A 115,343-nucleotide genomic window follows, 5' to 3' on the forward strand; every position below is an offset into this window, starting at 1 on the left:
ACCATCTGTTTGCCGAGTTCCGCAATGTGGAAAGGATCTTCGCCATAACATTCAACAACACGTCCCCAGCGCTGGTCCCTTGCTACGTCTAGTATTGGTGCGTAAATATTGGTGTAACCGAGTGCCTTTGCCTCGCGTCCGGCAACTTCTCCGGCATGTCGTACGAGCGCTTTATTCCAGGTACTGCCTATATTGATAGGCGAAGGGAATGGCGTGGCGCGGTCGTGGCATAAGCCATGAATCGCTTCGTTCGTGAAGTCTACAGGAATGCCCAGGCGCGTTTCTTCTATAAACCAACGCTGCACCTTATTGATGCCATTTGCATGATTTCTAAAGGGAAATGAATATTCTGTTTTTGCTGTCGGATGATTTCTTAAGCCATTCAGATGTTCGTCTATATTAGCGATGCCGTCTTTCCATATCTCGTTTTTCCACTGTGGGGTCGGCATTTCGTCCTTTAAAACTCTCCCATACCCGTAGAGCGTTGCTGTCTGGCATGTCTTCTCGTTGAGGTTCATTTGAGAGATCAGGTCGGAAACGCGCTTTTCCAGCGGCTGCTGCGGATCCTCGAAAATATCTTTCTTCCCATTTTTGTTGAAATCGATCCAGCCTTTCTTGTAGATCCCCTTACTCTGTGAGGAACTGCAAAGGGGAAATGCAAAGAACAGGGAAGCGGCTAATACATATGATTTGTTCATGCGTGTGTACGGTATTTATCTAAGTGTAAGGTTTGTTTGCAAGCGTATGTCGTCAGAGGCACTGCCGACCATCAATTTGAATCTTCCGGGTTCTGCAATCCAATTGAGGTCGTTGTCGTAAAAAGATAGCAGCTCGCTTTTTATAGTGAACTTCAGTTCTCGAGACTCACCTGGTTTCAACGCTAGCTTTTGAAAGCCCTTCAATTGCTTCAAAGGTCTGGCAACAGAGGCAACTTCGTCATGAATATATAGCTGAACGACTTCTTCTCCGGTAACCTTCCCCGTATTGGTCAGACGGAAACTAAGGACTGCCTCGCCATTCTGATTGATGGAAGTACTGTCGAGCTTCAGATCGGAGTAACCAAAAGATGTATAGCTTAAGCCGTAACCGAAGGCGTACATCGGAGTGTTAGGAGAATCGATATACATGGATTTATAGCGTGTATTGGCCGGATCCTTTACGGGTCTGCCGGTGTTATATACGTCGTACGACAGTGGGATCTGTCCTACTGATCTCGGAAAGGTGACTGGGAGCTTTGCTGAGGGATTGTAGGCGCCGAAGAGTACATCGGCAATCGCATTTCCTCCTTCAGTACCGGGCCACCAGGCATAAAGAATGGCGGAGGCTTCGGCGGCTATCTTATCAAAGATCAGGGGCCGACCGGCCATGAGTACAACAATCACGGGCTTACCGGTCGCTTTGACGGCTTCAAACAGTGCTTCCTGTTTTCCCGGAATGCGTATATCCGCTCGTGATTTCGCTTCACCACTCATGTCCCATGTCTCGCCAAGGGCCATGATTACCACGTCCGCTTTCCGGGCTGCCTCTACTGCCGCTGCAAAACTGTCCTCTGAAGAGGATAAAACACCGGCTCCCTTCGCATAGATCAGGTTTGTTTTACCGGAAATCTGGTTGCGAACGCCTTCGATCAGGCTTACTACATTGACTGAATCTGACTCCACAATCCAGCTCCCTTCAAGGTCTCGTTTCGCCTGTACAAGGGGACCTATCAAGGCGATATTTCTGACGTCGTTTTTTATAGGAAGAATATTCTGATCGTTCTTCAGAAGCACAATCGACTTCTTAGCCAACTCACGGGCCGCTACTCGATGAGCAGGATCACTGAACACTTTCTTCTCTCTTTTGAAGTTCGAGAACCTGTAGGGATCTTCAAACAAGCCAAGTTCGAATTTTTTGTAAAGGATTCTTCTGACTGCATCATCTACCCATTTCAGGCTCACCTTACCCTCCTTTACGAGCTGTGCCAGATTGTCAATATAAGCACGACTCTCCATATCCATATCGGAACCTGCGGTAATCGCCTTCACCGCAGCGTCGGCCTCATTGGCTGCATAGCCCCATGGGATCATTTCTCCTATTGATCCCCAGTCGCTTACCATAAAACCCTTAAAGTTCCACTTACTTTTCAAAATATCCCGTTGCAGATAGGCGTTACCGGTTGCGGGTACGCCGTTCAGGGTGTTGAAGGCATTCATAAAGGTAGCGACGCCCGCATCTACGGAAGCTTTGAAGGGAGGCAGGTAGGTCTCCCATAGCTGCTGCCTGCTCATGTCGACTGCATTGTAATCGCGACCTGCAATAGAGGCGCCATATCCGGCAAAATGCTTGGCGCAAGCCATGATAGACTCCACACTTCCGAGCTGCTCGCCCTGAAAGCCCTTGACCCGGGCTTCTGCGATGAGACTTCCCAGGTAGGCATCCTCTCCTGCTCCTTCCATCACCCTACCCCAGCGCGGATCCCTGGCCACGTCGACCATCGGCGCGAAGGTCCAGTGAATGCCGGCCGCAGCGGCTTCTTTTGCTGCAATCTGTGCGGAAAGGCGCATGGCGTTCAGGTCCCAGGATGCTGCTTCTCCTAATGGAATGGGAAACACGGTTTTGTAACCGTGTATCACATCCAGGCTAAACAGGAGCGGAATTTTGAGTCGCGACTCTAAGGCGACTTTCTGGATTTCCCGGGTATCTTTTACCCCGCGGACGTTGAGCATGGAGCCGACCCGTCCGGTTCGGATATCCTGAAGAACATCCGTCTTTTTTTCACTGACGGGGCCGGTAACTTCGCGACCGGAGTATTGATTTAACTGACCGACCTTCTCTTCGAGGGTCATCAGCTTCATCAAAGAATCTACGCGCCGGTCGATTTTCCTGTCCTGGGCATAGGTTGTGAGAGTACCTGAAAAAGCGATCAAAACCGTTGCGCGGTATAAGCATGATCGCTTAAACATTTTAGTGCTTATGAACTTCATTATTATTATTTTACACCATCAAGAATGCCCTGATAGGCTGGTTTTCTTTCGTAGTTTGCATCGAACGGCAACGGCCAGTCGGGGCGGCTGTATTGGCCCGGAATCCAGGAATCGGCATCTGAAACGTTCCATGTGGTTATGCCGAATTGCTGCGCTTTCGGTATCGCATTGTATGCCTTGACAATATTCTTATACTTCAGCGCCTGCTGGCTGGCCAGAGCAGCCGTCCAAACCATATTCTTGTCATTGTCAGGATTAACAGCTATATCCAGTTCAGAAATGTGTACAAGCAGTCCTGTCGCAGCAGCGGTCTCGATAGCTTTGGCCAGATCAGCGTCAGGGCGATTGACCCTGGTATGCATCTGCATGCCGATACCATGAATAGGTATACCGCGGCTTTTTAAACCGGTAACCAGATTCAGAATCGCTGTCCGCTTCGTAGGACCGTACTCATGACCGTAGTCATTGTAAAAAAGCAGGGCGTCGGGATCTGCTTCATGGGCATACTGAAAACATCTGGCGATATAGTCTTCTCCCAGCTTTTGTACCCAGATACTGTTTCTCAGCGTTCCGTTGTCTTCAAAAGCCTCATTGACGACATCCCAGGATGCGACTCTTCCCTTATAACGGGATACGATCGTTTGGATGTGCGTCTTCAGTAATGCTTCCCAGGCCGCAGAGTCGCCCTGGAAACTTGTTACCCAGGCCGGGGGATTTTTATACCAGTTAAGCGTATGGCCGTGCAGACGTTTACCGTTTTGTGTGGCAAAGTCTACCAGGAAATCGGCATCCGCCCAGTTATACGTATCTGCGGAAGGATGAATGAAAGACATCTTCATGGCGTTTTCAGTCGTAATGCTGTTGAATTCTTTGGTTACAACGTCTCTGTATGCTGCACGCGATTTCATTAGTCCCGCGCTGATTGCAGCGCCAAACTTGAAAGGCAGATTTTTCTGCAGACTTACTTCTTCCGCAGGTGGTTCCGCTGTGACAGGTTTTACATCAAGGTCTTTGCTTCCCTGGCATCCGATAGAGAAAGCGAGAAGTAAGACGGTGCAGGTTATGGTGGCGTTAATTTTAATATTCATCATGAGGTTAGTTTATTTGTATTGCTCTTGCTTACTGGAGTAGAAGCTCTTAAGGGTATAGAAAGCCTTCTTTTTATTACCCGTTTCAGAGATCAGTCCCTTTCTGTTCCAGAAATTCTGATATATAGGATGCTGCCGGCGGGGAGAGCGGAAATCGGCCAGTATCCAGGGAGTCATACCGCGCAGGCCTTTGATCGTGCTAAGCAGGGCGATCTGACTCTCATACAATGCTTCCTGATATTCTTCCGAGAATTTGGTTTTGTCGTCTGCGTAGAAGCCTCCCAGCGCATCAGCACCAAATTCGGAAACGACTACAGGCTTGGAGTATTTGATGTTGAAATGGTACTTGCCGATCTCATCCGGAGTACCGCCCCAGTACCATCCCGCATACTCATTAAAACTTACCAGGTCGATCTTCTCACCAAGGGGATCGTCTACAATAACTTCCGTTCCGTTTCGGTGTACTTCAAGCGCGGCGGCGATCAGACGGGTGTTGTCCAGACCCCGTGCGTGGCTGATGAGATTGCCCATAAAGGCATGCCGTTGTTCGCTCAGCGGCGTTTCGTTTCCAACTGACCAAATAATAACGCTCGAACGGTTTTTATCTCTGGAAATCAAATCGGTAAGCTGTTGCTTTGCGTTGTTATAGGTATCGGGATTATCCCAGGAGATCGTCCAGTAAACAGGCACTTCCGCCCATACCATCAGACCCATTTCATCGGCCAGACGCACCATGTCTTCGCTATGCGGGTAATGGGCCAGCCGCACGTAGTTGCAGCCCAATTCTTTCGCCCATTGAAGCATCATCCGCATGTCGCCTTCTGACCTTAGACGACCCGCAAGCAGTGGGTTCTCGTCATGTATAGATATTCCCCGTAAAAAGACTGACTTGCCGTTCAGGAGGATATCCTGCCCCTTGGTCCCGATGGTTTTAAAGCCAATCCGGTCTTCAACCTGGTCCGCAGCGGAACTGATCGTCACGCCATATAATTTCGGGTTTTCCGGTGACCAGTAGCTGATCTTCCGTGCAGGGATGCGGATATGCGCTTTGCCGCTCGCGTCGGTCTTTGCCTGCAGGCTTATTCCAAGCTCCGGAATCTGAACCTTGACAAGTTCGGTCTGGGTGTTTCCAGCCAACTGTATGTAGCCTTCAATGGCTCCGCGGTCTGCAGCACTAAGCTGAATCTTGTAATCAGCGATATAGGACTGAGGTGTTTCTGTTATGAACACATCCCTCGTAATACCCCCATAGTTCCACCAGTCGGTATTGATGGTTGGTATCTCATCCTGTTTACGCGTATTATCAACTTTAACTACGACAGAATTCTCTCCATTAATCAGATGTTTGTCAATTTCGAATTGAAAGGGGGTAAAACCACCTTTATGCATGCCGAGCTTTTTACCGTTGAGGTAAATATGTGCTTCGTAATTGACCGCGCCAAAATAGAGAAAGTACTTCTTTTCGCTGTTGGGCGAAATGGTGAACTTCTTCCTGTACCAGACCGTACCTTCATAGAGTTCAAGCTTCTCTACCTGGGAATTCCAGTCGCCCGGCACATTGAGAGCAGGCGAATAATCGAAATTATATTCAATGAGCTCCGACTTGTCGGTATGGGTTAGATCATCGAAGAAGCCGCCCTTTCCGGATGCTGAAGCATCAAAAGCTTTTCTCCTGTAGTCGTAGAAACCGTTTTCATAAGGGTCAACGATGTAATTCCATTTACCGTTCAAACTTAGTACGACCCTTGCTTTGTTGTTTTGAACCGGCCCCGATTGCCCTGCTGCCGTAAGGCTGAGCAGGATCAGGAAGAAGAGGTTCAGTGCTACTTTTATCATTGCTACTTGTTAAGACGCCAGGCAAGCCTGGCGTCGGGTACGTTAGATGACGGACTTAGTAGCCCGGGTTATTTTCCATTGCTCTGTCGGTATTGGCATCGATTACCTTCTGAGGAATAGGTAACAGAACGTGCATTTCTTTCATATTAGCAGTGGTGAAAGGATTATGTGCCTTTGTCCTTTCAAGCAGCTTGCCGGTGCGCACAAGGGTTTCCCGTCTGAGTTCTTCCGTAACAAGCTCTCTTGACCTTTCGTCGAGGATATAGTCGAGAGTAATGGTAGAGCCATCCGCTGCAATAGGCGTAGCATTTGATCTTGTGCGAACCCGGTTGATGAAGTCGGCAGCAAGCGCCAGTTTACCCTGCTTGAAATAAGCTTCTGCCAGCAGCAGATAGGTGTCGGCTAAGCGCAGATACGTTTGATCTGCAAAAGAATGTGTATCTCCCCATCGTGCAGGATCGGCGGAAACCCAGTCCCACTTACGTGTGCTTGCCCATTTGGTACTGTTGACGGTCATCTGCGACTGCAGCATATGGGTATTGGTTCGTACTCCTGTTGCCGATAAATAGTATTTACGTACTGCATGTTCACTGAAACGGTCATCCTGAGGTTCGTAAATACTGAACGCCCATGCGGTTATACCACCTCTTCCGATACCTCTTCCCCCATTCTCGGGATTATAAGGAGCGTAAGAACTGTAGTTGATCACCCATGTTCTTCGCATGGAGTTGGGTCTTGCTCCGATCAGCTTCAATACATCAGAGTTCGCAAATACCCAGAGGGCTTCCGTATTTCCTTGTGAAGGAAGAATGTTTCCGTTCTTGAACTGATCCATGAAGGCACTTCCCGGAGAGCCGGCGCTGGCTCCGTAACGTTGAGTAATCAGTTTATAGCGTGGGTTGTTAGTAACCTTTAGGGCTGCAGCTTCTGCTTTGGCAGGCTCGTTCATCCATAAATGCATCTCAGCCAGATAGTGATGGGCGACGACATTGGCCATGACCAAAACATCGTCTGAATAATCCGGTAAGTGTGCCGCCGCGAACTCCAGGTCCGACACGATCAATGCCTGAACTTCGGCAACGGGTCTTCTTTCCCAATCATTTCTGAAGTTGATACCGGTGATCTCCTCGGTGGTTATCGGCACGGGACCGAATGTATAGGCGAGATGTTTGTAGGCCCAGGCCCTGATCAGGTGTGCATGTGCCAGCATTAGATTCTTGTTGATTTCGTTCTGTACCTGAGAGCCCCCCTGCCAATCCACGTCCGGATTTTGTGCGCGAGTGATAATGGTATTCGCAGAGCTTATCGCCTTATAAAGAATCAGGAACACTCCGTCGCGACCTTCGGTATCTCCGTTCACGAACTGCATGGTGGAGTTTAGGTCTGCCGTTGTATACCTGTTCAGGCCACGGGTCCAGGTGAGCTCCGTATTAGCCCAGCCGTTGTCGGTACCGATTTTCCAGATGACACCTAACTCAGCCGACTGAATCATATCCGCACGCTCCTGCCTTGGAAAATCAAGGAGGGCGTTGACTGCAAGCCTGAAGCCTTCATATTTGGTGAATAAATTATCTGCATAGATATTGTCCTGCGGTTCTTCTTTGAGAAACTCCGCTTCGTTGCATGAGCTAAAAGCAAGGGCAAGCGACAGGAATGCGATATATATCTTCTTCATTGTTTGAGATTTAAAATTGTGTGCGTAATCCGAAAACGTAAGATCTTACCTGAGGTCTTGTGGTCTGCGTATTGAATTCAGGGTCGAGACCATCCCATTTGGTGAAGGTGGCGACGTTTTTGGCATTGACAAAGAACTGAAGACGTTCCAGCTTAAGCTTGGATAGCACAAGGGACGGCAGGGTATAGCTCAGGGAAATATCCTGAAGCCTGATGAAACTGGCGTCTGTTGTCTCATCATCAAAATAAAGCAGCCCGTATGGATTGGCATCGTCTCTGTTGGCCGGATATGTATTGATCGGGTTTTCAGGGGTCCAGAATTGCCGGTTCAGCGCTCCATTACGACCATCGAAATAAGTATTCAGCAGTGAATTTGACTTTCTTACGCCCTGAACGGAGCGGATAAAGAAGCTAAACGCAAAGTTCTTATAGCTGAATGTATTCGTTAATCCGGCGATGTAGGACGGCACCTGAGAACTTAAGACAACACGGTCGTACTCGGGAGATATCTTTCCGTCGGGAACTCCGTCCGGACCGCTTACATCGCGCAGTTTGACATCACCAGGCTTAGCCTGTGGTTGTGCCGAGCCCTCCACGATGTCGTTTTGCTGCCATATACCGTCGAAAACATAGCCATAGTTTACATCGATCGGCTCTCCTACGAACCATCTGTTTCCGATGTCGCTGATGTAACTTCCGCTGGCATCAGTCAGACCGACATTGTCTATCCTGTTAATAGCACGTGAAATGTTCAGGTCCGTGCTCCAGCTGAAGTTGGTTTTCCTGATATTGACGCTGGAAACGGTGAAGTCGATTCCCCGGTTGCTTGTTTTTCCGATGTTCTGGCGGATGCTCTTCACTCCGTTTACCGGCGAAATGAGTTTATCCAGCAAGAGGTCTGTTGTACTCGTTCTGAAATAGTCTACAGATCCACTGATTCGTCCGGACAAGAAGCTAAAGTCAAGCCCTCCATTGAATCCGAGGGTCGTTTCCCATCCAAGAGAAGGGTCGCCGAGGCGGTTAGGATAATATCCCAGCGCCGGTGTTTTACCTGTAGTCAGGTTATGCTGCGGAGAAAGCTGAGGCAGCGTAGAGTAAGGGTCGATGGCTTGCTGACCGTTTTCTCCGTAAGAAGCACGCAGTTTCAGATTATCCAGCCAATCATACTTCTCCATGAAGCTTTCGCTGGACATATTCCAGGCTAGGGCTACGGAAGGAAACACACCGAATTTGGTGTCTGCACCGAAACCGGAGAAGCCGTCACGTCTTGCAGTCAGGGTCAACAGATACTTGCCATTGTACGTGTAGTTTACCCTGGCCATCTGTGATATATTTGCCTGCTTTACATACTCGTCCCTCCCAACCGCCGTTGTGGCGATACCATTTTGAAAAAACGACTGAAGATCACTTGGAAAACCCACGGAATTTAAAGCATGAACCTTTTTTGTGCGCTCCTGTGCACTGTACAACCCGGTAAAGTCCAGATCGTGCTTTCCAAACTTCCGGTTATAGTTAACGATGTGCTCAATCAGCCAGTCGGAGGTGTTGTCATTTGAGGTGAGGGCCTCTCCTTTTCCTTCAAAACCGCGTTTAGTATCCCGGCCGTAATAGGTTTCAATGGTATTGTTCCTATAGGTATAGCCCGTATTCGCTTTATACGACAAGCCTTTAACAAAGGGGAAGTCGATTTTGATAAAGTTGGTACTAACCACAGACTTGGCATCATCGTTATTGATAATGTTCAGCGATTCTAGTGGATTTGCCCAAAAAGGGTCTTCCGGCCATGGGCGAATATTGATAGAACCGTCTTCATTAAAGGCTGGCACCAGCGGGTTCATGCCGAATGCATCGGAGAAGCGCACCGGCTCTCCACCGCGGTCTGCAGACGCAAGTTGTGTATTTGTTCCGAGCGTTAACCATGGAGTGATCTTTGAATCCAGGTTCAGGCGAAGCGTGGTTCTTGTAAAGTCGTCATTCTTTGCGATACCTTTGGCGTCGTTGAAGGTTCCGGACAGGTAGTAACGGGTATCCTCCGTACCTCCTGAAACCCCGACACTGTGCTGCTGTCTGGAACCTGTCCTGGTGCCCAGCTTCACCCAATCGGTAGTAAGTCCCTGGTCGAACGAGGCCTGCTCTGTAGGAGAAATTGCTGCCTGGTTGATCCGGTCGACCTTGTTTTTATAGAAGGTTGGCCCATCCATCATATCGGGCAGGGAGGCAATTTCGTCGATTCCATAGTTGGCGTCATAAGTGATCCTGGCTTTACCGGGTTTTCCGCGCTTGGTAGTGATAATGATAACTCCATTTGCTGCGCGGGCACCGTATATGGCTGCTGAAGACGCATCCTTGAGCACATCGATGGACTCGATATCGTTGGGATTGATCTCGGAGAAGCTGTTGAAATATGGAATACCGTCCAAAATGATCAGCGGACCGTTCGACGCCTTAATGGAGCGCCGTCCACGGATCTGTATATTATTGTTTCCTCCCTCAGCGCTGGGCTCGTTAGTAGCAATGCTAAGCCCGGCAACTTTGCCCTGCAAAGCCTGCCCTACATTTGTTTGCGGCATGGTTTCCAGATCCTTCGTTTTGAAGCTGGCTATTGCGCCGGTGACATCGCTTTTCTTGCGTGTTCCGTAACCGACAACGACCACTTCCGACAAGGCATTATCGCCCATCTCCAGCGTTACGTTGAGGGTTTGACTAGTACCGGCGGGCACTTCTTTACTTTGGAACCCTATATAAGTAAACACCAGTACCGGGTTACTACCCGAGACCGGAATACTGTACTCTCCATTCCCGCTGGACATCGTGCCCTGATTGGTTCCTTTTATTTTGACGCTGACGCCCGGAAGCGTTTCACCCTGCGGGTCTTTTATTGTACCCTTCAGAACTCTTTGCTGTGCATAAGAAGAAACACATATCAGGTACATACATAGGATCATTATCACCCGGAGCCCTCTTTTTATAGGCAGAGCTGCGAGATCTTTCTTCCAGTAAAAATCTTTCATTGTTAATTGGTTTAATATTTTTTCGATTAGTGTTTGCCCTGAGTTAGCTGCTCATGGCGCTGTAGTAATTCAACGGTTTCCTTTCTTACATACTCATTATTGGTTAATAGGTTACATCTGCTTCGTTGAGTCGATGCTTCGAAACAACTGTACAAATATCTCCCTTATGCCACCCGGGAGGGTGTCTGAGCGTACGTAAATGGGGTTGCATTTATACCAATAATGGCGTTTTGAGGCGTCATAGCCCTGTTAGGCGAGTTTGCTACTAGATATCTGAACCGTTGAGAGATTCTTCTTTCACCTTCTTTATGTATTCGGATGGTGATAACTGGTGGAATTTTCGAAACTCACGACTAAAGTGCTTGCGGTCGTTAAACCCGACCTGATAAGCAACCTCTGATACGTTCATGGAAGTTTGTGAGAAGAGCACGGCTGCTTTTTTCAGACGCATGTTTTTAACCAAATCCGCCACGGAAAAACCGGTGATACTTTGGACTTTTTTGTAGAGGACGGTACGGCTCATGTTCATTTCCTTAACCAGTTCCTCCACCCCGAAATCAGAATCGGCCATGCGGGCGTCGATGACTTCCATCAACCTGTTCAGGAATTTATGCTCCGGGGATTCCACTGTTATTACGGATGGTTCCAGAATAAGCTGCTGAGTAAATTTTTGCCGCATAAGCTCCTGGGCCGCCAAAAGATTGCGGATATTCAAGGTTAAAATCTGCGGATTGAAAGGCTTGGATATATAGGCGTTGGCACCGGTACTTAAACCCTCGACCTGATGATCCAGCGATGCCCGCGCTGTTAGTAGTATTACCGGGATATGGCTTGTGCTTTCGGCAGATTTAACCGCATCACAGAGCTGTAAACCGTCTACCTCCGGCATCATGATATCACTTACTATCAAATCCGGAATTTCTTGTTCCATGTATTTTAAGGCCTCAGCACCATTTGAAAATTCAACGATATTGTAGTCGTCCTTCAGGCAATCAGCAATAAGCCCGCGCACCTCTTCATTATCCTCCGCCAGCAAAATGGTATAAGGCTTGGCCGTGGCTTCGCTGACCCTTTCTGGGCCTGGGTCGGCTTGCACAGTCTGATCTGGCAGTTGGGGGGCCGGCTTCAGGATCACAGGAGTATTTGCCAGTATGTCTGCGTCTTCTAAATGCAGACTTCCCCGTCTCAGCGAAATGCTGAACACAGTTAGACCTAAGCCATTCTCATGGCTTTGCACAGAAATAGTCCCCTTATGCTTTTCAACGATACTTTTAGAGAGGGCTAAACCTATTCCACTTCCGATGTTCTGCCGGCCTCTGTCGTCGACCTGAAAGAAGCTCTCGAAGAGCTTTTCATGAAAATCCTCCGGAATACCCCGGCCATTATCCGTGATGCGGATGTCCACCCACTCAGCCTGGTCTTGTCTTGTGGAAATACGGAGACTGATCTCTCCGTTATCATCAGTGAATTTAAAGGCGTTTGATAATAAGTTCATGATCACCTTCTCCATCTGAGCTTCGTCGAAGTAAAGTTCGAGTTCCTGCACTTCGGAGTGGAAGTGATACCGAATGCCTCTTTGGGAGGCCAACTCGGTAAAGGAGTCAAAAATCCGCTGACAAAAAGGAATGAGATCCTGGGAAGCACAGCGTACTTTCATATGACCCTCTTCGGCCTTGCGAAAGTCAAGCAGCTCCGTTATCAGCTTCATTAAGCGGTCGGCATTATTTTTCACCACGTTCAACTGCTTATGGATTCCCTCATATCTGCCATCCTGAAGTAAACGTTCGAGGGGTCCTATGATCAACGTCAGAGGCGTTCGGATCTCGTGGGAAATATTGGTGAAGAAATTCAGTTTCATCTGGTACAACTCCTGCTGTCTTTCGTTCTGAACATGTTCGAGATATAGATCCCTCTTCAATAATGCCCGGTTCCTGATGAACCTGAAGATAATAAAAAGGATACCTGCCGAAAGCAGAAAATAAATAAGATAGGCCCACCAGGTCTTCCATAATGGAGGGAGAACGGTTATTTTGATCACCGTCGGCCGGTTATTCCAAACTCCATCATTATTGGAGGCCTTCACCATGAAAACGTACTCTCCCGGTTCAAGATTGGTAAAGCTGGCTACCCGCTGATTCCCGACGTAGCTCCAACCCTGATGGCCTGAGATACCCTTAAGCTTATAAGCGTACTGATTATGCTCAGGATTGATATAGTTTAACCCCGCATAGCGGAAGCTGATATAGTTTTGATTGTATTGCAGGGTTATCTCGGTGGTCTCGGTAATGGACTGTTTTAAAGGTGAACCTTCGACACCGAAGCGCACAGGGCGGTTTTCGATCAAGAACTCGGTAAAGACGACGTTTGGCCGGTAATTATTTTTAACAATTTTATCGGGGAAAAAGCGGGTAATGCCACTCATTCCGCCGAAGAGCAGCTCTCCATCCTTGGAGCGAATTGCCGCACCCAGGAAATGCGTACTCGACAAGCCGCTCGTTACGGTGTAGTTGACGGTTTGAACGATTGATTTAGGCGAAGGTGATCCGGGACTTTTCATGATCAGCTCCACTATACCTTTGTTGGTATTAAGCCATAAGTGTCCTCTTTTATCCTCGACTATCGCCAGCACTACATCATTTGAAGCTCCTGCGTCCAGCTTAAACCGATGAAATCGCTTCTTCACGACATCAAAATAGTTCAGCCCCCCCTCAGTGCCTATCCAGATCCGTTGTTTTGAATCCTGAAAAACGGAGAGGATGGAATTGTTGCTTAGTGAAGTTTCACTTTTATCGTTTCGGTAATTGCTGAAACGGTGTGTTTTCGTGTCCAGGTAATTCAGTCCGTTCTCCGTCCCTACCAGTATATTATTCTGTGCGTCCCTTCTGAGAACCGTAATATTGTTGTCTTTCAGTGCATCTTTTCTGTCCGCATCCGCCTGATAAATGCGATTTACACCGTTATAGCCCAGGAACTGAATACCACCCGTCAACGTGGCGACCCAGACACCCTCAGGATCTTCCAGAACCGAAATTACTCGACTGTCTTTTGAGTCTGCCAGCTTTACGTATTCAAAACGGCCGCTGGACTTCTCAAAACGATACAAGCCGTCGAAAGTACCTACCCACATATTACCCCGGTTATCTTTTGCCAGAGCTCTGACGATATTATTAGACTTGTTAAGCCGCGTATCCCTTACCTGGTAGTATCGCGATATTCCCGCTTTTCTGTCGAGGTAGTTAAGCCCTCCTCCATTGGTCCCTACCCAAAGGCCTCCATCATCTTCCTCTAACATGGATGTTACTACATGATTATTCAAGCCGAGTCGTTCATTCCCTATGCGTTCGCCGATATTGGTAAAATTGGAGTTCCCCGGATAATAGATATCAATACCGCCTGCAAAGGTTCCTATCCAGATATTACCCGCCTGATCGCGCATGAAATTCCATATCAAACTATAGCTCAAGCTGTTCGGATCTGATTTCTCATGCTGATAGTTGGCAAACTTTTCTGTAGAAGGATTGAATATGCTAAGTCCTTCCCTGGTAGCGATCCACACACTTTCATCTTCATGGACAAAAATATCTTTGATTCCATCAGACCGTAGTCGGCTTATACCTGGTCCGCTATGTCTGTAATTAATGCAGCTATTCCTGGAACGGTCATACTTAAAGACACCAGAATTCTCGGTACCGAACCATAAATTACCCTTTCTGTCTGAACGTATGATGAGTACCTTACTTTTCATCAGCCGCTGATCGGCCTTAAGAACTTCGGGCATCGGTAAGACGCTCTTCGTCAGCACGTCAATCCGTGTAAGTCCCGCATTGAGGCCTATCCATACGGAATTGTCGCGATCCTGATAAGCGCTCCAGGTCTTCCCGTTATATGTTCCGGATGAGCGCGGAAGGCGGGGAATAGAGAGAAGCCTCGCTGCTCCGGGCTCGACCAACTTTAAGCCCTTGAGCGTTGATACCCAGATCTGGCCCCCGCTGTCCTCCGTAATAGAGGTGACGTAGTCGGTCCCGGTACCATCCTGGAGTTTGATGCGACGAAAGCTTTCTGTCTTGCGGTCAAACAGGTTCAATCCTCCGTTAGCCGTGCCGATCCAAAGGCGCTTTTTGGAGTCCTGCAAGATGACCTGGACCCTGTTGGAGCTGATACTCAGGCTGTCGGCGTCATTACTTTGGTAGCTCTTGAATTCGTAACCGTCATACCTGAGCAATCCGTCGCTGGTGGCGATCCACACCAAACCGAGATGATCCTGAACCATGCAAAATATGGGGCTCTGTGCAAGGCCGTGCTCGTATGATATATGTTTAAAGCTCAGAGAGGCAGTTTGTGCCGCTGACTTAGCGAAAGAAAGAAATACTAAAAAGATGGAAGCTACATGCCGGATGCGGAATTCGAACATAGATTTATTTATAACGGCGGCTAAAATTAAGAAATCATGGTTTATTGACCTTAAGGCAGTGCCCTCTCGAACAGGTCCTGGCTAAAATAGAAAATTCGCGGCATTATGGATACCCAATACGAATATAATTGCCATGATGATCCCCATGACTGACTTAAAGGTTATCGACTTCAGTAACAGCTCAGTTTTATAATCGTATTGTCAGAAAAGGCAAATATGACAAGCATCACTTAAAGGATTGCCCTTATTTTGTAAACTTGGGGGAACCACATAACAAACATTATGAGAAAACTATTTGCTTTAACAGCCTGCGCCCTTCCGTTGTTTCTTTGGTCATGCGGAGGAAATCAAGAAAAATCACAGCAGACCGAGACAGCGGCAACCACTGAATCCACAGCATCAGATACGGCATCTGCCGCTTCAGAAAGCTCGAGTACAGTGGTCATCACCTCTAACGATCAAATGAGATTTGACCTGGATCAGATTAAGGTTAAGGCTGGTCAGCTGGTTACGTTGACCCTAAAAAATGTTGGCGTTCTATCGAAAGAAGCGATGGGCCACAACTGGGTACTCCTGAAGCCGGGTACTGACGTTGCTGCTTTTGCTATGGAAGCGATGTCGCACAAACAAAACGAATTTATTCCCGCTAGTTCAAACGCTATTGTAGCGCATACCAAGTTGTTGGGACCAGACGAATCGGATACGATAACCTTTACCGTTGAGAAAGGTGAATATGAATTTATTTGCAGCTTCCCCGGCCACTACGGCATTATGCGCGGAACGCTTATAGCTGAATAACAGCTTATCCATATAATATATAAAGGGAGGTCGACGTTATGTCGACCTCCCTTTATATATTATATTAGTTGTAATTTTCGACCAGCAGTTGAAAGTCTTCATCCCGCAGGTGGACGATCTCGGTCGCCTTTTCGTAATTTGTAGACTTCTTGGAAAAGAAATCATGTTGTGTCGTGTCAACATTCAGGCCATTTAGTACAATCGGGTTGATTTCCTTCACCTCGAACATTTCATCAAAGCCAAGATTCATTAAGGCTTTGTTTGCATTGTACCGAACATACTCCTTGACCTCGGCAGTCAAACCAATATCGGTATATACTTCGTCGGTGTATTTTAGTTCGTTTTCATATAAAGCGTTCATCAACTCGTTCATTTCCCTTTTAGCTGCTTCCTTATCATCAAGTCTTTTAAAGACATCCTGTGCCAGTAAGCCTACAAAGACCCCGTGAATGGATTCGTCAGCAACGATCTTCTTGATGATGTCGGCACTGGCTACCATCTGTCCTTGTCCGCATAACCATAAGGGCATGAAAAAGCCACTGTAGAAAAGAAAAGACTCCAAGAGTACCGATGCGGCGAGCGACATAAACAGCTCGTGGTCGGTAATCTCCGACTTATCCAGCGCGCGGTAATATTTGTCGATAGTTGCCGCCTTGAGCTGCAGGCGCTTGTTCTCCTGAACCCAGGTAAAGAGATCATTAATTTCGGGAGTACTGCAGACGGTAGTAAAAATGGTGGAGTAAGATTTGGCATGAATGGCCTCCATCATACACATAAACGACAGTACCGCCTTGTTTTGCAGCGAATCAATGTGATCGATAATCTTAGGCATACCCGTATGACTTTGCAAGGTATCGAGCAGAGTTAATCCGCCAAGGGCGTGTTTATAGGCATCCTGAATGCCCGGCTCCAGGCTCTTCCAGCTGTCTATATCTTTAGAGGGTATGTATTCGGTATCCACCCAAAACTGACGGATATTCTGCTCCCAGAAAAGCCCTGCGTAATCATTATCGGGGGTGTTCCAGTTAACTGCGGTGTATGGTTTCATCAGGATATTATATCTTTTTAAATGATGACGAAGCTAGCAGGTGCAGATTCATGCTTGTATGGAGCGCCGGGCTCCTGCTAGCTTCATTGTATGTTCTTTGTCTTTAAACTGCGCAGGATACGCATTCGTCAATTCCCGCTTTACGGGTCCTGGTGTAATACAGGGACTTTAAGCCCAGTTTGTGTGCGTATATATAGTATACAGCAAGATCGCGGGTGCTATCCTTGGTATTCGTGTGCAGGATAGTAGATATACCCTGGTCTACGTGACGCTGAATCACGGAGATTAACCTGAGCACTTTTTTCTGATCCATATCGTATGCGGACTTGTAGAAGAAGTAGTTGTCGTTTGTCAGGTACGGCATCGGGTAATAGGTGGTACTGTCTCCGTACTCCCGTACTTCGATTACATCTACAACAGGCATTACAGAAGCGGTAGAGTTCATGATATATGAAGTCGACTGGTTGGGTGCGATAGCCATCCGGTAAGCATGGTAGATGCCATGCTCCGCCACCTGGGCTTTGAGCCTCTCCCAGTCTTCCTTGCCGGGGATCGCTATTCCTTCAAACAGGCTTGACACTTTGTCGCTTTTAGGCTTGATATCATCACGAATGTAAGAATCGAAATAAACACCTGAGGCATAATCAGATAACTCAAATCCCTTAAACGTCTTTTTTCGCTCTCTGGCAATCTCCATGGAACGCTCAATGGAGTAAAAGTTTACCATCATGAAAAAGACATTACAGAAATCAAGCGCATCATCACTCTCATACATAATGAAATTGCGGGCGAGAAATGCATGCAGGTTCATTGCTCCCAGGCCGACGCTGTGCAGCTCTTCATTCGCTTTACGGATGGAAGGTACCATTTCGATATTGGTGATGTCGGATACCACGGTCAGCGATGTCATGGCCGTTTTAACGGCTTCCTTCACGCGCTTGTTGTCCATCACCGTCACGATGTTCAGGGAGCCGAGGTTACAGGATATTCCGTAGCGGATGGTATCGTCTTTGCCGTAAGTTTCGATATCTGAAACTTCAGACACCTGCATAATCTCCGTGCAGAGATTGGAGAACTTCACATTGCCGAGGCCGTTCAGGGCATGTCCGCGGTTGGCATTGCCCTTATAGAAAATATACGGATAGCCGCTTTCTTTCTGCGTCTGCGCGATCTTCACCAACAGGTGGCGGGCGTTAATCTTTTTCTTCCTGACGTTCGGGTTGGTGATCAGCTCTTCGTACATCTGGTCCATATCCATTTCATCGAGATATTGACCATACTCGAGTTTCACTGTATGGGGATAGAACAAGTAACAAGCCTCGTCTTTTTCTGCCAGTTCCATGAACTTATCCGGAACGATAACACCGATAGATAAGGACTTGATGCGGACTTTTTCGTCCACGTTGATCTTTTTGCAATCAAGAAATTCTTCTATGTCGGTGTGGAAAATATTCAAATATACTGCCCCCGCCCCTGCACGCTGACCGAGCTGGTTAGCGTAGGAGAACGTATCCTCCATGATCTTCATTACCGGCAAAACACCGCTTGAGCGGTTTTCTACACCTTTAATGGATTCGCCACGACCACGCACTTTCGACATATTGAATGATACGCCCCCACCAATGGAAGAGAGCTTCATGGCTGAATCGATGGCATAGCCGATCCCGTTCAGGTTATCACCTACTTCGTCGAGAAAGCAGGACACCAGTTCGCCCGAACGCTTCTTGCCGGCATTCAGGAAGGTTGGAGTGGCAGGCTGGTATTCCTGGTTGATCAGGATAAGGGCTTGTGCCATGGCTTCTTCAAGGTTTCCTCTGGAGAGAAACAGGGCTACGGCTACGACACGGTCTTCATAGCGTTCCAGGAACTTTTCACCCGAATCATCACGAAGCGCATAGCTCTGAAAGAACTTGAAGGCGCTCATAAATGACGGGAACCTGAACTTACGTGCATAAACCATGTCATACACCTGCTCCATTTCCTCAAAGCTGTACCACTGGTAGAAATCGATATAATAGTCGTTCTCAATCAGGTAGTCAATTTTCTCCTTCAGGGTGTAGAAGAACACGGTGTTCTTATTGACGTAATCAAGGAAATAAGATCTTACTGCTTCTTTGTCTTTGTGCAGGCTGTATTCGTCATCCTGCTTTCTCATGATCTCGTTATTCAGTAAGATCCACTTTTTTGCAATCATGTATATTGTTCTAAGATTTCAATAAAACTAGTTACATCCTTCCTGGTCCCTGAAAGCTCAAACTTCATTGACACCGGAATCTGATAGTGCGATGCAACCTGATCTGCCGCACGGGCAAAGTTTTGCCCCCAGTTTCGGTTTCCGCTAGATGATACCGTTTTGATACAGGAGGAATATTGCTGCATAAACTGCATGGTGGATTCAGGCACTTGACCTACACGGGTTGTGAACGTGACCAGGTGTCCGGGATGCTCCGCCTGCAGATCGGGACTTATTCGTTGAAGGTGCCAGTTCCGAAGTTCCTTTACCTTCTCCATAAACCGTTCAACATTGCCGGTTTTGGAATCGTAATAAATCCACATCTGTTTAAATAGCGAGTGCTTGTTGAAGTTCTTCAGGTTTAAACCCGATGACGCGGTGCAGGATTTGATCCTGTTGCTCGACGATGACCGTCGGGACGGAACGCACCTTATACTTCATAGCAATTTCAGGATGATCAAATGGATTGACGGTTTCATATTGGACACCTTTCAGGTCCAGGTATTCAGATACCATATTGCATGGAGCGCAGTCGTTTTTTTCGAACTTGATAATTTTCTTCATTGCCAGAGATGTTTAATAATTTAATAATGTGTATCGTCCGGCTTCGAAGTGATAGACGATTTTCGTCCATCACTTCGAAGCCGGGTCACAAAATTGCGTTATCGTTTCTCATCGCAAGCGAATAGTTATCGACACCCTGTTAATAAATAATTCCGGTGAGAGCAATTATGACAGGCGCACGACCTGAAGTCTGAGATTTTTTATGTACACTCAGGCCATAAAACCCGAAGTGCCGTACCGTTACTTTCCGCGCAGCATCCGTCTGAGGAAGGAGCCGGCTCTGCTCACCGTTCCGATCTTGTCAGCAATAACTTCAATCAGATTGCCATCAGTCTGCTCTATATCCTTCATATTGATACCACTTTCAAGTTGTTTCGGGAATATCATGAGAAGGCTGAAATTATTAAAATACTGATGCAAATAGTAAGGCAGCTTATCCAGCTCTCTGCTATAAGATATGTGTCCTTTGCGGGAAGATATAATCAGGAAAAGATCGTTTGGTTTAAGCTCTCTGCTTAAGATCAGAAAATCTTCCCAATTTTCGAAAGTTTGGAACGTTTTCACGATCATAGTCTTCCGGCTTTGATCTACTGTTTGGATTGCTTCGATGGTGTCGCTGTTTGCATAGAATACCAACGGAAGAGCCGCCTCCCTGGCGATATTATAGATCTTGCCGATCCAGTGAATAAACCCGGGTTCGAGCTCCGCCTTAGGGGGAACCGCAGCAACGATCCTCGTAAGTGTGTTGATGGGCTGAAGGGGCTTATAGATATATACCGTTTCGTTGATTCGCTGCAGGATGTTCCCGGCCACCGGGCCCAGGAACTGTAGCTGACTGCTTTGGCGGTGGAGGCCTATTAACACATCGGTGATACCGTGCTCCTTGATCGTGTACGTAATAGCATTACCGACGTTTATGTCATATCGGGTTAGAGGAAGCAACGTATTTTCAGAAGCCGCGGCATGACTCATCGCCTTATCCATCATCTTCTTCCCTGCTACCTGGTTACTTCCTGAGGTATTTTCGTCACTTACGATGTGCAGGGCGTATACCGGGATGCTACTTTTCCGCGGTTTAAGAATGAGTCCCATATCGACCAGATCCTGCACCGTTTCGGGGTACGCCAGGGAAATCATGATCTTTTCATCCGGATTATCTAAAGTTTGGTCCAGGCTTTCTTCTTCCAGCGCAAGCGTCTGTGATGCTCTTTCGACGACGAATGAACTGATCGCACAGCTGACGAGAATCAGGATAATTGTTCCGTTGAGTACATCCTCATTTAACAAACGGATGGGTTCCCCTGTGGCTGTTTCCCCCACGATAATATTATAACCAACCAATATAATGGCAAGTGTGGCAGCGGCATGAGAGGTACTCAAACCAAAGATCATCTTGCCTTCTGCCGCAGAAAGCTTGAAGATTTTTTCAGTTATCCAGGCAGCGAGGTATTTCGTCAATACGGCTACCAGGACAATTATACCGGCAACCTTAAGGGCACCTACACCTTTGAAGAGCACGGTGATATCAACGAGCATCCCTACACCAATCAAAAAGAAGGGTATAAACAACGCATTTCCTACGAAATCGATCCGGTTCATCAACGGGGACGAATGAGGAACAAACTTATTAAGGACAAGTCCTGAGAAAAAGGCACCTATGATCGCTTCGATGCCCGCTGCTTCAGCTAAAAAGGAAGCGAGGAATACGATGGCCAGGACAAATATATACTGGGACACACTGTCTTCAAATTTCTTGAAAAACCAGCGTATAATCGGTGGAAAAAGGAAGAATACAACGCAAACAAATACGATACAGGAACCGCCGAGCTGCACCCAGAAAGATGATGTTACTTCGCCCTTTGTCATGCCCGCTATGGCGGCGAGGATTAACAAAGCGAGGATGTCGGTAATCATTGTTCCACCTATGGTAAGGGTAACGGCCCTGTTTTTCGATATGCCGTAGCGGCTCGCTATTGGATAGGCAATCAAGGTATGCGTGGAAAACATGCTGGCAAGAAGCACTGATGACAAGAAGCCGTATCCGAGAATGTAATAGCTGGCGAGCGAACCAACCACGAGCGGAAGAAGAAACGTGGTAAGCCCGAAGACAATGATCTTGTTCCTGTTCTTTTTAAATTCACTTAAGTCTATTTCAAGACCTGCCAGAAACATAATATATAAGAGGCCTACGGTACCGAACAACACGATACTGCTATCTCTGGTGAGCAGATTTAATCCATAAGGACCAACTATCACACCTGCGACGATCAGACCAATTATATGGGGTACTTTGATTTTATTAAACAATATGGGGGCAAAGAGTATAATAAACAGTACCAGAGAGAAAATCATAACGGGATTTCTCAGTGGCAATGTAAATTCAAGGTTGGATAAAATAACCATTAACATAAGCATCTCTTAAAGGGTCGGATTATTTGGACAACTCCAGGGCATAAACAATTCTGCAGTCGCCGTCACGCAATATTTCACGGATGCCTGTGAGCTTTCCTTTCGAATTTATCTGCATTCTGACAATCATTCGCGTAGAAGCATCAGCCTGTTCTTCGCTCGGCCTTGCAACCAGCTCTATGCCCCTGGCCGTAGAAATGCCTGAATAAACGCGGACAAGTTTCCCCCTTACTATAGCTTTCGCAATTAAGACATCATTCTGATAACCTATTTCCCATTGTTCGTTTTTCGTATCGCCGATTGCGGAGCCAGGACAGCTCGTTTCCGTACAAATCATTTTGACTGACCAGTTACCGACGAGATCTTCGTTGTACAAAGCTGTATCTGCCGCATTCACACTACTGGTATCAAGCTGTTTCACCCGCTCCGTCAACTCCTGTTCTTTTATCTGAAGTGTTTTCTCTTTCAGCAGAAGCTCTTGCTCTTTTTGAGACAGCTCAATTTCTTTTCTCCTTAAAGAATCTTCTTTTTTCTTGTCATAGCAGGCGCTGGAGAACAATAATACAGTCAGTAAAAAGCAAATATTTCTCATCAAAATATGGTTTGTTATACTAATGGTAACATAGTGTCACAATTTCTTCCACAGATTCGTGTGCGGTAAAGTTATTGATTGTAGCCTCTAAACTGAAATTAAATGGTTTTTGTTCCAGTAATGTTATATCCGAAGTACGATTGATAAGTTCAATCACTTCTACGAAACCTATATCAGGAGCCAATTTGACATTTGGTATATAGTTTTAGTCAAACGTGCGATATTCTATAGATGTCTGTATCTACTTTTGCTTTAACCAATACCATTTTAACCTACCCTTTAAAAAAACCTATGCATTCAAAAGGAGCTATGCGTATAAAGTCGATTATACGCTTATTGTTTATCGGAGCGATGCTCTGTATTTCGGGCTTTGTGATGAGCCAACCGCCAACGGGACCATTGATCATATCGCCAAAGGTTCATGCCGACAAAAAAGTAACATTCAGTTACCGGGCCCCCGGTGCAAAAGAAGTAATATTAGATGGGCAATTTCCTCCTGGAAAAGTGCCGATGGTGAAAGATGGCTACGGTGTGTGGAGCGTAACAGTGGGACCAATAAAGCCGGATATCTATCCTTACAGTTTCCGTGTAGACGGTGTAACGGTGATGGACCCTGCGAACGTCGACTTTTTCCCCAATGAACGTTTCAAGGGCAGCCTTTTGGATGTTCCGGGCGAACCTCCATTGATACACGCGCAGCGAGACGTGCCCCATGGTGCAGTGTCTTACGCCAATTATCCCTCCATAGAAGGCAGTACCGGTTCTGTTGTGATATATACGCCACCGGGGTATGATAAGAATACGTCAGAAAGATTTCCTGTTTTCTACCTGATAAGCGGAACCACCGATACAGAGGAGACCTTTTATAAAGTAGGACGAACAAATTTTATTCTGGATAACCTGATCGCCGAAGGAAAGGCCAAGCCTATGATTGTGGTGATGCCTTATGGGAATCCGGCCGCAAGAATTGCCGAGCAGAAGGGTCGGTCAAAGCCAACTGATCTGATGTCACGTGATGGTGAAGATGCAGTGAACCGCGCCAAAATGTTTGAAACTGATCTGATAACGAAGCTCATCCCGTATGTCGAACGAAATTACCGCACTTTGAACAATCGGGAGAATCGGGCTATAGGCGGCTTTTCAAGGGGTGGTGGTCAAACGCTGCGGACCGCTTTCGGCAATATGGACCAGTTTTCCTGGATATGCTGCTACAGTGCCTACCTGTCTACCCCCGAAATGGAAAAAACCTTTAAGCATGTTTATGACGATCCGGTCAGTACGAATAAGGATCTGAAATTGTTCTGGATAGGTGTTGGAAACGAAGACTTTCTGTACCATGACGCCGTAAAGTTCATTGATTTCCTGAAGGAGAAAAAGGTAAAACATACCAGCCTGATTACCCCAGGCGGCCATACCTGGATGAACGTTAAGACCTATGTTACTGAAACCGCGCAACTTCTATTTAAATAGCCCAGATGAAAAAATACCTTTATATCATTGCGTTTTTTTTAATACCCATTGCTGCCGCAGCTCAACGGCCCGTTCCTCCTCATTCGCCTGAAGTTCATGCCGATGACCGCGTTACCTTCCGATACTTCCATCCAGATGCGAAGCGCGTGATACTCGACGGCGAGTTTTTGAGTTCTTCTCAATTGATGGCCAAAGATGCGACAGGCTTATGGAGTATCACCGTGGGACCGGTTAAACCTGATATTTACCCGTACAGTTTTTTGGTGGACAGCGTACAGGTGGCAGATCCGAACAACACTTACTTGTTTGCCAACGAACGATTCAAGCGCAGTATAGTCGATATTCCCGGAAGCGTACCACTTGTGCATTCGCTAAGGGATGTACCACATGGAAAAATCGATTACAGGTACTATAAATCTGCGACGCTGGACACCCTGCGCCGGGCGCTTGTTTATACGCCCCCCGGCTATGATGCGAGTGGTAAAACAGCCTATCCGGTATTATACCTGATCCACGGAGGTTCGGACACAGAAGAAACCTGGACCAAAGTTGGGCGGGCCCATCTTATTGCTGACAATCTGATCGCTGACGGTAAAGCCGTACCAATGATCATCGTGATGCCCTATGGCAACGTACGTCCCGACCCGATGCCCTCATTTGCTCAGGATGTAGTAAACGATCTCATTGCTTTTGTGGAAGATCATTACCGGGTATTGAAGGATAGCAAGAACAGGGCTGTAGCCGGGTTTTCTGTAGGGGGTGGACAAACGCTGAACATCGGGCTAACCCATACAGATAAGTTTGCATATGTGTGCTCGTATGCTCCTTATACAGCTACAGAAGAATTCAGGAAAAACTTCAGCAGCTGGTCGCCCGACGGGAACCAGATCAACAACAGGCTGAAATTATTCACCATCAGCGTGGGCACAGAAGATTTTCTGTACGAGAGTGTGAAGCAGAACATATCCATGTTTAAAGAAAAGGGCCTGCATGTGAAGACTTATATTGTGCCCGGCGGCCATACCTGGATGAACTGCAGACTATTTCTGGCCACCACCCTGCAGGAAATCTTCCACTAGACAACACCGTTATTTATAAACCGAAATATAATCATCACATGAACTTAAAATCTCTGGCAATCGTTGCAGCAACGATACTATTTAGCGGAACTGGTTTCGCACAAACTGGCTCCCCGGTCAAGGACGACTTTAAACCTTCTACATTTAACCAACCCGGACAAGAATACCCTCAGGTGAACTCCCAGGGATATGCACGATTCCGCATTGTAGCACCTATGGCGCAGCATGTTGTTGTGAGTCTGGGCCTTGGCGGAACCAGCGGCGGAACCGTTCTTACAAAGGGCGCGGACAGCGTTTGGACAGGCACCACCAAAGGACCAATGGAAGAAGGCTTCCATTATTATCATGTCACCGTTGACGGCGGAGTATTTAATGACCCGGGAGCCTTAAATTTTTATGGCTCAACACGTTGGGAAAGCGGCATAGAAATACCTGCACATGACCAGGACTTTTACGCTCTGAAAGATGTGCCGCATGGTCATGTTCATCAAATTTTGTTTCCATCAAAAAGCACCAGTACATCGCGCAGAGCATTTGTTTATACTCCACCCGGATATGACAAGAATAACACCAAACGTTATCCTGTGTTATACCTGCAACATGGCTGGGGCGAAGATGAAACCGCCTGGAGTAATCAGGGCCGTGCCAATCTGATCATGGACAACCTCATTGCGGAAGGAAAAACCAAACCTTTTATCATTGTGATGACGTATGGAATGACAAATGTTATCAGACCAAGGGCGGGAGGGTTAAGAAGTTTTGACATCAAGCCTTTTCAAACAGTTCTGCTCGACGAACTGATGCCCTATGTAGACGCAACTTTTCGTACTATTCCTAATCAGGCAAATCGTGCGATGGCTGGTTTATCGATGGGGGGATTCGAAACTCATACGATTACGCTTGCCCGTCCGGACGTATTCTCGCATTACGCCCTCTTAAGTGGCGGCACATATAAACCTGAAGAAATTAAAGATAAATCAAAAGTTAAGCTGATCTTCCTGAGCACTGGTCAGTTTGAAAATCCTGATGGGATAACAAAAGCTACGGATGCGCTGAAGACTGCAGGATTTAATGCGGTATCGTATGTTTCTCCCAATACACGTCACGAGTTTCAGACCTGGCGCCGCAGTCTGCACGTATTAGCACCTCTATTATTCAAAGACTAGTATCAACTGTATTTATGAAGCCCATCTATATCATCTTACTATTGTCGGCGGCTCTGTTTGCTAATTATGCAAATGGCCAAAACGGGAATCAACGCAGGAAATCAGGTCAGCCTGCGTTTGATTCGAATACCTATCCTAATCTGTTTCTCGAGGCAGGCTATAAACAGAGAGACATTGATAAAAAGCTCAATAAGGCTTATCAGGACCTGTTTGAAGGGCCGAACCGTATTTATTTTGAAGTGGGAGACACCATGGCTTATGTGTCTGATCTGAAGAACAATGACGCCAGAACAGAGGGTCTTTCTTATGGGATGATGGTTGCGGTACAACTGAACAAGAAGGATGTTTTTGACCGCATCTGGAGATGGTCGAAGAAATACCTACAGCACCAGGACGGACCCAGGAAGGCATATTTTGCCTGGAGCATCAATCCAAAGACCCTGAAGAAGAACGCTGAAGGCTCAGCATCGGACGGGGAGCTCTACTACATCACCAGCCTGTTATTTGCTGCGAATAAGTGGGGCAATGACACCGGTATCCATTATTACAATGAAGCGCGGGAAATATTGGATGAGATGTGGAAGAAAGATGGCACGGGAAATATTTATAACCTCATCAACACGGAGCATAAGCAGATATCATTTGTACCTGAAGGGAGGAGTTATAACTGGACCGACCCCTCCTATCATTTACCTGCGTTTTATGAGATCTGGGCATTATATGCGAAAGACGGCCACGAACAGTTCTACCGAGACTGTGCCGATACGGCCCGCGCTTTCCTTCACAGGGCCTGCCATCCTGTAACGGGTTTGAATCCGGATTTTACTGAGTTCAGCGGTGCTCCTCACTCTACACCCTGGGCACCTGCCGCGTTTCGCTACGATTCCTGGAGGGTTCCGATGAATATTTCAATGGACTATATCTGGTTTGGTAAAGATAAGGCCTGGCAGGAGGATTACGGAAAGCGTTTTCAGACCTTTTTGCGTTCAAGGGGAATGGACCGCTTCGAAGACCAGTTTAACATGGATGGCACTCTTCCCGAGTTTATTTTGCAGGCCGGAGGATTCAAAAAGCTCAGACACTCCCTTGGCTTGATATCTACCGCCGCGACGGCATCCTTTCTAAACAAGGAAAAGAACAGTACCGACTTCGTGCATAAAATATGGAATGCCAAACTGGAGCCCTATGAAGACGGCTACTTTGACCCCTATTACGACGGCTTGCTGTATATGTTCAGCCTGATGCACTTAAGCGGAAAATATCAAATTATCAAACCTTCCGGCACCATGAATTAAGAGGATGTTTGCCAAACATTTCATGATGCAGTCTCATGGTATGAGAAATTTTCTTACCTTTGCGGCTTATTCCTTGAAAATTAAGCATATCGCATCTCGTTTGCCTGTTTTCTTCAAAGGCAATAATCACCAAAAACATTCATGAAGAAGATTGTAGATTTTAGAAAGCTCTTAGGAGTTAATGAGAGTACTGAGTTAAAAGATTTGAAAACGATTTACCGAAATTTTATGAAGGATTGTCATCCTGATAAATTTCAGGACAACCCGGAAGAACAATTACAGGCAGAAGCAAAGAGCAAGGAAATTATTGAGGCATACCATTTTCTGGTGAGCATCGCCCCTGAAACGAGGCTGGCAAACCAGGAGGAATATGCTACTACTACCGGTACAAGCGGTATTGCTGATTTTGAATACAAAGCACAAACGCTGAAGATTACATTCGCTGATGGCAGTGCTTATGAATATTTCGACGTACCAAAGGCTGTGTACACCAAGTTGATCAATGCTGATTCTCCCGGCCGTTTCGCGAGAAGACATATTTACAATGAGTTTGTTTACCGAAACGTGAGCAAACTGGCAACTGCATAATAGTTTGTGTTGGTGTGGAGCCTTGAGGTTCCACACCAGTATAAAATTTGATGGAAGAAAAGAAAAAGTTTGTCTGGGCTGATAGCCTTCGTGTCGCCGCTACGGTTGCGGTCATCACCGTCCATGCATCTGCTTCCATACCACCACTATTCGGACAAGTACCTCAAAGCATCTGGTGGACGGCAAATATTATAGATTGCCTTGCCCGCTTTTGTGTTCCGGTATTTGTAATGCTTTCCGGAGCGCTTCTTCTGCGTAACTACAGTTCTACTGCAGTATTCTTCCGCAAACGGTTTCTGAGAATTGTCTTTCCTTTCCTCTTCTGGAGCCTTATTTATAGCCTGCTCCAACTTTCAGTAAAGACCAGCCGTCTTTGGCATATGTCAATAGCCGAGTACCTGAGCTTCTTTTGGAAGCAGCTAGCCGAAGACACCATCTCCTATCATTTCTGGTATATCTATATGATCATGGGGCTTTACATCCTGATTCCATTCATCGGGGGGCTTGTGAGAAGTGCTTCAGACCATTTGCTGCTGGGATTTACGGGAATCTGGTTTCTACTTATTTTTTGTATAGACTTCTTGGGCACGGATACTGAAATTTATGATGTGCTGCGGTATCTGGGATATCTGCCTTTGGGATACTATCTCGGAAAGAAAGATCTCAACAAGAACACAAGGCTGGTTTCTCTGCTATTCATTGTGCTTGGATTGCTGATTACGACAATTGGAACTTTCTGGCTTTCAAATCAAAGGGGGACATTCGATGCGGCTTTTTATGGCTATACCAGTCCCAATATCCTGCTCTTTTCTGTAGGTGTGTTCATGTTGTTCAGATGTTCTGGCTGGCGTCTGTCTAACCAGGCTGGATCTTTTATTAACCAGTATAGCTACGGGATCTATCTGGTCCATGTGTTGGTACTTAGCCAGGTGAAGCTTCCCTGGCTGAACAGCTATCCGCTAATCGGCATACCCCTTACAGTTATTTTTTGTCTGGCCGCATCGGGGACTGTTATTCTCCTTGTCAATAAGCTACCCGGCGGAAAATATGTCTCAGGATAAACCTCCTGGCAATCCGATCAGCCCTTATACTGATAGGTAAGCAGGCGGAGTGCGTTAAAGACAACGAGAAGAGTTGACCCTTCATGACCTACCACGGCTATGCCGATACTGGCGACGTCAAGTATAGTCAGCGGCACGAGGATAGCCACCATACCCAGGCTGATACATAAGTTTTGTTTGGTGATCCGATGAGACTGCCTGCTGAGGCCTATCGCGAACGGCAAACTGCTGAGCCTGTCACTCATGAGTGCAACGTCGGCCGTTTCGAGCGCTACATCTGACCCTGCGGCACCCATCGCGATACCGACACTGCTCTTTGCCATCGCAGGAGCGTCGTTCACCCCATCACCGACCATGGCGACCCTTTCCTCCCGCTTCAGCAATGCCGCTATTGCATCGAGCTTTTGTTCGGGTAACAAGCCTCCCCACGCTTCGCTCATACCTGTCTGCCTGGCCACATCGTCTGCCACCTGCTGATTATCACCGCTGAGCATGACCATTCGTTTAATTCCCAGCTTTTTCAGGCGGCTTATGGTTTCCGCTGCCTCCGGGCGGGGAGTATCCATCACCGTTATGATGCCTATCACCTGGTCGTTTCGTTTAACGAGTATGGTCGTTTTACCCTCGCTTTCTTTAGCTAAAGCAAGCTGTCTAACATCGTGGGGAAGATCCTTCACGAAGGCTATATTACCGACTATGACTTTTGAACCGTTCACCGATGCGCTTATACCATGTCCGTGAACTGAGGCCACATTGCTAACGGTTTGATGGTGTAATTCAGGCATCGCCGCGGCTGCCCTTACGACGGCTGCTGCTACTGGGTGATTACTGTGACGTTCGACGGCTGCGGCAAGCAGTAATACCTCATCTTGGGAGGTTCCGTTTAATCCGACTACAGATGTCAGTTGAGGTTTGCCTTCGGTTAGTGTTCCCGTTTTGTCGAAAGCTATTGCACGGAGACCACCGAGTTCTTCCAATGGCCCCCCACCCTTGAAAAGCACGCCGCCCCGGGCCCCACGGGCAATTCCGCTAAGTACTGCACTGGGCGTGGAGATTGCGAGGGCACAGGGACTTGCAGCGACGAGCACGGCCATTGCCCGGTAGAAGCTGTCGCTGAACGTTTCATCGATAAACAGAAAGGCACAAAGAAGCATGGCAACCAACGCAATAACCGCAGGTACGTAATGGATCTGTACCTCATCTGTGAAGCGCTGGGTTCTGGACTTTTTGGCTTTCGTGTCGCTGACAAGCTTAATGAGGCGGGAGAGCGTTGAGTCTGCAGCTAACTTAAGGACTCTGACGTGCAGCTCGGAACTTCCGTTGATGGTACCGGCGAAAACCCGGTTCTCCGCATTCACCTCGTTGATATCGATATGGTCATTGCTGACATTATCCAGTGGCACTTTATCAGCGGGAATGCTTTCTCCGGTAATAGGCGACTGGTTAACAGCTCCTCTCCCTTTTACGACAACGCCGTCAGCCGGGATCTTGGAGTCGGGTTTAACTATTACAATATCATCAATCCTAAGCGCTTCAATCAAGACTTCTACAAGCCCCTCCCCGCTCTTAACTAAAGCGGTTTTAGGACTTAGTTCAGAAAGCGCGGAGATAGATTTCCTGGCTTTATCCATTGCTGAATGCTCCAATGCGTGTCCGAGACTAAACAGGAAAAGCAATAGGGCTCCTTCAGCCCATTCACCAAGTGAGGCAGCTCCCAAAGCTGCTGCCAGCATGAGAAAGTCGATATCAAAACGTCCCTTTACGATACTGGCTGCCGCTTCTTTTAAGGCATAGAATCCGCCGAAGAAGAACGACAGGATATAGCTGGTGAGAGGCACCCAGAAATTAATACCCGGAATAAATGACAGTATAAAGCCGAGAAGAAGAAACGAGCCGGAAAGGATGCTAAAACGCAGTTCCGTTTTTGAACCAAATATATTTTCCTGGTTTCCAGTGCCGTGATGGCAATGGTGGTGATGATGATGTTCGGACATGTTCTGCAACGCTTATTGCCAAAGATATTGATATCGTGGAGATACTGCGTATTTTTTCCGTCTGGCTACCGGCTGTGCATCAAAGGGAGAAAACAATCATCTGAATACGTTGTTCGGTGATTATAATACTGGAATGCGTATTATTGAAACAAAATTTAAATAAATATGAAAAAAATCTCCTATCTAAGTTTAGCGGTTTTCCTTATCTCGCTTTCTTCCTGTTCTGAAAAGATTGTGGGTACCTGGGATATCGCGAAGTATCAGCGGATAGTACCAGGAGGTAAAAATGAGGTGACCGTGACTAATATCGGCACCATGAAGTTTAAGAGTAATAAAACCGGAGAAAAGGAAGTGAAGTACTCCATTTTGAACAATAAGGTGGAGAGTCTGACATCTTTTAAATGGAACCTTTTCGACAACTACGTTACTATACACGGGGCGGATGACGAGTTCAATAAAACCTGGATACAAGTTGAAAACTCACGGAAGCTTCAGATTCTGAAGTCTACGGACGGCTCTGATGGAGTTCAGGTGCTGGAGCTACGAAAGTAGCGGACTGATAGCACTTGAACCGCGACGACATGTCATTAACCCCGCATCAGCAGATATTCCTTTAGAACCGGAATATCTGCTTCCGCCCAGTCGAGATCTTCCAGCTCGTCACGGTCAAACCAGCTCCATGACTGATGCTCTTTCAGGCATACTTCGCCAGAAATGATAGAACAAACGAATGGAATGAGCTTTATGGTTTTCTCTTTGTAATGATGGACGTTGGCAGACATTGTCGCGGATATTCTTACCAGAATACCCAGTTCCTCCTCTATCTCCCTGATGAGTGCCTTCCGGGGTGTTTCTCCGGGCTCGACCTTTCCTCCCGGAAATTCCCATTTACCAGGCAGATCCATGGAAGAGCTTCTGCGTGCTGCGAGCACCTTTCCATCATCGCTCGCTATCAAAGCGCAGACAACGGGTATGGTCATTGGCTGTTATTCACTGTAGAAATCTTCCAGTGACTGAAAGTACACTTCATTCCATCCTTCTACGATATCGTCATAGGCCTCGTCTGATATATTCGTGTGCTTTAATTCAACGGAAGTTCCGTGTTTGTGCGGATGGAGCTTTATGGTGACGATGGACTCTTCCGGCTGATCACCGAAGTACCACTGCTGCACAATCTTCCTTCCGGGCTCAAATTCCAGATTTTTCCCTACAATGCTGCCTTCCCACAAAGAGAATTCAGAACCGGGCTCAGTGGACATCTCCGCTTCTTCCCCACTCCACAGATGAATGGTAACAGGGTTTGTAAGTGCAGTATAGACCTCCTCCGGAGAGGCAGGTATGATGTAATATTTTGAAAAGTCTTTCATGTATCTGTTTAATACCAGCATCAAAGATAATCATATCCACGACAGATCGATTATCGGGAATTCAAACATTATACCCGCATAGAGGGTTATAGTTACTGCATTTATACCGCATACTTTTATGATTGAAACCGAGGAACAGAAGACAGAATCAAACAAGATATACAAAGAAGCTCTTGAGATATTGAACAGCAGTGGTGCCAACTATATGCTTGGCGGCGCCTTCGCCATGTTCAACTACACAGGAATATTCAGAGATACAAAAGACCTGGATATTTTTTGCAAGCCAAGCGAGTACACTAAAATTCTTAAACATTTTGCCGACAACGGTTATGAGACTGAGCTAACCGACATCCGCTGGCTGGCGAAGGTCTATAAGGGCGATTTTTTTATTGATATTATATTTGACACGGTGAACAATATCTGCACGGTTGATGATACCTGGTATGAGCACGCGCAGAGTGGCGAGTTTGAGGGTATTCCGGTAAAGTTCCTGCCTGCTGAAGAGCTCATATGGTGTAAGATTTACGTTCAGAACCGGGAGAGACATGACAGCGCGGACATCAACCACACGCTGTTGAAATATGGAAAGCACCTGGATTGGAAAAGGCTTCTTTTTCGTCTGGATCAGCACTGGCACCTGCTATTGTCACAGATCCTTATTTTCCAGTTCGTCTATCCTTCAGATTACTATGACATCATCCCGAAGTGGTTGTTTGACGAGCTTATGGAGCGGGCCCGGGAGCAATATGACATCCCTGCATCACTGGAAAAAGTCTGCAGGGGACCGATAATCGACCAGACTCAGTACAAGATCGATATCAAAGAATGGGATTATAAAGTGTGTACTATTAAAACTGTTTAGTATGGAGAATGAAAATAAGAGGGTACGTATTGCAGCTGTGGGTGATGTCCATATCAGGGAGTCTGACAAAGGTAAATGGTCTGAATATTTTAAAGAGGTATCCCGTCAGGCGGATGTATTGCTCATTTGCGGGGATCTGACAGATACCGGGGATGAAGGTGAGGCAGAAGTTTTAGCTCAGGAGCTGAAGTCATGCACCATTCCGGTGATCGGTGTGTTAGGTAACCATGATTATGAAAAAGGCAGACATAAGCTGATCAGACAGATACTACAGAATAACAATATGACTATTCTTGACGGGGAAGCAGTTGTGGTTGAGGGAATAGGTTTTGCTGGTGTTAAGGGATTTGGCGGAGGATTCGACGGACACATGCTCTCCATGTTTGGTGAGGGCGCCATGAAAGCGTTTGTGCAGGAAGCTGTAGACGAGGCTTTGCATCTGGACAGGGCTTTAGCGAGACTGGATCAGGAACATGAAAGCATCAAGAAGATTGTTCTGCTCCATTACTCCCCGATCAAGGAAACGGTAAAAGGAGAACCGGAGCAAATATTTCCTTTTCTTGGTTCATCCCGGTTGGCGGAACCCCTGACCAGGAGAAACGTTGTAGCAGCATTTCATGGCCATGCGCACGTGGGGCAGCTTCAAGGCGAAACCTCAGGTGGAGTGCCTGTTTATAATGTAGCTAAGCCGATTTTGTCACGTATAGGATATGAATTTCCATTCTTTGTTCTGGAAGTCTGATATTTGCATCTATGATGCGTCCTTCTACCTCCTTCGCACTCCGGGTACTGCTTAAGATTGTACTGGCTTTCATTGTGGCCGGCTTCGTGTTTTACCTGTGTATTTACTTCGGCTTTTTTGGCGAGGTCCCAACAAAGAAAACACTTAAATCGCTTCAAAATAACAGCGCCTCAGAGATCTATACCGCAGACAGTGTATTAATAGGCCGGTACTTTATTCAGGACCGTACTAACGTAAAGTACACGTCTATATCTCCTTTTGTCGTTAAGGCACTTGTGGCCACGGAAGATGCGCGCTTCTACGAGCATAAGGGGGTTGACATGCGAGGTTTGTTACGCGTAATAGTGAAGAGCATTTTGCTGCAGGACGAAAGTTCAGGAGGCGGAAGTACCTTAAGTCAGCAGTTAGCGAAGAACTTGTTTCCAAGACAATCGCACAAGTTTCTAAGTACACCCATTAATAAGGTCAGGGAGATGATCACGGCGGTACGTCTGGAAGCAGTATACAGCAAGGAAGAGATCATCGAGCTGTACCTGAATACCGTTCCGATGGGTGGTAATATCTATGGAATTGAACGAGCGTCAAGGGTGTTCTTCAATAAGGCATCCAGTGATTTGAAGATGGAAGAAGCGGCTGTTTTGATTGGCATGCTTAAGGCAAATACGACCTATAATCCGGCCAGATATCCCCAACGCTCTTTGGAGCGCCGGAATGTGGTTATAGGGCAAATGGTTCGGGAAGGTTATATTAACGCTCCTGAAGCTGACTCGGTTAAGCTTAGACCGCTAATTCTCAGCTATAATAAGAACAGGGCCGGACAGGGAATCGCCCCCTATTTACGGGAATATTTGCGCAAGGAACTTCTAAAATGGGCTGAAACCCACCTGGACGAGGATGAAAAACCCTATGATCTTTATACAGACGGGCTAAAAATCTATACCACGATCGATTCGCGCATACAAATGGAAGCGGAGCGTGCCGTCAGGACGCAGATGACGAAACTTCAACGAATATTTGACAGTCACTGGCGGAACCAGGCGCCTTGGGGAAATAATACCTCGGTGATTACTTCAGCTATGCAGAAGTCAGACCGCTACAGCCTTTTAAAGGAAGCCGGTAAATCAGACGAGGTGATCCGTGAGACTTTTAACAAAAAGCGCCCCATGACGCTATTTGCGTGGGGAGGAAATAAACAGGTGACGATGAGTCCCCTTGACTCCATCAAATACTATCAGAGAATTCTGAACACCGGACTGATCTCCATCGAACCGGCAACAGGGCATGTGAAAGCGTGGGTGGGCGGCATTCACCACCAGGTATTCAAATATGATCATATCTTATCCCGTCGACAGGTTGGTTCGACCTTCAAACCGATATTGTATACCGCAGCTTTGGAAAAAGGAATAGATCCATGCATGCTTATTGAGAATAAACGGGTTACCTATCCGCAGTTTGAAAACTGGTCCCCTCAAAATTCGGATGGACGTTATTCAGGAAAGTATTCCATGAAAGGGGCTCTCGCCTATTCTGTCAACACCGTTTCCGCGCAACTGATGATGCAAACCGGGATCCCTCAAACGATCTCTTTAGCGCATAGGATGGGCATCGCAAGTGAAATACCAACAGTGCCTTCGATATCATTGGGAACAGCAAGTCTGTCGCTTTTAGAGCTTGTAGGGGCCTATACAGTGTTCGCTAACACGGGTCGGCTCATCAAACCGGTTTCTATTACACAAATAAAGGACCGAGACGGCAAAGTAATTCATGCGGCAAAGAAATCTGAAGGAACACAAGTCATATCGGCCAGGAACGCGGCGACGATGCTGGAAATGATGCGGGGTGTTGTTGATGCGGGCAGTGCCTCCCGGCTAAAGACAGACTTCGGGCTAAGTATGGATATGGCCGGTAAGACAGGTACGACACAAAACCAGGCAGACGGATGGTTTATAGGCATAACACCAAAGCTGGTAACAGGCGTTTGGGTGGGAGCCGAAAATCCCCTGGTTCGGTTCAGATCTTTGAAGCTTGGTCAGGGTGCAAACACTGCACTGCCTGTTTGGGCCACTTTCATGAAAAGCCTGGTTTCTAAGCCGCAGTTCTCGCTTTACCGTTATAGTAAGTTCAGACCTCTGGGTGCTGATGTCACCGCACGGCTCAACTGTCCGCTTTTCGTTGAAGACGAAATTGTTGAAGAGCCAGTGAAGAAGGAAAGCTTTTTCAAGCGGATATTTAAAAAGGGATTAGGAATTTTTAAGAAAAAGAAGAAAAATGACGATCCGCCGGAGCAAACTCAGTAAACCTGCTTTTCAATCAGATGCTTCCAATACCTTTTGGGAACATGACGCAGATGCAAAGCAGTGTTTTTACGCGAGTCAATCGAAACGTGTTTGAAATAATCTCTCCACATAGTTTGATATAGTGCCTCTGATTCAGTAAATGCACTGGGATTCGGTTTTCCTTCGCTGAAGGTAAATTGGACCTCTTCAACTTTTTTAAGGTCATAATATATCCCATACTGCCTTTTTTTATCGTAGATGATCCATTCCTGATCGGCATAGCGCCTTTTGAAGTGCCCGGCAATTAAAGGGATTACATTGAAATCTGGCTCAATCTGGGCGAAATAGATACCATCGGAGGTCAGCTGAAAACGTATAAAGGCTTTCATCCGGTGCCTCTCCCGGCTTACCCTCTTTGCGATCTGCGTAACTTTCAACACATCGGGATGACCGTAGGCATTTTCAGTCAAGCCTTCTGAAAAAACGGCCCGGGCATAGCGGACGATAAGAGAAGGAGCTTCAGACCATTCAGAGAGGAAGCAAGCATATAAGTCGGCCATAGCTTTTGCGGAAAGCTTGCCGGATAAACCTTTAGACACGCGAGCAGCATGCGCCGGATCAGTACAGACCAGTCTTTCAGCACCAAAAGCATCTGCCTGATTATGGGAACAGGCACTCACGGAGACAGGGCCTAATTTGTATTCAAAGACATCGAAAACACAGCATAGCAAACCGTGCCAGCTGCCATCAAAAACCAGTATCGTCATGTAAATAATTCAAGTTGAGCGGGCTGACTTTTGAGATATTTACTCGCCGATGTTGATAAGATATACTGTTTGATTTGGGCGGCGGAGAGATTTCGCCGCTCAAAGTCCCGACTGCTGCAGATGATAAAATATTGCGCGCGATTAAGTGCAACACCGAGCTTCTTGAGATGATCCCAGTTCAACCGCTGATAATTACGGGCGGAGACGATCTTTTGAGCGGACTGAACACCGATTCCGGGAACCCGCAATATAAGATGCAAATCTGCCTTGTTGATATCTATGGGAAACTTGTCAAGATTCCTTAGCGCCCAGCCCAGCTTAGGATCTATATCGAGATCCAGATGTGGGGTCGCCGGGTTAAGAAGCTCCCGCACATTGAAGCCATAGAAGCGCATAAGCCAGTCTGCCTGATACAAACGGTTCTCCCGAACCATGGGAACTGCGGTGTTCAACATAGGTAGCCGGCTATCGTTGCTGATAGGCACATAGCCCGAATAGTAGACTCTTTTTAAGCTAAAATTTCGATACATACTATCAGCCGTATACATGATATCCTTATCGGTCTCCTTGGTAGCTCCAATGATCATTTGAGAACTCTGCCCCGCAGGAACAAATAAAGGCGACTTCCGAAATAGCTTTCGCTCCTCCTTGTTTTGAATAATTTCATTCTTGAGGTAGTTCATGGGACGAATCATGTCCTGCCGATCTTTGTCGGGCGCTAAAAGCTTCAATCCACTTTCAGTAGGTATTTCGATATTTACGCTCAGCCTGTCTGCATACAAACCTGCCTCCTTCATCAGCTCATCACTCGCCCCCGGGATTGTCTTCAAATGGATATATCCATTGAATTTATGTTGCTGCCGCAACTCCTTTGCTACGCGTACCAATCTTTCCATGGTATAATCAGCGTTCTTGAAAATCCCGGAACTTAAAAACAGCCCCTCGATGTAATTTCTTCTATAGAAATTAATGGTCAGATCGACTACTTCTTTGACGGTAAAGGCTGTCCGTTCGATATCGTTGCTTTTGCGCGTGACACAATAAGCACAGTCGTAAATACAAAAGTTGGTTAATAAGATTTTTAGCAAAGATACGCATCGACCGTCGGACGTGTAAGTATGGCAGATTCCACTTCCTGTATCGCCTAAGCCCTTGTTTGTATTTTTACGTGTACTTCCGCTTGAAGCACAAGAAACATCATACTTGGCTGCATCGGCCAGTATTTTCAACTTTTCCCTAACCCGTTCTGACATACTGTAAAATTACTAATTTTATTAGCAAAACAGGAAAGTTGAAAACAAATATTCCGTGTGTAGTCTTTGACGATTACATTTTCTAACTTCGCTAGGCACAAAATATTCTATGAAGCAAACCCGTGAAATAAAGAATTTCATTTACAGCCAATATTTTACAGACGGTCTTAGAATTTCCTTCGGAGTCTTACTTCCTCCCCTCCTGCTTTCACAGCTAGGACATCTGGAAACAGGGATTGCCGTTTCTATGGGAGCTATAACAACGAGTATACCCGATAATCCGGGGCCTGTAGTCCATAAGAGAAATGGTATGCTTTTTTGTATGCTCTTCATGGTGATTGTTTCTCTGCTAACAGGACTTATAAACGATTACCCCCTGTTGATCGTCGCTGAGGTTTTCTTTTTATGTTTCTTCTTCTCGATGTTCAACATATTTGGAAACCGCGCATCAGCCATTGGGACGGCGGTGTTGGTGATCATGATCATCAATATTGACCAAAACTTTACCATCAAAACTATCTTTGAGTACACAGGTTTTCTGCTGGCGGGGGGAATCTGGTATATGGGACTTAGTTTGGCAGTTTCGCAGTTTCGACCTTACCGGATCGCTCAGCATGCCATCGCTGAGTGCATCGAGCAGGTTGCCGAATATGTTAAGCTGAAGGCGCTTTTTTATGACGGGAAAGCTGATTTTGATGATACTTACAAAAAATTGATTGATCAGCAGATTATCGTTCATCAGCAGCAGGATAATGTCAGGGAAATCATCTTTAAAAATAAGATGTTCCTGAAGGATCCAACAAATACAGCAAGAGTACTTACGTTGGTGTTTATTGATATCATTGATTTGTTTGAGCAAACGATGGCGACTCACTACGACTACACCGCCATACGCAACACTTATTCCTCCAGCGGTATTTTAAAGGATTTCAACAAAATCATTTTCAATCTTGCCAGGGAGCTCGAAAACATGAGCTTTGATATCAATGCTAATGAAAGACCGAGGCCTGTTCAGGATTTCAAACAGCAGCTCGAGGAGTTAAAGATCCGGATTGATCAGGTTGAAAACAATCTTGTCCTTAAGAAAATTCTGATCAATGTGCGGAATATGGTTAGTCGCATTGAGAACATGTACAGTTATTTCAGCAAGAAGGGCCTGGAAAATGTGGGTATAAGCAATGAAAAAGATCTGGGGAGATTTGTCCAGACACAAACGATCGACCTTAAATTATTTATTGAGAACTTAAGCTTCAAATCATCTACCTTCAGGCATGCGCTTCGAGTTGCGATTGTAGCCATAATAGGTTATGGCGTATCTAAACTTCTGCCGCTTGGCCACCATAGTTATTGGATCCTTTTAACTATCGTTGTGATTCTAAAGCCAGGGTTCAGCCTGACGAAGACAAGAAATTATGAACGCTTAATAGGAACGATCATTGGAGGGATTGCCGGGGCTCTCATCGTTCATTATGTTAAAGACACGACTATTCGTTTCTTCTTTTTGATGATATTTATGATCGGTGCGTACAGCTTTCAGCGCCTGAACTACGTCGTCAGCGTACTTTTCATGACTCCTTATATTCTGCTGATGTTCAGCTTTATCGGATTGGGAAACCTCAGCCTAGTGCAAGAAAGAATAATGGATACTTTCATTGGTTCTTTCATCGCATTTATTGCCAGCTATCTCCTGTTTCCTTCGTGGGAATACCCTCAATTAAGAAAACACATGCGGAAATTACTAATTGCCAATTATGAGTACTTAACTAAGGTTGCTGAAGGGCTGATGGGTAAAGAGCTTGATCTGACTGAGTACAAACTGATTAGAAAAGAGCTTTATGTATCTTCGGCCAACCTTGCATCTGCCTATCAGCGAATGCTTTCTGAACCGAAAAGCAAGCAGATCAAGGTACGGGAAGCGAGCAAGTTTATGGTATTGAATCATATGCTTTCTTCGTATATCGCTACACTTATCTCGGCTTTGCGTAATGACGGTACCAGACAGGCAAACCAGGCGCACATAAAGCTGATCCGCCGAGCTTTGTATCAGCTTTGCGAGGGGATATCTCAGTTGCAGGGTGATGACGAGCCGTTTCTGGAAACAGAACTTCTCGCAGTTGATACCCAACTTCCTTCAACGGAAGATAACAAGGATAGCAGGTTGATTACGGATCAGTTAGGGTTTATAAATAAAACTGCCGGGGATATTTTGAAGACTACTCAACGATTTACAGAGGATTAAATGCCAATTATTGGTTTCGCCTGCTACAAAAGAAGCTTTGAAGCGAGCCCTAACAGCAATAAGAAGCCGAAAACGTCTGTAAATGTGGTAATTATAATTGATGATGCTATAGCCGGATCTATTCCTATACGTTTCAGGATAAGTGGAATGGACGAACCAGCTATACCGGCAAGAATAAGGTTGCCGGTCATCGCTGTGAAAATAACTAGTCCCAGCATGAGATTGCCGTCATAAAATATGGCGAAAAGAAAAACTACGAGACCTATACAGGCGCCGTTGATCAGCCCGACCGTAAATTCCTTAAGCACCGTACGATAAGCCTGATTATCTGTCAAATCACTTAGAGAGATACGCCTGATGGTAACGGCAAGTGCCTGCGTCGCGGTGTTACCACCCATACCAGCAATCATAGTCATATAGCCCGACAGCAGCAGCAGTTTGCTGATGGTCGGTTCGAAGTGCCTTATTACCGATGAAGCCAGGAAGGCCGTTCCGAGATTAACTACGAGCCAGGGAAGACGGCTTTTTACAGCCTCCTGCCAATTACCTGAAAGTGCTTCATCTTCGGAAACCCCGGATATTTTCAAGATGTCTTCCGTATTCTCTTCTTCCATAACGTCTATCACGTCATCGAAAGTAATGCGTCCGAGGAGATGCATATTATCGTCGACAACGGGAATACTGGTCAGGTTGTACTGCGAGATTAACCGGGCAACCTCTTCCTGGTCTGTATTAGCCTTAACGTATACAAAATCTTCCTTAATAAGATCCTTAATCAGGACAGTATTTCGCGATTTAATAATATCTTTCAGCGATACAATGCCCAAAAGCAGATTTTTGTCATCCACCACATTGATGGTGTAAAACTCTTCCATCTCTTCAGACTGTCTGATGATCTGGTCAAGAGCCTCTGTCTTGGTAAGCCGGCTGTTGACCTTGAGCACCTGCGTGTTCATCAGTCCCCCTGCGGTGTCTTCTTCGAAGGTCAGGAGGTTACGGATGTGCGAGGCGTCCTCTTCATCAAGGTCACTGAGGATTTCATTCTGTGTGTCTTCAGAAAGCTGACTTAGAATGTCGGTTGCATCATCATAGTCGAGCTCTTCCATGATCTCCGAACGCCGTTCCGGATGAAGGTTCTCGAGGATACGCTCCGGATGTATTTCAGCATCCATTTCAGCAATAATCTCGGAAGCGGTTTCCGACGGAAGGATATTGATAATATGATCTCTGGATTCCTGGGGGAGACTGGCAAACAGAATCGCGATTTCTGAAGCATGGTATTCCGAAAGCAGGGCTTTTAATTCTTCATCCCCACTTTCGAGCGCCTGTTTAAGGCGTTGAATATCCGTTCTGTTCAGTTCAAATGATTGCATTGATCGCTAAAATAGTAAATGAATCCGGCATACAGCTTTAAACTTCAGAACTGAAATACAGTTTTCTTTTCGAAGAAAAGTTATCAGCGTTTAGGAGTACCACCCAACAGATGGCAGCAATGGACTACAGGAAAGCAGCACTTTGCGGCCCCTGGTTGAACAGCAGGTCAACGATACTCAAATTAGGCAAAAAGCCGTTCCTGTCATCAAAAACCTGAAAGTATTCTTTAAAATGGCGACTCGGAGGCTGTTTAGGATGAATCGACTTCCGAAAGTCATCCATATCGTTATACGTTTCCTCGTAGGTAGAGGTAAATGTGTGCGGAAGGTCAAGCTTCAAGCTTTTACTGAGAAGATCCAGCAGTTCAAGGTTATAATCAAATAAAAACACCCACTTCTCTTGATAAAACCTGGCAAATGCATCTTCATAAAATTCAAAATAAGCAGAACGTCTGTAGGAAGTCTGAATACTCATCCAATGTAATCGCTGCCAATTAAAGTCGTAGCTAATCTTTACATCCTTTACCTTTGTATGCACTTTAGAGCCTTTAATTACCGGGACAATAAGATCAAGTTTGCCTTGAGGAGAGTGAATGATAGCCCTGTTACGAAAAGTTTGCTTCGGAAAATGCTCTGAAGCCTCGATGACTATCTGCTCTTTGTGAGCCTTCATCTGGCTAAAAAACTCCACAGGTGGAAGGTAAAATAAAGGAAAGATTGCGCCTTTGTGCATGCTATGTACTATGTTTGTATTTGCTGGCACGAAATTAACTATAAAAATACAGATGAAGAAGGTTCTTAAAAGCCTTATCCAATATCCGCTATATATTATTTCATTACTTCCGTTCCGGGTACTGTATTTACTTGCCGATTTTCTTTACCTCATTTTATACCATGTAATAAAGTATAGGAGAAATGTAGTCAGGGTAAATCTGAAGAGATCATTTCCTGAAAAAACCGAAGATGAGCTCAGAAGCATAGAAAAGAAGTTTTACTTGAACCTTGTCGATATCATGGTAGAAACGCTTAAAATGGCGTCGATATCTGAAGCGACGATTCAAAAGAGGCTGAAAATCACGAATAAAGAATTGATTCAGAAGTTTTATGACCAAAAGCGACCCGTTATGATTGTGACGGCGCACTACGGTAACTGGGAATGGGGCACTCCAATTATATCATCCCTCTACCCAGATCCCTGCATGGTTGTATATAAACCTATATCGGACAAGAACTTTGAGAAGATCCTGAATGGCTGGCGATCCAGATTCGGTGCTATTATGGTTCCTATGAAGAGCACGCTGCGGGCACTGCTGGCAAACAAATCGGAAACGTTTTGCCTGGCGCTCGTAGGCGACCAGACGCCTGTACGCAGCGAGACACAATATTTCACGACCTTCCTGAACCAGCGTACCGCAATTTTTCTGGGCATTGAAAAGATCGCCATAAAAATGAATATTCCGGTTGTATATGCACACCTGGACCGTGTTAAACGTGGGTTCTATGAATGCCATCTTACCACATTGTTCGAAAACCCGAGAGAAACACATGACCATCAAATAACAGAAGCTCATACACGCTTTCTGGAACAAATTATAATTAAGAAGCCAGAGATGTGGCTATGGTCTCATAAACGCTGGAAGTTTAACGAATTACAAGGCGATGTCAGATAAACCGAGTGTAGCTATCGTTATTTTAAACTGGAATGGCCAGGCTCTTCTGGAGAAATTTCTTCCTTCAGTAGTGAACTCGACATACACTAATCTCCGGATAGTTGTAGCCGACAATGCGTCTACTGATCACTCTGTGGAATACGTCAAGACGAATTTTCCTTTTATTGAGATTATTCAAAACGCAGAGAACGAAGGGTTCGCTTCAGGGTATAATACTGTTCTAAAACAGGTGGAATCAGACTACTACGTTCTTCTTAACTCTGATGTTGAGGTTACCCCGGATTGGATTGAACCCGTCATTGCGTTAATGGAAAGTGAAGAACTTATCGCTGCTGCACAGCCGAAGATCAGGGCTTACTATAGTCCGGAGCTCTTTGAACATGCTGGTGCGGCAGGCGGCTTCATCGACACTTATGGGTATCCATTCTGCCGGGGAAGGATATTTGACACCGTAGAAAAAGATGAGGGACAATATTCTAGGTCGTCTGAAATATTCTGGGCGAGTGGCGCCGCTTTATTTATCAAAAGCCGCTACTGGAAAGATGCTCAAGGTTTCGATGCTGATTTCTTCGCCCATATGGAAGAGATTGATCTGTGCTGGCGATTGAAGCGCCAAGGCCTGAAGATTATGTATTGCGCTGATTCCACGGTTTTTCACGTCGGTGGAGGAACGTTGGAAACGGAGAACCCATATAAAACATATCTCAACTTCAGAAACAACCTTTTCATGCTTGTAAAAAACCTGGATGCCGACAGATGCTTTTATGTCATCTTTATGCGCTTTTGGCTTGACCTTATCAGCCTCTTAAAGTTCGCGTCTACCGGAAAGTTTAAACATGCCATGGCTATAAGCAAGGCACATCGGTCATTTTTTTCTGAGCTCCGAAAGAACCGGGGAAAAAGAGCCAGGAGCGGCAGTCCGTTTAATGATAAAGGACTTTACAAGAAATCGATTGTTTGGCAATATTTCGTCAGGGGCAGAAAACACTTCAGTGATCTCCCTAAATAATGGGAATCAAATCTGGCAATGATCTTAAAGGCCGATCATGATCAGGACTGCTTTCCAGAGCACTAAGAACGATTAACGACTTAATCAGCTTCCAAAAGCGCTAGTGCGCGTTCTTTAAAGCTACTACACCACCGATAATGATTATTGAGGGATGTGTCAGCTGGTTACGTTCAGCAATAGCAGGCAAATCCTTTACTAAGCCGCTTCCCGACTTTTCTTTAAAATGTGTAGCATGCTGAATGATTGCGGCAGGCGTATCCCCCCGACCCTCCAATATATACGTCTCTGCAATCTCATGAACCTTTTTCATGCCCATATAGATTACAACAGTTGCATTGCTGTTCATCGCGAGCCGCAGGTCGGAAGACAGCCCTCCGTCCTTTTTAGTTCCGGTCAACACCCAGATACCCTCACTAATCGCGCGATGTGTGAGCGGGATATCACTGAAGCCGGAAGCCTGCATACTCGTAATACCTGGTATATAAAACGTCGCAATTCCCACCTGTCTGGCGAATAGCACTTCTTCAAACCCTCTTCCAAAAATAAATGGGTCCCCGCCCTTCAAACGCACCACCATACCCTTCTGAAAAGCTTTATCCCGTATGATCTCATGTATCGTTTCCTGGGCGGTGTAATCACCATAAGGGTGTTTACCGACATAAATTAACTCGCAATCGGTTCGCGCGAAGTCCAGAAGCTCCTTATTAGCCAGATTATCATACAGAATTACCGGTGTTCGCTGGATGACTTTCAGTGCTTTTACGGTTATAAGTTCCGGGTCTCCCGGGCCTGCTCCCACTACATATAACTCCGGCGTAAACTCTTTTTCGTGCATACTTGTTATTAGAGGGGGAAATTAGCAACAATTTTGAAATATCCCTATTTCAGACGCAGAATAGATTAAATAAGCTTAAATTAGAATTAATAGAAGAACGATATGAGATACAATCGAGTCGGAAAGTCAGATATCAGGATCAGCGAAGTTGGATTTGGATGCATGTCTCTCGAAAAAGATGAGCAGGTAAACAAGCGCATTGTCGACGAGGCAATTGCAGCGGGAATCAATTTCTTCGACACCGCAGATCTTTATGATAAGGGAGAAAACGAAAAACAGGTTGGGAAGTTGCTTCAGAGGAGGCGCACCGATTGTATCATAGCCACTAAGGTGGGAAACAAATGGAAAGAAGATGGCAGCGGATGGGATTGGGTGCCGGGAAAAGACTATATAATCAAGGCAGTAGAAGACAGTCTCAGGAGGTTGCAGACCGACTATATTGATTTATACCAGCTGCACGGCGGCACTTTGGAGGACCCGATAGACGACATCATCGAAGCCTTCACCGTGCTGGTGGATCAAGGCAAGATCCGGGCATACGGAATATCCTCCATACGCCCGCAGGTTATAAGAGAGTATCTGAACCGATCAGCTATTGTCAGCGTGATGATGCAATATAGTGTACTGGACAGGCGGCCTGAAGAAAGTGTGTTCAAATTACTTCAGGAAAGTCACATATCTGTTCTTGCTCGCGGCAGTCTCGCTCAAGGATTGCTTTCAGGAAAGCCGGCTCGGGAATATCTAAGCCACTCAGCTGAAGAAGTGGAGGCAGCGGCCAGAGCTGTCTGCTTTGTGGCAGGTACCAAGCGGAGCGCCTCTCAAACCGCAATTATGTATGCATTGAAGAAGCACCCTGTGGCTTCCGCGGTAGTAGGTATCCGCACTCTTGACCAGCTGAGGGATGTAGTGAATATTACCTCCGTCACTGAACTTACAGCCGCCGAGCACCATTTCCTTAGCGAAAGCGTAAAGGCTGGTACGTATGACAAGTTTCGTTAATGTCAGGGCCGATAGATCGTTTTTACGTTTACGAACTCTTTAATACCATAGACGCCTAACTCTCTACCGTAACCCGATTGCTTTATTCCACCGAAGGGAAGTTCTGGGATGGAGCGAACATAGTCGTTGATAAAACAGCAGCCTGCATCGATCATACTTTCTGCGATCTTTGATGCACGCTGCAGATCCTGCGTAAAAACCGCCGAACCCAGACCAAAGACGGTTGAATTTGCTACACTTATTGCTTCCGCCTCATCTTTCACTACAATGACTGACGCTACCGGCCCGAACATTTCTTCATCATAGGCAGGCATCCCTTCTTTTACGTTAATGAGAATGGTTGGTGGATAGAATGCATGCGGTCCTTTCTCAATGTTGCCGCCGAGAATACACTTCGCACCCGCCTTTATGCTTTTTTGTACTTGTTCATGCAACTCATCACGCAGGTTAACCGTAGCCATTGGTCCAATTTCGGTCTGCTCATCCATTGGATCACCTGGCTTCCGGGCAGCCATCTTTTCTTTGAAGCTCTCGATAAATCTCCCTGCAACCTGCTCCACTACAATAAAGCGTTTTGCAGCAATGCAGCTTTGTCCTGTATTAATCAGCCTGCTTTCTGCACATTTGGAGGCTGCAAGATCGATATCAGCATCCTCCAAAACAATATAAGGGTCGCTTCCCCCGAGCTCAAGCACAGCCTTTTTTAACAAAGAAGCAGCTTGTCCCGCAACCTTCATTCCCGCCCCAGTGCTTCCGGTGAGGGTCACTGCTTTTATGATGGGATTTTTAATAATTTCTTCGACTTCACTGCTTCCAACCAGCAGCGTCTGAAAAACATCCGCTGGAAGACCGGCCTCCCGCAAAACCTCTTCGATTGCCAGGGCGCAACCTGGAACATTGGAAGCGTGCTTTAAGACAGCGGTATTACCGGCCATTAGTCCAGGCGCCAGAAATCGAAAACTTTGCCAGAAAGGAAAGTTCCAGGGCATCACAGCCAGGATCACGCCCAGGGGCTGAAAAGTGATATAACTCTCGCTGGCATCGGTGTTCACCTGTTCCTGTTTAAGAAATTGCCCGGCGTGCTCGGCATAATAGCTGCATACTAAGGCGCATTTATCGATCTCCGCCATTCCAGCTTTTACCGGCTTTCCCATTTCCTCGGCCATCAGCCCGGCGAGTTGTCGTCTTCGGAACTCGAGAACTTCAGATACACGCCGCAGGTATGCGCCACGTTCCTCGTATGACAACGACTTCCAGCTAAGGAAGGCCCTTTCTGATCTCTCCAGCTTCGCGCTTACTTCCGATGATGAAAGAGTTTCGTATTCTTTTATGAGATCACCGGTAAGTGGATTAATGGCTTTCATGTTGAACAAGTTTTATGCAAAAAAAAATGAGGCCATAGCTCGGAGAGTTAAGGCCTCGAAATATAAAGGTTATTAATAGAAGCTTCGCTCTAAATTAAGAAACCGAATATGTCTGAGGGGAATTCAAAGGTAGTGGCGCGGGGGTCTCGAAAGAATCTTCCATAGCAGATTTAAGCGGACAGTATCCCGTAAGGCCACGCTGCAAAAGAGATCCGCCAATCATAATCTTGCCCAAAGAAATTAACGGATGGGAAAAGATATTCGTTATTCCGTTGAAAAGAATAAAGGCTCCAGTACCTAATGATATTATCCGCTCGGACTTGCTTACGTTTGCATCAGGGTTTTCTTGAAGAAGCGGACCGTTGAATGACTCCTTTAAAGTGTCAATTATTTGATTGTTCATAGCTGTATGATATAGATGTTTTAACCATAACATCTGGAAAGGAACACTGTTTAAAAAGAATTTAAAAACATTTCCGGCATTCTCGACGAGAACAAATTACGTCCAGATTGCAGGGAACGCTCGTTAGCAAGAAATATTTTCATTTAAATCAAAAAAAACTTTGACACACTAAAATTTTACATATATTTGATCAAGCTCATCTGGCTAATTATAAACCAAGCCCTTATCTCACCAAGATAAGGGTTTTTCCTCCTTTCGGTTAAAGATCCTGAATATCAAGCTCTAATGCGCCTAATCGCTTAAGTGAATATGAGGGAATTCCCATAGAGTCTGACTGATAAAGCCATCGATCGGTATTTTGCTTACTGTTCTTGATCCCGATAACAACGTAGCTGATGTTATGAGTCTTTAACAGTGATGGAAGCTCTATTAGAGGATCGTCGTGAAGCATAACAATGCGCTTTCGTGGCAATTTGTTCCCTACACGATACCACCTTTGCGGGATGATGTTTGTGGACTGCCGCATAAGTTGGGACAAGCGTCCCCCATCGATTATTTCTAGTTCCAGATTTCGAAAGCGAACACTGCCACCAGATACCTTCAGATCCGGTTCAGCTATCAAGGAATCGAAATGTGCAACTTGACTTAAACGCAAATTCCTGTCGCGAATAAGGGGCATAACGGAATAAGATAAAGTGTTATTTCCAACGTCAATATCTGTGAGGATAGTAGCTCTGCCAGCCCGGGTGAATGCCACAGCAACATGGTTTCTGATAGAATAAAACACGACTGACTTCCTTCTCCAGATTATAAGTCCGCTTATAGTATAGATCGAGCTGATCAATACAGAAAGAATCAACATATACCATACCGCCTTCTTACTCTTCTTTGTAATTCCGACAAACAAGAAGCCAATAAGAAGATAAATGAGCAAATAAAACGTAATATGCAGATGATAGCCATGCAGACTCGAGGAGGGCAACTTCGCTATGAAACGCAAACCAGCGTTCAGCGAAATGATTCCGTTCTCCATCAGCCAGGCAAGACATCTAAGGGGCATGTCGGCAGAATACGGGAGGAAGGACATCATCAAAAAGCCCACTCCGGCGTACATCACCACCGTTACCGGCACCATTATAAAGACATTGCTTGCCAGGAAATACAATGGAAACTGATTAAAGTAATACAGGCACAATGGAAAAGTGGCTACTTGGGCGGCAAGTGAAAAAGCAAGATAAGACCATATCGCCCGATTTATCGCCGATCTAAACTTAAGCATCGCGTTAATAACAGGGTAGAACAATATTAACCCGAAAACTGCTATATACGATAGCTGGAAGCCCAGGTCGAATAACCAGAGAGGCTTGCTTAAGAGCTGAAAAAATGCCGCCGCAGATACACAGTTGAATATACCTGCATTTCGGTTCAATAGTCGGCCTGTAATCATAAAGCTCATCATGACCGCTGACCGACACGCTGCTGCCGAAAGACCGGAAAGCAGCGTATAGAGCCATACAAACATAACGATAAGCAGCGCCTGGGCAATATTCATCTTACGCCCTTTCCATATACCAAGTAAATACCCTGCGAGTGCGGCAACGATGGCAACATGCATTCCAGAAACAGATAGTACATGCATCACGCCGGTTGCACTATATGTATTCAGGATCTCTCTGTTTAAATCTGCCTTGTATCCCAACAGTAATGTAGAGATCACTGCAGCTGCCTCCCTATCTTTGATATGTTGATCGAGTTTTTTGATGACTTTCTTTCGAAGTTTTACTGCTCCATAAAACACATTTCCGGTTTTTTCCCCTAGCCGTACTACCTCCGAAGTCTTTAGGAAGGCCCGATGCCATACACTTTTGTTCGCCATGTACCGACGGTAGTTAAATTCTCCCGGGTTTGCGGGCGCTTCAATTTCTGAAAAGCGGGAAGGGACCATCAATATTGCTCCGATAGATAGATTCACTGTGAAAGCCGGGTCCTTGAGACAGGAAATCAGCAATCTACCGTTTGCATGCGAATTAACGGAATCCGTTATAGCCCCATGAACAAGCGCTTCGAAACGGATTATGGAAGCTTTTTCCTCGGGTTCTGAGCAGATCTCGACTAAAAGCTGCTCTGAATACAGGTTACTGAAGTGTTTTTTCTGCTGATCAAGCAGGAACGAACCTGTTCGGGTAAACGCTGCCGAGAATATGAAAAACTGAAAAAGTAAGCCAGGCAACCATTGCTTTAGATAAAGCTGATATTGTCTATACTGGATATGTAATATCAGCAGAAGTAGCATCAAGAGAAGGGTGAAGACAAACATCCCGTGACTGACAGTGAGGTTAAGTGCACTGTGAGACCTGGCGACAATGCCGGCTGCCATCGGGAACAGCAATCTCAGGAAGACATGTTTACTGACTGACTTCATTTAATGAGGTATCTTATCTGAAATTTAATATCAGACTTGCTCCTTCCGGAGATGAGGTCCGGTCCGCTTCCTATCTCATCTTTGTCATTATATACAGTCATCGCATAACGGAGCCAAAGATCTATTGCCCTGCCAATGCGATATCTGCCGTTCAGGTAATATCTTATTCCGCCATCCTGGTAGGCGGGGATCGCATAGCTATAGAGCACATCGTTTTCAAAGGCGTAAAGCCTCGAATCAAATCCGTCGGTGCTGAACAAAGCCATTCTGCAATTACCGCTAAAACGGGCGCCCAGAGGTTTAAAAATAATATCCTGATAAATCATTGTCCCACTCTGCCTTTCTGCATCCTTCTCAAACCGGACCATTTCTGCCCGGTTTCTGAGCGTCCAGCTCCTCCCGATCTTGTAGCTCAAATCGATTCTGTAGTTCTCCTTTTCGACAGACACCAGATAATTCACCGCATTTTCAACATTGTCATTCTGCTGTTTTATAATTGATCTGAAGCGCAAAGCGAGTTTAGTTTCCTTGTTGGGCGACCAAACAGCCTGAGTTAGAATCTCCCTTCCCAAAGAGGGTGCATCAACCCTGTAACGCATCCAGGGAAACTTAAACAAGTCAGTATAAAGAGACCATTCCATTCTGGCGTTCAGCCGTATATGGAGACCTGAATAAAGCCCCTGTTCATTTGACACACCGCTACCTTCGGCTATCGACTGACTAAAAAAGGAATAGTAATCTTGATGGTAGTTGCGATAAAGGACAATCGCAGAAACCTGCTTCGATAAGCTTCCCATGAGGCCACCAATCATGGCCAGACCAGTGCCGAAACTATGAGACAGCTCTGCGAACGAATAAGTGTTCTTCCATGTAAAATTGTAATATAGAGATCCATTCGTCAGATTAGATGCCGCAAAGTCAAATCTGCGGTAGAGAGTTTCACTTCGTTGTAATGGTTCACTAAAACGTGTCTGGTAGAACAAGGCTCCGATCCTTAGCCCCTTGTCCTCATATTGCAAAACGGAACCGTAAACCAGCTGGCTTTCAGAGCCCTTTCTGCTCAGCTCTGAGGCCGTGCGATGGAGACCACTCGCACTTATGGAACTTATAGCTGTCGATTGCAGCGAATCTGCGGGTACCAGCGCAGCATCAATTCGATTAAACGACACAAAAGGTGTGAGCTCTAAATGATGCAAGCCGATAGTCGCTGCTACCCCCCGAAAGAAGCCCGATTCGTTGGTTGATGAGTAGGGCTTGAGACCTGACTGTACCTTTGCAATCCCGCTTATGCTCGCTCCTTTGCCAAAGCCAAGGCCTGACCATAAAGCTACTCCCTGTCCAAACTGTAAAGAATAGTCACCAATCGCCAGCTTTCTCACCATACGCCTGCCTCTTACAAAAAAGTTAGCCGAATAAAAGTCGAAGCCGTTCACCCCGTTCCGAAAAGAAAAACGTTCACCTGGGTCTTTTTCCATTGTCAGTCCCGCCGAAATTCTGCTGCCGCTATGATACCGCAGCCGCGATACCAAACGATAAGATGAGCCTTCATACCGGCGCACCGAATCTCCGGCCTCATAACCTTTTTGACTTTCCAGAACCCTTCCGTAAGTCGTCATCCAGTCGAGCCTGGACACTTGCGACATAGCTTGCTTTTGCAATAAGGCAGGTTTATCAATAAAAACAAAGGGTAGCAGCTGCTCAATGAGCGGCCAGGTAAAAAGGTCAATAAGCTGCAGTTCCTGAATATCTGTGAAAGGCCCGTTTTCACGACGGTATTTGATCAGATTATCTGCTTGAAGAGGGTCTAGAAACACCAGTTCGCTCAGCTGCTCCGCGTTAACCGTGTTCAGGTCATAAGGATGTTCCTTAAGGAAATACAATCTTTCGGACAGTTCAGCATAGTCATTATCCTGCTGCTGATTTTCGGCAATCGTTTCAAGCAGGTTTTCAATAAGCGGATCACTTTCTGTCTGAGCTCTAACTTCTGAGGTCAAAAGAATAATTTCCAAGCAGAAAAGAATACCTCTAAAAGACATAAGCCAGAGAAATCTGAGGGTTGTAGCCCAACACAAGATGATTGCTTACAGCCAGATCAACACTTACGTGCTTGAAAACGTACCCGATCCCGGCATACTGATTAAACGGATGTACTCCTACCCCTGCCCTGAAGGCAAGCTGACTCATTATAGAATATTCCATACCGGTTCTGAGGTCTCCCCCTCTGTCGCCGTTCGCTGCAACAACGCAAGTGCTCAAGAGCAGCTCTCCGGAAAAGCGGTAAGATACACCAACTGCCAGCTGAACAGGAATACCAGCTCCGGCTGCCTGGTCGTATGCACTATTCGATATATTTGAAATATGCGCTCCTATAATCAGCTCTTTTGATGGCTTGTATTGGAACCCTGCGTCAATGGAAAAAGCCCTCGAGCTACCATAAGCGGGTATGGAAATCTGATGAAAGTTGAAGTCAACCGCAATGTAAACAGCCTTCCCAAATTTCCTGGCATAAGCAAAGCCGACACGCAGGTCTTTATAGGCGGAGAAGCCGAAGCTTTGGAAACTTAAACCAAAAGCATAATTTTTAAGAGGATATACAAATACCGCGGCTTCCGTACTTAGCGAGGTTCCCGGATAATTCTTCTGATAGGTAAGACCAGCAGATGGCGCTGCAAGCGATGCGATGCCGGCAGGATTCGATTGAATGGACCAGACATCCTGCAACGCCACACCCGTATTCCCCATGGAAGTTAATCGCGAACCCGGGTTTATATCCTGTGCATTCAAAGTTTTGAACAACAAGATTAAAAAAAATGAAAGTCGGCGAACCTTCATAAAGCAACAATTGGTGCGCCGAAAAATAAAAAATTAAATGTGTGGAGAAAAAAACTTGCAAAATATTTTCATACAGGTTCATGTGGAAGAAAAAGGATCTGCCTTAATATTCTTGAACACATATAATCAGTCACCTCTTGCCGCTTTCAGACGAAGTTCCTTTGAAAGGCCGCTTCCAAGAAAGCGGTCAATAAACGCATGAAGCAGATATAAAATCGGAGTCATGCCTATAGCAACAATAAACTTGTATGAATAATTTACGAAGCCTATCGCAGCGACCATTTGCCAACTCCAGTTATATTGCGGGTTAAGGTAAAAAGCGATGAAGATGACGACGAAACTATCAATGAATTGCGACACAATCGTTGATCCGGTAGCACGCAGCCAGAGTCGCTTCTCTCCTGTAGCTCTTTTAATTTTGTGAAAGATGGTGACATCCGCGAGCTGCCCGACGAGGAATGCGATGATAGAACCGACGATTATCCACATGCCTTGCCCTACAACGCCTGAAAAGGCAAGGTTCATATCGATCTCCTGTCCCTCAATCACCTGCTTCACCCAAAAATCCGCTGGCACCAGTTCCATAGCAAAGGCGATGACGAGAAAGGCGTACGCGATTAGAAAAGCGGTGAGGATCGATAGAAACCTGACCTGCTTCGGTCCGTAATATTCGTTAATCAGGTCAGTAGTAATGAACACAAGTGGCCAGGTCAGCACGCCAGCTGACATGTTGAAAGACAAACCCGGTACGCCGAAAAGATCCATATCAAATTTCTGCATCCCAAGAGATTCTTCCACACTAAATATCTTCACCCCTATTAATTCAGCCAGAATAGTATTAGCCACCAGAAAAGCTCCGAGCACCAGAAAAAGCTTACTTTGCCGACTTCCTTTTATCATAATAATCGTCTATCTTAACAGTAAAGCTATAATTTTTCCCCATTTTTACACTTTCGATCTTGCAATAGACCAATCATCAGAATAAAACGTTAACATAGTCATTACATTTACGATCTGAATATTATTGATGAGCATATTAAAAATAACCACCTTTCAGGCATACCTATTCTGGGAAAACGTAGAAAAGAACCTGAAGAACTTGTCGCTGAGGTTATCATCTATCCGCGAAAAGACCGACCTGATCGTCTTGCCCGAGATGTTCAGCACCAGTTTCACCATGAACGCAGAAACACTCGCCGAAGAAATGAACGGTCCGACGATGCAGTGGATGCTGGAGCAGGCTCAAAAGTTCAGCTGCGTAGTTACAGGTAGTCTACCAATAAAAGAGGATGGAAAATTTTTCAATCGGCTTATCTGGATGAGGCCTGATGGAAGTTTTGAACAATATGACAAGAGGCATCTCTTCGGCCTGGGAAAAGAAGACCGTGTATACTCCGCCGGAAAAGAAAAACTCTTTGTTGAGCTTAACGGCTGGAGAATATGTCCCGTTATTTGTTACGACCTGCGTTTCCCGGTTTGGTTGCGGAATACAGGGGCAGAATACGATATCTTGCTGGTTGTGGCAAACTGGCCGGAGAAACGCTCATCACACTGGAAGACGCTTATTCCCGCCCGCGCCGTTGAAAATCAAGCTTTCGTTATCGGAGTGAACCGTGTGGGCCATGATGGAAACGAGGTTTACCATGCTGGTGATTCCATGTGTATCGACCCTAACGGAAAGACCGTTTATTACAAACCCAATGATGAGGATCTTTATACGTTTTCCATATCAGACGACGAACTTCACAGAGTAAGGAGAACCCTGCCGTTCCTTAAAGACGCAGACCGGTTTGACATTAAAGATTGATACATTCACAAACACAATAATATCTATTTTTGCGTAGAAGGATAAGCCATTTCCGACACATATATGTTTAAAGAAATCAAGATTAAGCCCCTAAGATATCTTATAATACTCCTATATTTTATCATCATCTTTTTTTGCGCCATCGAGGTGAATTTTTTATGGCTGTTTGGATACTCGCCAACCATCAAAGACATTCAGGCTCCCAACATGCGAATAGCATCTGAACTTTATACAGCAGACGGAACGCTTATCGGAAGATATTATAAAGAAAACCGAACGCCCGTAGAATTCAAACAGATTCCGAAAGGAACTATAGACGCTCTCGTAGCGACAGAAGACGTCCGTTTCTTTAATCACTCCGGAGTAGACCTCAGATCTCTTCTATCCAGCGTGGTCTCCACTGTCTCAGGAGATAAACGAGGAGCCAGTACCATCACTCAACAGCTTGCTAAAAATCTTTACCGCACCAGAAACAACAAGCAGCAGGGCCTGATTCGCAAGATCCCTGTCGTCAGAACAATAATCTATAAATTCAAAGAGTGGCTTACGGCCATGAAGCTTGAACAGCAATACAGCAAGGAAGAAATTCTGACCATGTACCTCAATACCGTTCCCTTTGGAAGCAATACATATGGCATTAAAACCGCATCCAAGCTTTACTTCAACCGTGAACCTGAGAAGCTTGAAATAGAGCAGTCAGCGCTTCTTGTGGGTATGCTGAAAGCTACCACTACCTATAATCCAGAAAACCATCCCGAACGAGCTTTGGAACGGCGCAACGTTGTTCTTTCTCAGATGGAAAAGTATGGATATCTTACAAAGGAAGAATTTGCACGCTACAGCAAACGTCCCCTTGCTATCCGGAAAGGTCAGATCGCAGAGGAAGAACGCGGAGATTCCTACCTTCGCTCTGCGGTTGAACGTTATCTTAGTAAATGGGCTGAAGACAATGGGTATGACCTCTATGAATCAGGACTGAAAATTTACACAACCATAGACTCCCGACTTCAGAAGTATGCTGAAGAGGCCGTTGGTGAACAGATGAAAATTCTGCAAAAGAGACTTAACAATGCCTGGGGCAATGAAGAACCGTGGCGGACATCTGATGGTAAGGTCATCGAGGACTTCCCGCAGAAGGCAGCACAAAGACTCCCTATCTACGCCTCGCTCAAAAAGAAATACAATGGTAATCAGGATTCTATCGACCGTTACCTGAACACGCCGAAGAAAATGAAAGTTTTCAGCTGGGAAGGCGATAAGGAAGTTGAGTTTTCGACCATAGACTCTATCAAGTACTACGCTAGTATCCTGAATACCGGCATGATGACCCTCGATCCGTTCAACGGTCACATCAAAGTTTGGGTTGGGGGAATAGACTTTAACCACTTCAAGTACGATCACGTTAACCAGGCTAAACGCCAGGCAGGCTCTACCTTCAAGCCTTTCGCCTATCTTGCGGCACTTGAAAGTGGAATATCTCCCTGCGAGAAGTTCACAGACAAACCTGTACGGATCGAATACGAAGAAGACGACTCTACAAAATACTGGGAGCCTAAAAACTCGAACTATTCGTTTTCCGGAATGGAGATGAGCATGCGGTGGGCCATGGGGAAATCTGTAAACTCCATTACCGCTCAGATTACTGAACAGGTAGGTTGGGACAAGGTGGTTAAGTACGCTCACGAATGCGGTATTGAAAGTGAACTTAAGTCGGTTCCCTCTATCAGCCTCGGCTCTGCTGACGTATCCGTTTTCGAAATGGTAAAGGCCTACGGAACCTTCCTGAATAAGGGAGTGCGCACCGAACCTATCCTTGTCGAAAAGATCACAGATCATGACGGCCGTGTGCTGGAGCAGTTCAAGGCGGAGCAAAAGAGAACACTCTCAGAGGAAATTGCCTGGCTTATGCTTTACATGTTCCGTGGCGGAATGGAGGAGCCTGGAGGAACATCACAAAACTTATGGCAATGGGACCTCTGGAAAAAGGGCAACCAGATAGGTGGGAAAACCGGCACCTCATCCGACTTTGTAGACGGCTGGTATATGGGCATCACCAAAGATCTTGTTACCGGTGTCTGGGTGGGTTGCGATGAAAGAAGCGTCCACTTCCGCACATCCGGAACTGGTGAAGGCTCGCATACGGCGTTACCCATATTTGGCCGCTTCATGGAAAAAGTCTATAAAGATCCAAACTCCGGCTATACATACGGCCCTTTTCCGGGACCGGGTGTGAAGATCAACCTGGAGTATAACTGCCCTTCTCCACGGTATGTTGCGGATACAACATCTGTTGACTCCGTCGCTGTGGATTCACTTGCGGCCCCTGATTCCCTGATTATCGATGAGTCTTTGTATGAGCATGAAGATATTGCTGTGCCAGTAGTGCGTAACGAACCACCAGCTACCAGAAACACGACTCAGCAAAGTGAGCCGGAAGACTCGCGCGCAGAAAGAAGAAGAAAGAGACAGGAGAGACGTGAAGAAAGAAAACAAAATAAAGATCAGAACAATTAAACTACTGAAAGTCAGTTCTCAATAAGCATCCATATAAATCGACATATATGAAACACTTCGACTTAAACGTAAAGGATATTACAAAAGGAGGTTTCTGTTGCCTTCTCACGTGGTTTCTATTCATGCTGACTCTGCCTGCCGAGGCCCAATATTTTGGGCAGAATAAGGTTCGTTATAAAAACCTCAAATTTCAGGTCAACCAATCACCTCACTTTGAATTATACTATTATCTGAAGAACGATAGCCTCGTCAAGCGCTTCATGCAGGAAAGCGAACTTTGGTACGACCTTCATCAACAGGTATTCAGAGATACCTTCGCTAAAAAGAACCCGCTTATCTTATACAATAACCACGCGGACTTTCAACAGACTACGGCCATTTCAGGCAGTATCAGTGTCGGAACCGGTGGTGTTACAGAAGGATTGAAAAACCGGGTAGTGATGCCGATGATGCAGCTTAACCAGCAGACCCGGCATGTGTTAGGACACGAGCTTGTGCACGCTTTCCAGTACCACTCCTTAATTGAGGGCGACTCGACCAACCTCGAGAACATCGGCAACCTTCCGTTATGGATGGTAGAAGGCATGGCCGAATATCTCTCCATTGGTAAAGTCGATGCTTTTACCGCAATGTGGATGCGCGATGCCTATCTCAATAAAGACATCCCGACGTTAAGAGACCTTACGGAAAGTAATAAATATTTCCCTTATCGCTATGGTCAGGCATTCTGGTCTTACATTGGCTCAACTTATGGCGATACTATCATTGTACCATTCTTTAAGGCAACAGCCAAGTTTGGGTATCAAAACGCCATCCGCAGAACATTTGGATATGACGAACGAACGCTGTCGAGCCTGTGGCGTACAAGTATAGAGAACACATATCGTCCAATGCTGAAAGACACTTCGCAAGTCCCTGTCGGACGTAAGCTCATTGATAATAAAAACGGCGGAGAGATGAACGTAGCTCCAGCCATTTCGCCCGACGGGAAATTTGTAGCCTTCCTTTCCGAAAAAGAGCTGTTCAGTATTGATCTCTTTCTTGCAGATGCCGAAACAGGCAGGGTAATCAGAAAGCTAACCAGCAGAACGTCTAACACACATATTGATGAATTCAGCTTCATAGAATCTGCGGGAGCCTGGTCTCCGGATAGCAAGAAATTTGCCTTTACCATATTTGCGCAAGGTCGAAACAAGCTGATGATAGTCGATATCAGCAATGGTAAGCTACTCATGACAGAGTCACTGGGTGATGTCCGGGAGTTCAGCAATCTGGCGTGGTCGCCCAATGGAGAAGATATTGCACTTACTGGTCTACGAGAAGGCTACAGTGACCTCTATCTTTTCAATACCAGAAGCAAGAAGGTAACTCAGCTGACCGATGACCGGTACTCAGACTATCAGCCGTCTTTCTCTCCGGACGGAAAGTACCTCCTCTTTACAAGCGACAGAACGACTCTGGAAAACGGAGCTAAATCGGTAGAGATTACATACAGCCTCGCTGTAATGGACCTGGCGACTAAAGCTATCACCAATATTGAAGTCTTCCACGGTGCCAATAACCTTAATCCGCAGTTTTCTTCCACCGGCGAACAAATTTTTTTCCTGTCCAACCGTGATGGGTTCAGAAATCTCTACCGCTATACAATCGCCAATAAACAGGTGGAGCAGCTTACGGATTATTTTACCGGTATAAGTGGCATCACTGAATACTCGCCGGCTCTGAGTGTATCAAGGAATGATGACGTTTTATACTCTTACTATCGCTCACAAAAATACACTATCTATAACGCGAAGGCGGGCGACTTCAAGGCCCAGACTGTAGATGCCAATGCGATAAATTTTGATGCGGCTACTCTCCCGCCGATAAAACAGACCGGAGTCGACCTCATCAATGCGAATCTCCGGAATTTTGAACGTTTCGAAATGCTAGGGTCCGAGCAGATTACGGATGCCAAATACAGGCCGCAGTTCAAGCTGGATTATTTGGCAAGTAATGGAGTGGGCGCTTCGGTAGGACGCTTCGGCACAGGATTATCGAGCGGTGTACAGGGGATCTTCAGCGACATCCTGGGACGAAATCAGATTTTTGCGACTGCGGCAGTAAACGGTGAGATCTACGATTTTGGTGCGCAGCTAGCGTACATTAATCAGCAAGGCCGCGTAAACTTCGGGACTTCGATCTCGCACATTCCATATTTATCAGGTTTTTATGTCAGCAAAATAGAGCCTGGTGACAACCCCGCCGGCACGAAGTATAATTACGTTCAAGGAACAGACTTAATGCGCACGTTTGAGGATCAGGTACAGTTCTTTGGAATCTATCCGTTTTCTCGAATCTTTCGTTTCGAAGCCGGCGTCGGTGCTGCTTACTACAGTTACCGGATTGACAGAATGGCAAATTATTATCAGGCATACGTAACCGAGTTACCGGGTGGCCAGATCCAGGTCGATAATGTAGACTACTACCCGTTTGACTCTGACCGCCGTAAACTAAAGGGTGACCGTCTCGAGCAGGCGTATCCAGGTTATAGCTTCGACTCGTTTACCATCTACCAAACCAACGCAGCATTTGTAGGCGATAACTCATTTTCGGGCGTAACGTCTCCTTTAAGTGGTTTCCGGTTTCGGATAGGAATAGAAAGTTACATCGGTGATTACACATTTAATGCTTTCAGCGCAGATCTACGCAGATATCATCGGATCAAACCTGTCACCCTCGCCGCTCGTTTCTATAGCTATACCCGTTTTGGTAAAGACCAGAGTGCCCTGTATCCTCTCTTCATTGGGTATCCGTATCTGATCAGGGGCTATGAATCTAGCTCCCTTTATGCAAATAATGGCGTAAATAACGCGGGTATCTCCTTCGATCAGCTATCCGGTTCCAAAATTGCAGTAGCAAATTTTGAAGTGCGCCTTCCTTTCACCGGGCCGGAGAAACTTGCAGCTGTTGAGTCTAAATTTCTATTTAGTGATCTTAACCTGTTCTTTGATATTGGTATAGCTTATAATCAGAATTCCAAACTGAGATGGAAAGCGTCGGATGGAGGTCAGGTCGTTGATATCCCGTCTACGGATCCTGCTTTTAATAACTCGAACAGATCGGTTATCGAACGTATACCGGCGATGAGTGCTGGTATTTCGCTTAGGGTAAATATGTTTGGTTACTTTGTTCTGGAGCCTTACTATGCGTTTCCTTTTCAACGCAAGGACATCAAGGCGGGAGTATTCGGCCTGACATTCGCCCCTGGCTGGTAAGTAAACCCAAAAACCAAAATATAAATAAAAGGAAAGCGGTTAACTAAGCCGCTTTTCTTATTCTGAGAAGCGCTGAAATATCCCGTTTCATCACTTGCTCTTCATATTCTAAGCCAATAGCCAAATCGATCCAATCCGGATTAACATCACGCACCAACTTCTCCTTCTGAGCTCTTGTATATTTACAGATCTCGTTAAAACGATGTAGAGAATCTTGTTCAGTTACCAGCTCTTCGAAATAAATCAGTCTGCTAAGCTGACTGGCATTATCGAAAAATAAGTTCGGCATCTCCTTGTAAAAACTGAGGGTCTTTAGCAAATCAGAACTCATGCCCACATGCAGGGAAGTACGGTTCCTGTCTGTAATTACATAAACAAATCTTTTCATAATTTTCGCCTTTATATATCAAATTTATTGCTAATTTTATTGGCATAAAGATACTAACATTATTAGTAATTCAAAATTTATTTTAACATGCGGAACATCTCTAACAATCTACGTTACCTACGGAAGAGCAAAGGCCTCACACAGCAACAATTTGCTGATAATATGGAGATTAAAAGATCTCTTGTCGGCGCCTACGAAGAAGACCGCGCAGAGCCCAGATATGATTTGCTAAAAAAATTCGCAGAATTCTATGAACTCAGCATGGATGAGCTTATCAACGAAAAGATCGATGACAAGTGGAAGCCTAAGCCAAAGATTGATCCATCAGGCGTCCGAGTGCTAAGTATTTCGGTGGATTCAGAAGATCGTGAAAATATCGAACTTGTTCCCGTTAAAGCAAGTGCTGGTTATTTAAACGGTTATTCCGATCCCGAATATATAAGTGAGCTTCCCAAATTCAGACTACCTTTTCTCCCCCAAGGTACTTTTCGCGCATTTGAGCTCAAGGGAGATTCCATGTTACCCTTGCAGCCGGGAACTCTGATTATCGGAGAATACGTTGAGAACTGGACAGACGTAAAAGCTGGCGACACCTATGTCTTTATCACTAAGTCAGACGGCATTGTGTATAAACGCGCAGGTAACAGATACCGCGAGAACAAAGCGATCAAGCTGATCTCAGACAATCCCGTTTACGACCCATATCCGGTACAGGCGGAAGATATATTAGAAATATGGAAGGCAAAAGCTTACATATCTACTTCGTTTCCTGACCCGGCACCGGAACCTACTATGGAAAGTCTGACCTCTATGATGGCTCAGATGCAAAAATCAATTGCTCAAATTAACCAGTCCAAAAACTAAGGAGGAAAAAATTCACTAGGTTTAAACCTGTCGCTCTGCCATGCGTCTAAATTTACAAAAGAACCAATATGAAAAAGAATCTTTTGTTAATCGCACTCTTAGCAGTAACGATTTCACTTAGTCAGGCCCAACAGCGGCCGCAACGCAACCCCGAAGAGATGGCTAAACGCAACCTGGAGATGCTTGATAAGCGCTTATCCCTGACGGCAGATCAGAAAGCAAAAATCTCTGGTATCCTCTTGTCGCAAAGTAAAGTGATAGACAGCCTTAGAAGCATAGCAAGAGCTCAAAGCGCCCCCCAGTCGGTGCGCGGTAAGATGCAGTCGCTCCTACAGGAGAATCAACAAAAAATAAAAGAAGTTCTCACAGATGAGCAGAGGAAAAGTTACGAAACCGTTATAACCGAACAGCAAAACAGAATGCGGGACGGTGGTCAGCGCCGTGTCCGTGAAAGGTCGGCCAACTAGGTTTTACTATCATAGAACAACAAAAGCGGTATAAATGCCGCTTTTGTTGTTCTAACCCGGCCTATTCTTCCCTCCAGCCGTTTCTTTACAATCACCGCTACCATTAAACCACAATTAATATATATTTGTGGTATGAGTATCTTATCTAACCGCATTAATAACCTCGACGAGTCGGCAACAATAAAAATGGCCAAACTCGGTCGGGAACTGGCAGCAAAAGGTGTTGACGTGATCAGCCTTAGTCTTGGGGAAACAGACTTTTACACGCCTGACTTTGTAAAAGATGCAGCGAAAAAAGCAATTGAAGACAACTTTTCTTATTACACACCTGTACCGGGATATCCCGAATTGAGAAAGGCTATTGCCGAAAAGTTAAAACGTGAAAATAAACTGGACTACAACTTCGATCAGATCGTGGTTTCAACGGGCGCAAAGCAATCGTTGACCAATGCTATCCTTTGTCTTGTAAATCCCGGCGATGAGGTTATCATTCCAACCCCTTACTGGGTTTCTTACTCAGAGCTTGTTAAATTAGCGGAAGGGACTTCCGTATTTATCGATACTACATTAGAAAGTGACTTTAAGATCACACCAGAAGAGTTAGAAGCCGCAATTACGCCTAAGACTAAACTGTTTATGTTCTCCTCTCCGAATAATCCAACCGGTACTGTCTATACAAGAGAAGAACTGGCGGCATTGGTAAAGGTATTCGAAAAGTATCCCGATATCTATATTATATCAGACGAAATATACGAACACATCAATTTCCTCGATACACACGTCTCAATAGCTGAGTTTGGAAGCATTAAAGACCGCGTGATTATCATCAATGGATTATCAAAAGCTTACGCTATGACTGGCTGGAGACTTGGTTTCTCTGCGAGCAACAAAGATATTGCCAATGCATGTGACAAACTTCAAAGCCAAATTACGTCTGGAACATGCTCTATTACACAAAAAGCGGGAATTGCAGCTTATAACGGAAGCCTTGACAGCGTTAAAGAGATGCAGGTTGTGTTCGAGAAACGCCGTAATCTGGTTTACGATCTATTGAAGGAGATTCCCGGGCTGAAAGTTAACCTTCCAGGAGGAGCATTCTACTTTTTCCCAGAGGTCAGCTCTTTCTTCGGGAAAACAACTGAAGACGGGGAAGTAATTAATACCTCAGATGAGTTAGCATTACACATTCTAAACAAGGGCCATGTTGCCGTTGTAAGCGGCGATGCTTTCGGCGATAAGAATTCCATCAGAATCTCCTACGCGGCTTCTGAAGACAAACTCAGAGAAGCTTGCTCCCGCATCAAAAATACGTTAGCGAACTTAAAATGACAGACATTTTCAGAAAGTTCAACACACTGAATATTCTGATCATCGGAGACGTCATGATGGATTCATACCTCTGGGGAGCTGTAGAACGCATTTCCCCAGAGGCTCCTGTACCCGTGGTTTCGGTAAGGAAACGGGAAAACCGTCTGGGCGGCGCAGCAAACGTTGCCTTGAATATTCAGTCTCTCGGTTCCAAACCCATAATTTGTTCTGTGATTGGCAAGGACGCAGAAGGCCTGGCCTTCCTTCATCTGCTGGAAGAGCATGATCTCTCGGCCGAGGGGATCATCACTGCGCCAGGAAGGCCTACAACAGTCAAAACACGGGTTATTGGTCAGAATCAACAGATGCTTCGAATTGATGAGGAGACTGATACCCTGCTCCCACCCGATCAGACCGAACAACTGCTTTCGAAGATTAAGAAAATCATCTCGAGCACTCCAATACATGCCATCATCTTCGAAGATTACGACAAAGGAGTAATCAGCGAAGATCTCATTTATCAAGTAGTTGAGGAAGCAAAAGCAAGGCAAATTATCACTGTCGTTGATCCGAAGAAGCGTAATTTTCTAAACTATTCGGGTGTTACTCTTTTCAAACCCAATTTAAAGGAGCTTCGTGAAGGGCTAAAAGTGGAGATCAACATGCTCGATAACAACGAACTTGAAGCGGCGGCCGGCCAGATCAAAGATCATCTGCAAGCAGATTATGTTATGGTTACGCTCTCAGAACGGGGAGTTTTCATGCAGTCAAACGATCGGAAAGAGATAATTCCCGCACACATTCGAAAGATTGCAGATGTATCCGGTGCGGGAGATACGGTAATTGCGACTGCTGCGGTATGTATGGCAAGCGGTCTTGACATGTTCAAAACCGCCGCTGTAGCGAACCTGGCAGGAGGCTTGGTATGTGAGCATGTAGGGGTTGTTTCGATTAATAAAGAACAGCTCCTTAACGAGTCACTAAAACTTTAACACCAAAGTAAGAGCTATCATTTGAACCGCTCTTACTTACTTCTTATAGCCTCTACCGGATCCAGTCTTGAAGCCATGAATGCCGGGATAATTCCCGAGATAAGGCCAATGGCTGTAGATAAAATGAACATTAGGACAACCTTACTCATATCTACAATAATATCGACGTCAGCTATCATATGTAACACAAAAGCGAGAAGGTACACAATGGCAAGCCCGATAAGCCCCCCCATCAAACACAGTGCAACTGCTTCAATAAGAAATTGCAATAAGATAAAGTAGTTTTTCGCACCCAGCGATTTCTGAATACCGATAATATTTGTCCGCTCTTTGACCGATACAAACATGATATTTGCTATTCCAAACCCGCCGACGAGTATAGAGAATATGCCGATCACGCCACCGGCCAGGTTAACGACCGCAAACATACTGTCCAGCTGGGCTGTGAGCACTGTAGACTTATTGAGGGCGAAGTCATCGTCTTGTAACGGACTAAGGCGATGTATCGAACGCATAATCCCACGTAGTTCGCTTTCCAACTCATCAACCGGAACACCCGGTTTGCCACGTACTGATATCTCAGGACCGTATTGCTCGTTTTGAATATCGATAACATTGCGTGCAAAATTTAACGGAAGTAGCACGGTCTTGTCTGCCGAAGTACCGAGCATATCTTCACCTTCTTCCGCAAAGACACCGATGACAACCAGCTTACGACCCAGAACATTGATCACTTTTCCCACTGCCTTCTGGCCGTGGAACAATCCTTGTGCTACGGAGTATCCGATAAGAGTAACGGGACTGCCTGCTTTTGATTCTGCTTCTGAGAAGTAACGCCCATCATCAAGGTCAAAATTCCAGGTCATGTAATAGTCGTGCGTCACAGCGGATACCTGTGCACCCTCCACACTGCTGCTTTTATACTTAATAGTGCGATTCCCTGCCCATACATTATAAGATAAAGCCTCGGCATTCGTTACCCTCTCCTTCACCTTTTCAAAGTCGCGAAGTGTTGGATTTGGTCTGTTCATGTACTTCCACCATTGATAATCGCCACCGAACTCCCAGGGCCACTTATGAATATAGATCGTATTGCTTCCTAGCTTGTCTACACTGCTTTGCAAATTGTTTCGCAGCGTATCGACAGCCGAAAAAACACCAATGATCGTCATTATTCCGATCGTAATTCCAATCAGAGATAAAAAGGTTCGGAGCTTATTCTCCTTCAGGGAAGAAAAAGCAAAATTAAAACTCTCCAGTATCAGCTTTAAGACGATCATACATAAATTTAGATAAAGCTTTTATCAATTAGTTACAGCACATGCACTAAATTATTCAGCGCTCAATTTAATGCAAGGGAGATAGTGTCAAGCCTTAAGTGCAGGGTAGTTACAGCCTGATGGCGAATCCACAATTCTGCCCATCCGATCCTTAACTTCTAACAGCCTGAAATAAGGTCATAAGCTCACCTTAACAGTCCTTTATAAACCATATTAATATCATATTTCATCAAGTTCAGACACTGGGCGTTACAAAAGATTCAAGTTTACGTATATTTTTCACTAACTTTGCGCCCTAAATTGAGTATACGTATATGAAATTATCCCAGTTCAAATTCAATCTACCTGATTCTTTAATAGCACACAATCCTTCGGATCAGCGGGATGAGGCACGTTTAATGGTACTTGACCGCAATACTGGAGCGATAGAGCACAAGATCTTCAAAGACGTCATCAATTACTTCGAAGAAAAAGATGTAATGATCCTGAATAACACTAAAGTTTTCCCGGCTCGTATGTATGGTAATAAGGAAAAGACTGGTGCAACAATTGAAGTATTTTTATTACGTGAGCTTAATAAAGAATTACGCTTATGGGATGTTCTTGTAGACCCAGCGCGTAAAATCCGGGTAGGAAACAAGCTGTATTTTGGTGAGAATGACCTGCTGGTTGCTGAGGTGGTAGACAACACCACATCTCGCGGCCGCACTATAAGGTTCCTTTTCGACGGAACGGACGAAGAGTTCAGACGCAATATCGAAATCCTTGGTGAAACGCCTCTTCCTAAGTATATCAAACGTAAGGCTACTGCAGAAGACAAAGAGCGTTATCAAACTATTTTTGCGAAAAACGAAGGCGCTGTTGCTGCCCCTACCGCAGGTTTGCACTTTAGCCGAGAGTTGATGAAACGCCTTGAGCTTAAGGGTGTCGACTTCGCAGAAGTTACTCTGCATGTTGGTTTAGGTACTTTCAGACCTGTTGAGGTGGAAGATCTAACGAAACATAAGATGGATTCAGAGCAGATCATCATTGAGCAGAAAACGGCAGATCTCGTAAATAAAGCTATCGATGAAAAACGTCGAATCTGTGCCGTTGGCACGACAAGTATGCGTACTATCGAATCAGCCGTATCTGCAAACAAGAAATTAAAAGCAACGAATGACTGGACCAGTAAGTTCATCTTCCCTCCTTACGATTTCAGCATTGCGAATTCCATGATCACCAACTTCCACACTCCTGAATCAACATTATTAATGATGATTTCAGCGTTCGGCGGCTATGAGCATGTAATGAATGCATATGAAGTTGCCGTAAAGGAGAAATATCGTTTTTACAGCTATGGTGATGCCATGCTGATTATCTAGAAGAACATTGGACTGCTACGCAATAATAGTTGCAGGTGGGTCAGGAAAGCGAATGAACGCAGACCTACCCAAGCAATTTCATTTATTGTTGGGAAAGCCTGTATTGATGCACACCATCGAAGCTTTCGCGCATTCCGCTTTGCGTCCGGAAATTATACTTGTGCTGAATGCAGACTTCCACCACTATTGGAGGGATCTTTGCATTCAGCATAATTTTTTAATACCCCATACATTGACTGCCGGAGGTAGAGAGCGTTTCGAGTCTGTCAAAAATGCTTTAGAACTTATCGGTCACGGTGACTATCTTATTGCTGTTCATGACGCCGTTAGACCCGTGATAAACAACGAGCTTATTACCCGATGTTTTAGAGAGGCGGAAATTAAAGGCTCTGTAATTCCGGTGACGGAGAGCCGAGACTCGCTGAGAATGATTTGCCAATCAGGTACTGAAGCGTTGCCCCGAGCCAATATTCTCATCGTTCAGACGCCGCAGGTGTTCAGAAGCGAAATACTCAAAGAAGCGTATAAGCAGCCTTTTTCACCGCTTTTTACAGATGATGCTTCGGTTGTGGAGAAAGCAGGGTTCCGCATCGCTACTACGGCCGGCGAGCCATCGAACATCAAAATAACTTATCCCGAAGATCTCGCGATAGCAGCGCTCTATCTCAGCGTTAAAGCATAAAAAAAGACCTGCCTATAAGCAGGTCTTGTAATGCTATACTTTTTGTATCTAAGCGGCTCCCCTAATTACACGTAATAGAACAGCAACGATTGCAATAACCAATAAAACGTGGATGATTCCACCGGTCGCGTATCCGCCTAAGAAACTCACCGCCCAAATTATAACCAAAATGACTGCGATGACATAAAGTAGATTTCCCATAGTATTATAGTTTTCGTGATAGATAATTAATTATACCATAAGAATGTAAAAAACGCCTCTTTGTTTACTTTTTTTATAAAATTATTATTACATACGCTTGGAACGTTTGGAAACCGATATAAAGTTAACTATTAAAAGAACTGACAATCAAGTGCATTACGCGCTGTCTCTACCATGAGCAATTTATAAGATACAAAAAAGCCCTGCCAGAGGGCAAGGCTTTAATACTCGTCTTCATTAAAGAAGAAATCATCTTTGGTCGGGTAATCCGGCCATATTTCTTCAATATTCTCATAAGGCTCACCATCATCTTCCAGCGCCTGTAAGTTTTCGATCACTTCCACCGGGGCTCCTGAGCGGATTCCGTAGTCTATCAATTCGTCCTTAGTCGCTGGCCAGGGAGCGTCTTCAAGGTGAGATGCTAATTCTAACGTCCAATACATATTTCTTAGAATTTAAGATTTAATTTTTCGCAAAAGTATAATAAAAATATTTAGTTTGTCAAGTATTTTTTTTAACTCTGTTTTCCCCTTGGAAACCAGGCAGTTTCCTCTATTTGATTATCCTGAGCTACTTTCCTTGAGAGCACAAACAGGTAATCACTCAAACGGTTCAAATAAATTAGAATTATTTTCTCAACGGTACTTTCTTGCGCTAACTGTACCGTGATACGCTCCGCACGGCGACATATACACCTTGCAATATGACAGTACGAAACTAATGTGGAACCTCCCGGCAGAATAAAATGGCTTAGCGGCTTCAAGGTATCCTGCATTCTGTCTATCTCTTCTTCCAACAAATGAATATCTTCCTGGATCAACTCAGGCAACTTCATCTTTGACTTCTCGGGAGCAGCAGCAAGATTGGAGCCCATAATAAAAAGGTGATTCTGCACCTGCTTGAGTATTTGTCTATAGTGGTCGCCGGGCTGCTGGTCACAGATTAGCCCTATGTATGCATTTAATTCGTCGACTGTGCCGTAGGCTTCAATCCGGATATCAGATTTAGGCACACGAAGGCCGCCGATAAGCATAGTGCTCCCTGCATCTCCGGTTTTTGTATATATTTTCATTTCAGTTAATTTGTTCGAAGTCCACACCCTTGTCTTTCATTTCCTGAAGGCGTGGTGAAACAGATTTGATATTTTCATTTGGATAATCATTCTCAATAAGCCCGTCCCGCATGCGCACAATGCGATGTGCGTGCTGGGCAATGTCTTCTTCATGCGTAACCAGGATGATGGTATTACCTTTCGAATGGATCTCTTCGAGAAGTCCCATGATCTCCACAGAGGTGCGGGTATCGAGGTTACCAGTTGGCTCATCAGCCAGAATAATGGAGGGATTATTAATCAGTGCCCGTGCCACGGCGACACGCTGGCGCTGCCCGCCCGAAAGCTCATTAGGCTTATGCTCGACACGGTTCCCCAAACCGACATTCTCCAGGGCCTTAAAGGCACGTTCATTACGTTCAGCTCTGGAAACACCTGCATAAACCAATGGAAGAGCAACATTGTCGAGTGAACTGGCTCTGGGCAAGAGGTTGAAGGTCTGAAAGACAAAGCCAATCTCTTTATTTCTCACTTCGGCAAGTTCGTTCTCACTCATTTCGCTAACATGAATACCATTAAGGATGTACTCACCCTTGCTCGGCGTATCCAGACAGCCAAGTATATTCATCAGCGTCGATTTACCTGAACCCGAAGGCCCCATCAAAGCAACAAACTCACCTTTTTCTATTGCTAAGGACACCGATTTCAGTGCATGAATAATTTCGGCACCTATAACGTATTTTCTTCCAACGTCTTTAATACTGATTAGTGGCTCGTTTTGCATAAACGTTAGATTATCAAACAGGGCGATTGTTACATCCTAAATCTTATCGATCACTTTGGCTACCTTGAAATATGAATTGTCGTGGTGAGGCGCATTCTGCAAAGCTTCTGCTGGCTGGATATCTATCGAAGCTTTATCTTCGCGGAAAACATTAATTTCATCTGTGAGATAAATCAGAGGCTCTACACCACTGGTGTCCAACTCGTTAAGCTTCTCCATAAAGCTCAGAATGTTCTCCATATCTTTCAGTAGAGACACCTTCTCCTCTTCACTTACTTCAAGTCTGGCCAAATGAGCCATCCGCTCGATAGTCTGATTATCTAATTTCATCTTTGCTATTTTTTCAGTATCGGATGTTTAATCCGGGTGTTCTGTTATGCTAATTTACTATTTATTATATTATATACGGTGATTCGTAAATCATCCGCGTCTTCCATGTTCAACCTATTTGTATCCACTGGTGCGTGAACGTAAATATCAGAAGTTCCCGGCGTGGTTCCGTACATGGATCCGTCATCCCACATTCTCTTGTAATTGACGGGAATACTAATGGGAATGATGGGTACGTTATGCTCAATAGCCAGCCGAAAAGGACCGATTTTAAACGGACCCAGCTGAGGAGGATATCCATCGGAAATTCTTCCTTCCGGAAATATAACCAAGGATATGCCCTGCTTGAGATAATCTCCGGCTCGTTTGAACGCCCGGAAAGCCGACATTTTACTATTCCGGTTAAGGGGGATATCTATCGTCCTGAAAAACAACCCAGTAACCGGATTGCCGAGCAGATCATCCTTCCCCATAAAAGCAAAATTACCTTTCACGAGATAGGATATAGCAGGGATGTCCAGGTTGGAGGTATGATTAGCACATATAATGTAATGCCGGCTCCAATCGATGGGTGCCTCGAAATAGTAACGGAAAAAAAAACCTGCAGTGACTGATGATACCTGAGAATAAAACCTTCTCCATCTGTTCAACTGCGGATAACGTTCTGATTTGCGGGAAAAATAATAGAGGAAGGGATAAAGCAAGACAAGAAAGAAAACCACGATCAAATGGTACAGAAAGAGGTGTGCTCGCTTAAGAAATCGCTTCATGCAGCCCAAACATAGAGAATTTCAGGAATATCCGGAAGTTACAGGTACTGTATATCTTGTTTTTTTATCTTTTAGGTGTGGCTTACAATGACAGTTTTATAGGCGTAAAATATAAAAAATGGTTACTTTCGCCGAGTTATGGAAACAGTTGTAAGCGGCATACGCAGTACCGGAAATCTTCATTTAGGTAATTATTACGGAGCGGTTAAGAACTTCGTTAAAATGCAGAATGAATATAATTGCTTTTTTTTTATTGCAGACTATCACTCTTTAACCACCCACCCTACGCCTGCTGACCTTCATGGCAACGTGAAGCAAGTGCTCGTTGAATACCTTGCCTCGGGTATTGATCCCGAAAAGGCGACGATCTACATCCAGTCAGATGTTCCTGAAGTGGCCGAATTGTATCTCTACCTGAATATGAATGCATATATGGGCGAGCTTGAAAGAAGCACTTCCTTTAAAGATAAAGTACGCGCTCATCCGGACAATGTGAATGCCGGATTGCTGACATATCCTGTTCTGATGGCCGCCGATATCATTATTCACAAGGCAACCAAAGTCCCGGTAGGTAAAGATCAGGAGCAGCATCTGGAGATGTCCCGCACCTTTGGCAACCGATTTAATCGTTTATATAACGTAGATTACTTTCCTGAAGCATACGCATTTACTTTCTCAGATAATCTGGTCAAAATTCCCGGATTAGACGGTAAAGGCAAGATGGGTAAATCTGAAGGCGAGGCTAACGCCGTATACTTGTCTGACTCTCCGGAAATAATAAAAAAGAAGGTGATGCGGGCGGTGACTGATGGCGGACCCGTTGAAATGAACCAGGAGAAGCCTGAGGTAATTCAAAACCTGTTCAGTCTACTACAGGTAGTTTCCAGCGAAGACACCTACAAACATTTTAATGATCTGTATAATAGCTGTCAAATCAGATATGGTGACTTAAAGAAACAGCTGGCCGAAGATATGATCCTCTCGCTAGCTCCAATCAGAGAGAGAATAAACGACATCGCTGCTGACAAAGAGTACCTTCGAAAGGTATCGAAGCTAGGAGCTGAAAAAGCGCGCGAGAGTGCTGGAAAAACGATAAGGGAAGTTCGTGAAATCATCGGTTTTAAACCCTTTTAACAATAAAACTGAAAAGAGATGCATATAGCGATTGTTGGCAATATAGGCGCCGGGAAGACCACCTTGACAGAACTGCTTTCAAAACATCTGGGTTGGGAAGCGCACTACGAAGCTGTGGATAATAATCCTTACCTGGAAGACTTCTACAACGATATGAAGCGCTGGAGCTTTAATCTTCAGATATACTTCCTGAACAGTCGATTTAACCAGATCAAAGAAATCCAGGCGCTTCAGCATAGCGTGATTCAGGACCGCACGATCTACGAAGACGCCTATATCTTTGCGGAGAACCTGAATGAGATGGGCCTTATGACTGCCCGGGATTATGAAAACTACAGGTCTATTTTTGACAATATGACCTCATTTATTAAACCACCCGATCTGTTGATTTATCTCAAAGCTTCCATACCCACCCTTGTAAATAATATACAGCGCAGGGGCAGGGATTACGAAGCCGGTATCCGGCTTGATTACTTATCCAAGCTAAACGAGAAATATCAAAAATGGATAGACGGTTATAAAGAAGGAAAACTGCTCATTCTGGATAAAGACAATCTGGATTTTTCCAACAATCCTGAAGACTTGGGCTTTATCATTCAAAGTATCGAACGCGAGATCCACGGTCTATTTTAATAAACTAACCTTAATTAAAACCAGCAGACAATGTCTATAACCTCACCAACTCCGGTACGTATTCTGGGTCTTATACCGGCACGATTTGCGTCTACCCGGTTCCCCGGAAAACCACTGATCGATATTCACGGAAAGAGTATGATCCAGCGTGTCTATGAGCAAGCATCCAAGTCGGACACCTTGAGTGAGGTAGCCGTGGCAACCGATGACGAGCGGATACGAGCGCATGTTGAAGGATTTGGGGGGACGGTTATTATGACTGCTGACACGCACCAGAGTGGCACAGACCGCTGTGCGGAGGCTGCGAGGCAGCTACCTGGCTTTGATGTCGTCATCAATATTCAAGGTGATGAGCCGTATATCGACAGCCGCCAGATAGATTTGCTCGGACAATGTTTTAATGATCCGCAGACAGAACTGGCGACCCTCGTTAAGATCATAAGCTCCAATGAAGAGCTTCACAACGTTAATTCGCCCAAGGTTATTCTGAACATGCATTCTGAGGCGCTCTACTTCAGCCGCACGCCGATACCTTACCTGCGTGATAAAAGCAGCGATTCCTGGCTATTGCAACATACATTCTATAAACACATCGGGGTTTATGGTTACAGAGCCGACATCCTGCAGGCCATCACTAAACTGCCGGTATCCCTCCTGGAAAAGGCGGAATCGCTTGAACAGCTCCGATGGCTCGAAAATGGTTATAGAATCAAGGTCGCCGTTACGGATATAGAAACAAGGGCTATAGATACCCCTGAGGATCTAAAAACAGTATTAAAGGAAAACAAATAAAACTTTCTCGCGTCAGGTATGTTAAACAACCTCACGTCCAACACCGAACCTGGCTTCGAAGTTGCATGAAAAGAACTTTTGTTAAATGAAGCGCTCCTGAGATCCCGAGTTAAAAAGACTCGGGATCTCTCATTTTAAAGTAAGGCCAACAATATTTCTGTCAGGAGTGTTATCAGGCAATGTTACTATTTGTCAGAAAAACGTACCTCTTCTGGTTCTTCATCCTTAGCTCCTGCAGCCAGAACGGCCCTGCAGGATTATTTAAGAAGGTAAGTCCCCACGAACAGTATGCAAGCAACCTCCGCGATGCAGGACTATTGACCACAGCATTGGGTCGTGAGTGGCTTGCTGCCGCCGAGAAGAGCCTGCAAAATCCACTAACGGTAAGCATTCCATATATGGAAACCGGCTACTTCCCTGCCAGTCAGGCGATGGCCTCTGCCCTGCGTTTTCAAGCCAGGCGGGGCACAAAGATCAGCATCGATTTCAGCAAGAAGCCTCTTCAGGGCTTTACCGTGTACATCGATCTCTGGGAAGATCGCAAGGGCGAAAACAAGCGCCTGCTTGCCTATGCCGACACCAACGGTGCCGCATTTCACTATGAAGTGGATGACCGCGACGCCTTTTATATCCTGCGCCTGCAGCCCGAACTTCTGAGTGCAGGGGAATACACACTGTCCATTACGAGCGGCCCCTCTCTTGCCTTTCCGGTTAAAGGGGGTAAAATGCAAAGCTTCTGGGGAGCAGCCAGAGATGCAGGCGCACGCCAGCACGAAGGCATCGACATTTTTGCTCCCAAGCGTACCCCTGCATTAGCTGTAGCAGATGGCGTAATCAACCGGGTAGGCATAAACAATCTTGGTGGGAAAGTGGTGTTTCTTCGTCCGCATAAAAAGAACTTCAGTATTTATTACGCACATCTGGACACACAGCTGGTGTCGGGGGGGCAGTCCGTGAAGGTGGGCGACACGCTAGGCCTGGTTGGTAACACCGGTAACGCACGCGGAGGGTCTCCTCATCTGCACCTGGGTATATATGGAAGCGGCGGAGCGATAGATCCTTTTCATTTCATAGACCCGGTGTTAAAAAAACCGCAACCCATCACCAGCAAGCTTACGGCATTGGGAAGAGCATATCGCACCAGTACTGCCGGCAAACTATTCATTGGCCCATCCAGGTCAGCTGCTTCTGTTGCTTCACTTGAAGCGAATACGTTTGTGCGCATCCTGTCAGCCAGTTCCTCATGGTATAAAGTTGCACTTCCCGATGGGCTGGAAGGCTATCTTCCGTCCGGCCAAGTGAGAACTTTGGAAAATTCGCTTGACCGTTATAGGGTGACTGCCGAGAGTCCACTTTTAGATAAACCAAACGATGCCACCGGAAGTAAACGGAAGTTAACAACCGGCGACGACCTCCTGGTTTACGCCCGGTTTCAAGACTATATGTATGTTAAACTCGGAGAACTTGATGGTTGGGTTAAAACGCCAAAAGCCGCTGGTTTATAGCGGCTTTTGCAAAAAATAAATAAGGTATCAGATTATAGGATCAGGATAAGAAGCAAAATAATGATGATGATCGCACCAACGGAAAGGTATACGCCACCAGCACCAATAGCATTTGCTTGTTTCTTCATCTCACGCACTTCCTTTTTAAGCTCCTTACGCTCTTGTTTTGAAAGGTGAGACTTATCCATCGCCTTGATCTCTTCGACCCGTTGTTTGATCTGTCTGATTTTAGCTTCTTTCTGCTCCGCAGTCATGGTTTCTTCAAGCTTTGCAGGATCTGTAACAATCTCTGTTGCCGCATTTGCAGATGAAGAAAACAGAGCCAGGGTCATGGCAACTGTAAGTGATAGGCTGTAAATTAATTTTTTCATATTTATTGTATTAAGATTTAAACTGTAACACACTTTTGATACAAGTGTTTGTGGACATATCCATATTTCGTACATAATTTGGAAATAAAACGGTTTTACTATCTTCGGAAATGAATAAAAATCTGATACTCATCCAGTGTAACGATAAGGTGGGACTGGTTGCGTTAATTGCACGGGTGCTTACAAACCATGATTTAAATATCACGGCCATGCGTGAGTTTGTAGACGAAGTTGAAAATCAGTTCTTTGCCAGGATCGAGTGCGTAGGTTCATCTTTTAACGAGAAAAACCTCCATGCCGAACTGAGTTCAGACTTGCCAGAAAGCGCCCAGATCGCTATCAATCCGAAAACTTCTAAGCGTATCGCCGTTCTGGTGACCAAAGAATATCACTGCCTGGGAGATGCGTTAATCAGGAATCAATTTCGCACCCTCGATGCGGATATTTGCTGCGTCGCCGGAAATTACGACACACTGAAGGACATCACCGGACGCTTCGGTATACCATTTTATCACGTTTCACACGAAAACAAGACAAAGCAGGAGTTTGAAACTGAGCTTAAAGAAGTTTTAAACCAGTACAATCCAGACTATATTGTACTAGCCAAATTTATGCGCATTCTTTCACCCGAATTTATCGCTGATTTTGAGGGACGTATCATCAATATCCATCACTCATTTCTGCCAGCGTTCATCGGTGCGAGCCCGTACCGCAAAGCATTTGAAAGGGGCGTGAAGCTTATCGGGGCTACTGCCCACTTTGTTACCAATGATCTTGACGAGGGCCCGATTATCGTTCAGCAAACCATTCCGGTTAATCATACGTTTAGCGTGTCTGACATGGTTGTAGCCGGCAAAGAAATAGAAAAATCGGTATTGAGCAAGGCAATGCAACTTGTATTTCAAGACCGGGTTTTCAGGAGCGGAAACAAAACAATCATTTTTGAATAAGCGAACATGATAGCTGATCCAACACCCTCTTTAATCTCTTTGCTGGACAATGACTTTTACAAGATCACCATGCAGCAGGGCGTCATTAAGTTGTTTCCCCACGCTATGGCAAGGTATGAGTTTATCAATAGAGGAAAGCACGAGTTTCCTGAAGGTTTTGCGGAGGTACTCCGCAAAGCTGTAAACAAAATGGCAGAACTCCGGCTCAGCGACCAGGAAAAGAAATACCTAGCCACTGCTTGCCCCTACCTGGAGCCGACTTATCTGGACTTCCTCCAGGGCTATTGTTATGACCCGTCTGAAGTGAAGATTGAACAAGAAGGCGGCAACCTCAACGTGAGCATCGAAGGCTATTGGTATCGCACTATCTTATGGGAAGTGCCCATCATGGCGTTAATTTGTGAGCTGTATTATTATGTCAAAGGTACCGGGCCTGTTACACCTGACCGGGTAAACAACGTTAATAAGGAAAAGATCGAGAAATATGGCCGATTGGGTGTCACCATTGCCGAGTTCGGCACCCGCCGGCGACACTCCTATGCTGTCCACAGCAAAGTCGTGCAGGCGCTTACAGACTTCGGTGCAGGGACATTCGTCGGAACAAGCAACGTTCATTTCGCCATGCTGTACAATACCAAACCTATCGGAACTCATGCACACGAATGGTTCATGTTCCACGCAGCGAAATATGGTTTCAAAATGTCTAATTCCCTTGGACTGGAACATTGGACGGCCGTCTACCGAGGAGACCTGGGGATTGCGCTGGCCGATACCTACACCACAGAAATATTTTTCGAGCAGTTTGATAAAAAATTTTCTAAGCTTTTTGATGGCGTGAGGCATGATAGCGGTGACCCCATTGAATTTGCGCAGAAAACGATCAATCACTACAAGCGCCTGGGAATCGATCCATTGTCGAAAACCATTATTTTCTCCGATGCGCTGAACTATGACAAGGTGGAACGAATCGCAAACTTCTGTAAAGATAAAATTGGAATGTCTTTCGGGATAGGCACAAATTTCACAAACGATGTAGGGCTGGAACCTCTAAATATCGTCATCAAAATGACGGAGGCACTACCTGAAAGCCAAACATGGATACCCGTAGTAAAGCTATCTGACGAAGAAGGCAAATATACCGGGAGTCCGAAAATGATCCGTCTGGCAAAAGAAATTCTGGGAATTGAGCAGACCGCCCTCGGAAATATTTAAAAAAAGAAAAGCTCCCGGATACTAATATCCGGGAGCTTTTCTTTTAAGAGCTAAAGTAGTATTAACTCTTAGGTGCTGTTTTCACAGGGAACATAATGGAGGCTATCACCGACGCGACAAGCACTCCAACCACCACAATAAGTGAATGAGAAGATTCTATATGATAGAAAGGACCGATCACCATCTTGAAACCGATGAAAGCAAGAATAATGGCTAGTCCGTAGCTCAGACGGCTAAACATGTACATGAAGTTTGCTAACAGAAAATAGAGCGATCTAAGTCCAAGAATCGCAAAGATATTAGACGTATAGAGAATAAACGGGTCGTCAGGTGCGATGGCGAATATCGCGGGAATGGAATCTACAGCGAAAAGAAGGTCAGAAAACTCAATAACCGTTACCACCACGAGCAGGGGTGTGGCCATCTTCACGCCATTCTGTACGGTGAAAAACTTGTCGCCGTCGAAATTTTTGCTCACCTTAAAGAAACGGTGGATCAAGCGGGCTCCCGGACTTTGGCTATAGTCTTTATCTTCGTCATCGTGACTACCTCCGCCCCATGACTTGATACCAGCATATAAAAGGAATATCCCGAATATGAAAAGAACGATGTTGATGTCATATTTGAAACCCTCCTGGCCGAAATAACCTAAAATTTTGTTCAGATACGTCGCTTCAATGAGGGCAACACCCGCGAAAATAAATATGGCACGAAAGAATAGAGCTCCCAATATTCCCCAGAACAGCACTTTATGCTGCACCTCTCTCGGAACCCGGAAGAAAGAAAATACGAGGATGAATACAAACAGGTTATCTACAGACAGCGCCTTTTCAATCCAGTATGCAGACTGGTACTGGGTAAACTTTTCAAATCCTGCGAAATGATAGATAGCACCGCTGAAAGCCATTGAAAGACCAATCCAGGCAATAGACCACCACATAGCCTCTTTGCTCGAAATAACATGGCTTTTCTTGTTGAAGACCCCCAGATCAAGCGCCAACATGATCAAAACCAAAACACCGAAACTTGCGATGAGTCCGGGGTGATATAATAAGTTATCCATTTATTGAACTTTTTTGTCGCAAACCTAATAACTAATATTGATATTATTAATCCAAGAACATGCACATTGCACACTTTCAAGTAAATATTTACATATAAACACCTGAAGGGAAACGAGCTTTTACAAGCGTTTCTTTCCAATATTGTATTATCTTGGCGATTTATATAGCAAAAGACTTGATATGCTCATCCTACATAAGTTCAGAGACCACCAGGTCGCAGCAGATACAGAGATACTAATACTCGGGACCTTTAGCGGCGACACGGAAGAGGGTACTGATTTTTTCTACGGACGGTCGCGCAACTTTCTATGGCACCTGCTCCCTCAGTGCTGGGCCAAAGAACCGCTAAAGGAAGCTGGTCTTGAAGAAAAAAAACGGTTTATGGCAGAGCATAAAATAGATTTTGTCGACCTCATCCACGCAATCGACGTGCCGGAAGGTGAAGAAAAAAATGTGGACGATGCTTTCATAGACTCCCAAGCAACGGAATGGAAGGATATTATTCAGATTATGAAGTCGCTTTCTAACCTCAAAGCAGTTTACTTCACAAGAAAGACATTCAACGGAATCCCAAATGCTAAACGACACCTGGCTCCTATCGTTGATTACTGCAGGCAAATGGATATCAGAATTTGTAAGTTGGAAACTCCTGCCAAATTTTATAGCCCTGAAAAGCTCCAGCAATGGAAAGATACTATAGTTTCAAAGAAAACCTGCTTAAAACCTTAACAGCCAATGTATTTTTTCGATGCATCATTGTTTCCACGTGCCTCAAAGAGCTTGTTATAATAAATCGCGTGACCTGGACTGAAATCACATAACATGAATATTTTCTTGGCTGTCTTCTCCGCTCTGCTGCTATGCTTTACGGTACTTTCACTCATCAGACATGACTATTGGACTTTTAGGGTGTTCGACTATCCCAGACTTCAAAAACTGTCGCTATCAGTCGCATGCATGGTGTTGCTTTTGATCTATTTCGATAGCTCCAGCGTGCTTAGCTGGACCTCAACCCTGCTTATTGCAGCCAATATGATCTATCTGAGCACACAGATAATCCCGTTCACTCCTCTGGGCAAAATCCAGGTGCAAAAGGTAAAAACCCACATCGATGAACAGAGTATTTGTGTGATGATAGCCAACGTCTTCCAGGATAATAAAAACACAAAAGGCTGTCTGAATGAAATCGCCAGGCACAAGCCCGATGTCGTGCTTCTCCTTGAGACGGATTCTTTCTGGGAAAAAGAAACCATGGAACTGGAAAGAAACTATCCTTTCCATGTACGTGTCCCCCTATCCAATACTTATGGGATGTTGCTCTACTCCAGACTTGAGCTGCGCAATCCAGAAGTAAAGTATATGGTCGAAGAAGACGTCCCATCTATACATACACAAATAGTTCTGAAAGATGGAACTGTGATCAGGCTTTATGCAGTCCACCCTACGCCTCCGGTACCAAATGAAAATCCGCGGGCGACAGAACGCGACAAGGAATTGTTACTCATTGCAGAACTTGCAAAGGCGTCTAAAGAGCCGGTGATTGTGGTTGGAGACCTTAACGACGTGGCATGGAGTTTTACTACTGAGCTCTTTCTGAAAATGAGCGGGCTGTTGGATCCACGAAGAGGCAGGGGGTTTTTCAACTCGTTTCATGCCCACTACCCCTTCCTCCGGTTTCCCCTTGATCATGCATTTATCTCTGAGCATTTCAAGCTGAAGCAAATGAAGCGCCTGTCCAATTTCAACTCTGATCATTTTCCCATTTTCATTCACGTGCAGTATGAACCGGATAGTTCAAGTCCAGATGAGACACTTCAGCCCGATGCAGACGACATAAAGCTCGCCGAAGAAAAGAAAAACGCACCCACCTCCACCTAACGAGCTTAAGAACGAACGTTCTCGGGGCGGAGTACGTCTTCACGGTGTAATTGCCAAAGACGGGCACCGCCCCTGATACCATCTTTATTGGTAATAATCTCCACATTGTCGTCAAGCTTAAAGTCAAGCTCATCCGCATTACCGCCACCTATATACAACCTGTCATAGTTAAATACCACTTTTAACACCTTGAGCACCTGCTTCATCCGCCGGTTCCACCTCTTTCTTCCTATCTCAATATATGCTTTGTCACCGATGAACCCGTCGTAAGTTCGCTTCTTGCTGATGGGATGATGGGCTATCTCCAGATGAGGCAACAGCGCGCCATCCATCAACATCGCTGTTCCAAACCCCGTCCCGAGCGTTATCACCAGCTCCAGGCCAACTCCGCTAACAACACCCAGACCGTGAATGTCGGCATCGTTGGCAACACGTACCGGCTTTTTAAGAAGATCTCCAAGAAGCACAGCCAGATCAACTCCCTTCCAATGATTCGTTCCAAGGTTTGGAGCAGTACAGGTAACGCCATTCTTTATGTAGCCCGGAAAACCTACTGAGACCTTATCATAAGGCTCGAAATCCCTTATTAATGTACTGATGGCTTTTAATACAGCATCCGGCGTTGCAGGCTTCGGCGTTTTCGCTTTCTTATATTCCTGCATAAGCTCACCCGTCTGGCTGAGGATTGTCGCTTTAATCGATGATCCGCCGATATCGATCGACAAAATTCTGGTACCTGATGATGTTGTTTTCATAAATATTAATTTGCGTCTACCTGAATACGTTCGAGAAAATCTCATAAGATTTCAGGCGTGCCTGGTGGTCATATATATGCGAGGTCGCCATTATCTCATCTACGCCTGTCTTCTCGACGAAGGACAAGACATCTTTTTCGAGCTTCCCTGGACTGCCGATAAACGAATAAGTCAGCATCTGATTAACGGCTTGCTCTTCATAAATATTCCAGATATCATCCATACTATCCACAGGCGGTTGAAGTAAACTCCTTTTCCCGGTGACTATGCCCATAAACATGCGTTTAACGGAAGTCGACAGTCGTTCTGCTTCCCGATCCGTTTCCGCTGCTATGACATTGACGCAGGCCAAAACGTAGGGCTCTGAAAGCTCTTTAGACGGCCGAAAATTCTCACGGTATAGTTTTATTGCTTCCATGAAGTACGTTGGAGCAAAATGACTGGCGAATGCGTAGGGTAAGCCCATTGCAGCGGCAACACGTGCACTGTCTGTGCTGGAGCCAAGTACCCAGATAGGTATATTTAAGCCTTCACCGGGTATCGCTCTCACCTTACTGTCAGCGTTATCTGCAGAAAAAAACTGCTGGAGTCTTTTAATATCGGTGGGAAAATGATGGGCTCCGTGCATATTCTCACCGCGAATAGCCATTGCGGTTAGTTGGTCAGTTCCAGGAGCCCTTCCCAAACCAAGATCGATCCGATCCGGATACAATGACGCTAATGTCCCGAATTGCTCAGCGACAATCAAGGGTGCGTGATTAGGTAACATAATTCCCCCTGATCCTACTCGGATTGTCTTCGTACCACCCGCAATAAACCCGATTAAAACGGATGTAGCCGAACTCGCAACACTTGGCATGTTGTGATGTTCCGCCAACCAATACCGTTTGTATCCTAATTCCTCAGCCTTTCTAGCCAGGTCCAGGCTGTGACGAAACGAATCTGCAGGAGTCTGGCCTTCCACTACAGTGGCCAGATCTAAAACTGAATAGGGTATTTCTTGAAGTTGTTTTGTAGTCATTATCTAGAAGTCCTGAATGTATTTAACACCGAAACTCCAAAAATAGTTGTTCTGGTATGTTTTCTTTCGGATGAACTTATTAAATGACTTTAGCGGTACACAAAAACGATCTCTTTACCGAAGCCATTTGCATCCCTCTTTTCTAACAAGCTGATAAAAAAGATTTTCCTTTTATAACTAATAAAATAGTTATAAATTTAATAATATGAGAATCAAATTGTTACTCCTGATATCCTTGTGCATATTAACCGCATCCTGCCGGATCAACCAGTTTAAGAATAATCTTCGTCACGGCAGATGGGTGTACCAGGATTCAACGTCAACTGATGTGTTGACATCAAAAGGCAGGTACCGCAACGGAAATGAAGTCGGCAAATGGAAACACTATGCGAATGGCGTGCTCTTTCGCGAGGAAAAGTTCAGAGAAAACAGAGCACAGGTTGTCAATTACTATCCTAATCAAAAGGTTGAGTCCAAAGGTACAACCGGATTGGATCGATCTGCTGAGATGATTCACTGGTATTATGACGGTAAATGGAAGTTTTATACAGAAGATGGCCGGCTCGATTCTGTCAAAATCTTCGATAAGGGAACGCTTGTAAGTGCGGAAGGAAACGAAGACTAAACCAGAAACGTTAAATAGAACCCTGTATATTGCTGATCTTAAACAGTTTGATCGCAGTAATTATTTCATTCCGGAGAGGGCGGCAGATAATTACAAGAATATTCCTCAAAAACCTTTTCATTTTTGAAGAATATTCTATATTTGCGACACAGTTGAACGGGGGATTAGCTCAGCTGGCTAGAGCGCTTGCATGGCATGCAAGAGGTCATCGGTTCGACTCCGATATTCTCCACCCTTCATAAGCGGCCTAAAAGCCGCTTTTTTTATGCACTTCAGGTTCTCTCTCTTAGGGCTTCATACCGGTACATCCTCAAAAATAAATTGCCAATTCTTTTACAATCGTGTGAATTGTTACCATTCACGATGCCGTATAATTGCAAAATCATGGCTCAACTACCTGCAACTACAAAATCACTGAAAGACAGCAATCAGCGAATATCTACTATACTTGCCTTCGCACTTATCCCTTTGTCGGGCTTTGCAACTGACATCTACCTGCCATCGTTGCCTTCCATGTCAACGGTACTGGACGTTAGCAGCACCAAGATTCAGCTTACATTGAGCTTATTCCTGATAACCTACGGCATCTCCCAACTATTCATCGGCAGTATTGTCGACAGCTTCGGGAGATATAAAATCAGCCTCATCTGCCTTCTCATATTCGCCATCTCTTGTATCGTCATATCCACTACTGATAATATTTACATCATCTACCTGATGCGCATCATACACGGTTTCACGGTGGCCGCAGTTATTGTAGCGAAAAGGGCATTCTTTGTAGACGTATATGAAGGCGAAAAGCTGAAGCATTACCTGAGCCTCTTCTCGATCATCTGGTCAACCGGACCTATCATTGCCCCTTTCGTCGGAGGCTACCTCCAGAATGCTTTTGGCTGGGAATCCAACTTCTATTTTCTTGCAGGGATGGCATCGGTCCTGGTCGTTCTGGAGTTTATTTACAGCGGCGAAACGCTGAAAAATTTCAGCGACTTCAGTGTGAGTAAAATGGTTGCTGTATATGGTGATATGCTGAAGACGCCAAGTTTCAGTCTCGGCTTAATTATGCTGGGCCTGGCTTACTGCATGGTAATGGTATTCAATATGACAGGGCCATTCATCATCGAGCATCACTTTAACGGCACTCCCATCATCGCAGGCTACAGTTCGTTGATCCTCGGCTTTGCCTGGATGACCGGAGGTTTTATAGGCAAAGCAACAATCAACCGGCCATTTGTTAAAAAGATGGTCGTCAATATCGGTCTGCAGTTGTTATTCGTCTCGACCATGCTGATAAGCATTCCAGTAGTATCCAACCTCTATAGTATGATTTTCTTTGCCTTTATTATACATGTCACTGCTGGTTACATCTTCAACAACTATTTTACCTATTGCCTGGGGAGGTTCCCGAATAACGCAGGCGTTGCCAGTGGACTCACCGGAGGAATCACCTACGTTATCGTTTCCTTCCTGAGTTATGGAGTGGTCACCCTGCTCCCGGCAAAAGACGAGCTGAACCTCGGCTATAGCTATCTTTTGGTAACCGTGTTATCCGTGTTTATCATGTGGATGGTTTACAAAACCTCCGGACGCAAAGTTAAAGCCTGACCGCCCGGAAAGAGCCGACAAAGCAGAAACCAGACCACCAGCTGATCGGCACTGCTAGATTTCCTTCTGTTCGTTTTTGTACACACTCGAACCTTCTGGCGGATAGACGATCTTATTTTGCAGGTCTTTGATATATTCGGGGTCGAAGGCTGGAATCTGCAACTCGCCGTCTTCAACCCATTTCTTAACCTTTTCCTGCGCTTCCGCAGCCTTCTCCTCTGACGGTGCTTTTTCTTTTGCCAGGTAAACGGTCTGGGACGACAATGCGAAGCCCGTGCCGCTGGATGCAACAACATCCATCATCCTGAGATAGATATCCTCCTGAATCTCCAGGAAGCGGTCAAAGTCGGCTGCCAATATATACGAGAAAACCTCCAGCTTGAAAGCATCGGTTCCTATCTCAATAAAGCGGACGCGGGCCGAAGACGGATCTACTTTCGGGTGCGCATACAGTATGGCACGCAATTCAACAAGCAGGTAACGGATCTGATCAGGTGTCGCATCAAATCGTATCCTGAATACCGGATGGAACCAAAAGCGATCGCGATGAAAAAAATTCTCAATTTTTAAAGAAGAAAATTCGCCGTTAGGAATCGTCACGACGGTCCGGTCATTTGTCCTTATCTGTGTAGAACGCATCCCGATCTGCTCCACGGTCCCCACTACATCTCCAACCTTACAAAAATCACCCACTCTTACGGGCTGATCAGCAATCAGCGTAACGCTCCCTACAAAGTTCTCTACCGTCTTCTGTGCGCCCAGAGCCAACGCAATACCACCAATCCCCAGAGCAGCGATACCCGTAGTGACATCAAAGCCAAAGGTTCCCAGCACCATGATGATGCCGACAAAAACAAGCGCGATCTTTGCTGCCCGTCTCAAGAAGAGAACTGCCGAGACTGCAGCCTGATTGCGCTTTTTACCCATCCGCTTCTCCGCATAGCGTGTCGAAGTATCAAGAAGCTGCCAGATGAGCAGCAACAGGGCGACCAGACCTACAACCACCGTCAGATTACTGAAACGTTGCCGAACAATGATCGATATACCAGCCTGCTGACTATAAATCACAAAAAACACCACCGTCAGGTATATCTGAATAGGCAGCGAGAAAGCCTTTATTATACCTGCATGAGGATCGTTGCGAGCTCTTTTCCACAGCAAAGGAATGAAAAACAGCAACGCTTTGGTGATTGCCCAGGCTAAGATATAGGCAACAAGAATCAGTAATATCAACCCGAACCAGTGACCCACCGGCACACCGCCCCACTTCTTCGCATTCAACGCATCCGGCATCATTTGCTCAATCAAGGGAGCTACAGGTGCTGCCTCCACCTGACTAGGCAGCCGCTGTATCGTTTCCGAAGAAAACAGCCAGATGACCTCCCCGTTTTTACCGGTGGTGCTTTCCAGTAATAAGTCAAATGGTTCATTATTTACAGAAGCCGTGCCAATACGCTCCAGGTTTGGGCCCAGGTTATCATCCGTTTTTCCTCCCGGGTCATTACTCATCAGCGAATAGGGGAACAGTGTCCCGTCATTCATGACCGCTTCCAAAGCCTTGGCAAGTCTCACCTTATCGCGGTTCTTCTTTAAAACTTTGTCAAGCCGCAAATACTTCGCGGCCTTCTCGTAGTTTTCGCTTGCAACAGCACTGATAAAACCCTCAACTGCCCCCCTCGGGGTTCCTCTTCCCAGAGAGTCAGGAGGCAAAGCCGGAACCGCTTCTCCAGCGGCTGCGGTGTCCTTTCCTGCGGCAATTCCCTGCGCAAGACTTCTCCCCATTCCTGTACCCAGAAAAACGACTGCATAAAATACAAGATATGTGAGATGTTTCTTAAGAATATGAAAATTGAAAATCATAAGAATAAAGCGATTTGCAAATAAATTACGAACGACATCTGACTTTCCTAAACACAAACCGCCAAACTATTGTTTGCCTGGCGCAAAGTCAACTATTGCATGCGCCTCTCTCTTACCTAACCGTGGTTTCAGCTTAACGGATAAATCTCTATTTTTGCCAAAAGATCAGAGGGATGGAATTAATCGGGTATTTGAAAGAACAATTGGTGTTAGATCCTGATCTTGAGCAAAACCTTGACCAGGCCTTCCGTAGAAATCATTATGCAAAAGGGCAGAAAATAACCGAACCGGGAACGCTTTCAAACAAAGTGTACTTCATTGAACAGGGCTTGGTGAGAACCTATTACGTGAAGAACGGAAAAGAGATTACCCATCATTTCTTTGCTGAGAACATGTTTACGATGCCTATAGAAAGCATCTTCTATAACCGCCGCTCGCCTTACGGCATTGAGGTACTGGAGAACAGCGTTATCCGTTCCGTCCGGTTTCCTACGCTCGAAAAACATATAGATGGCAGTCCTAAACTTGAAAAGTTCATTCGCATGTTGCTTATTGATGTCCTGAAGACATTCTCAGATCGCTTATCCGCCCTGCAGTTTCAGTCTGCCCAGGAACGTTATCAAACGATGCTCGACCAAAATCCAAACATATTGTTGCGTGCACCTCTCGGACATATCGCATCCTATCTGGGAATTACCCAACAAACATTGAGTGTTATTCGAGCGCAGAGGTAGTCATGCGCTAATATCGCCCCTTACCGTATCGTTTTTTAAGATAGATTAAAAAGCCGTCAGCCTTTTATGATGACTTTTGTATCACACATCAAATAAGCGATCATGACACCCAAAATACATGCATCCGTTCTTGCACTCTGCATAGTACTTCTCTCCTGCAAACCGAATATAAAAGAAACGTCTGGGGTTCCAGACTCAGCCATACCGGTTATAACTCACTTAGTATCCAACACCGGCACCACATCTACCCTATCGCTCAGTGGAAACGTGGAAGGTTACACCACCGTCCGGCTCGGATTTATGGTGCCCGGCAAGATCAACTTCATCGCCTGCCAGGAAGGTCAGGCCATTACAAACGGACAGTTGCTTGCTAGTATTGACCCTGCAAACTATCAAATCGCGAAGGCCCAGGCTGACATTCAGGTTAATCAGGTAAAGGATGAATACAACCGCATCAAGCTCATGTATGATCGAAACAGCGTCAGTGAGAGCGACTTCAATAAAGTTAAGTTCAGTTTGCAGCAGGCCATTCAACAGCAAAAGCTGCACGCCAAAAACCTGGCTGATACCCGTCTTTATTCTCCCATTTCTGGTGTATTGCTCAAGAAGATGGCCGAAGCAGGCGAAATCATCGGATCCGGAAACCCATTATTTGTCGTGTCTGATATCAGCCGCGTCAAAGTGATTGCTTTCATACCTGAAACCGAATTAAGCCGGGTTAGGTTAGGAGATGAGGCAAAAGTTTATATTTCATCGCTCGACAAAACGTTCACAGGAAAAGTCACCGAGATTGGATCGGCCGCAGAAGCTACATCACGCGCCTTTTCCGTCAAAGTGGACATCAACAACCCGGGACTCCATATCAGGCCCGGCATGATTACCGAGATTCTCCTTGAAAAACGACCAACCGATCAGATGCTGACTGTACCTGCCGAGGCGATCCTTCATGATACAGATAATTATACCTATGTTTTTGTTGCCGACAGCATCGGGAAACGGGCCTACCAAAGAAAGGTGACACTGGGTAAAATGATCGATAGCGAGGTGGAAATCACGTCCGGAATTCATCAGGGAGAACTGGTTGTTACCGGCGGACAGCAAAAGCTGTCAAATGGCATGTCAATATCCCTGAACAAATAAGACCATCATGAACTTTGTTGAAGCATCACTTAAATACAAACAGGTAACACTCTCTGTACTACTACTCTTATTTGCCGTCGGCGTAAACTCACTCCTCCATATGCCCCGGCGTGAAGATCCCAGGATCACCGTTAGGCAGGGTCTGGTAATTGCCTACTACCCTGGAGCCAACTCAACGCAAGTAGAAGACCAGGTTACGAAAAAGCTGGAGCAATATCTCTTCCAGTTTGAAGAGGTACGGAAGGATAAAACCTACTCTACCACGCAGGACGGCATGGTGGTCATCAACGTCGAACTCGGCGAAAAGGTACATGACCCCGACGTGTTCTGGAGCAAGCTGCGTCATCAACTGCTGCTGGCCCGGCAAATAGATCTACCGGCCGGTGTCAAAGGCCCAATAGTAAACTCCGATTTCGGAGATACCGAAGCCCTCGTCATCGGAATAGAAAGCAACACGGCTACCTACTCCCAGCTGAAAACCTATGCGGAAAAAGTGGAAGATTATATCAGGAGTGTTAAGTCCGTTTCCAAAATAAAGCTATTAGGCGAACAAAAAGAACAGATTCAGGTAACCTCCGGATCAGAAAAACTGTCTCAATATGGGGTAAGCCTGCAGCAGGTCGTTAACGTACTGCAATCGCAAAATACGATCCGTGCCACCGGTGATGTAAAAACAGAAAACAGCAATACACCGCTATACACACGCGGATATTACAACACGGAACAGGAAATACGCAACCAGATTGTCGGCACTTCCAAATCAGGAGCCGTATTACGTCTGGGAGACCTGGCTACTGTAAAAAGAGCCTATGCGGAGCCTACGTCTAAAACCACTGTTAATGGCAATAAGGCGCTGATCCTTACTGTCCAGATGTTAGAGGGAAACAATATCGTAAAGTTTGGTGAAGCGGTGAATGCTAAGCTTGCCGAAGCCTCCAGCTTCCTTCCTTCAGACGTTCAGCTCACCACCATCGTCAACCAGCCTCAGCTGGTAAACGAAAATATATCCCATTTCATACGCGAGTTTTTTCTTGCCATCGTAGCGGTGGTGGTCGTGGTTATTCTCCTGCTCCCCTTCCGCATTGCCACTGTCGCCGCTATGGCTATACCGATGACTGTTGCCATTACTTTCGCGCTGATGCAGGCTTTCGGCATAGACCTTCATCAGGTTTCGCTGGCAGCGCTCATTGTCGTCCTGGGGATGGTTGTTGATGACGCCATCGTTATTGCCGATAACTATGTGGAGTTGCTGGATGAGGGTATCGACCGCTGGACTGCAGCCTGGCGCAGCGCAACTGATCTTTTAATCCCTGTACTTGCCGCTACCGTTACCATTATCGCCGCGTTCCTTCCCATGGTCTTGCTAACTGGCGCCGTGGGTGAATTCATACATGCTCTACCGCTTACCGTTGCCATTGCCCTTGCCTCATCATTCCTTGTCGCCATGGTACTCACTCCCCTCTTATGCTACGTGTTTATCAAAAAAGGCCTTCATGACCATAGTGAATCAAGAGAGGCGAAGAAAAAAGCATCTCTTCTCGATAAAATGCAAAAGGCCTATAATGCAGCACTTGACTGGTGCGCCAGGCGTCCTAAGTTCACGATAGCGATGAGTATGCTCACCATACCGCTGGCCGGACTGCTTTACTTCGGAGCTATAAAACAGAAGTTCTTTCCAGCCGCGGAGCGGAATCAGTTTGTAGTGGAGCTATGGATGCCTACCGGTACAAAACTGGAGAAAACGGAACAGGCCATTATGAAAGCGCAACATCTGATAGAAAAAGATGAACGCGTAACGTCTTTCGCTACCTTCACAGGCACCAGCGCTCCCCGGTTCTATTACAATTTTTCGCCAGAAGTACCGGTGAGTAATTATGCGCAGATCCTGATCAATACCACCACAGCCGAAACAACAGAATCATTGTCAGCAGAACTTCAACCCCTTATCGAACGGCTTATTCCCGAAGGTATGCCGCAGGTGAAGCTGATGCAGCAAGGTCAGCCTTTGAAAGCGCCTGTAGAAGTGCGCATCGCCGGTGACGACCTCAACACACTCAAGAAGCTGGGTAACCAGGTTCAGGAAATCCTTGGAAGGGCTCATGGAAGCGCACTGGTACGAAGTGATTTTCGTGAAGACTATTACGGCATCGGTATCAATCTCCGGAATGAAGCCGGACGGCTCGGTTTCACTACCGAGAGCATATCCAAAATGGTATACACGGGCTTTTCTGGAGCCCCGGTTTCCACCATGTACGAAGGCAATAACCCGGTCGACATCGTATTACGTCTCGATGAAGATGAACGCCGGAATTTTACAGACCTCCAAAACATCTATCTGGAATCACCGGTAACCGGAGCCCGCATGCCTTTAAGACAAATAGCGGATATAAGCCCGGAATGGCAGACCGGAAAACTAATGAGAAGAAACGGTGTAAGAACGCTCACTGTTCAAAGTGAAACCCATCCAAACGTACTTCCATCAGAGCTGCTGAATAGTGTAAAGACTGAAATCAGCAATATTTCACTTCCGCCCGGATATCATATAGAGTATGGAGGTGAATTTGCAAACAAACAGGAAACCTTCAGTCAGATGATGGTGGTTCTCTTCGTCAGCCTGATACTGATCTTCTTCATTCTGCTATTCCAGTTCAGAAATCTAAAAGAAGCCGGCATTGTTATGCTAACCATACCCTTGAGTTTATTCGGTGCATTGTTCGGTCTTTTCATAACAGGCAATAATTTCGGATTTACCGCTTTTGTCGGGCTCATCAGCCTCTCGGGGATCGTAGTCCGAAACGCCATCATTCTCATCGACCACACAAACGAACTGTTGCGTACAGGTCTTGACATCCGCAACGCAGCCATATTATCCGGAAAACGCCGGCTCCGTCCAATATTCCTTACTGCCATGGCTGCGGCCATTGGGGTTCTCCCGATGATTATCTCCGGCTCCCCGATGTGGAGTCCATTGGCCAGCGTTATCGCCGTTGGAGTGGTGTGGAGCATGATCATGGCACTGCTGACAGTTCCAGTGATGTACATCAGCTGGATAAAACCACAGGACAAGGAAAATGCAATCCGTCTGAAAAAGGAAGAACAACATGAAAAGTAAGCATATCATATATCTTATAACAGCCCTTCTTCTGGTCCTTCTTGGGGGGAGACCAGCACTGGCGCAGCAGCAGACCCTCAGCCTTCAGCAAGCAATTGACGCTGCTCTGGAAAATAATCACCTGCTTAAAGCCCGCTCACTGCAAATTGAAGAGAAGAAAGCAAAAACGAAAGAAGACATGATCAAAAAGTATCCGGCCATTACGTTGAACTCCACATGGCAGTACAATGCCAACGTCGGCGAACTTGTCATCCCACAGGGCTCCTTCGGTGCGTTGCCCCTTGGTGCAAACACAGTCATTCAACTTCCGGACGCGAATAAGTCTTTTGAGCTCGGCAAGCACCACAACTTTAATGCAGGTGCCACTATTTACCAGCCACTAACACAGCAAGCAAAGATTAAAACAGGTATCGAGTTAAGTAAAACGGAAGTTCGCATCGCTGAACAGGAAAAGAGGAAAGCCGCTCAACAAATCGAACAAGCAGTAGAGAAACTTTTTTTCGGCATGCTCATAAACAGCAAGAAAACTGACGAGGCTAAAGCAAAACTTGAGCTATCAACGCTTAAGCTGTATGATGTCGAAAGTGCTCTCCTATCGGGAAAAACCATCAATCTCAGCAGGGAAGGTCTGCAGGCCAGCATTGCAGATGAGGAGCAGGAACTGCTGAAACTAACCATCCAGCGTGAAGATTATGCTGCCGATCTCAAGCGCCTTACCGGGTTGGAGGTGAGCCTTTTCAGCCTGGATTCCGTTGAACTGAATATGGCTGAACCCAAGGCTGCGTCTGAATATCAGTTCCCGGCACATTCCGGGGGCGCTGATCTTCAATTAGCGGGTCTCAACGTGAGCAAAACCCGACTCGCCATAAAAGCCGCAAAACAGAGCTATCTGCCTGACGTAGGTATCATAGCCGGATATACCTATCAGCAGGGTAATATTTTATATCCGAGCAACAATCCTTTTGCCGGGCTGAACTTTAAATGGAACATTCAGGACCTCTTCGCCAACAAACAAGTCCTCAACCAGCGTTCTTTACAACTTCAACAGGCGAAAGAAAATGAAGCCCATGCCTTGGAACAGCTGAACGCAGATATAGAAAAAGCAGTAAGGAAGATCCATCAGGCTGAATCCCTCATTCACGCGGCACAGAAGGTATTAAACTTCAGAGCTCAGGAACTCAACATTCAGCTCGATAAACGAGCCGCCGGCTTAAATGTTCCTGCCGATGTCCTGAGCGCCCGGTCTACCGTTGCAAAGGCAGAAGCAGACCTGTATGCTGCCCAGCTCAATTACCGGCTTGCGCAGTCAGCGCTTAACCTGCTCACCGAAGGAGATATTCTGCGTTAAGGCAAATCAAAACGGCTTACCATGTGTCATGGACACTAAAGCAGGAACAGCGGAGGGGACAGACCTCATGGTGCTCAGCACGAGTTCAGAAAGCATCGGTTTTCCAAACAAGCGCTGTATACCCCTGCCCACCTTCAACCGAAAAGCGAATTCGCGATGCCAGCTCCGGGTGTACTCCTGTTCCAGCTGTACCCTGATCGTCTCGTCAATCCCTTCCTTACACAAATTAATAATATGTCCGGATAAGATCTTCGCAGAACGGATGGCCATGGCCATACCATTGCCACAAAGAGGGGCAATCATCCCCGCCGTATCACCACACATCAGGATGTGCCGATCCACGAGCGACTTCCTTTCAAAGGCCACTTCGTTAATACTTTCCGGCCTTTCCCATACAAACTCCGCTTTTTCAAACAACCTCTTCAATGCCGGGTTCTTCATCAGAACTTCCTGTTCCATCGCCGGTATTGAACCGTAGGTTCGAAGATGCCGGTTTTCGGTCAGATAGCACAGACAAAAAAGATCTTCCTCGATCTTGTTGAAGCCACAATACCCGCCATCAAAATTGTCTAAATGGATAGTATCAGGTAAAAAGTCGCCCCTGACAAAATATTTCACCCCCATATACGGACTTCGTTTGTAGAAAAACCCGCGCATCAGCCGCTGGTCTAGATTTGACCGCTTCCCGAAAGAACCAATGACAATGTCTGCTTCCAGCTCGCTTCCGCCAATGTTTATCTCAAACACTTTCCCACCATACCAAACATCGTTAACCTTCGCACTTTCAATAAAATGAACTCCTTCTTCTAAAGCTTTCTTATACAAAGAATAGTCAAGCTTAAACCGGCTCAGCCCAAAACCGCCCAGGTTAAGTGGGCAACTCAGCGTCCGTCCGCTCACAGAGCTCAGCATAAGCTTACTGATACTAGAAGCACCCAACTCTTCCGGTTCAACACCCAACTTCCTGAAAAACGGAAGAACCTCATTGCTTACATACTCGCCGCACACCTTATGAAACGGATAAGCTTTACGTTCAACCAACGTGACCGAAAAACCTGCCCGGCTTAACAATATAGCATTGGTCAGCCCTGCCAAACCGCCTCCAACGATACATATAGACGGTTTCTTTTTCATTTGAAAATGATTACCTGCCATCTGAACGCCCACATCCATTTGATGGTAAAATGCGTAAAACCTGCCCGCAGGATCAGATTCTCCAGCTCATTCCGCTTGAAGCTGCGCAATACGGATATCTTACTATCATGCTTAACCATAGGCGACCGGGAGAACAGCGCAGTCAATACCCCTATCGCATGATAGGCAAACCAATGCCTGTGCAAATCATTGATAATCACTGCTTTCTTGGCAGCATAAACCATCTTTCTGATAAGAAGAATCCACTGATCGTCGTCAAAATGATGGGTGAACAAACTACTCACTACGACATCGAACTCACCCTGGCGGAATTCATTCTTCAGCACATCGGCACAGCTGAAATACATATTTTTAAAGACCCTGTTTCGCTCCCTGGCGAACGCTATTGCCGCTGGTGTAGCATCAATACCAATCAGCCGGATATCCAAGCCCCTGCCTTTAAAATACCTTTCCAAAACCCTTAAGCTATCGCCGCCACCACAACCCCAGTCGCATACGGAGTCACCATTCTCCAATTCCACCCGCCTGAAGGCATCATAAAACACGCTAAAGCCACCCAGAAGCTTGTTAATAACCTCCAGCTCCTTCAGCACCGGGTCGAGCTCCTCATGGTCGAGGGCAAAATTATCCATAATTTCGACCTCCCTGCTTCGCTTACTAAAATCAGGCATAGCTCAATACCATGCTTTCAAAGGTTAAACCAGGACCAAAAGCGAAGCTCAGAATCTGCTGGTCCCGCTTTTCCGTCTTTAGCTTTCGGCCCAACTCGTCCAATACAAAGAGAACTGTTGCGGAAGACATATTACCAAAATCACGCAACACCTTGTAGGCGTGGGCATTCTGATCAGTACTTAAACCAAACACTTCATCACATACCTCGAGTATTCTTCTCCCGCCAGGATGGATGGCAAATTGGCCGATATCGTCAAACGCCACGTTCGCTTTCTTCAGCAGCTTGTCCGCGACGTCCCTGATACCCGACTTGATTTGCTTGGCAACCTGGTTGGTGAGCTGCATTTCATAACCAAAGTCGCCAATCTTCCAGGCCATTTCATTTCTCGCCTTGGTGATTACCTCCGTATAAAATGACTTTATCCTGAACAGCTTTACGTCTGTTGCATCTTCATGCTGCACCAGAACAGCAGATGCTCCGTCGGCAAAAAGGGAATTTGCCAGCCAGTTATCCAGCGTGTTTTCCTTCTGAAAATGGAGCGTACAAAGCTCAACATCTACAATCAGCACTTTGGCGTCCGGTTCGGCCCTGCAGATATAATCCGCCACCTTCAGCGCATTAAAAGCGCCATAGCAGCCCATAAAGTTGATACAGGTGCGTTCTACATGAGGGTTAAGATGCAGGTTTTCTACGATCTCAATATCCAGCCCGGGAGCGTACATACCCGTACAGCTGACGGTTATCAGATGGGTGATTTCCTGAGGGTTAAAGGATATCGAACCCAGACATTTGTCGATAGCCCGGAGACAGAGATTAAGCGCTGTATTTTCGTAAAGGTCGCTCCTTTTAGAGGTCGTCGGAAACGGCATTAACCCATCCTCATTGCCGAAGAACGCGTAATCCCCTCTTTCTTTCCCAAAATCATCAATCACCGAATGCCTGTAATCGATTCCCGAGACCTGGTATAACTTTTCCAGGCGCCGCGAATTATGGTCATCCAACTCATGTGCATCGATCATGAACCGGAGTATCCGTTCCTGACGAAATTTGTTTACCGGATTACTGGTGCCTATGGCCGAAATGATGCTGTTCATCTGCAATTGTTTTTTTAAATTTATCTACACAGTCAGACTCATGGCAGAATTACCTATCCGGTCAACCTTAACGCATCTGCGCCTTCCCTTCTCATTGCTGCTACTTCCTGTGTATCTGTTTGCCCTGGGCGAGGCTCCTAATCCTAACACTTTCCATGCCCTGGTAGTTTTTATCGTTCTGCATTTATTCGTCTACCCGGCCAGTAACGGGTTCAACAGCTTCTTTGATAAGGACGAAGGCAGTATCGGCTTCTTAAAGTACCCGCCAAAAGTCAGCAGCCATCTTTTCTACACCTCCATCGTACTGGAGTGGACCGCTGTGCTGCTTTCCTTGCTGGTGAGCATAGAATTTGCCGTTTGCGTCATCATCTATAATTCCTTCTCAAAGGCCTATAGCCACCCTTCGGTTAGAATCAAAAAATATCCTTTACTGAGCTTCCTTATCGTTTTTTTATTTCAGGGGCTTTTCATTTACTACAGCTGCTACCGGGCCCTGGCACCGGAGGATACCCCAACAACAGCTACTGTGTGGATAGCGGGGCTCGTTTGTTCGTGCCTGGTCGGGGCATCGTACCCGTTGACCCAGATTTATCAGTATGACGAAGATGCCAGACGGGGCGACCGTACGTTGAGCATGATGCTGGGTATTCGTGGTTCGTTTGTATTCTCGGGTATTCTCTTCTTGCTGGGGAGTGCCCTACTGTACTACTACTGGTTCAGCTGCCAATTGCCGGAGTATTTCAGCATCTATCTGATCTGCCTGACACCGGCGATAGTTTATTTTCTCTATTGGTTTTACACTTGCACTAAAAATCCTGCGAAGGCCTCGTTCGGCAGAGCAACCGCTATGACGCTGATCAGCGGCCTGTTCATGCTGGTCTATTTCAGCTGGCTTTTACTTTTGCACTAAACGCAAAAAAGGCTGGTGCGCAACGGACGTTGCACAACCAGCCACTTCATTTATCTCAGGGTTTATTTTTTAACGATTTTATAGCTGCCTGTCTGCGTATAGGTTTTGCCAAACATGTCGGTGGCTTTCACCTCGATGGTATGGTCACCCGCAGGCAGATTGAAAGGTATTGGCGCCTTCCAAAGGTGCTTCGACTGTGCAGGAGCACTCGGACGCTTTCCAGACAGGACGGTTTCGGTATGATCAAACTTGTGCAGTATATCCAGGAAGACGGGGTCATGCTCCTCTACATGAGTCATCTTCTTCCACTTACCATTGTCTACACGAACAAGCACTTCGTCTTGCCCTGATCCCATAAAGAAATTAGCATAAATGGCGGCTGAAGTTTTTTTATCGTGCTCTATAACTTTCGGTGCAGAAATTTCAATCTGATAATCCTTCGTTCTCCCGGCAACTTTATAATCGACATCATACTGGTTGCCAGCGAAGTTGATAAACGCATAACCCTTTGGCGTACCGTCGCTCATCGTGGATACCGGAACGCCCAGCTCATTAAGCTCTCCGGAGTACCAGTTACCGGAAGTTGTACCAACATTATAATGATGATGCGCTTTTTCCTGCTTCCATCCATCCTTACTGGTAAAGAACAGCTGCTTCTGGTTATGGGTATGTGCAGACAGCGACAGCGTATGCGGAAAATCTGCCAGTAAGTCAAACAACGCTATTCTATCCTGCTCCCTGAACCCTTCGTCGTTTCCGGCCTCTCCTATAGGAATGTGGAATGCCAGAACAACGAGTTTATTCTTATCAACGTGCTTCAGGTCATTGGCAACAAACTCAAGCTGATCTTTTCTGAGTCCGCCCCAATACGATTTTCCATCTCTCGGATCTGGATATAAAATATCATCCAACACAATGAAATGCACATTGCCGTAATTGAACGCATAGTTTGCCGGACCGAAATGCGCTTCATAAGATTCATCAGATAATTCGTCTTCTGTTACGTCAAAATTAATATCGTGATTTCCCATCAGGTTGTACCAGGGAATACCTATTTTCTTAACCGCTTTTGTATAGGGGCTGAAAAGATCCGGATCATTTCCGACCAAGTCACCCATACTCAGGCCAAATGCTACATTTTTGATATTTGCTACCTCAGAAACAATGCCTTTATCAAAATAATCGACCTCCTGAAGGGTATAAGGCTGTGGATCGCCGAAAACAAGCGCGGTAAAGCTGGGATCTTCATTTGCCGGAGTAAGCGGAAAATCTACCGACCTGGGCAGGGCTCCTGTAGGGGCCACCCCCTTATATTTTAATGCAGGCGAGCCGGCAGGTTTGTGATTATAAAAGAACTGGGGCAGATTATCTTCGTTGACCGGCACCTTATATCCGGAGGGTTTAATAACAGATATGATCTGGTCATTACTGACCGGCAGTTCATAGTAGCCCTTTTTATCCGTCAGTACCACTTCCCTGCCGTTTGTAACGGCTACAGCAGCTATGCCTTTTTCATTTTTTTCTTGTTTACGATTTGAATTGACGTCGGCATAAACGTAACCTTTCACTGTGTTCTGTGCCTGCAGACCTGCTGACAGTAAGATCCCTGCAGTAACTAAATAAATTCTTCTCATATATAAATTTGTATAAGCGCATAATAAGTGTCGCGCTTCTGCCAGCGAAATTAGCCTCCTAATGTTTCGATAACATTAAGAAATACTTAAGCTTAAATCACTTCCGCACAGGCAGCATATTCATACGTTTCCCCTTCAGTACCGAGAGGTTATCTTCGCGGGAGCTTTCCGGTCGATGCCGTCGTCCCGGATCTTCGCGGCTTTGCGATAACGGGGCGGGGGATTTTTTTGCTTTCCGCTTCATCCTGGCAGCCAGTGTCGCCAGGATCTCGTTGCCCGAATAAGCCATCAAGAAGCGGCCGATCCGCTCCTCCGGCAGGGGGTTCGGATCGGTCAGGGGGATAACCTCCTCCGACTGCCAGGCACCGATCAGGGCGCAGGGACTGAACTGCAGGTTGTTCAGCAGCATATCTTCCCCGTCAAAGCCGTTTGAGCCGTACAGGGAGACGGACATGCTCAGCAGCAGCATACAGCCCGCCGGCACCTCGCCATCCAGGGCTACCGTTTGCGGTGCCGACTGCTTTCCCCGCCGGTATTCCAGCTCACGGTGGCCGATATATTCGTAGTAATTCTCGCGGAAGTTGAAACCGATCAGCAAAAAGCGTAGCTGCATCCTATAGCCCTTGGTTCTCAGTCTCTCCGGAAGCCGCAGGTCGCGCTTCATGTCCAGCGCAGGAAGCTGAACCTGCACACGCCCCGATTCGTCCCGGGCGACTTCCGCACGCAGCCTCAGCACGTCCTGCAGAGGGCTGTTCCGGTTAAACTCCAACCCAACCAGATGGCTCAGATCGCCGTCATGCAGGTCCCGCCGGCACCTTAGCGTTCCGGAGCTGCCCCGGATGCTGGCAGACACCGCCGAGGTGGCGCGACCAACGGCCCTTCCGTCGTAATAACGGATAACAGGAGCAAAAGCATGGCGGAGGCAGGCTGCCGTCGAGCTGATCAATCCGAATTCCGACGAGCTTTCGATGCTCGCCGCGGTCTGCTTAAACTTCCTGGGTTTGCTCTGGATAATATTCTTGCCCCAGGCCCGGCGGAATACAGAGGGCCCTACTACCCCTCTGATATATCCTTTACTATCGATAATTGCCATTCTGATCGGGTTTAGTTATTGATCGTTTGAAGAGTAAAACTAATCGCTTAGAGGGAACGAAACAAGCTTTCAACCAACTTATTTTCAAATAGTTGACTTGGATAACAAAGACCTGCCAAACACCGGTTAACAAAGGCGAAATGCGGAAATAGTTTGGATTTACCCGATATAATGTTTAAAACTCCCGGCCTATGAAAACAGCACCAAACAAAGAACATACCATCACGAGTCCATGTTTTGATCAGTAAACATGGACTCGTGATGGAGTTATTATGGAAATAAAATGGCGGTAATCCTTACTTGTCTTTACGATGATAGCATCAAAGGGTGAGTAAGTACGAAACTCAGCAGGTAATATTCAGGAAGATGACTTGGATTGCTTAGTTCTGAGAAACGGAAACTTTAACTTTCTCAGGCTCTGGAAGGCTATAAAGCTCTCTTTCAAGCTTTACATATTCATAATTAAGGGCAACATAATCTTTGTATTTCAACGCCTGCTCAAAGTTCATATCAAGATCGCCATACATTTTGCAGGTATGAGATACGTCAATCAGTTCTATATTTATCTCTTCAAGGCGCTGAATAATAGCTTTCCGTTTCTTCTTTTCCACGAAAGAAGGCCGGATAAAGTTAATCAACCGCTGAAGAAAACTGATATTTTTCAAAATCAAGAGTAATAAAAGTTTGACTGATAATATTCTGGTTGCCCTTCTCCTTTATACCCGGGAACCCGTAAAAAGGTTCTGTGTATTTTACATATTTCGTGAAATTATGAGAAAAAATCGCAAATACATCATAATCTATCTAGCAAGATGTAACAAAATAAAAAAACCGGACAAGAATTAACTTACCCGGTTTTTTTATTTACTTATAGAAAACAAGCAGCGATTATTGGTCTTCTTTAATGACTATCAAACCTTTCGTCCATCGAACAATGGATTTAAGCATATCGTCTGCCGCTTTCATCGATATATCATTTGCCTTAAATCTGCTTTCATCGTCAATGAACTGAGTGAACATCGGGATATTAACTTGCTCTGACAAGGGCACAACCTTCATAGTAATCAGATCGCGCTTGAGGTCATTTGTTGCCCGCGTTCCTCCGGAAATACCGCCGTAACTGACCAAACCGGCAGCCTTATAAGCCCACTCGTGAACGAGGTATTCTATAGCATTGCGCAACGCCGCGGGATAACCATGATCATACTCGGCAGTCACAAAAATGAAAGCATCGGCCTCCTCGATTTTTGCTGACCACTGTTTGGTATGTTCATGTTCGTACTGTTTCATCACCGGGTGCCTGGGCTCATTCATTACGGGGAGGTTTATTTCTCCGAGGTCGAGAACTTCCACATCGAAGTTTCCGCTATTTTTTGCCAGCTCTGCGATCCAACTTGCTACAACCGGACCTTTTCTGCCAGGTCTTACCGTTGAATTTATGATTTTCAATTTGTACATCCTTACCTATTTAGCTTGTCCGAACTCACCGTCGGCCTGTATCCATACCTCATCACTGATCATCGGCGCCGGGAACTTGGAGCCTATCGCGAAGTCTGAACGCTTAATGGTTCCGGTTACCTGAATTCCCGCAACTTCTGCATTATTAGCTGCCGGGTTTTTGCCGATACCTCTGAACAGCATATCCATCGTGACCGGTTTGGTTACACCATGAAGGCTTAAGTCGCCGGTAACTTTAAATTTATCCTTCCCTGCAGATTTTATCGAGGTGCTTTTAAATGTTAGCTTCGGGTATTGGGCCGCATCAAAAAAATCAGCGCTTTTCAGGTGGTTGTCTCTCATCTCTACCGCTGTGTTGATGGAATTTACGTCTGCCTCCAGTGTGATCACTGCATCTGACATGTCGGGTTTTGAATAAGATACGGTAGCATTAAACTTGTTGAAAGCACCACTTATATCAGAAATGCCCAGATGGGTCACCTTAAACCCGAGGCGGGAGTGCATAGGATCAGATTTCCAGCTGATTTGAGCGAAACTTGTCGCAGAGGCTGCTATCATAAATAGCAGCAGGATCATTTTTTTCATTGCTTTTGTTTTTATTATTTGAAAGATATTAAATGACACATATTTAAAATTACTGAGGGCAGCTCGACCTGCTTTTTTCTTCATAACTTGTGTAAAGCTATAATCTTCTACCTCCCGAGTGAAGCGCAAATCAAAACATGACCTGCAGAAGACTTGTCGTTATAGCTAATACATGTTTAAACATATACACAGCGTATAAGGAAAAATTGGTCAATAATGTTTTACTTCGCTATTGGTATATTCTTTTAAAGACAAAATGCAGACAATTGAGACAGGCAACAACATCCGACATGATTAGAAGACTACTGAGATGGATCCTGATGATATGCCTGACAGCTGTTGCCATAGGCTGCATGGTGGGTATTTTTCTCCTGTTGTTATCGTCTGCAACGGCCATACGCTTTCGCTACGAATGGCTGCTTTATCTCCTCCCCCTGGCCGGTCTGGGAATACATCTCATTTACAAATCAATAGGCCGGTCTTCAGAAAAGGGAAATATACTCATCATCGATGAAATACATAAGCCGGGAGCCGGTGTTCCATCACAAATGGCACCCATCATCATACTGACCACGGTCATTACACATCTTTTCGGAGGTTCTGCAGGACGAGAGGGTACAGCCGTACAAGTCGGCGGAAGCGTGTCTGCTGCATTTTGCAAGCTGTTTAAATTACCTGATAATGAGAAGCATATCCTGTTGACGGCCGGGATAGCAGCCGGTTTTGGCGCGGTGTTTGGCACTCCACTTACCGGAGCCATCTTTGCTGTAGAAGTGCTGACATTCAAGCGGCTCAAGATAAATCTCCTTTTACCCGCTTTACTCGCCAGCCTGACGGCCGACCGGACAGTATCTATGCTAGGAATCTCTCATACGCACTATCAGATGGGGCAGCTTCCGGCCTTCGAAGGTATGGATGAGCTTTATCTTATGGCGAAGGTGATGATAGCGTCGGTAGCGTTTGGATTTACCAGCTATGGTTTTATACTATTCTCAAAGACCGTTAAGCAGGTTAGCCTGAAAATGGTTCCGCGACAATGGATGATTCCTGTAGCAGGCGGCGCAGCCATCATATTGCTATCCATATTGAACGGAAAACCCGATTATCTGGGTCTTGGCGTTGAAGCGCAATATCCCGGTGCAGTAACTATACCTTCCAGCTTCGCAACCGGGGGTGCAGATACCTGGAGCTGGCTGTGGAAAACGATCTATACAGGCATAACCCTTGGAACGGGATTTAAAGGAGGCGAGGTTACCCCTTTATTTTTTATCGGCTCGACTTTAGGTAACACCCTCTCGGGCTTATTGGACGCTCCGGCGGGACTTTTCGCCGCCCTCGGCTTTCTGGCTGTTTTTTCAGGAGCGACAAACACCCCTGTGGCATGCACCATCATGGGTGCTGAGCTCTTTGGACCTGATTATATATTCTATTTTGCTATAGCATGCTTCATCGCCTACCTGAGCAGTGGTGATTCTGGTATATACATGAAAGACGAAAAGGATTCTAAGGGGTCTGAAGCTGGCAGGAGAAAATATCTGGCACGAAAATCTTCCAGATATATCTGGTTTAAAGGGGAATAACTGACCAATGGCTAATCCTCGGTCATGCTTAGCGGCAGGCGGAACCAAAAAATGGAGCCCTTTTCTTCTTCGCTCTCAACTCCCATTTTTCCATGGTGTTGTTCGATAATCTGGTTGGAGATATAAAGTCCGAGACCCAGTCCCTGGTAAGATTCCCGCACGCTGTTTACACGATAAAAGCGACTGAACAGATTCTTGATCTCAAACGTAGATATCCCTATACCAAAGTCCTTTACGTAAATGGTCACCATGTCGTCTACGATAGCTGTACGTACGACGAGCTTGTTGCTACCAGGCGAATACTTAATCCCATTGGTCACCAGGTTGACGAGCACCTGACTAATACGCGTGCGGTCGCCACGAACCGGGATGTTCTGGTCAAGCACTAATTCGATCTCATGGGTTTGATGTACACTACCCAGGCTTTCGGCAACTTCAGACACGAGATCATTGAGCTGAAAAGTCTCTTTTTTCAGATACATGATGCCCGACTGCAGCTTGGTTACATCGAGCAGGTCGAAGATCATACCGATAATCCGGTTGATCTGTTTGTCCATCTTACTAACCAGCTGAATGGTGTTTGGATTATTTTCGGCCTTAAGTCGCATTTCAAGAACCTGTGTGTAAGCTTTGAGGCTGGTTAGCGGGGTCTTTAGTTCATGAGAGGCGATGCCGAGGAAATCGCCCATCTCCTGCTCGTGGTTGATACGGCTGGTTACATCCTTGAAATTCATGACAATAGCCTGGATGGATTTGTTATGGAGATGGTTGGCAATGGCATTTTCGACCCAGATAAAACTGCCGTCTGCCTTTTTCAAGCGGTGCTGTATGGTAACTGCCGAACCGGCATGCGACGCCACTTTGAAATAGTGCTCTTTAACGGTGGTGAGGTCGTCATCTTGTATCAGCTCCCAGACCGATATTCGCTCCAGTTCCTCCTCCCGATAGCCGGTAATCCGTTGAACAGCCTGATTATGATAATGGATCGACCCAGTCAGCTTGATGAGCATAAAAGCCTCTGAGCTTTCTTCAATAAGCGTCTTGAAGCGCTTTTCTTTCAGTAGTCCTTCATTCGTTTGTTTAATATAAGAATCGATGATGTAGATGATAAAAGCATTTTCCAGAATGAACAAGAGCAGCTTCAGGAATGGCGAAAGAGACCAGTCAAGTTGCCCGTCTCGTATCAGAAGCGAACTGAACGAAACGATGACGGAAACGACCAGGGCAAAGATTGCGGGCCCCCTACCTAAAAACCGGAGCACCAGAATGATGACACCAGTAAACAAGAGTAAGGAGGTCGTATCATTCTGAACGCCAAGAATGACAGCTTCCAGGTAGGCTGCACCCAGGATTAAGATCAAGCTGATAACATATTTCCATACGGCTTTATTGTCCATATCAATACCCGAGAATAGTTAGAAAAAGCGCTGGAGCGCAGAATTGGCTTGTTCCTTCTAATGTATATAAAAAAAGCGAGATCCCACTGTGAACAGCAGGATCTCGCTTCAAAAACTTATATTTCGGGTTAGCCTATACGCCTAAAGCGCTTTCAGCATGATCTATATTACTTTCGGCTGAGTTCTTGGTGGACTTAACGGCATTCATGCCCTTTTCGGCCAAGTCACTCGTTTTTTCTTTAGAAAGATCATATATATCTTTAAACCATCCAGCAATTCCATCCCGGTTTTCTTCGCCTTTATCTGGAGAAAATAAAAGACCTACGACAGCCCCCACGGCAACTCCTGCCAGCAATGCAGCTACTATTTTTGATTGATTATTCATAGACAATACATTAATTTATCATTCCGAATTGTAAGTATAACAAAAAGAATGCTGAAGTGTTGAGGGCTTTTGGAAGATTGAGCTGAAGTTTTTTTTAAATTACTAGGAATCAATTATTTCAATATCTATCTCAGGAAGTACTCCTTCTCTGGCAGGCATCCACCATTTCAAAGACAGATTTCTTACCAAATTCGCCGTGTAGCTGGTCGCGGAAAAGTTTTGCCTGGAAGTGCCGCCTTTAATCATTCCACGTTCTTTCAAGTTCTATCGCTTTAGGGAACAAGATATTATTTTCAAGATGAATGTGCTGATGAAGGTCGCTTTCAAACTCCTGGAACATCTTGTACAATATGCGGTATGAGGTACATGCGTCATGAGGTATGCTGAAGCCATTCGTTACTGTCCGGATCTCTGACATATCTTCTCCTGCATGCTCATGCTCAGCTTCCATCATCTGGATCGGATGGGATACCTCACCAAATGGTGCCTGAGGCAGGGCGGCGCCTTCTCTTTTCGCTGTTACGAGCTGCTTAATGTAGGGAAAAAGAACTTTTTCTTCCTTAAGTAAGTGTGCGCTCAGATCGGCAGCCACGCCTGCGAATGCATGGGCGGCAGCTACGACTTCGGGGTGCGACTCCCCGTGAACGCGTGCCACCTTCGCGGAAATCTCGGACAGGAACGGAAGGGTCTCTTTGACGTATTTATGATGAGTGGAAACAATAAAGTCGGATAAAAAGTCAAGTTCCCAGCTTTGATAGTTCTGAGAAGGATTTCCCTGATCGCCGTCCGTCGCTGCCAGCTGTTGCTTCACTTCTGCAATATCGATCCCTTTCTTGTTACACACTTCGCTTACTGTTTTCTTTCCGCCGCAACAAAAGTCTATGCCAAACTTTTTAAAAACCTGAGCCTTGCGGTAATCTTTAGCTACAATCTCTCCGATCGTAACTTCCTGCTCTTCGGGAGCCGTCCGCTCGATCTTGACTTGCCAGTTATCGGGACCACTTGCCAGATACTCCCATTTGAAGATATTTCCGCGTTCGGCAATTAGTTGATAGTAAAGAGGCTTCGGGTCGTGATCAATGGAAATGATAAATCCCTCTCCCGCTTCTAGCGAATCGAACTGTTCGAAAATGATAGGATGTCTGAAACGAGGTTCGATTTCTGTAACATTAAGTGTGGTGATCGTTTTCATTTTGCTTATAGTTTAATAGAAGACAAATATATCTTTTATTCATCTGGGATTAAATGACCTTGGTCATAATCTACTATTGGCGCCACCCGGTTACTTCTACCTTCCCAACTGTTTAAGCCCTTCCGGAGTGATGTTCTCATACGTCCATTGCGGTTCCCAAACCAACTGCACATCGACCTGTGCGCCCGGGAAATCTGCTTCTATACGGTTCTGCACGGATTTCAAAATCGCCTTGCCCATGGGGCAGTGTGATGATGACAACGTCATCTGTACGCTGATTATGCCGCTTTCCGGCCGGGCATCTATATGATAGATGAGGCCCATATCGACGACATTTATCTGCAACTCGGGGTCAAGTACCGTTCTGAGTGATTCGGTAATTTGAAGCGCTCTAAATGCGGATTTGTTGGTGATGCTAAATTCTTTCATAGTTTGGCAGTCGGTTTATGAGTGATCAAAAGGATTACATTTCCGAGATATGAAAATGCGGCGATGACTATACTGACGGCACCGGCGGTCATCAGGAGATTATTCGAAAGCAGAAACCCCGCGAAGAAAGAAATACAAAAGATCAGGTAGGCAAAGTACTGAAGCTTCAGCAGCCAGGCATTGTAGAGGTCTGCCGGCATGGGGATTCTGGCTTTACCGCTGAGGTGTTCGTATTTCTTTACCCAGATAATGAACGGTAAGGTCTTGAAAGTTTGGCCCATAATAAGAGCAGTGATCCAGCCCATGAAGATCAGCATTCCATAGAGCGTGGATAATTTGACTGACCAGGCGCTTTGCTTAACGGCAAGATGGATAATGACCGGAAGCATCAAAACGGAAACTGAAAGAAACACGATTGACAGGACGGTCTTCAGGATAGGTATGTCGAGCTTTTTTTTGAGCCTGGACCGGAAACACTTCATCACATAAAGGAAATAGAAGGCCAGGCCACACAGCATCATTAAAACGATCAAATGCGTATTCAAATGGAGTCCATGGGTATATCCGTCGGCCATAAAAAGAAGAAGCGAGATATTTATCAGGCCAAAGCACCAGGAGAGCAGGTTGGAAGGCTGATTTCTCGATACGAGGAACATCGGTATCAGCTTGGCACTTACACCGATGATCAGCATCAGGAACCAGCCCGCTATGCCCATATGCGCATGCAGACGAAGAAAGTGAAGGTGGTCTTCAGGCAAGAATGCATATTGAAAGTTGAATACCATTAAAGTGCCCAGAATCGCGGTAGCAGCAAGCCAAATGCAGGATGTTAAAATAAAATCTTTAGGTGCAGAAGCGATCGCACTCCTGGCTGCTGTTTTAAAAATGATTACACAGAAAAGAAGGATGGACAGGGTAAGCAGAACTCCCCCGGCCTGCATGTGAATGCCCGGATCGAATACCCAGAAAGAATAAACGAGACAAAAAAGACCTGGCAAGAATAAAGCGAATACGATCCAGGGCAACTTGTTGCTGTACAAATCGCATTCGAGCAGCACCGGAAGTAGCTGATAACATGCCCCGAAGATGACCATCGTACCCCAGCCCAGAGCGGCAAGGTGCGTTATCGCAAGGGTACCGGGCGCGAAATAATGGGCGGGAAAATTTCCGCTCAAGACGAATAGAAGCACCGCAAGCATGGCCAGGCATATTCCTGAAATGAGGTAATGCGCGATTATTAAACGGTACGTGCCCGGGGTGTTTTTAGGCAGCGGATTCACGGCTTGTAAATAATGAGGTTCATCCTTCCATCTTCCGTAGATTGTGTACTGTGTTCATATCCTCTCTCCTGAAGATGGGGAAGCAGGTATACGGGCAGCTTCTTATGGTAAACAAATAAGGCTTCGTGATCCTGCATCTGCTGGAGGTTCTCCAGGATCAGGATCATGGGCTGGGGCATCTCGAGATCGCGGACATCTATCGTGCGCAAGTGGCCTGCATATTGTGATGACAGGCTTTCAAAATCTGCTTTGACTGGCCTTTCCCGGGTATTAGCCGACATCTTTTGAGGTGGGGCGGCATGGAGATCCTTCCTGAAATAGGTATGAACACTTCCACCCTCTTGCTCCACTTGGCAGACGTAGCCTTTAGCATGGAACATGTGTATGAGTGGAACAGGTTCAAATGGCGCGGTTAATTTAAGCGTTTGACCCTCGTGGAGGCTTTCAAGGCTTTGTAGGACAAGTTTGACAGGGTCCTGTTTTTGGGCTAATATCGGCCGTACGTCGAGTTCTAAGTGAAACGACCTGGAGAGCGGCGGGCCTTGCGGCAGGGGCTGATCCGCTTTTTCAGCCTGATCCTGCACAGCAAAACCTAACTGCTCCATAGCGTTCAGAAAGGCGGATATTTCACAACCAGCCATTTTGCAGGCGGATTCAATATTCACCATTTTGGCGAGGGTGTGCCGAAGAAGCGGATTTTTAAGCCTGGAGAAGTTGGGATTTAGCTCTATCAACTGCTCGATTACGGCATCGTTTTTTGCTTGTAAAAGTTCAGTGATGAGCGTTTTTCGGGTAATTACCATATCTGTTGGTTATGTATCCCAAAATTAGCAAATAAAAGATACTTTTATCTTTTATACAGACCCGGTGTGACGAGGATCATATTTAGGCTAAAATTGCCGGAAATATAAAAGGCTGCCCCGAGGGACAGCCTTTAAAGTATGAATAGAATTAAACTATGCTTCTTTATTCTTGATTTCAGTTACTTCGTTGCGAATCTCCTGAGCCAAGGTTTTGATTTCTTGCAATGCCTTGCGAACACGGGTTCCTGCAGCACCACTACCTTTGGTGTAAAATTTGTCAGCGTCAACTTCCATGGAAGCAACAAGCTCTTTCAATTTGGTGAATTTTTCCATAATAATATTCTTTTGCAGCAAATATATATTTTTCAAGGAAAAAACAACTGGAAATCCATTTTTATTGAACTTATTTTATGCCCCTGAATGCCTTCAGACCGCTTTTTAAGTAGCCGACATAGCTTTCTATGTTATAATCTGCCCCAATAGGATTTACGAGAACCTGCTCATCGGGGCTAAGCAATACATAAAAGGGTTGCGAATTGGCGTTGAAACGGCTCGTTTGGAAGTCGCTCCATTTGTTACCAATCGTTTTGATCTTCTTCCCTCTTGAGGACATAAACTGCTCGCTTTCAGGCAAGGCTGTCTTATCATCAACATATAGCTGGATGAGCACGTATTGATTACCGATGGTTTCAAGTACCCGCTTATCGGGCCAGACGGAGCTCTCCATCTTACGGCAGTTGACGCACGCATGGCCGGTGAAATCAATCAGTACCGGCTTATTGACCTTCTTTGCGTAAGCAAGGCCTTCCTGATAATCGAAGAATGCGGTAAGACCCAGAGGAGCCTCGAACAGATCGGTATATTTTTCGGGCTGCCCGCTTTCCGATGGAGCGCCCGCATGATGCTGGGCTCTGAGAGAAGAGGTATACAGATCGAAGTCTTGCGTATGTTGCGGTGGCAGAAATGCTGAAATAGAGCTCAGCGGTGCACCCCAGAGTCCGGGCACCATGTAGACGGTGAAAGACAACACAATGATCGCCAAAAACAGCCGTGGCACCGAAAGGAACTTGAGAGGAGAATCGTGGGAGAAGGTAAGCTTTCCGAGGAGATACAGACCCATCAGACCAAATATCACTATCCACAGGCTCAGGAATACTTCCCTGTCCAGCCATCCCCAATGATAAGCCAGGTCAACATTCGAAAGAAACTTGAGTGCGAGTGCGAGCTCCAGGAAGCCAAGAACGACCTTGACACTGTTAAGCCAGCCGCCTGATTTAGGCAGCGATTGCATGAGCGAAGGGAACATCGCGAACAGAGCGAAAGGGATAGCAAGTGCTAAAGAGAAGCCGAACATTCCTACTGCGGGCCCCAACAGCGCTCCCATGGTGGCTGCTTCTACCAGCAGGTAACCGATGATGGGACCGGTGCATGAGAAGGATACCAGGGCGAGCGTAGCGGCCATAAAGAATATTCCAACAAAACCCTTATTGTCTGATTTGGCATCCGCTTTATTCACCCATGATGAAGGGAGGGTCAGTTCAAAAGCGCCTAAAAATGAGGCTGCAAAGGCAACCAGCATCAAGAAGAACACAAAGTTAAACACTCCGTTGGTCGATAAGCTATTGAGCGCATCTGCGCCAAAGATTACGGTCACGATAAGTCCAAGTATCACGTATATGACGATGATAGAGAGTCCGTAGACCAGTGCTTTACTTACAGCTCCCGACTTACTGGACGCACTTTTGGTGAAGTAACTCACCGTTAGCGGCAGCATGGGGAAGATGCAGGGCATAATTAAGGCTGCAATTCCGCCCAGAAATCCGGCGATAAAGATGGCCCATAGCGAACGGTTATGATCCTGGCGGGTAACGGATGCACCGTCGACTACCGGCGCCGCGTTTGCTAAGCCCCTGTCGGCAGAGTCGGAAACTTGCTCAGTTGCTGGCACACCTGGGCTATCCACCGCAGTGGCTGGCTCTATATCGGTAAATTCGATATCGCTAAAGTCGATAGCTTCAGCGCTGTCCTGTGCCTGGACACGGGTGGCGAAAAGGGCTAAAAGAAATAAAAAAAGAACACTTAATTTTTTTAATCTCATCATGGGAAGGGGAAAACTATTTTACCGGAATACTGAAACTGACTTCATCTGGCGGAAGGCATTTTTCATCATTGCAGGCCATAAACTCCAGCGTCCCCTTTACAACAGGCTGTCCGGCTTTAATCTTTATCCTCTGCTGGAACACTACTGAGTTATCAAAGTAAGTAACGTTCATCTTGAAAGCCTTCTCATATTTTGTTACAGGCTTTGGCTCGATAGTTTTACCGACGAGCGAATATGTTTTTGAAGGCGAAAAGGAGAAGGAGGTAGCAACGGGACCACCGTCTGCAACATTTTGCGAGTAAATATGCCAGCCTTTGTCGAGCGTAGCTTTGATTAATACAACCGCTTCGGTACTGCTGATACGTTTTGACGCGTAAGACCATTTTACTGGTTCTAATACCTGTGCCTGGGTAACTCCTGCGATAAGTACGGTGAGGAAAACGAGAATATATTTTTTCATAGTTTCTATTCGGATTTTTGACAGGTCAAATATCCTGCTTTTAACTTTGCTATTAAAGTAATAAAGAAATAATGGCGCTTTTATTACGCTTGCCTAACAAAATGGACAGTTGTTGATGACGAAACTAGTTATTTTCTATATTCGTGCATGTAACATCGTTATGAATAAACCCTTGTCAGGGTGATAGCGAGTATTTATTCAACCTACTATAGACATTTGAGCGTATATGGATATCCGTCAGTTAAGAGAAGGTAATATAATCGTTGTTTATCCCAGAGCGAATCAGCAAGGCATTTTGGCTATCAGAGAAGTGCAGCGGGAGAGTATGATTTGCGATATGCTGAGCCCGCGGAAGGGCTATCAGTTCAGAATCAGGTTCAGTGAGATTAATCCGGTCAGACTGTCGGATGAATGGTTGGTTAAAGCCTCCTTCCGGCTGGACCCGAAAGAAAGCGGCAAATGGCTTTGTCCTCATGATCAGCTCGCGTTTCGTTTTTCGGGTCATGCGGGAGTATTTGGACAAGCTGAAGATCACCAGGTAGAATATCTGCACCAGCTGCAGAACACCTATCTTGAATTAACAGGAAAAAAGCTGCATATAACTTTAAACTAACATCTTATGAAAGAAGATACCCTTACGGAAACAAAGCAAACGGCGACTATTGAATACTGTCCGAAGTGTGGTTGGTTGTTAAGGTCGGCTTATATGGCGCAAGAGTTGCTGACCACTTTCTCGACCGATCTGGGGGGAGTCTTACTAAAGCCCTCTGCAACGAGCGGGACCTTTTCCATAAGCCTTGGAGAGGAAGTTATTTTCAACCGAAAGGATGAAGGACGTTTTCCGGAAATTAAAGAGCTTAAGCAACTGGTTCGCGACCGGGTAAACCCGGGTAAAAGCCTCGGACACTCTGACCGTTAGGTTCGGACAATATAAATTTCTTTAAACAAAATCCCTTGGAAAGTCTTGTTGTTTATATCATAATAAAAACAAGCACCTATGACACAACTTACAGGAAACACCGTTAAAGAACAGCTTGACGAGATTGAATATATCCAAAAAGCCCGAGAGCTGTCGTCCAGGATTGCAGATATCAAAATTGCAATGCTGTCAACTACAGAACCAGACGGCAGCATCGACAGCCGTCCTATGTACACCTTTAAAATCGAGGACGATGGCCTGATCTGGATGTTTGCAAGAAAAAGCTCACGAAAGACTACAGAGATCGGGCTGAACCCGAAAGTTATACTCAATTACAGTGACCCGGCCAACGACCTTTATGTTACGGTGAAGGGGACGGCCAGCGTCACCCAGGATCCTCTAAAGATTGATGAATTGTGGAATGACCGTTATAAAACGTGGTTCCCTTATGGCAAGAAAGATCCTGAACTATGTCTTTTACGCATACAACCGGAAAAGGCCGAGTACTGGGATACACCCGACCTTCTCCTGGCGCAGATCGTATCGCTGGTGAAAAACACCATTACGGGAAAGGCAAACGAAGAAGGCGAACATAAGGAAGTTGACTTTTAGGTCAGCTCAGATATACATAAGTAATGCCATCGCCACCGCGGTCAGCATGCTCATCTTCCATCCGCGATACCTGGGAGTATTTACTCAGGTATCCGCGGATTAGTTTCCTTAGGATGCCGTCTCCTTTTCCGTGAATAATTTTGAGGCTCGACATACCCATCATGAGGGCTCTGTCCAGATACTTCTCAATTTCATGAAGGGCGTCTTCTCCCCTCATTCCCCTTATATCTATTTCCGGACTGAATGATGCGTAAGTGTCAGTTAACTGTGAGGAGTACGACTTGCGGACCTCTTTTGGCACTTCTTTTTTGGTGATACGCTCTACCCTCTTTCGCTTAACGACGGAGCGGAGATCACCGATAGCGAGAATCACGTTGTCTTTTGTTACATCGATAACCTGTCCTACAGTTTCAGAATCAGTCAGCTTAACCCAGTCGCCGTGCTTCAACTCTTCGTCGGCCTTTGATACCTGCTTTGGGTTTTCTTTCGTAATCTGATGTTTTTTCAACTCCTGCTGCAGGTTCTGCCGAAGTTTCGCTGTACTCTCCTTTTCAGCTTTTGTTTCCTTGATTTCGGAGATCGTATTTTCTATAAGCTTATTAGCATTCAGAATGATACTCTGCGCTTCCTTCTTGGCTTCTTTTAAGATAGCTTTCTTGTTCTCGTCGAGGTATTCTTTAAGTTGTTCGTTTTCGCGAAGCAGGACATCGACGCGACGTTGTTGTTTATCGAGTAGAACCTTCTTTTCGAGCAAATCCTTCTTGTCCCGTTCGAGATCGACCAACAGGGTATCCACTTTCTTCTGATGTGTACCGATTTTGCTCTTAGCGGCATGGAGTACATGCTCGGGCAGGCCAATCTTCTGGGCGATTTCAAAGGCGTAGGAGCTTCCAGGCTTGCCCATCTCCAGGATGTACATAGGCTGCATCTCCAGGTTATTAAACATCATTGAGGCGTTCTCAAGCCCTTCGGTGGCATTGGCAAACAGCTTCAGGTTTGAATAGTGAGTAGTAACCACCCCGCGGATCTTCTTTCTGTTCAGGGCATCTAAAACAGCTTCTGCTATCGGTCCGCCAAACTGGGGATCTGTACCCGTACCAAATTCGTCGATCAGCACCAGCGTTTTACCACCGGCATTTTCGACGAAGTATTTCATCTTGGACAGATGGGCACTGTAGGTACTTAAGTCGCTCTCTATAGATTGATCATCACCGATATCCGCAAAAACTTGTTTGAAGACGCCAAAAACCGAGTGTTCGTCGACCGGAACAAGCAGTCCGGCCTGCACCATAATCTGCAGCAGTCCTACCGTCTTCATACAAACTGATTTTCCTCCTGCATTAGGCCCCGAAACGACAACTATTCTTTGTTTTTCATCAATACTGATGTTCAGGGGAACTACCGTTTGCTTCTCTTTGCGAAGCGCCAGCAACAACAAGGGATGCCGTGCGTTAATCAGGTTGAGTTCTGCCTTATTGACAAGCACGGGCATTTGTGCTTCGGTTTCTATCGCGAAAAGCGCCTTAGCTCTTACGAAATCCAGTTTGGTAAGCAGACTATGATAAGCGAGAAATAAAGGCACATAGGGTCGCAGGTCATGGCTGAGGGCAACAAGTATGCGGATGATCTCCCTTCGTTTATCAAACTCGAGATCCCTAACCTTGTTGTTTAACTGGAAGACCTCTTCAGGCTCAAGATAAACGGTTTGACCGGATGCAGATTCGTCATGAACAAACCCTTTTACCTTTCTCTTATTTTCGGCCAGAAGGGGAATACAAAGCCGGCCATCGCGAATGGTGAGTGAACCGTCAGCTGTGTATCCGCTGTTCTGTGCAGCTTTAAAGATGTGGTCTATCTTTTTCCTCGCCTCCTGCTCGGCCCGGGCAATACCGGCGACTATTTCCTGCAGTTCCCTGGACGCATTCGCTCTGATTTTTCCTTTTTCATCGATTACCGCTTCAATGCTTTTGAGGATTTTCTTTTCAATTGGCAGATGCTCGAAAAGAGCCTCGAGCGTAGGGTACCTGCTTTCCCGTTCATTGAAATAGCTGATTACGGAGAACACGGTTTGCAATGACAGCAAAACCTG

At 45.8% G+C, this 115,343-nt stretch carries 102 protein-coding genes and 1 tRNA gene (1 of these 103 running past the window's edge); 44 read left to right on the plus strand and 59 right to left on the minus strand.

Features of this window, described 5'->3' with window-relative positions; genetic code table 11:
- From ACKI5J_RS16870 to ACKI5J_RS16900, 7 genes are all read right to left on the minus strand, one after another.
- On the minus strand, positions 1–698 hold a 698-nt coding region (locus ACKI5J_RS16870), incomplete at its 3' end, for a glycoside hydrolase family 3 N-terminal domain-containing protein (protein WP_407430659.1).
- A 15-nt stretch (positions 699–713) separates the two neighbouring features.
- Positions 714–2,966, minus strand: coding sequence for a beta-glucosidase BglX (bglX, locus tag ACKI5J_RS16875; RefSeq protein ID WP_407430660.1), 2,253 nt, complete (start codon positions 2,964–2,966; stop codon positions 714–716).
- Between the two features lie 5 nt (positions 2,967–2,971).
- A complete protein-coding gene (locus ACKI5J_RS16880) occupies positions 2,972–4,057 on the minus strand; it encodes an endo-1,4-beta-xylanase (protein ID WP_407430661.1) in 1,086 nt (361 codons plus the stop codon).
- 9 nt (positions 4,058–4,066) lie between these two features.
- Positions 4,067–5,890 carry a glycoside hydrolase family 2 protein gene (locus tag ACKI5J_RS16885; protein WP_407430662.1) on the minus strand — a complete coding sequence of 608 codons (1,824 nt, stop codon included), beginning with the start codon at positions 5,888–5,890 and terminating at the stop codon, positions 4,067–4,069.
- A 55-nt stretch (positions 5,891–5,945) separates the two neighbouring features.
- A complete protein-coding gene (locus ACKI5J_RS16890) occupies positions 5,946–7,565 on the minus strand; it encodes a RagB/SusD family nutrient uptake outer membrane protein (RefSeq protein WP_407430663.1) in 1,620 nt (539 codons plus the stop codon).
- Positions 7,566–7,575: 10 nt separating this feature from the next.
- Entirely contained in the window at positions 7,576–10,575 is a 3,000-nt protein-coding gene (locus tag ACKI5J_RS16895; RefSeq protein ID WP_407430664.1) for a SusC/RagA family TonB-linked outer membrane protein, read from the minus strand.
- Positions 10,576–10,840: 265 nt separating this feature from the next.
- Positions 10,841–14,986, minus strand: coding sequence for a two-component regulator propeller domain-containing protein (locus tag ACKI5J_RS16900; RefSeq protein ID WP_407430665.1), 4,146 nt, complete (start codon positions 14,984–14,986; stop codon positions 10,841–10,843).
- Between the two features lie 282 nt (positions 14,987–15,268).
- Here ACKI5J_RS16900 and ACKI5J_RS16905 point away from each other — a divergent pair, with 282 nt between their 5' ends.
- Positions 15,269–15,784 (plus strand): plastocyanin/azurin family copper-binding protein, encoded by a 516-nt coding sequence (locus tag ACKI5J_RS16905; protein ID WP_407430666.1) that lies wholly within the window; start codon positions 15,269–15,271, stop codon positions 15,782–15,784.
- 64 nt (positions 15,785–15,848) lie between these two features.
- Here ACKI5J_RS16905 and nrdF read toward each other — a convergent pair whose 3' ends face one another.
- The 6 genes from nrdF to ACKI5J_RS16935 form a co-directional block, all read right to left on the minus strand.
- Positions 15,849–16,832: a class 1b ribonucleoside-diphosphate reductase subunit beta gene (nrdF, locus tag ACKI5J_RS16910; RefSeq protein ID WP_407430667.1), complete on the minus strand. Its 984-nt coding sequence runs from the start codon at positions 16,830–16,832 to the stop codon at positions 15,849–15,851.
- Positions 16,833–16,935: 103 nt separating this feature from the next.
- Positions 16,936–19,026, minus strand: a complete 2,091-nt coding sequence (nrdE, locus tag ACKI5J_RS16915) for a class 1b ribonucleoside-diphosphate reductase subunit alpha (RefSeq protein ID WP_407430668.1) — start codon at positions 19,024–19,026, stop codon at positions 16,936–16,938.
- Positions 19,023–19,388 carry a class Ib ribonucleoside-diphosphate reductase assembly flavoprotein NrdI gene (gene nrdI / locus ACKI5J_RS16920; RefSeq protein WP_407430669.1) on the minus strand — a complete coding sequence of 122 codons (366 nt, stop codon included), beginning with the start codon at positions 19,386–19,388 and terminating at the stop codon, positions 19,023–19,025. The genes nrdE and nrdI overlap by 4 nt, the downstream gene beginning before the upstream one ends.
- A gap of 4 nt (positions 19,389–19,392) precedes the next feature.
- Positions 19,393–19,629: a glutaredoxin domain-containing protein gene (locus tag ACKI5J_RS16925; RefSeq protein ID WP_407430670.1), complete on the minus strand. Its 237-nt coding sequence runs from the start codon at positions 19,627–19,629 to the stop codon at positions 19,393–19,395.
- A gap of 240 nt (positions 19,630–19,869) precedes the next feature.
- A complete protein-coding gene (locus tag ACKI5J_RS16930; RefSeq protein ID WP_407430671.1) occupies positions 19,870–21,981 on the minus strand; it encodes a cation:proton antiporter in 2,112 nt (703 codons plus the stop codon).
- A 79-nt stretch (positions 21,982–22,060) separates the two neighbouring features.
- On the minus strand, positions 22,061–22,630 hold the full coding sequence (locus ACKI5J_RS16935) for a hypothetical protein (RefSeq protein WP_407430672.1): 570 nt from the start codon (positions 22,628–22,630) through the stop codon (positions 22,061–22,063).
- A 291-nt stretch (positions 22,631–22,921) separates the two neighbouring features.
- Between ACKI5J_RS16935 and ACKI5J_RS16940 the strand changes: the two genes are divergently transcribed.
- From ACKI5J_RS16940 to ACKI5J_RS16965, 6 genes are all read left to right on the plus strand, one after another.
- A complete protein-coding gene (locus ACKI5J_RS16940) occupies positions 22,922–24,100 on the plus strand; it encodes an alpha/beta hydrolase-fold protein (protein ID WP_407430673.1) in 1,179 nt (392 codons plus the stop codon).
- Between the two features lie 5 nt (positions 24,101–24,105).
- Positions 24,106–25,179, plus strand: a complete 1,074-nt coding sequence (locus ACKI5J_RS16945) for an alpha/beta hydrolase-fold protein (RefSeq protein WP_407430674.1) — start codon at positions 24,106–24,108, stop codon at positions 25,177–25,179.
- Between the two features lie 38 nt (positions 25,180–25,217).
- Positions 25,218–26,345, plus strand: coding sequence for an alpha/beta hydrolase-fold protein (locus ACKI5J_RS16950; RefSeq protein WP_407430675.1), 1,128 nt, complete (start codon positions 25,218–25,220; stop codon positions 26,343–26,345).
- 14 nt (positions 26,346–26,359) lie between these two features.
- The gene (locus tag ACKI5J_RS16955) at positions 26,360–27,640 is read left to right on the plus strand and encodes a glycosyl hydrolase family 8 (RefSeq protein ID WP_407430676.1); all 1,281 of its coding nucleotides are present in this window, start codon (positions 26,360–26,362) and stop codon (positions 27,638–27,640) included.
- A gap of 141 nt (positions 27,641–27,781) precedes the next feature.
- Positions 27,782–28,228, plus strand: coding sequence for a KTSC domain-containing protein (locus ACKI5J_RS16960; RefSeq protein ID WP_407430677.1), 447 nt, complete (start codon positions 27,782–27,784; stop codon positions 28,226–28,228).
- A gap of 50 nt (positions 28,229–28,278) precedes the next feature.
- Positions 28,279–29,289, plus strand: a complete 1,011-nt coding sequence (locus ACKI5J_RS16965; RefSeq protein ID WP_407430678.1) for an acyltransferase — start codon at positions 28,279–28,281, stop codon at positions 29,287–29,289.
- Positions 29,290–29,306: 17 nt separating this feature from the next.
- Here the strand turns inward: ACKI5J_RS16965 and ACKI5J_RS16970 are convergent, their stop codons facing one another.
- Entirely contained in the window at positions 29,307–31,283 is a 1,977-nt protein-coding gene (locus tag ACKI5J_RS16970) for a heavy metal translocating P-type ATPase (protein WP_407430679.1), read from the minus strand.
- 165 nt (positions 31,284–31,448) lie between these two features.
- Here ACKI5J_RS16970 and ACKI5J_RS16975 point away from each other — a divergent pair, with 165 nt between their 5' ends.
- On the plus strand, positions 31,449–31,835 hold the full coding sequence (locus tag ACKI5J_RS16975; RefSeq protein ID WP_407430680.1) for a hypothetical protein: 387 nt from the start codon (positions 31,449–31,451) through the stop codon (positions 31,833–31,835).
- A gap of 35 nt (positions 31,836–31,870) precedes the next feature.
- Here ACKI5J_RS16975 and ACKI5J_RS16980 read toward each other — a convergent pair whose 3' ends face one another.
- Both ACKI5J_RS16980 and ACKI5J_RS16985 read right to left on the minus strand, forming a co-directional pair.
- Complete coding sequence (locus ACKI5J_RS16980; protein ID WP_407430681.1) at positions 31,871–32,263, minus strand: (deoxy)nucleoside triphosphate pyrophosphohydrolase; 393 nt, start codon at positions 32,261–32,263, stop codon at positions 31,871–31,873.
- A 6-nt stretch (positions 32,264–32,269) separates the two neighbouring features.
- On the minus strand, positions 32,270–32,650 hold the full coding sequence (locus ACKI5J_RS16985) for an SRPBCC domain-containing protein (RefSeq protein ID WP_407430682.1): 381 nt from the start codon (positions 32,648–32,650) through the stop codon (positions 32,270–32,272).
- 118 nt (positions 32,651–32,768) lie between these two features.
- On the opposite strand from ACKI5J_RS16985, the gene ACKI5J_RS16990 reads away from it, so the two are divergent.
- From ACKI5J_RS16990 to ACKI5J_RS17000, 3 genes are read left to right on the plus strand one after another with little or no spacing between them, the layout of a single operon-like run.
- The gene (locus ACKI5J_RS16990) at positions 32,769–33,512 is read left to right on the plus strand and encodes a nucleotidyltransferase (RefSeq protein ID WP_407430683.1); all 744 of its coding nucleotides are present in this window, start codon (positions 32,769–32,771) and stop codon (positions 33,510–33,512) included.
- Position 33,513: 1 nt separating this feature from the next.
- Positions 33,514–34,254, plus strand: a complete 741-nt coding sequence (locus ACKI5J_RS16995; RefSeq protein WP_407430684.1) for a metallophosphoesterase — start codon at positions 33,514–33,516, stop codon at positions 34,252–34,254.
- Between the two features lie 11 nt (positions 34,255–34,265).
- The gene (locus tag ACKI5J_RS17000; protein ID WP_407430685.1) at positions 34,266–36,551 is read left to right on the plus strand and encodes a penicillin-binding protein 1A; all 2,286 of its coding nucleotides are present in this window, start codon (positions 34,266–34,268) and stop codon (positions 36,549–36,551) included.
- Here ACKI5J_RS17000 and ACKI5J_RS17005 read toward each other — a convergent pair.
- Positions 36,545–37,297 carry a TIGR03915 family putative DNA repair protein gene (locus ACKI5J_RS17005; RefSeq protein WP_407430686.1) on the minus strand — a complete coding sequence of 251 codons (753 nt, stop codon included), beginning with the start codon at positions 37,295–37,297 and terminating at the stop codon, positions 36,545–36,547. The two genes, ACKI5J_RS17000 and ACKI5J_RS17005, sit on opposite strands and share 7 nt — an antisense overlap.
- Positions 37,294–38,550 carry a putative DNA modification/repair radical SAM protein gene (locus ACKI5J_RS17010; RefSeq protein WP_407430687.1) on the minus strand — a complete coding sequence of 419 codons (1,257 nt, stop codon included), beginning with the start codon at positions 38,548–38,550 and terminating at the stop codon, positions 37,294–37,296. The genes ACKI5J_RS17005 and ACKI5J_RS17010 overlap by 4 nt, the downstream gene beginning before the upstream one ends.
- 109 nt (positions 38,551–38,659) lie before the next feature.
- Between ACKI5J_RS17010 and ACKI5J_RS17015 the strand changes: the two genes are divergently transcribed.
- Positions 38,660–40,789, plus strand: coding sequence for an FUSC family membrane protein (locus ACKI5J_RS17015; protein WP_407430688.1), 2,130 nt, complete (start codon positions 38,660–38,662; stop codon positions 40,787–40,789).
- Between the two features lie 23 nt (positions 40,790–40,812).
- Here the strand turns inward: ACKI5J_RS17015 and mgtE are convergent, their stop codons facing one another.
- Both mgtE and ACKI5J_RS17025 read right to left on the minus strand, forming a co-directional pair.
- Positions 40,813–42,162, minus strand: a complete 1,350-nt coding sequence (gene mgtE, locus ACKI5J_RS17020; RefSeq protein ID WP_407430689.1) for a magnesium transporter — start codon at positions 42,160–42,162, stop codon at positions 40,813–40,815.
- Between the two features lie 124 nt (positions 42,163–42,286).
- Positions 42,287–42,895, minus strand: coding sequence for a WbqC family protein (locus ACKI5J_RS17025; protein WP_407430690.1), 609 nt, complete (start codon positions 42,893–42,895; stop codon positions 42,287–42,289).
- A gap of 52 nt (positions 42,896–42,947) precedes the next feature.
- On the opposite strand from ACKI5J_RS17025, the gene ACKI5J_RS17030 reads away from it, so the two are divergent.
- Positions 42,948–43,832 carry a lysophospholipid acyltransferase family protein gene (locus tag ACKI5J_RS17030; protein WP_407430691.1) on the plus strand — a complete coding sequence of 295 codons (885 nt, stop codon included), beginning with the start codon at positions 42,948–42,950 and terminating at the stop codon, positions 43,830–43,832.
- Complete coding sequence (locus ACKI5J_RS17035) at positions 43,822–44,841, plus strand: glycosyltransferase family 2 protein (protein ID WP_407430692.1); 1,020 nt, start codon at positions 43,822–43,824, stop codon at positions 44,839–44,841. The genes ACKI5J_RS17030 and ACKI5J_RS17035 overlap by 11 nt, the downstream gene beginning before the upstream one ends.
- 100 nt (positions 44,842–44,941) lie before the next feature.
- Here the strand turns inward: ACKI5J_RS17035 and cobA are convergent, their stop codons facing one another.
- The gene (gene cobA, locus ACKI5J_RS17040) at positions 44,942–45,676 is read right to left on the minus strand and encodes a uroporphyrinogen-III C-methyltransferase (RefSeq protein WP_407430693.1); all 735 of its coding nucleotides are present in this window, start codon (positions 45,674–45,676) and stop codon (positions 44,942–44,944) included.
- A 102-nt stretch (positions 45,677–45,778) separates the two neighbouring features.
- Here cobA and ACKI5J_RS17045 point away from each other — a divergent pair, with 102 nt between their 5' ends.
- Positions 45,779–46,675, plus strand: coding sequence for an aldo/keto reductase (locus ACKI5J_RS17045; protein ID WP_407430694.1), 897 nt, complete (start codon positions 45,779–45,781; stop codon positions 46,673–46,675).
- Positions 46,676–46,677: 2 nt separating this feature from the next.
- On the opposite strand, the gene ACKI5J_RS17050 is transcribed toward ACKI5J_RS17045, so the two are convergent.
- From ACKI5J_RS17050 to ACKI5J_RS17075, 6 genes are all read right to left on the minus strand, one after another.
- Entirely contained in the window at positions 46,678–48,039 is a 1,362-nt protein-coding gene (locus ACKI5J_RS17050) for an NAD-dependent succinate-semialdehyde dehydrogenase (protein ID WP_407430695.1), read from the minus strand.
- Positions 48,040–48,133: 94 nt separating this feature from the next.
- Positions 48,134–48,442 (minus strand): DUF2892 domain-containing protein, encoded by a 309-nt coding sequence (locus ACKI5J_RS17055; RefSeq protein WP_407430696.1) that lies wholly within the window; start codon positions 48,440–48,442, stop codon positions 48,134–48,136.
- Between the two features lie 259 nt (positions 48,443–48,701).
- Positions 48,702–50,864: a ComEC/Rec2 family competence protein gene (locus tag ACKI5J_RS17060; RefSeq protein WP_407430697.1), complete on the minus strand. Its 2,163-nt coding sequence runs from the start codon at positions 50,862–50,864 to the stop codon at positions 48,702–48,704.
- Positions 50,861–52,858: a helix-hairpin-helix domain-containing protein gene (locus ACKI5J_RS17065; RefSeq protein ID WP_407430698.1), complete on the minus strand. Its 1,998-nt coding sequence runs from the start codon at positions 52,856–52,858 to the stop codon at positions 50,861–50,863. The genes ACKI5J_RS17060 and ACKI5J_RS17065 overlap by 4 nt, the downstream gene beginning before the upstream one ends.
- 31 nt (positions 52,859–52,889) lie before the next feature.
- Positions 52,890–53,648, minus strand: a complete 759-nt coding sequence (locus tag ACKI5J_RS17070) for a hypothetical protein (protein WP_407430699.1) — start codon at positions 53,646–53,648, stop codon at positions 52,890–52,892.
- A gap of 174 nt (positions 53,649–53,822) precedes the next feature.
- Positions 53,823–54,596 carry a queuosine precursor transporter gene (locus ACKI5J_RS17075; protein WP_407430700.1) on the minus strand — a complete coding sequence of 258 codons (774 nt, stop codon included), beginning with the start codon at positions 54,594–54,596 and terminating at the stop codon, positions 53,823–53,825.
- 127 nt (positions 54,597–54,723) lie between these two features.
- Between ACKI5J_RS17075 and ACKI5J_RS17080 the strand changes: the two genes are divergently transcribed.
- The 3 genes from ACKI5J_RS17080 to ACKI5J_RS17090 all read left to right on the plus strand — a co-directional run bounded on the left by ACKI5J_RS17080 (position 54,724) and on the right by ACKI5J_RS17090 (position 61,274).
- Positions 54,724–55,503, plus strand: coding sequence for an amidohydrolase (locus ACKI5J_RS17080; protein WP_407430701.1), 780 nt, complete (start codon positions 54,724–54,726; stop codon positions 55,501–55,503).
- A 63-nt stretch (positions 55,504–55,566) separates the two neighbouring features.
- Positions 55,567–58,017 carry a penicillin-binding protein 1A gene (locus tag ACKI5J_RS17085; protein WP_407430702.1) on the plus strand — a complete coding sequence of 817 codons (2,451 nt, stop codon included), beginning with the start codon at positions 55,567–55,569 and terminating at the stop codon, positions 58,015–58,017.
- Between the two features lie 47 nt (positions 58,018–58,064).
- Positions 58,065–61,274 (plus strand): DPP IV N-terminal domain-containing protein, encoded by a 3,210-nt coding sequence (locus ACKI5J_RS17090; RefSeq protein ID WP_407430703.1) that lies wholly within the window; start codon positions 58,065–58,067, stop codon positions 61,272–61,274.
- Between the two features lie 43 nt (positions 61,275–61,317).
- Here ACKI5J_RS17090 and ACKI5J_RS17095 read toward each other — a convergent pair whose 3' ends face one another.
- Entirely contained in the window at positions 61,318–61,662 is a 345-nt protein-coding gene (locus ACKI5J_RS17095) for a GIY-YIG nuclease family protein (RefSeq protein WP_407430704.1), read from the minus strand.
- 87 nt (positions 61,663–61,749) lie between these two features.
- Between ACKI5J_RS17095 and ACKI5J_RS17100 the strand changes: the two genes are divergently transcribed.
- The 4 genes from ACKI5J_RS17100 to ACKI5J_RS17115 all read left to right on the plus strand — a co-directional run bounded on the left by ACKI5J_RS17100 (position 61,750) and on the right by ACKI5J_RS17115 (position 65,293).
- Positions 61,750–62,526 carry an XRE family transcriptional regulator gene (locus tag ACKI5J_RS17100; protein WP_407430705.1) on the plus strand — a complete coding sequence of 259 codons (777 nt, stop codon included), beginning with the start codon at positions 61,750–61,752 and terminating at the stop codon, positions 62,524–62,526.
- A 68-nt stretch (positions 62,527–62,594) separates the two neighbouring features.
- Positions 62,595–62,993 (plus strand): hypothetical protein, encoded by a 399-nt coding sequence (locus ACKI5J_RS17105; protein ID WP_407430706.1) that lies wholly within the window; start codon positions 62,595–62,597, stop codon positions 62,991–62,993.
- A gap of 132 nt (positions 62,994–63,125) precedes the next feature.
- Positions 63,126–64,322 (plus strand): pyridoxal phosphate-dependent aminotransferase, encoded by a 1,197-nt coding sequence (locus ACKI5J_RS17110; protein WP_407430707.1) that lies wholly within the window; start codon positions 63,126–63,128, stop codon positions 64,320–64,322.
- Positions 64,319–65,293, plus strand: a complete 975-nt coding sequence (locus tag ACKI5J_RS17115) for a bifunctional heptose 7-phosphate kinase/heptose 1-phosphate adenyltransferase (protein ID WP_407430708.1) — start codon at positions 64,319–64,321, stop codon at positions 65,291–65,293. Before ACKI5J_RS17110 ends, ACKI5J_RS17115 begins: the two co-directional genes overlap by 4 nt.
- 32 nt (positions 65,294–65,325) lie before the next feature.
- On the opposite strand, the gene ACKI5J_RS17120 is transcribed toward ACKI5J_RS17115, so the two are convergent.
- The gene (locus ACKI5J_RS17120; protein ID WP_407430709.1) at positions 65,326–66,573 is read right to left on the minus strand and encodes an ABC transporter permease; all 1,248 of its coding nucleotides are present in this window, start codon (positions 66,571–66,573) and stop codon (positions 65,326–65,328) included.
- 314 nt (positions 66,574–66,887) lie between these two features.
- On the opposite strand from ACKI5J_RS17120, the gene queA reads away from it, so the two are divergent.
- The gene (gene queA, locus ACKI5J_RS17125) at positions 66,888–67,937 is read left to right on the plus strand and encodes a tRNA preQ1(34) S-adenosylmethionine ribosyltransferase-isomerase QueA (protein WP_407430710.1); all 1,050 of its coding nucleotides are present in this window, start codon (positions 66,888–66,890) and stop codon (positions 67,935–67,937) included.
- Positions 67,938–67,944: 7 nt separating this feature from the next.
- Positions 67,945–68,619: a 2-C-methyl-D-erythritol 4-phosphate cytidylyltransferase gene (locus ACKI5J_RS17130; RefSeq protein WP_407430711.1), complete on the plus strand. Its 675-nt coding sequence runs from the start codon at positions 67,945–67,947 to the stop codon at positions 68,617–68,619.
- A 48-nt stretch (positions 68,620–68,667) separates the two neighbouring features.
- Here the strand turns inward: ACKI5J_RS17130 and ACKI5J_RS17135 are convergent, their stop codons facing one another.
- The 6 genes from ACKI5J_RS17135 to ACKI5J_RS17160 form a co-directional block, all read right to left on the minus strand.
- Positions 68,668–68,820, minus strand: coding sequence for a lmo0937 family membrane protein (locus tag ACKI5J_RS17135; RefSeq protein ID WP_407430712.1), 153 nt, complete (start codon positions 68,818–68,820; stop codon positions 68,668–68,670).
- A 221-nt stretch (positions 68,821–69,041) separates the two neighbouring features.
- Entirely contained in the window at positions 69,042–69,263 is a 222-nt protein-coding gene (locus ACKI5J_RS17140; protein ID WP_017258669.1) for a DUF2795 domain-containing protein, read from the minus strand.
- A gap of 71 nt (positions 69,264–69,334) precedes the next feature.
- Positions 69,335–69,892 carry a cob(I)yrinic acid a,c-diamide adenosyltransferase gene (locus ACKI5J_RS17145; RefSeq protein ID WP_407430713.1) on the minus strand — a complete coding sequence of 186 codons (558 nt, stop codon included), beginning with the start codon at positions 69,890–69,892 and terminating at the stop codon, positions 69,335–69,337.
- A gap of 1 nt (position 69,893) precedes the next feature.
- Positions 69,894–70,655 carry an ABC transporter ATP-binding protein gene (locus tag ACKI5J_RS17150; protein WP_407430714.1) on the minus strand — a complete coding sequence of 254 codons (762 nt, stop codon included), beginning with the start codon at positions 70,653–70,655 and terminating at the stop codon, positions 69,894–69,896.
- A 36-nt stretch (positions 70,656–70,691) separates the two neighbouring features.
- Positions 70,692–70,985 (minus strand): Asp-tRNA(Asn)/Glu-tRNA(Gln) amidotransferase subunit GatC, encoded by a 294-nt coding sequence (gatC, locus tag ACKI5J_RS17155; protein ID WP_407430715.1) that lies wholly within the window; start codon positions 70,983–70,985, stop codon positions 70,692–70,694.
- A gap of 44 nt (positions 70,986–71,029) precedes the next feature.
- Complete coding sequence (locus tag ACKI5J_RS17160) at positions 71,030–71,755, minus strand: lysophospholipid acyltransferase family protein (protein WP_407430716.1); 726 nt, start codon at positions 71,753–71,755, stop codon at positions 71,030–71,032.
- Positions 71,756–71,893: 138 nt separating this feature from the next.
- On the opposite strand from ACKI5J_RS17160, the gene trpS reads away from it, so the two are divergent.
- The 4 genes from trpS to ACKI5J_RS17180 all read left to right on the plus strand — a co-directional run bounded on the left by trpS (position 71,894) and on the right by ACKI5J_RS17180 (position 75,819).
- Complete coding sequence (gene trpS, locus ACKI5J_RS17165) at positions 71,894–72,889, plus strand: tryptophan--tRNA ligase (RefSeq protein ID WP_407430717.1); 996 nt, start codon at positions 71,894–71,896, stop codon at positions 72,887–72,889.
- Positions 72,890–72,907: 18 nt separating this feature from the next.
- Positions 72,908–73,522: a deoxynucleoside kinase gene (locus ACKI5J_RS17170; protein WP_407430718.1), complete on the plus strand. Its 615-nt coding sequence runs from the start codon at positions 72,908–72,910 to the stop codon at positions 73,520–73,522.
- Positions 73,523–73,552: 30 nt separating this feature from the next.
- Positions 73,553–74,314 carry a 3-deoxy-manno-octulosonate cytidylyltransferase gene (gene kdsB, locus ACKI5J_RS17175; protein WP_407430719.1) on the plus strand — a complete coding sequence of 254 codons (762 nt, stop codon included), beginning with the start codon at positions 73,553–73,555 and terminating at the stop codon, positions 74,312–74,314.
- A 179-nt stretch (positions 74,315–74,493) separates the two neighbouring features.
- A complete protein-coding gene (locus ACKI5J_RS17180) occupies positions 74,494–75,819 on the plus strand; it encodes a peptidoglycan DD-metalloendopeptidase family protein (protein WP_407430720.1) in 1,326 nt (441 codons plus the stop codon).
- A 32-nt stretch (positions 75,820–75,851) separates the two neighbouring features.
- On the opposite strand, the gene ACKI5J_RS17185 is transcribed toward ACKI5J_RS17180, so the two are convergent.
- Positions 75,852–76,190, minus strand: a complete 339-nt coding sequence (locus tag ACKI5J_RS17185; protein ID WP_407430721.1) for a hypothetical protein — start codon at positions 76,188–76,190, stop codon at positions 75,852–75,854.
- Positions 76,191–76,300: 110 nt separating this feature from the next.
- On the opposite strand from ACKI5J_RS17185, the gene purU reads away from it, so the two are divergent.
- Both purU and pncB read left to right on the plus strand, forming a co-directional pair.
- Positions 76,301–77,140: a formyltetrahydrofolate deformylase gene (purU, locus tag ACKI5J_RS17190; protein ID WP_407430722.1), complete on the plus strand. Its 840-nt coding sequence runs from the start codon at positions 76,301–76,303 to the stop codon at positions 77,138–77,140.
- Between the two features lie 6 nt (positions 77,141–77,146).
- On the plus strand, positions 77,147–78,352 hold the full coding sequence (gene pncB, locus ACKI5J_RS17195) for a nicotinate phosphoribosyltransferase (RefSeq protein ID WP_407430723.1): 1,206 nt from the start codon (positions 77,147–77,149) through the stop codon (positions 78,350–78,352).
- 61 nt (positions 78,353–78,413) lie between these two features.
- Here pncB and ACKI5J_RS17200 read toward each other — a convergent pair whose 3' ends face one another.
- On the minus strand, positions 78,414–79,415 hold the full coding sequence (locus ACKI5J_RS17200; RefSeq protein ID WP_407430724.1) for a TerC/Alx family metal homeostasis membrane protein: 1,002 nt from the start codon (positions 79,413–79,415) through the stop codon (positions 78,414–78,416).
- A 181-nt stretch (positions 79,416–79,596) separates the two neighbouring features.
- Between ACKI5J_RS17200 and ACKI5J_RS17205 the strand changes: the two genes are divergently transcribed.
- Positions 79,597–80,145, plus strand: coding sequence for a hypothetical protein (locus ACKI5J_RS17205; protein WP_407430725.1), 549 nt, complete (start codon positions 79,597–79,599; stop codon positions 80,143–80,145).
- Positions 80,146–80,238: 93 nt separating this feature from the next.
- Positions 80,239–81,294, plus strand: a complete 1,056-nt coding sequence (locus tag ACKI5J_RS17210) for an endonuclease/exonuclease/phosphatase family protein (RefSeq protein WP_407430726.1) — start codon at positions 80,239–80,241, stop codon at positions 81,292–81,294.
- A gap of 5 nt (positions 81,295–81,299) precedes the next feature.
- Here the strand turns inward: ACKI5J_RS17210 and ACKI5J_RS17215 are convergent, their stop codons facing one another.
- Both ACKI5J_RS17215 and ACKI5J_RS17220 read right to left on the minus strand, forming a co-directional pair.
- Positions 81,300–82,049 (minus strand): ROK family protein, encoded by a 750-nt coding sequence (locus ACKI5J_RS17215; RefSeq protein ID WP_407430727.1) that lies wholly within the window; start codon positions 82,047–82,049, stop codon positions 81,300–81,302.
- Between the two features lie 16 nt (positions 82,050–82,065).
- Complete coding sequence (locus tag ACKI5J_RS17220; protein ID WP_407430728.1) at positions 82,066–83,070, minus strand: LLM class flavin-dependent oxidoreductase; 1,005 nt, start codon at positions 83,068–83,070, stop codon at positions 82,066–82,068.
- A 205-nt stretch (positions 83,071–83,275) separates the two neighbouring features.
- On the opposite strand from ACKI5J_RS17220, the gene ACKI5J_RS17225 reads away from it, so the two are divergent.
- The 3 genes from ACKI5J_RS17225 to ACKI5J_RS17235 all read left to right on the plus strand — a co-directional run bounded on the left by ACKI5J_RS17225 (position 83,276) and on the right by ACKI5J_RS17235 (position 85,300).
- Positions 83,276–83,695, plus strand: coding sequence for a hypothetical protein (locus ACKI5J_RS17225; RefSeq protein WP_407430729.1), 420 nt, complete (start codon positions 83,276–83,278; stop codon positions 83,693–83,695).
- Between the two features lie 158 nt (positions 83,696–83,853).
- Positions 83,854–83,927, plus strand: a tRNA-Ala gene (locus ACKI5J_RS17230).
- Between the two features lie 152 nt (positions 83,928–84,079).
- Positions 84,080–85,300 (plus strand): MFS transporter, encoded by a 1,221-nt coding sequence (locus ACKI5J_RS17235; RefSeq protein ID WP_407430730.1) that lies wholly within the window; start codon positions 84,080–84,082, stop codon positions 85,298–85,300.
- 54 nt (positions 85,301–85,354) lie between these two features.
- Here ACKI5J_RS17235 and ACKI5J_RS17240 read toward each other — a convergent pair whose 3' ends face one another.
- A complete protein-coding gene (locus ACKI5J_RS17240) occupies positions 85,355–87,160 on the minus strand; it encodes a mechanosensitive ion channel family protein (protein ID WP_407430731.1) in 1,806 nt (601 codons plus the stop codon).
- 173 nt (positions 87,161–87,333) lie between these two features.
- Here ACKI5J_RS17240 and ACKI5J_RS17245 point away from each other — a divergent pair, with 173 nt between their 5' ends.
- The 4 genes from ACKI5J_RS17245 (at position 87,334) to ACKI5J_RS17260 (ending at position 93,494) form a co-directional block, all read left to right on the plus strand.
- On the plus strand, positions 87,334–87,894 hold the full coding sequence (locus ACKI5J_RS17245; RefSeq protein ID WP_407430732.1) for a Crp/Fnr family transcriptional regulator: 561 nt from the start codon (positions 87,334–87,336) through the stop codon (positions 87,892–87,894).
- A gap of 102 nt (positions 87,895–87,996) precedes the next feature.
- On the plus strand, positions 87,997–89,034 hold the full coding sequence (locus tag ACKI5J_RS17250; protein WP_407430733.1) for an efflux RND transporter periplasmic adaptor subunit: 1,038 nt from the start codon (positions 87,997–87,999) through the stop codon (positions 89,032–89,034).
- Positions 89,035–89,041: 7 nt separating this feature from the next.
- Positions 89,042–92,146 (plus strand): efflux RND transporter permease subunit, encoded by a 3,105-nt coding sequence (locus tag ACKI5J_RS17255; RefSeq protein WP_407430734.1) that lies wholly within the window; start codon positions 89,042–89,044, stop codon positions 92,144–92,146.
- Positions 92,136–93,494, plus strand: coding sequence for a TolC family protein (locus ACKI5J_RS17260; protein ID WP_407430735.1), 1,359 nt, complete (start codon positions 92,136–92,138; stop codon positions 93,492–93,494). The genes ACKI5J_RS17255 and ACKI5J_RS17260 overlap by 11 nt, the downstream gene beginning before the upstream one ends.
- Positions 93,495–93,500: 6 nt before the next feature.
- Here the strand turns inward: ACKI5J_RS17260 and ACKI5J_RS17265 are convergent, their stop codons facing one another.
- From ACKI5J_RS17265 to ACKI5J_RS17275, 3 genes are read right to left on the minus strand one after another with little or no spacing between them, the layout of a single operon-like run.
- Positions 93,501–94,628 (minus strand): NAD(P)/FAD-dependent oxidoreductase, encoded by a 1,128-nt coding sequence (locus ACKI5J_RS17265; RefSeq protein WP_407430736.1) that lies wholly within the window; start codon positions 94,626–94,628, stop codon positions 93,501–93,503.
- Positions 94,625–95,281 (minus strand): methyltransferase domain-containing protein, encoded by a 657-nt coding sequence (locus ACKI5J_RS17270; RefSeq protein WP_407430737.1) that lies wholly within the window; start codon positions 95,279–95,281, stop codon positions 94,625–94,627. The genes ACKI5J_RS17265 and ACKI5J_RS17270 overlap by 4 nt, the downstream gene beginning before the upstream one ends.
- A 31-nt stretch (positions 95,282–95,312) precedes the next feature.
- Positions 95,313–96,416, minus strand: coding sequence for a type III polyketide synthase (locus tag ACKI5J_RS17275; protein WP_407430738.1), 1,104 nt, complete (start codon positions 96,414–96,416; stop codon positions 95,313–95,315).
- A gap of 40 nt (positions 96,417–96,456) precedes the next feature.
- Here ACKI5J_RS17275 and ACKI5J_RS17280 point away from each other — a divergent pair, with 40 nt between their 5' ends.
- On the plus strand, positions 96,457–97,326 hold the full coding sequence (locus ACKI5J_RS17280) for a UbiA family prenyltransferase (protein WP_407430739.1): 870 nt from the start codon (positions 96,457–96,459) through the stop codon (positions 97,324–97,326).
- Between the two features lie 62 nt (positions 97,327–97,388).
- Here the strand turns inward: ACKI5J_RS17280 and ACKI5J_RS17285 are convergent, their stop codons facing one another.
- The 5 genes from ACKI5J_RS17285 to ACKI5J_RS17305 all read right to left on the minus strand — a co-directional run bounded on the left by ACKI5J_RS17285 (position 97,389) and on the right by ACKI5J_RS17305 (position 102,096).
- The gene (locus ACKI5J_RS17285; RefSeq protein ID WP_407430740.1) at positions 97,389–98,960 is read right to left on the minus strand and encodes a calcineurin-like phosphoesterase C-terminal domain-containing protein; all 1,572 of its coding nucleotides are present in this window, start codon (positions 98,958–98,960) and stop codon (positions 97,389–97,391) included.
- A gap of 97 nt (positions 98,961–99,057) precedes the next feature.
- The gene (locus ACKI5J_RS17290) at positions 99,058–100,053 is read right to left on the minus strand and encodes a hypothetical protein (RefSeq protein ID WP_407430741.1); all 996 of its coding nucleotides are present in this window, start codon (positions 100,051–100,053) and stop codon (positions 99,058–99,060) included.
- Positions 100,054–100,433: 380 nt separating this feature from the next.
- Complete coding sequence (locus tag ACKI5J_RS17295; RefSeq protein WP_407430742.1) at positions 100,434–100,718, minus strand: hypothetical protein; 285 nt, start codon at positions 100,716–100,718, stop codon at positions 100,434–100,436.
- Positions 100,719–100,941: 223 nt separating this feature from the next.
- On the minus strand, positions 100,942–101,511 hold the full coding sequence (locus tag ACKI5J_RS17300; RefSeq protein WP_407430743.1) for an NADPH-dependent FMN reductase: 570 nt from the start codon (positions 101,509–101,511) through the stop codon (positions 100,942–100,944).
- A 6-nt stretch (positions 101,512–101,517) separates the two neighbouring features.
- Positions 101,518–102,096 carry a YceI family protein gene (locus tag ACKI5J_RS17305; RefSeq protein ID WP_407430744.1) on the minus strand — a complete coding sequence of 193 codons (579 nt, stop codon included), beginning with the start codon at positions 102,094–102,096 and terminating at the stop codon, positions 101,518–101,520.
- Positions 102,097–102,386: 290 nt separating this feature from the next.
- Between ACKI5J_RS17305 and ACKI5J_RS17310 the strand changes: the two genes are divergently transcribed.
- A complete protein-coding gene (locus ACKI5J_RS17310; protein WP_407430745.1) occupies positions 102,387–103,676 on the plus strand; it encodes a chloride channel protein in 1,290 nt (429 codons plus the stop codon).
- An 11-nt stretch (positions 103,677–103,687) separates the two neighbouring features.
- Here ACKI5J_RS17310 and ACKI5J_RS17315 read toward each other — a convergent pair whose 3' ends face one another.
- From ACKI5J_RS17315 to ACKI5J_RS17360, 10 genes are all read right to left on the minus strand, one after another.
- A complete protein-coding gene (locus ACKI5J_RS17315) occupies positions 103,688–105,073 on the minus strand; it encodes an ATP-binding protein (protein ID WP_407430746.1) in 1,386 nt (461 codons plus the stop codon).
- Between the two features lie 133 nt (positions 105,074–105,206).
- The gene (locus tag ACKI5J_RS17320) at positions 105,207–105,458 is read right to left on the minus strand and encodes a YtxH domain-containing protein (protein ID WP_407430747.1); all 252 of its coding nucleotides are present in this window, start codon (positions 105,456–105,458) and stop codon (positions 105,207–105,209) included.
- 102 nt (positions 105,459–105,560) lie between these two features.
- Positions 105,561–105,719: a hypothetical protein gene (locus tag ACKI5J_RS17325; protein WP_407430748.1), complete on the minus strand. Its 159-nt coding sequence runs from the start codon at positions 105,717–105,719 to the stop codon at positions 105,561–105,563.
- Positions 105,697–106,650, minus strand: coding sequence for an iron-sulfur cluster repair di-iron protein (ric, locus tag ACKI5J_RS17330; protein WP_407430749.1), 954 nt, complete (start codon positions 106,648–106,650; stop codon positions 105,697–105,699). Before ric ends, ACKI5J_RS17325 begins: the two co-directional genes overlap by 23 nt.
- 96 nt (positions 106,651–106,746) lie before the next feature.
- Positions 106,747–107,079 carry a metal-sulfur cluster assembly factor gene (locus ACKI5J_RS17335; protein WP_407430750.1) on the minus strand — a complete coding sequence of 111 codons (333 nt, stop codon included), beginning with the start codon at positions 107,077–107,079 and terminating at the stop codon, positions 106,747–106,749.
- Positions 107,076–108,359, minus strand: a complete 1,284-nt coding sequence (locus tag ACKI5J_RS17340; protein ID WP_407430751.1) for a hypothetical protein — start codon at positions 108,357–108,359, stop codon at positions 107,076–107,078. The genes ACKI5J_RS17335 and ACKI5J_RS17340 overlap by 4 nt, the downstream gene beginning before the upstream one ends.
- Positions 108,356–109,162 carry a DUF2249 domain-containing protein gene (locus ACKI5J_RS17345; RefSeq protein ID WP_407430752.1) on the minus strand — a complete coding sequence of 269 codons (807 nt, stop codon included), beginning with the start codon at positions 109,160–109,162 and terminating at the stop codon, positions 108,356–108,358. Before ACKI5J_RS17345 ends, ACKI5J_RS17340 begins: the two co-directional genes overlap by 4 nt.
- A 153-nt stretch (positions 109,163–109,315) precedes the next feature.
- Entirely contained in the window at positions 109,316–109,495 is a 180-nt protein-coding gene (locus ACKI5J_RS17350) for a histone H1 (protein ID WP_106292673.1), read from the minus strand.
- A gap of 70 nt (positions 109,496–109,565) precedes the next feature.
- On the minus strand, positions 109,566–111,260 hold the full coding sequence (locus tag ACKI5J_RS17355; RefSeq protein ID WP_407430866.1) for a protein-disulfide reductase DsbD family protein: 1,695 nt from the start codon (positions 111,258–111,260) through the stop codon (positions 109,566–109,568).
- A gap of 16 nt (positions 111,261–111,276) precedes the next feature.
- Positions 111,277–111,723, minus strand: a complete 447-nt coding sequence (locus tag ACKI5J_RS17360) for a protein-disulfide reductase DsbD domain-containing protein (protein WP_407430753.1) — start codon at positions 111,721–111,723, stop codon at positions 111,277–111,279.
- A gap of 226 nt (positions 111,724–111,949) precedes the next feature.
- Between ACKI5J_RS17360 and ACKI5J_RS17365 the strand changes: the two genes are divergently transcribed.
- From ACKI5J_RS17365 to ACKI5J_RS17375, 3 genes are all read left to right on the plus strand, one after another.
- Positions 111,950–112,336: a hypothetical protein gene (locus tag ACKI5J_RS17365; RefSeq protein ID WP_407430754.1), complete on the plus strand. Its 387-nt coding sequence runs from the start codon at positions 111,950–111,952 to the stop codon at positions 112,334–112,336.
- A 6-nt stretch (positions 112,337–112,342) separates the two neighbouring features.
- Positions 112,343–112,642 carry a SelT/SelW/SelH family protein gene (locus ACKI5J_RS17370; RefSeq protein ID WP_407430755.1) on the plus strand — a complete coding sequence of 100 codons (300 nt, stop codon included), beginning with the start codon at positions 112,343–112,345 and terminating at the stop codon, positions 112,640–112,642.
- 78 nt (positions 112,643–112,720) lie between these two features.
- Positions 112,721–113,254, plus strand: coding sequence for a pyridoxamine 5'-phosphate oxidase family protein (locus tag ACKI5J_RS17375; RefSeq protein ID WP_407430756.1), 534 nt, complete (start codon positions 112,721–112,723; stop codon positions 113,252–113,254).
- A 1-nt stretch (position 113,255) separates the two neighbouring features.
- On the opposite strand, the gene ACKI5J_RS17380 is transcribed toward ACKI5J_RS17375, so the two are convergent.
- On the minus strand, positions 113,256–115,343 hold the 3' portion of the coding sequence (locus tag ACKI5J_RS17380; RefSeq protein WP_407430757.1) for an endonuclease MutS2. The gene runs 279 nt beyond the window's last position; the window shows 2,088 of its 2,367 coding nt (coding positions 280–2,367); the start codon falls outside the window, past its right edge; its stop codon occupies positions 113,256–113,258.

This window comes from Arcticibacter sp. (assembly GCF_045629565.1).
Lineage (GTDB): Bacteria > Bacteroidota > Bacteroidia > Sphingobacteriales > Sphingobacteriaceae > Arcticibacter.

Bases quoted from the DNA above. Each gene is read 5' to 3' on its own strand.
- bglX (WP_407430660.1), bottom strand. From the start codon at position 2,966: ATGAAGTTCATAAGCACTAAAATGTTTAAGCGATCATGCTTATACCGC.
- ACKI5J_RS16880 (WP_407430661.1), bottom strand. From the start codon at position 4,057: ATGATGAATATTAAAATTAACGCCACCATAACCTGCACCGTCTTACTT.
- ACKI5J_RS16885 (WP_407430662.1), bottom strand. From the start codon at position 5,890: ATGATAAAAGTAGCACTGAACCTCTTCTTCCTGATCCTGCTCAGCCTT.
- ACKI5J_RS16890 (WP_407430663.1), bottom strand. From the start codon at position 7,565: ATGAAGAAGATATATATCGCATTCCTGTCGCTTGCCCTTGCTTTTAGC.
- ACKI5J_RS16895 (WP_407430664.1), bottom strand. From the start codon at position 10,575: ATGAAAGATTTTTACTGGAAGAAAGATCTCGCAGCTCTGCCTATAAAA.
- ACKI5J_RS16900 (WP_407430665.1), bottom strand. From the start codon at position 14,986: ATGTTCGAATTCCGCATCCGGCATGTAGCTTCCATCTTTTTAGTATTT.
- ACKI5J_RS16905 (WP_407430666.1), top strand. From the start codon at position 15,269: ATGAGAAAACTATTTGCTTTAACAGCCTGCGCCCTTCCGTTGTTTCTT.
- nrdF (WP_407430667.1), bottom strand. From the start codon at position 16,832: ATGAAACCATACACCGCAGTTAACTGGAACACCCCCGATAATGATTAC.
- nrdE (WP_407430668.1), bottom strand. From the start codon at position 19,026: ATGATTGCAAAAAAGTGGATCTTACTGAATAACGAGATCATGAGAAAG.
- nrdI (WP_407430669.1), bottom strand. From the start codon at position 19,388: ATGTGGATTTATTACGATTCCAAAACCGGCAATGTTGAACGGTTTATG.
- ACKI5J_RS16925 (WP_407430670.1), bottom strand. From the start codon at position 19,629: ATGAAGAAAATTATCAAGTTCGAAAAAAACGACTGCGCTCCATGCAAT.
- ACKI5J_RS16930 (WP_407430671.1), bottom strand. From the start codon at position 21,981: ATGATTTTCTCTCTGGTACTGTTTATTATACTCTTTGCCCCCATATTG.
- ACKI5J_RS16935 (WP_407430672.1), bottom strand. From the start codon at position 22,630: ATGAGAAATATTTGCTTTTTACTGACTGTATTATTGTTCTCCAGCGCC.
- ACKI5J_RS16940 (WP_407430673.1), top strand. From the start codon at position 22,922: ATGCATTCAAAAGGAGCTATGCGTATAAAGTCGATTATACGCTTATTG.
- ACKI5J_RS16945 (WP_407430674.1), top strand. From the start codon at position 24,106: ATGAAAAAATACCTTTATATCATTGCGTTTTTTTTAATACCCATTGCT.
- ACKI5J_RS16950 (WP_407430675.1), top strand. From the start codon at position 25,218: ATGAACTTAAAATCTCTGGCAATCGTTGCAGCAACGATACTATTTAGC.
- ACKI5J_RS16955 (WP_407430676.1), top strand. From the start codon at position 26,360: ATGAAGCCCATCTATATCATCTTACTATTGTCGGCGGCTCTGTTTGCT.
- ACKI5J_RS16960 (WP_407430677.1), top strand. From the start codon at position 27,782: ATGAAGAAGATTGTAGATTTTAGAAAGCTCTTAGGAGTTAATGAGAGT.
- ACKI5J_RS16965 (WP_407430678.1), top strand. From the start codon at position 28,279: ATGGAAGAAAAGAAAAAGTTTGTCTGGGCTGATAGCCTTCGTGTCGCC.
- ACKI5J_RS16970 (WP_407430679.1), bottom strand. From the start codon at position 31,283: ATGTCCGAACATCATCATCACCACCATTGCCATCACGGCACTGGAAAC.
- ACKI5J_RS16975 (WP_407430680.1), top strand. From the start codon at position 31,449: ATGAAAAAAATCTCCTATCTAAGTTTAGCGGTTTTCCTTATCTCGCTT.
- ACKI5J_RS16980 (WP_407430681.1), bottom strand. From the start codon at position 32,263: ATGACCATACCCGTTGTCTGCGCTTTGATAGCGAGCGATGATGGAAAG.
- ACKI5J_RS16985 (WP_407430682.1), bottom strand. From the start codon at position 32,650: ATGAAAGACTTTTCAAAATATTACATCATACCTGCCTCTCCGGAGGAG.
- ACKI5J_RS16990 (WP_407430683.1), top strand. From the start codon at position 32,769: ATGATTGAAACCGAGGAACAGAAGACAGAATCAAACAAGATATACAAA.
- ACKI5J_RS16995 (WP_407430684.1), top strand. From the start codon at position 33,514: ATGGAGAATGAAAATAAGAGGGTACGTATTGCAGCTGTGGGTGATGTC.
- ACKI5J_RS17000 (WP_407430685.1), top strand. From the start codon at position 34,266: ATGATGCGTCCTTCTACCTCCTTCGCACTCCGGGTACTGCTTAAGATT.
- ACKI5J_RS17005 (WP_407430686.1), bottom strand. From the start codon at position 37,297: ATGACGATACTGGTTTTTGATGGCAGCTGGCACGGTTTGCTATGCTGT.
- ACKI5J_RS17010 (WP_407430687.1), bottom strand. From the start codon at position 38,550: ATGTCAGAACGGGTTAGGGAAAAGTTGAAAATACTGGCCGATGCAGCC.
- ACKI5J_RS17015 (WP_407430688.1), top strand. From the start codon at position 38,660: ATGAAGCAAACCCGTGAAATAAAGAATTTCATTTACAGCCAATATTTT.
- mgtE (WP_407430689.1), bottom strand. From the start codon at position 42,162: ATGCAATCATTTGAACTGAACAGAACGGATATTCAACGCCTTAAACAG.
- ACKI5J_RS17025 (WP_407430690.1), bottom strand. From the start codon at position 42,895: ATGCACAAAGGCGCAATCTTTCCTTTATTTTACCTTCCACCTGTGGAG.
- ACKI5J_RS17030 (WP_407430691.1), top strand. From the start codon at position 42,948: ATGAAGAAGGTTCTTAAAAGCCTTATCCAATATCCGCTATATATTATT.
- ACKI5J_RS17035 (WP_407430692.1), top strand. From the start codon at position 43,822: ATGTCAGATAAACCGAGTGTAGCTATCGTTATTTTAAACTGGAATGGC.
- cobA (WP_407430693.1), bottom strand. From the start codon at position 45,676: ATGCACGAAAAAGAGTTTACGCCGGAGTTATATGTAGTGGGAGCAGGC.
- ACKI5J_RS17045 (WP_407430694.1), top strand. From the start codon at position 45,779: ATGAGATACAATCGAGTCGGAAAGTCAGATATCAGGATCAGCGAAGTT.
- ACKI5J_RS17050 (WP_407430695.1), bottom strand. From the start codon at position 48,039: ATGAAAGCCATTAATCCACTTACCGGTGATCTCATAAAAGAATACGAA.
- ACKI5J_RS17055 (WP_407430696.1), bottom strand. From the start codon at position 48,442: ATGAACAATCAAATAATTGACACTTTAAAGGAGTCATTCAACGGTCCG.
- ACKI5J_RS17060 (WP_407430697.1), bottom strand. From the start codon at position 50,864: ATGAAGTCAGTCAGTAAACATGTCTTCCTGAGATTGCTGTTCCCGATG.
- ACKI5J_RS17075 (WP_407430700.1), bottom strand. From the start codon at position 54,596: ATGATAAAAGGAAGTCGGCAAAGTAAGCTTTTTCTGGTGCTCGGAGCT.
- ACKI5J_RS17080 (WP_407430701.1), top strand. From the start codon at position 54,724: ATGAGCATATTAAAAATAACCACCTTTCAGGCATACCTATTCTGGGAA.
- ACKI5J_RS17085 (WP_407430702.1), top strand. From the start codon at position 55,567: ATGTTTAAAGAAATCAAGATTAAGCCCCTAAGATATCTTATAATACTC.
- ACKI5J_RS17090 (WP_407430703.1), top strand. From the start codon at position 58,065: ATGAAACACTTCGACTTAAACGTAAAGGATATTACAAAAGGAGGTTTC.
- ACKI5J_RS17095 (WP_407430704.1), bottom strand. From the start codon at position 61,662: ATGAAAAGATTTGTTTATGTAATTACAGACAGGAACCGTACTTCCCTG.
- ACKI5J_RS17100 (WP_407430705.1), top strand. From the start codon at position 61,750: ATGCGGAACATCTCTAACAATCTACGTTACCTACGGAAGAGCAAAGGC.
- ACKI5J_RS17105 (WP_407430706.1), top strand. From the start codon at position 62,595: ATGAAAAAGAATCTTTTGTTAATCGCACTCTTAGCAGTAACGATTTCA.
- ACKI5J_RS17110 (WP_407430707.1), top strand. From the start codon at position 63,126: ATGAGTATCTTATCTAACCGCATTAATAACCTCGACGAGTCGGCAACA.
- ACKI5J_RS17115 (WP_407430708.1), top strand. From the start codon at position 64,319: ATGACAGACATTTTCAGAAAGTTCAACACACTGAATATTCTGATCATC.
- ACKI5J_RS17120 (WP_407430709.1), bottom strand. From the start codon at position 66,573: ATGATCGTCTTAAAGCTGATACTGGAGAGTTTTAATTTTGCTTTTTCT.
- queA (WP_407430710.1), top strand. From the start codon at position 66,888: ATGAAATTATCCCAGTTCAAATTCAATCTACCTGATTCTTTAATAGCA.
- ACKI5J_RS17135 (WP_407430712.1), bottom strand. From the start codon at position 68,820: ATGGGAAATCTACTTTATGTCATCGCAGTCATTTTGGTTATAATTTGG.
- ACKI5J_RS17140 (WP_017258669.1), bottom strand. From the start codon at position 69,263: ATGTATTGGACGTTAGAATTAGCATCTCACCTTGAAGACGCTCCCTGG.
- ACKI5J_RS17145 (WP_407430713.1), bottom strand. From the start codon at position 69,892: ATGAAAATATATACAAAAACCGGAGATGCAGGGAGCACTATGCTTATC.
- ACKI5J_RS17150 (WP_407430714.1), bottom strand. From the start codon at position 70,655: ATGCAAAACGAGCCACTAATCAGTATTAAAGACGTTGGAAGAAAATAC.
- gatC (WP_407430715.1), bottom strand. From the start codon at position 70,985: ATGAAATTAGATAATCAGACTATCGAGCGGATGGCTCATTTGGCCAGA.
- ACKI5J_RS17160 (WP_407430716.1), bottom strand. From the start codon at position 71,755: ATGAAGCGATTTCTTAAGCGAGCACACCTCTTTCTGTACCATTTGATC.
- trpS (WP_407430717.1), top strand. From the start codon at position 71,894: ATGGAAACAGTTGTAAGCGGCATACGCAGTACCGGAAATCTTCATTTA.
- ACKI5J_RS17170 (WP_407430718.1), top strand. From the start codon at position 72,908: ATGCATATAGCGATTGTTGGCAATATAGGCGCCGGGAAGACCACCTTG.
- kdsB (WP_407430719.1), top strand. From the start codon at position 73,553: ATGTCTATAACCTCACCAACTCCGGTACGTATTCTGGGTCTTATACCG.
- ACKI5J_RS17180 (WP_407430720.1), top strand. From the start codon at position 74,494: ATGTTACTATTTGTCAGAAAAACGTACCTCTTCTGGTTCTTCATCCTT.
- ACKI5J_RS17185 (WP_407430721.1), bottom strand. From the start codon at position 76,190: ATGAAAAAATTAATTTACAGCCTATCACTTACAGTTGCCATGACCCTG.
- purU (WP_407430722.1), top strand. From the start codon at position 76,301: ATGAATAAAAATCTGATACTCATCCAGTGTAACGATAAGGTGGGACTG.
- pncB (WP_407430723.1), top strand. From the start codon at position 77,147: ATGATAGCTGATCCAACACCCTCTTTAATCTCTTTGCTGGACAATGAC.
- ACKI5J_RS17200 (WP_407430724.1), bottom strand. From the start codon at position 79,415: ATGGATAACTTATTATATCACCCCGGACTCATCGCAAGTTTCGGTGTT.
- ACKI5J_RS17205 (WP_407430725.1), top strand. From the start codon at position 79,597: ATGCTCATCCTACATAAGTTCAGAGACCACCAGGTCGCAGCAGATACA.
- ACKI5J_RS17210 (WP_407430726.1), top strand. From the start codon at position 80,239: ATGAATATTTTCTTGGCTGTCTTCTCCGCTCTGCTGCTATGCTTTACG.
- ACKI5J_RS17215 (WP_407430727.1), bottom strand. From the start codon at position 82,049: ATGAAAACAACATCATCAGGTACCAGAATTTTGTCGATCGATATCGGC.
- ACKI5J_RS17220 (WP_407430728.1), bottom strand. From the start codon at position 83,070: ATGACTACAAAACAACTTCAAGAAATACCCTATTCAGTTTTAGATCTG.
- ACKI5J_RS17225 (WP_407430729.1), top strand. From the start codon at position 83,276: ATGAGAATCAAATTGTTACTCCTGATATCCTTGTGCATATTAACCGCA.
- ACKI5J_RS17235 (WP_407430730.1), top strand. From the start codon at position 84,080: ATGGCTCAACTACCTGCAACTACAAAATCACTGAAAGACAGCAATCAG.
- ACKI5J_RS17240 (WP_407430731.1), bottom strand. From the start codon at position 87,160: ATGATTTTCAATTTTCATATTCTTAAGAAACATCTCACATATCTTGTA.
- ACKI5J_RS17245 (WP_407430732.1), top strand. From the start codon at position 87,334: ATGGAATTAATCGGGTATTTGAAAGAACAATTGGTGTTAGATCCTGAT.
- ACKI5J_RS17250 (WP_407430733.1), top strand. From the start codon at position 87,997: ATGACACCCAAAATACATGCATCCGTTCTTGCACTCTGCATAGTACTT.
- ACKI5J_RS17255 (WP_407430734.1), top strand. From the start codon at position 89,042: ATGAACTTTGTTGAAGCATCACTTAAATACAAACAGGTAACACTCTCT.
- ACKI5J_RS17260 (WP_407430735.1), top strand. From the start codon at position 92,136: ATGAAAAGTAAGCATATCATATATCTTATAACAGCCCTTCTTCTGGTC.
- ACKI5J_RS17265 (WP_407430736.1), bottom strand. From the start codon at position 94,628: ATGAAAAAGAAACCGTCTATATGTATCGTTGGAGGCGGTTTGGCAGGG.
- ACKI5J_RS17270 (WP_407430737.1), bottom strand. From the start codon at position 95,281: ATGGATAATTTTGCCCTCGACCATGAGGAGCTCGACCCGGTGCTGAAG.
- ACKI5J_RS17275 (WP_407430738.1), bottom strand. From the start codon at position 96,416: ATGAACAGCATCATTTCGGCCATAGGCACCAGTAATCCGGTAAACAAA.
- ACKI5J_RS17280 (WP_407430739.1), top strand. From the start codon at position 96,457: ATGGCAGAATTACCTATCCGGTCAACCTTAACGCATCTGCGCCTTCCC.
- ACKI5J_RS17285 (WP_407430740.1), bottom strand. From the start codon at position 98,960: ATGAGAAGAATTTATTTAGTTACTGCAGGGATCTTACTGTCAGCAGGT.
- ACKI5J_RS17290 (WP_407430741.1), bottom strand. From the start codon at position 100,053: ATGGCAATTATCGATAGTAAAGGATATATCAGAGGGGTAGTAGGGCCC.
- ACKI5J_RS17300 (WP_407430743.1), bottom strand. From the start codon at position 101,511: ATGTACAAATTGAAAATCATAAATTCAACGGTAAGACCTGGCAGAAAA.
- ACKI5J_RS17305 (WP_407430744.1), bottom strand. From the start codon at position 102,096: ATGAAAAAAATGATCCTGCTGCTATTTATGATAGCAGCCTCTGCGACA.
- ACKI5J_RS17310 (WP_407430745.1), top strand. From the start codon at position 102,387: ATGATTAGAAGACTACTGAGATGGATCCTGATGATATGCCTGACAGCT.
- ACKI5J_RS17315 (WP_407430746.1), bottom strand. From the start codon at position 105,073: ATGGACAATAAAGCCGTATGGAAATATGTTATCAGCTTGATCTTAATC.
- ACKI5J_RS17320 (WP_407430747.1), bottom strand. From the start codon at position 105,458: ATGAATAATCAATCAAAAATAGTAGCTGCATTGCTGGCAGGAGTTGCC.
- ric (WP_407430749.1), bottom strand. From the start codon at position 106,650: ATGAAAACGATCACCACACTTAATGTTACAGAAATCGAACCTCGTTTC.
- ACKI5J_RS17335 (WP_407430750.1), bottom strand. From the start codon at position 107,079: ATGAAAGAATTTAGCATCACCAACAAATCCGCATTTAGAGCGCTTCAA.
- ACKI5J_RS17345 (WP_407430752.1), bottom strand. From the start codon at position 109,162: ATGGTAATTACCCGAAAAACGCTCATCACTGAACTTTTACAAGCAAAA.
- ACKI5J_RS17350 (WP_106292673.1), bottom strand. From the start codon at position 109,495: ATGGAAAAATTCACCAAATTGAAAGAGCTTGTTGCTTCCATGGAAGTT.
- ACKI5J_RS17355 (WP_407430866.1), bottom strand. From the start codon at position 111,260: ATGAGATTAAAAAAATTAAGTGTTCTTTTTTTATTTCTTTTAGCCCTT.
- ACKI5J_RS17360 (WP_407430753.1), bottom strand. From the start codon at position 111,723: ATGAAAAAATATATTCTCGTTTTCCTCACCGTACTTATCGCAGGAGTT.
- ACKI5J_RS17365 (WP_407430754.1), top strand. From the start codon at position 111,950: ATGGATATCCGTCAGTTAAGAGAAGGTAATATAATCGTTGTTTATCCC.
- ACKI5J_RS17370 (WP_407430755.1), top strand. From the start codon at position 112,343: ATGAAAGAAGATACCCTTACGGAAACAAAGCAAACGGCGACTATTGAA.
- ACKI5J_RS17375 (WP_407430756.1), top strand. From the start codon at position 112,721: ATGACACAACTTACAGGAAACACCGTTAAAGAACAGCTTGACGAGATT.